This is a genomic window from Pseudomonas sp. TE12508 (assembly GCF_056279485.1).
Genome location: NZ_JBWCCN010000014.1, coordinates 1 through 113,397 on the forward strand (window position 1 = coordinate 1; position 113,397 = coordinate 113,397).

Sequence of the window (113,397 nt, forward strand, 5' to 3'; positions counted from 1 at the left end):
AACCCCCCCCAGCCGACTTCCGCGCCCCCGGGGGGGGGGGGCGGTCCCCCCGCCCTTCTCCTTTCCCCATTAAAATAACTATCCTCACGCACCCCCCCCCCCCCCCCCCCCCCCCGCTCCCACATGGACTGCGCTAACCGACTGACATTAGCGCTAACCAAGCCGGCACAAGTGTATGGCGATTTGCGTTCACCGCTGTATGGGCCGGCCCACTCGTCACTCATGATAAAAATACGGTTCTCGTAACTGGAGCCGTCGTCATGGACCTCGCCACCCTCACCCTGTTTCTCCCGGCCTGCTTCGCCCTGAACATGGCTCCCGGCCCGAACAATCTACTGTCGGTCAGCAACGCTACCCGTTATGGCTATCGTCGCGCCTGTGTGGCCGGCGTCGGTCGTTTGTTGGCGTTTGCCGGGATGATCGCCCTGGCCGCCGCCGGGTTGTCGGTGGTGCTGCAAACCTCGGAATGGCTGTTTTATGCGATCAAGATCATCGGCGCCGCTTACTTGTTGTACCTGGCTTGGCAATTGTGGCGCGCCAATCCCGAGGCCGAGCAGCTTGTGATCGGCGCGCCAATTGGAATTGTCGCTCTGGTGCGGCAGGAGTTTCTGGTGGCAGCGGGCAATCCCAAGGCTATTTTGCTGTTCACCGCATTCCTGCCGCAATTCGTCGACCCGACTCGACCGATTGCCGCGCAATTCGTCGTGCTCGGCGCGTTGTTCCTGATGCTGGAATGGATCGCCATCAGCGCCTACGCCTACATGGGCCTGCACATGCGCCGCTGGTTCGCCGAACCACGGGGCAAGCGGATTTTCAACCGTTGCTGCGCGGGGTTGTTGTCGGCGGCGGCTTCGGTGTTGTTGATGGCGAAACGGGCCTGAACTTTACCCTTGGGACGGCCCTTTCAGTTCGACCTGATTGCCGTCCGGATCGAAGCAATAGATCGACAGCCCGTGGCCTTCGGCGCCGAAACGCACGGCGGCTTTCTCGGGGGTCAGGCCGAAGGACTGCAAGTGACTGACCAGCGCTTCCTCGTCGAACGGTTCGATGCGCAGGCAGAAGTGATCGACGTTGCGCTGTTCGCGGCCAGGGGCAGCACCGCCCTTGCGGCCGAGTTCGCCCTGGATGTCGACGAGGTCGATCATCGAGGTGCCCGCACGCAAATGCACCAGGCCCAGATCGTCGCGGCGCTTGACCAGTTCGGCGCCGAGTACCTCACCGTAAAAAGTGATACTTCGCTCGAGATTTTCGACGCGCAGGACGATGTGATCGATGTGTTTGATTGTGAACGCTTGCATGGGGTGGATTCCTGTAAATATCGTTTACAGCATTACCGGTGACCCGATGACTGTAGTTCAGGGCCACAAAAATTCACTGTCGATTTTCCGGTGGAGGTGCTGGACGACGCGGCATATGCTCAGCCCATGAACCTACAAAACGCTGTGCTTCCGCCCCACGCCGAGATGGTTCGCGCCATGCTCGAACGCGACACCGCCTACGAGGGGGTGTTCTTTACCGCGGTCAAAACCACTGGCATTTTCTGCCGCCCCGGCTGCACGGCGCGCAAACCAAAGCCGGAAAATGTCGAGTTTTTCGCCCATGCCGATGAGGCGATGTCGGCGGGCTATCGGGCCTGCCTGCGTTGCAAGCCACTGGACGCCGCGGCCATCGCGCCGGACTGGGTGCAGCGGCTGCTAAAATCCGTGGACGCCGACCCCGACCTGCGCTGGACCGACGCCCAATTGCTCGCCGAGGGCATCGAGCCGCTGAAATTGCGCCGCTGGTTCAAGCAGCATTTCGGCATGACTTTTCACGCCTGGCTGCGCAGCCGGCGCCTGGGCATCGCCCTGGGTGGCATCAAACAGGGCGAATCCATCGACAACGCTGCGTTCGACTCCGGCTACGAATCCCTGAGCGGCTTTCGCGATGCGTTTCAAAAGTCGTTCCATATCACGCCCGGCCGCGCCGCCCACAGCGAACCACTGCTGTTCACCCGGCTGACCACACCACTGGGGCCGATGATCGCCATGGCCGAACAGCGTGGGCTGGTGCTGCTGGAATTTCTCGATCGACCGGCACTGACCAAGGAAATCGAAGAATTGCAAAACCGTCATGGCTACGCCGTGGCACCCGGACACAACGGGCATTTGCAGCAAATCGAAGCAGAACTGGCGCAATACTTCGCCGGCAAACGGACCGAATTCAACGTGCCACTGCACCTGCCCGGCAGCGCTTTCGCCCGGCAAGTGTGGGCCGAGCTGATGAGGATTCCGTACGGCCAGACCACTACTTATGGCGCCATCGCCGCGCAACTCGGCAAGCCCGGCGCCAGTCGCGCCGTGGGCCTGGCCAACGGACAAAACCGCTTGGCGATTATCCTGCCCTGTCACCGGGTGATCGGTGCAGACGGCTCGTTGACCGGCTATGGTGGAGGACAACCGCGCAAGGCGTTTCTGCTCAGGCTGGAAAGCGCCGCGGTGCAAATCACCGAACAACTCGCGTTCTGATCACTGCGCCATTTCTTTTCAGAAAGTCATAAGGAAGGACATTCGATGGACACACTCGACAATCAATTCCACCAACTGCACCAGAGCGGCCTGCTGATTCTGACCAACGTCGCCGATGCCACCGGGGCGCGATTGGTGGAACAGCTGGGCAGCAAGGCCGTCGCCACCAGCAGCGCGGCGGTGGCTTGGGTTCACGGTTACCCGGATGGCAATACCTTGCCGCTTGAACGTCTCGTTTCCACCGTTGAATCCATCGCCCGAGTCATCACGGTGCCGTTGACCGTGGACATTGAGGCCGGTTATTCCGATGACCTGGATCGGGTCGCGGAAGTGATCGACGCCGTCATTGCTGCCGGTGCCGTGGGGATCAACATCGAGGACGGTGCTTCGCCGCCCGAGCTGCTGGCCCGCAAGATCGAAATCGCTCGACAGGTCGCCGATCGCCGGGAGGTGAAGCTGTTTATCAACGCTCGCACCGACGTGTATCTCAAGGGCTTGGTGCCGGCCGAAGATCGCGTCGCAGAAACACTCAAGCGGGCCGCGTTGTATCAGGCCGCCGGTGCCGACGGGCTGTTCGCGGCGGGCGTCACGGCGGCGTATGAGATTGAAGCGTTGTGCCGTGGCACGACGCTGCCGGTGAATGTGCTGGGTTTCGCGGGCCTGCCTTCTCCTGAAGAACTGCAAGCCCTCGGCGTGCGCCGTTTGAGCGCCGGCTCGAGCATCGCCGAATTCCTCTACGGCGCCATGGCGTCGGTGGCCAAAAGCTTTCTGGAAACCGGAAAACTCGATAGCAGCGACCTCAAGGCCTTCACTTATGGCCAAGTGAACGCCCTGCTGGCCCCCACCGGCAAAGTTTGACCGCAAGCAATGGAGTGCGGCGCTGCGGGGTGAGGGCTAATCTCCCCCGCAGTCACCCGCGCTTCAGGATGCTCCATGCCCGACACCTATCAACTGGCCAGCGAATTTCTCTCGGCCCTCGACGCCGACTGGCAACGCCACATCAGCGCCATCGGCCCCTGCCTGCATCAGCCCCATGCGGCCCGCGATCCTTACGAGTCGCTGGTACGGGCGATTGCCTATCAGCAACTGCATGCAAAGGCCGGCGATGCGATTGTCGGCCGGCTGCTGGCGTTGTTTCCTTCAATCACCTTTCCCAGACCCGAGCAAATTCTGGCGACAGACTTCGAACAGATGCGCGGTTGCGGGTTTTCCGCCAGCAAGATCGCGACCATTCAGGGCATTGCTCAGGCGGCGCTGGACGGCGTGGTGCCGGATTACGCCACCGCCCTGGCCATGGACGATGAAGCGTTGATCGAGCGCTTGATTACCTTGCGCGGGGTGGGTCGCTGGACGGTGGAAATGCTGCTGATCTACAGCCTGGAGCGGCCGGACATTTTACCGGCCGATGACTTTGGCGTGCGTGAGGGTTATCGGCGGCTCAAGGGGCTGGAAGTACAGCCGACTCGTAAGCAGATGATTGACATCGGGTTGGCCTGGAGCCCATATCGGACAGCGGCGGCGTGGTATTTGTGGCGGGTGCCCGGCCGGTAGACCGCGTTATCGTTCATCGCGAGCCTGCTCGCGATAGCGCCGGCACATCCAGCATAAATTCAAGTCCAGGAACACTGACCGTCTAGGCTGTCTTGAGTCATCCCAACCCCATTGGAGGCCCCATGCAGCTCGAAGGCTCCTGCCATTGCGGCGCGGTGTCGTTCAGCCTGACCAGCGCCCACCCCTACCCTTATCAACGCTGCTATTGCTCAATCTGTCGCAAGACCCAGGGCGGTGGCGGTTATGCGATCAACATCGCTGGCGATGCCGCCAGCCTGAAGGTGCGCGGTCGCAAGCACATCTCGATTTACCATGCGTGGCTCAAGGAAAAAGGTGACAAACGCGCCCACCGCAGCACCGCCGAGCGGCATTTCTGTTCCGTTTGCGGCTCAGGACTATGGCTGTTCAGCCCTGAATGGCCAGAGTTGATTCACCCATTTGCCTCGGCCATCGATACCCCGTTGCCGGTACCACCGGAACACACGCATCTGATGCTCGGCTCCAAAGCACCGTGGGTAGAGGTCGAGGCGCATCCGGGCGACCAGCAGTTCGACGTCTATCCAGAAGAATCCATCGCCCAGTGGCATGAGCGCCTGGGTTTGAGCCGCTAAGCCCGTTCACGACAAAGCCGGATCAAAAGATCGCAGCCTGCGGCAGCTCCTGCGCCGACCGTGTACACCTGTGAATGAGCTGATGCCCCCGCTCCACAGGAGCTGCCGCAGGCTGCGATCTTTTGATCTTCACGCCGCTACCGGCACACCACTGTGAAAGCGAAACTCCACATCCGGCGACTCGATCAGCGCCTGCTCGGCGTCACGAACCTTGTCGATCACCTGGGCAATGTCCTTGGCGTCACCGTACTGATAGGCCAGTTTCAGGTAACCCTGGAAATGCCGCGCCTCGCTTTTCAGCAGACCGAAGTAGAACTTGCCCAGTTCTTCATCCAGATGCGGCACCAACGCCTCGAAACGCTCGCAGCTACGGGCTTCGATGAAGGCGCCGACCACCAGCGTGTCCACCAGCTTCACCGGTTCGTGGCTGCGCACCACTTTGCGCAGCCCCGAGGCGTAACGCCCGGCGGACAGCTGACGCAGCTCGATCTTGCGCTTCTTCATCAGGCGCATGACCTGTTCGTGGTGCACCAGCTCTTCCCGGGCCAGACGCGACATCAGGTTGATCAGATCGACGTGGGAGTGATATTTGGCAATCAGGCTCAACGCCGTGCTGGCCGCCTTGAATTCGCAGTTTTTGTGGTCGATCAGCAGGGTTTCCTGATCGGCCAGCGCGGCCTGGACCCAGCCATCGGGCGTGCGGCAGCCAAGGAATTCGTGAATTTCGGGAAGGATCATGGGGCTCACGGATAAAAGGTACAAAACGAAGGGCGCCGATTATACCGGCCTGCCGACAGACCACCAGACGCCAACCGTTGATATGCATCAAGTCGCCGAATGCCGGCCAGCAACTATAGTTGTCCAACGCAGTGTTTTTTATCTTCATGGAGATCCCGATCATGCAAGCCATTCGCAGCATCCTGGTGGTCATCGAACCCGAACACTCGGAAAGCCTGGCGCTCAAACGGGCCAAATTGATCGCTGGCGTGACCCAGGCCCATCTGCACCTGCTGGTCTGCGATAAAAAGCACGACCACGCTGGCATGCTCGGCGTGCTCAAGGCAGCGCTGTTGGAGGACGGCTATAGCGTCACCACCGAACAGGCTTGGAACGACAGCCTGCACGAAACCATCGTCGATGTGCAGCAAGCCGAAGGCTGCGGGCTGGTGATCAAGCAGCATTTCGCTGACAGCCCGCTGAAAAAAGCCCTGCTGACCCCGGCGGACTGGAAACTGCTGCGCTATTGCCCTACTCCGGTGCTGCTGGTGAAAACCTCGAAACCCTGGACCGGCGGCGTGATTCTGGCGGCCATTGATGTCGGCAACATCGATGGCGAACACCGTACCTTGCACGCTAGCATCATCGATCATGGCTACGACATCGCCAGCCTGGCCAAGGCCCATTTACACGTGATCAGCGCTCACCCATCGCCTATGCTCTCGGCGGCCGACCCGACGTTTCAGCTCAAGGAAACCATCGAAGCCAGTTACCGCGAGCAGTGCAAGGCGTTCCAGGCCGAGTTCGATATTGATGATGACCATCTGCATATCGAGGAAGGCCCGGCGGATGTGTTGATTCCGTACATGGCCCATAAACTGGGGGTATCGGTGACGGTGATCGGCACCGTGGCGCGGACCGGGTTGTCCGGGGCGTTGATTGGGAATACGGCGGAAGTGGTGCTGGATGCGCTGGAAAGCGATGTGCTGGTGCTCAAGCCGGATACGGTCATGGATCATCTGGAGGAGATCGTAACCCAGCATTGAGATTTGTGGCGCCTGGCAGGACGCCATCGCGAGCAGGCTCGCTCCCACATTGGATCTGTGTCGTTCACAAATCCCCTGTGGGAGCGAGCCTGCTCGCGATGCTTTTAGGCGCCGAAGGCGTCTTTGAGGAAACCCGGCGCAATGTAGCGCTGGTAATGCGCTTCCGAGAGCAGGAAAAATTCCCGATCAATGGCATCGCGCAATTCCGGCAGGTTCCAGTCGCGGAACTCCGGCAGCAGCACCATCCCGTAGGCTTCCAGATTGTTGATGACCCGCGCACCCCGGGCGATCAGCTGATAAGCCCAGCAATATTCCGACTGATGCGGCACAAAACGGATCTTGCGCTGCTCCAGCTGCAGACGCAGCAACGCGGGATCGAAAATCTCTACCTTGCTGGCCATCACCTGCGACAACAATTGCTCAAGACGCAGCCATACCGCGCGTTTTTCTTCCTCGTTGTAACCGTTCCAGTGAATCACTTCATGGTGGAAACGCTTGCAGCCACGGCACACCAGATCACCGTAAACAGTGGAGCAGAGGCCGACGCAGGGGGTCTTGATGGTCTGATTGGGCATAGGTAGGCAAAACACGGGAAAGCAGAACAGGTCGGCATGTTAGCCCTTTGTCTAACATTCATCACCCCTCAAAATTTTGGGGCTAACTTACCTTTAATTTTTTTTTGCCGTAGAATCAGCCAGCCTTTTAAGGCGCCAATGTCCGTTAGAAGCTGTTTTCAAAGCGTCACGAGCACAGTCGTTCCTTCAGAGCGGTGTTGGCGAAGGGTTTTTCAGCGGTGAAAAACCTGACGCCAACCCTCATCAGCTCCCCGTTCTGCAGGCGTAAAACTTTGAAAGCAGCTTCTGTAAGGAATTGCCGGTAATTCTGGCTAAGCGGCCCACAACGCCACGCAGCGCATGAGTACGGCAATTTCGGGATGAGCGTCCCGGACACCCATTTGGGACCACTGATGAGGGTAATAACTGTGCTTGAAGCCTACCGCAAACATATCGAAGAGCGTGCAGCACTGGGTATCGTTCCCCAGCCGCTTAACGCCGAACAAACTGCAGGCCTGGTCGAGCTGCTGAAGAATCCCCCGGCTGGCGAAGAAGCCTTCCTCGTTGACCTGATCACCAATCGCGTTCCGCCAGGCGTGGACGAAGCGGCCTATGTAAAGGCCGGTTTCCTCTCTGCCCTCGCCAAAGGCGAAGCCAAATCCCCTCTGATCGACAAGAAACGCGCTGTTGAACTGCTCGGCACCATGCAGGGCGGCTACAACATCGTGACGCTGGTCAATCTGCTGGACGACGCCGAACTGGCGCCAGTGGCTGCCGAAGAACTCAAGCACACCCTGCTGATGTTCGATGCTTTCCACGACGTCGCTGAACGCGCCAAGAACGGCAACGTTCACGCCAAAGGCGTGCTGCAATCCTGGGCCGACGGCGAGTGGTTCAAGAACCGCCCTGTGCTGGCCGACAAGATCAGCCTGCGCGTGTTCAAGGTGACTGGCGAAACCAACACCGACGACCTGTCCCCTGCTCCTGATGCCTGGTCCCGCCCTGACATCCCGCTGCACGCCCTGGCCATGCTGAAAATGGCTCGCGACGGCATCGTGCCGGACGTGCAAGGCTCCATCGGTCCGATGAAGCAGATCGAAGAAATGCGCAACAGCGGCTTCCCGATCGCCTACGTCGGTGACGTGGTCGGTACCGGTTCGTCGCGTAAATCGGCCACCAACTCGGTGCTGTGGTTCTTCGGCGACGACGTTCCTTACGTGCCGAACAAGCGTGCTGGCGGCTTCTGCTTCGGCAGCAAGATCGCTCCGATCTTCTACAACACCATGGAAGATGCCGGCGCACTGCCAATCGAATTTGATGTGACCAACATCAACATGGGCGACGTGATCGACCTGTACCCGCACGCTGGCAAAGTCTGCAAGCACGGTACCGACGAAGTCATCACCACCTTCGAAATGAAGACCCCGGTGCTGTTGGACGAAGTCCGTGCCGGCGGTCGTATTCCGCTGATCATCGGCCGTGGCCTGACCGACAAGGCTCGCGCCGAACTGGGTCTGCCAGCGTTCGACCTGTTCAAGAAACCGGATGCCCCGATCGAAAGCACCAAGGGTTTCACCCTGGCGCAGAAAATGGTCGGCAAGGCGTGCGGCGTAGCCGGTGTGCGTCCAGGCACCTACTGCGAACCGAAGATGACCACCGTGGGTTCCCAGGACACCACCGGTCCAATGACCCGTGACGAACTGAAAGACCTGGCGTGCCTGGGCTTCTCCGCTGATCTGGTGATGCAGTCGTTCTGCCACACCGCGGCTTATCCAAAGCCGATCGACGTGACCACCCACCACACCCTGCCTGACTTCATCATGACCCGCGGCGGTGTTTCCCTGCGTCCGGGCGACGGCATCATCCACAGCTGGCTGAACCGCATGCTGCTGCCGGACACCGTCGGTACCGGTGGTGACTCGCACACCCGTTTCCCGATGGGCATTTCGTTCCCGGCCGGTTCCGGTCTGGTCGCATTCGCCGCTGCCACCGGCGTAATGCCGCTGGACATGCCGGAATCGATCCTGGTGCGCTTCAAAGGCGAAATGCAACCGGGCGTCACCCTGCGTGACCTGGTTCACGCCATTCCTTACTTCGCGATTCAGGCTGGCCTGCTGACCGTCGAGAAGAAAGGCAAGAAGAACGCCTTCTCCGGCCGCATCCTGGAAATCGAAGGCCTGGACAACCTGAGCATCGAACAGGCTTTCGAGCTGTCCGACGCCTCGGCCGAACGTTCGGCTGCCGGTTGCACCATCAAGCTGTCGAAAGAATCGATCACCGAATACCTGCAATCGAACATCACCCTGCTGCGCTGGATGATCGGTGAAGGCTACGGTGATGTGCGTACCCTGGAACGTCGTGCTCAAGCGATGGAAGCCTGGATCGCCAACCCTGAGTTGATGGTTGCCGATGCTGACGCCGAATACGCTGAAGTCATCGAAATCGACCTGGCCGACATCAAAGAGCCTGTGCTCTGCGCGCCAAACGATCCGGACGACGCCCGTCTGCTGTCCAGCGTTGCTGGCGAGAAGATCGACGAAGTGTTCATCGGCTCGTGCATGACCAACATCGGTCACTTCCGCGCTGCCGGTAAACTGCTGGAACAGGTCAAGGGTCAGCTGCCAACCCGTCTGTGGCTGTCGCCGCCGACCAAAATGGACGCTCACCAGCTGACCGAAGAAGGCTACTACGGCATCTACGGCAAGGCCGGTGCACGCATGGAAATGCCAGGCTGCTCGCTGTGCATGGGTAACCAGGCACGTGTAGAGCCGAACTCCACCGTGGTGTCGACGTCGACCCGTAACTTCCCGAACCGTCTGGGTGACGGCGCGAACGTCTACCTGGCTTCGGCCGAGCTGGCGTCCGTTGCGTCCATCCTGGGTCGCCTGCCGACCGTCGAGGAGTACATGGAATACGCTGGCAAGATCGACAGCATGGCGGCCGACGTTTACCGCTACCTGTCCTTCGACCAGATCGCCGAGTTCCGTGAAGCTGCTGCGAACGCCAACATCCCGGTCGTTCAAGCCTAACGTTACAACGCAATAAAAAACGCCGCCCATCGTGAGATGAGCGGCGTTTTTTTATGCCTTCAGGAAGACCGCCTTATCGTTACTGATCGTTCCCACGCTCCGCGTGGGAATGCAGCCCGGGACGCTCCGCGTCCCCTTCGAGAGCTGGAACGCGGAGCGTCCCTTGAGGCATTCCCACGCAGAGCGTGGGAACGATCATCGCGAGCAAGCCCGCTCCCACAGGGTATTCAGCGTGCCCGGAAGATCGGCACTCAGGCGGTCAGGGAGTAGATCAACGCCGAAATCGCCACCAGGCCAACCGCCGTCACGAAGACGTTAGAGGCTTGACCACGGAAGCGCGCCATCGCCGGAACCTTGCGGATTGCGTACATCGGCATCAGGAACAGGATCGCCGCGATGATCGGGCCACCGAGGGTTTCGATCATGCCGAGAATGCTCGGGTTCAGGGTCGCAACGATCCAGCAGACCACCAGCATGAACGCCGCGGTCATGCGGTCCAGCGTCTTCGGTGCAGGGCGTTTGCCGCTCTTGATGATCAGGCCCTTCAAGCCTTCGCTGGCGCCGATGTAGTGGCCCAGGAACGACTTGGAAATGGCCACGAAGGCAATCAACGGCGCCGCGAAGGCGATGGTCGGGTTGCTGAAGTGGTTGGCCAGGTACGACAGGATCGACAGGTTCTGCGCCTTGGCTTGGGCCAGTTGCGCCGGCGACAGGGTCAGCACGCAGCTGAAGACGAAGAACAGCACCATCACCACCATCAAGAGGTGGGCACGGGACAGGATCTGCGAGCTGCGCTCTTCGGCATGCGCGCCGTAGCGACGCTTCTGGTCCACCGCGAACGCCGAGATGATCGGCGAATGGTTGAACGAGAACACCATCACCGGAATCGCCAGCCATAGCGTGTGCAGCAGCGCCGACGACTCAGGCAGCGTGGATGCAGTGCTGAGGATGCCGCCATTCCAGTGCGGAACCAGGAACACCGCCAAAAACAGCAGCGCGACGATGAACGGATACACCATCAGGCTCATGGCCTTGACGATCACCTGTTCGCCGCAACGCACCACCGCCAACAGGCCGAGAATCAATACGAACGACAGCACGGCGCGCGGTGGCGGCATGATGTGCAGTTGATGTTCGAGGAAACTGCCCACGGTGTTGGTCAGGGCTACGCTGTAAATCAGCAGGATCGGGAAGATCGCGAAGAAATACAGCAACGTGATCAACGCGCCGGCCTTGATGCCGAAGTGCTCTTCCACCACTTCGGTGATGTCGGCGCCTTCGCGGCCGGACAATACAAAGCGGGTCAGGCCACGGTGGGCGTAAAACGTCATAGGGAATGCCAGCACCGCCAGGATCAGCAGCGGCCAGAAGCCGCCCAGCCCCGCGTTGATCGGCAAAAACAGGGTACCGGCCCCGATTGCCGTGCCAAACAGGCCCAGCATCCAGGTGGTGTCATGGCGATTCCAGCTTTCGAGAGTCGCTGGTGTCGCCGCTACATAGCGTTCGTCGACGCTATTGGCCTGATCATTCATCCGCTCGGATCTCCGCTTTCCGGTCACTTGCCACCCGGTCAGGACGAGTCGGAAAAAACCGACAGGCAGCGCCCTGGCCGAAACAGGGGCGCGATTGTCCGGGATTAATCAACAGAAGCAAAGACTTAGCTGAGGAATGGTTATGCGGATCAGATGCAGCTGGCGCTATGGCAACAAATCCTCTCCATCTGCCCCGCTCTGATCTAGTGTTGTCATTAGAAGGATCGCAGGCTTCGTCAGCTCCGACACCGGGAGCCAAAGCCCCTGACCATTGCCAAACCGCTCTGGAGTCAGCAACCTGAAGCGACGCTCAACCCCCGACATTCCGCTGCCCACAGGAGCCCAGCATGACCGCAACTGTTCTGGTACTGGTTGAAACCATCAATGAATACCTGCCGATTCTCGAACATCAGGGGTTTCATTTGATCCTGGCCCCGACCCCGGCCGAGCGCGCCACCGCCATTGCCCGACAGGGCAGCCAAATCGATGCGGTGCTGACGCGCGGTCCATTGGGCCTGCGTGCCGACGAAATTGCCGCCCTGCCCAACCTCAAGATCATCTGCGTGATCGGGGCCGGTTACGAACACGTCGACCTGCAAGCCGCCGCCGACCGTGGTATCACCGTCACCAATGGGGCCGGCGTCAATGCCTCTTCCGTCGCCGACCACGCCATGGCGTTGCTGCTGGCACTGGTGCGCGATATTCCTCGGGCCGATGCTGCCGTGCGTCGGGGCGAGTGGCCGAAAATCATGCGCCCTTCCCTGGCCGGCAAACGCCTGGGCATCCTCGGCCTCGGTGCCGTCGGCATCGCTATCGCCAAACGTGCCGCCAACGGCTTCGACATGAGCGTGAGTTACCACAACCGCCAGCATCGCAGCGACGTGCCCTACAGCTTTTGCTCGACGCCGACCGAACTGGCACGCCATTCGGATTTTCTGATCGTTGCCGCACCCGGCGGGCTCGGTACTCAGCACTTGATCAACAGGCAGGTACTCGACGCTTTAGGGCCTAACGGATTTATCGTCAACATCGCGCGGGCCAGCGTGATCGTCACGGCGGACCTGATCAGCGCGCTGGAACAACGACGGATCGCTGGCGCCGCGCTGGATGTCTTCGATAACGAACCCCAGGTGCCGGACGCCCTCAAGGGACTGGCCAACGTGATTTTGACCCCGCATGTCGCCGGGTTGTCCCCGGAGGCCACCCAAGGCACCGTGGAACTGGTCGGCAAAAACCTGACGGCGTTTTTTTCCGGTCAACCGGCACTCACCCCCATCGCTTTACCGCCGCCGTCGGCAGCCGCCCGCAACACTCATTAAAGGGCGCACTAAAGGACGCCCAACAGCGTCCAGAGTCGACGGGATTCGGCATCGGCGCTGATCAGTTCTCCAAGCAGCTCACTCAGGGGCTTGTTGCCCCATTCCACACCTCGTTTGATCAAATAGGGAACCGGGCTGTGGGGTTCGGTGCGCGCCAGGTACTCGGCGATCAACAGCAATTGCCGGTACGCCTCTTCACGACTCGCCGGCTCGCTGAACACCTGAGGCGCCGCAATGACGAGCGGCACGTCGGCCAGGCTCGATGCCACCACCGCTGGAATTTCGACAGGCGCCGGGGTCGGTTTTCGTGGGTGCATGGCGATGAACTCCTGAACCAGCGTCAACAACGCTTCAATCACGTCCTGCAACGCTTTGAAGCCTGGGGCCTGATTGCCGAGATAAGCGTCGCTCCACACCTCCAGGCGTTGCAGGTGCTGCTGGCTGAGCAGCAGCGTGCCCTGGCTGCGCAACCAGAATGACAACGGGGTGGCGCGAATCTGTTCGGTGAGTTTTTTCTGTTCGTTACGCGCGTTCTCCGCCGAGGTCTTGGCCGTTTTACTGTCGCTGGCCTGTACCTGTTGCAGCTGCAACCGACGCCAGGCATCCAGACAGAAGCCATCGAACTCGTTGTTGCACGGCTCGAACACCGGCACTCGGGTCAGCAACACTTCAGCGTAGCGTCGAGCCAGCCATTCGAGCGGAATCACCCGCCATGACTGATCGCCGTCCTCCGCCTGGGGGTGCAGGTGCTCGGGATAGCGTTCGCATAACCCGGCCACCAGCGCCAGGCTGCCCGGCAAACCTTCGAGCCCGTCCTGATGCAGCCAGGCCTCACCCAACCAGGCACTGAGCATCAAATCCTTGCTGCGTTCAAGCAGCAGGCTGGTGGTCAGTTTTTCCAGTTCCGGCCATTGGGCGCGTTTGATCGACGACTGCCACACCCCCGTAGGCAAACTGGTGTCGTCCTCACGGCGAAGTTCGCGCAACCGGTCGAACTCGGGTTCATAACGCAGATCCTGACCACAGGGCGCCTGCTCGCTAATCGGTTCGAGCAGTTGGCTGATCAGTTCCGGCAACGGCGTTGAAGGTTGATTCACAGGCCCTCCTTATCGGATTCGATGTCATGGGCCTCAATGCCCGCGGTCGATCTCGTCACCATGAACGGTGAGCGTGGGGCCCGGGTTGGCAAGGGCTGAATGGACAGCGGCAATTTCGAGCCCTGGGTCATCAACGACAGGCGCACAAACATCAGGGTTTGCTCGGCGGTGGTGGTGCTGGCCTGCGTCGTCACGGGCAGGCGCAAGGTCAACGGAAAGTCCGTGTAGTCCATGTTCGGCTGGCGTTGCACCGACACGTGCGAACGCATCAAGCGCAATAACGACCACGGCCCGCTGTACTCCCAGCCCGCTTCCAAATCCCGCACCACCAGGCTCGGCTGCAACGGATCGTTGGCCGGGCGCTGGTAGCCATTTCGGGCCCAACGCAAGGTCAGCCGGATCGGTTGGCCAACCATCCAGCGCAGGTTCTGCTGAGCCTCACCGGGGTAGCTGAGCTGTTGATTGCCGGTATTCAAGCCCCAGGCAATCACCTGATCGGCACCGCGCTCTTCCTCTCGATCGGTGCGCCAGCGCACGTCCATCTCCAGCCCCAACACACCGCTTTTGTCGCGTACAAACATCGGGCCCAGCCACGTGCTGGCTTGCTTCAGACGATTGAGAAAGTCCTCGGCGGCCAGGCGCTCCGGGGTCTGGCTCAGCAACAATCCGGCCTGCGCCACCGGCAAACGCTTGTCGATCAGCTCCAGCAAATGCTGAACCCTGGCCGGATCGGCGTCGGCGGCCTGAAGGCCATTGGCAAACGGAAAGCGCTCCGCCAGGTACTGATTGAAATAGTTGGCCAGGTCGTTCCACGCCGCCGCAGCCTGTTGCTGTTGCAGGAACTGGCAGCGTTGCATGGCGGTTTGTTGCAGATCCACCGCCCGCAACGCCAGGGTTCCGCGCCCGCCAGACAGGTTGGCGGTTTGCAGGATCTGGCCGCAGGACGTGGCGTCCATTTCGATGAAGTCGCGACTGACCAATTGTTCGATCTGCGCCGGCGAACTGGCGGGGTTCTGCTCCTTGTACTTGAGCAGTTCGTCGTTGAGCGCACTGAACTGCGTCACGCGTTCATAATCCAGCGCCGAGAGGTTCTGTTGCTGGACTTTGAGCCATTCCAGCGCCGAGGTGCGTCGCTCGGTAATCCCGAGCATGGTGTTGAATTGCTGCTTGAGGCTCAGTTTCAAATCCTGCACGTCGTTGGCGCCATACAGTTGCAGGCCGAGGTTTTTCGAGCCGTCCCACTGGCTGATTTCGGTGCGCCCGCTGAACAGCGGCTGGGCGACGATTTCGTCGAGGCCGCTGACGATTTCGGCCAGGGCGCGGCGGTTCAAGGCAGTTTGCAAACGTGTGGCCAGATCGCTGCGACGCACCTCGACAAAGGCTTTCTGCAAGGCAATCGCCTGGGAGGCCTGCACATTGAAGACGCCCCTGTTGGCCTGCGCATTGTGCTCGCGCAGGCTCGACAACATGGCCTTGACCACTGCGCCTTCGGCCGCTTGCAACAAGGCGCCGCGATACGCCGGGGGAATGCGTGGCAACTCTTCGGCGGCGTAACTCTTGTAGCTGGCGAAATAGTTCAGCGCACTGTCGAGGTCGTCGCCATCAACGCCCTGCCCTTGCCCATCCGGGGCTTCAGAGCGATCCGCCTGTAAGGCGATGGCCACAAAGTCACGCTTGAACAGCGCCTGCACCGCGTTGTTGAGCTGCACCACATGTTCCTGCAAGACCAGTTGCCCGCTGCCTTGCTGGATCAATAAATTGTCCCGGGAGCCGGCCTGGACGATCCATTGATCGCGAAAACTCTGTTGCAGCTTGGCCGCCTGCATTTCCAACTGTTGTTCCAGTTGCGGTCCGAGCAAGGCGCTTTTGCGCACGTTGTCCAGCAACTCGCGATAGCCAGGCACCAGGTCCTGCCCCTTGCCGCGCCCCCACGCCGAATTGGTCAAGCCGATCACCGTTTGCAGGTCATCGACCAGTGCGCGCAAATCTTCGAGCTCGGTGAGGGAGTTGCCACTGCCGGCTTCCAGCCGTTCCAGATGCAGCTTGAGATAACCGGCCTGGCGCACGAAATTGTCGGCCAGGAAATACTGGTCCAGCCAGCGCTCCATCAGCCCGAGGAAATTTTCCTCGATCACCGGGCGCTCGACGGTCAGGTCCAGCGGTCGCAAATCGCTGCCATCGGCATCGAACAACGCACGGTTGTAAAAACCGGCGCGGTGCAACGTGCCGACGTTGAGGTTCAGCGACAACGCGTTGTTGCTCAACAACACCAGGTCTTCGAGGGGCGCCTTGGGGTTGTTCAGCGCCTGACTGAACCACTGGTTCTGCTGCTCCAGATTCACCGCACGCTCCACCAGATCCTTGGCCTTGACGTAGTTTTGCCATTGGGCCGGATCTTCGCTTTCGACGTTGCCCCGTCGTTCGGTGTTGCGGATGGTCTTGAGTTGCGCCAGCTCCGCGCTCAACAGGTCGCGCAACGGCAGCATCAAATGGCTCTGGGCGGTCAGGCGCAACTCGCTCGCCAACTGCGCATCCAGCGAAGAGAACCAGGAGGTCGGAAATACCACTGAGGTGAAGCTCCAGCCCGGCGCCTTTTCCAGCACCCGCCAGAAACCCTGGACGTTGCGCCGGGTCGACTCCAGCCGATGAGATTCATCCGTGACCGCCGCGTAGTTTTTCTGCGCCCCTTGCAGCAGGCGCGACAGTTCATGGGCCTCCTTGACCGAATCCTGCCAGACCCACAGCATGCCCGCGCCCCAGACCAACGCAACCACCAGCGCCACCCCACCGATCACGCGCTGCCAGCGCTGACGCAGGCGTAACAGACGCGGCACCACCTGGGCCAGACCACGTTCGGCGACCACCCGCCGCTGCCACAATTGCCTGGCAAAGGCGCTCTGCTGCAACCCGGTGTCGTAGGCCGAAAACCCGTCGGCGCTGTCTTCCGAGGGCTGATTGGCAGTGAAATAGATACCGCGAAAGCGCGGTGCCTCACCTTGAGCATTGCCCTGGAAAACCGGCTCCAACAAGGATTGCAGATGGCGTCGCAAGGCTTCGAAACGTTCCGGCAAACCATACAGCTCAGTGCTCAGTTGCCCGGACAAGGCGCCGATTTCGATGATCGATTCCGCCAGGGCCCGAGTCACCTGATCCAGTGCCTGATCGCTCCATTGCGCTTGCCAGACCGCATCGGTCCCATGGGGCGACGACCAGCCCAGCGTGCGTTCGCGGGCCTCGACCGGCAGCGCGGTGATCAACTCCTGAAAGCCCGGCAACTCCTCCATGCCGGTAATCACCACGTACACCGGCAGGCTCAGCCCGAACCGTTGCAACAAATCGATGAAGCGTCGACGCGCCGCTAACCCGAGGGTCGCGGCTTGCTCGACGTTGCCCAATCGACTGACCGGCACCGTCCAGATCACTCCGTCCAGCGGACGTTGACTGCGCAAGCGCAGGATCAATCCCAGCAAGCGCCACCAGCCGCCGCGTTGCAGGTGCATGCCTTCATCTGGCAAAAACAGCGCCTGTGGCACCACCAACACTGCACCTTCAGGGTCCGACCACCAGCGACCGAACCAGGCCGGTTTGTCGGTGGGCTGCAAGCGCCACTGAGTACACAATTGCGTGCCCTGGGTTTCGTTACCGAGCATCAGCAGCCATGGGATCTGATAACGGTCCTGGGCGCCCTGCTCTTGCTCCATGTGCCGCACCGCCAGGTAAAAACTGCGAATCGCCGCACCGCTTTGCGTGCGCAACCACCAGACCGCCACCCCGACAATCGCCAGCAGCAACAGCACGGCGATGATGAGGCCGATAATCCCCAGCGTGCTCATGAGTCTTGCTCCGAGACGGACACGGAATCGGTCATCTGCAACACCGGTTCGAGCTCCAGACGAATGTCACGCCAAAACAGCTGCCCCAACCCGGTCAGCAGCAGGACCATGGCGAGAATCCCCACGCCCAGGCGAAAACCGTCGGGCAACGAAAGGCGCACCGGCAATTGCAGCGGCGGCACGGCCGAAGGTTGTTCGAGCCGGGCACTGACGTCGGCATAATCCGCCTCGTGCTGCCAGGCAAAGGTGAACAGCGCCAGGCGCCATTTTTCATGCTGGGCCTGATTCTGTTCGCCGCGCAGACGGCCCTGAAACCCCAGCACCAGACACTGCAAATAAACATTGGCCAGATCGCGAGTGATGGGGAGCTGCTCGTCTAGCAGTTCCTTGATCGCCAGCGGTATTCGCTCACCGGCCTGACGGCTGGCGTACAAGCGCGATTCCAGCGGTTTTTCCTGCCAGGCCGACTGGCCCGGCCACGGCGTGAACAGCAAGGTTTCATCGACCAGCGCGACGAAGGCATAGACCAGCGCCTTGACTTGCTCGGTGGCGGCGTCGCCGACTTTGGCGAATGCCGTTCGCCACAGTCGTTGGGAGATTTGCGTGGACAGTTCGACCACCGCCTCCACCAGCGCTTCGTCTTCGCTGTCCTTGGGCAACTGGTTCCAGTCCTGGGACCATTGCTGCCAGGCCTGGCGAAAAGCACTGCTCAGAGGTGCTTCGTGGAGGCCTCGTGTACCCGACCCGACATTGCCCTCAGACATAGGACGTTCCTTCCTTGATCAAGCACTCTCACTCGCCTGGGCGACAAGCAACACCACTTGCCATGGACTGCTGGCCAGCCTGGAAGCCGGTGCGGCAATCAGCAACGGCAACTGCCCGTCGAACCATTGGCCTTCGGCCGTCACCACAAACAACCGCGTATCGTCGCCGACGCTGTAGGCCACTTGTTCATTGCGACTCATGGCCTGATGGGACAAACCGCTCATGCGCTGGCGACTGAGCAGCGCGATGTGCGGCTGCGACGCAATGATCGCCCCGCGCAACCATTCGCTCGCGGCCTGCTCGCTGGCACCGTTGGGCATGCGCAAACCGATGACCAGCCGTTGGCTCGGCTGATCGTCGGGCAATTGAATCGAGAAGGTCTGTTCACTGCGTTCGAACGCCAGGCTGCGATAACCGGCGCGGATCAGTTCGAGGGTCTTTTCAAGCCAGTCGAGCACCGCTTCATAGCCGCGCTGCAGTTCAAGAAAGTCCAGCGGCGCGAACGCCGGAACGCCGGCCAATGGATCAAGCGCCGACCAGGCGCCGGCCAGCCCGAGCAGCAAGCCATACAGCGCCTGAGGCGTCGCCACTCGACTGTTCAGCAGGCCTTCGACCTCCGGCAGCCGCGCCCAGAGCGCCGTCAACTGGCGGCGAATTTCCAGCGCGTCGTCCTGATTGCCGGCCTGCTGCGCCTGGCGCAAACGACCGGCGAGGAACATGCATTTCTCCCGCGCCCTGGCGCACAGCCCCACCACTCGACGACCCAGCACCGAGTCGGGCAACAGGCATGGCGTTGGCGGTGTGTAGGGCAACGGAAGAAAACCGCCGCCCTCCTTGCGAATTCTCAGCAGTGGCAGGCAGACGGAATCCGCCTTGTTCAGTTGCGTGCACAAGCGCGGGTTCGGACGCCAGACCGTGATCGACTCGGGGTACTCGCCGCTCGTGAGGTCCGGCAACGCATCGCCGACCACCGATTGCAGTCGCCCCTTGAGCGGTAGCAACTGCCCGGCGCGCCACAGCGGACTGATTGCCAGGTACACGGTGACGGTGGCGTTGTCGGTGGCGTCGATCGCTTCACTGACGTCGAGCTCCAGCATCGGCCCGACACCGGCCTGCAGATTGACCGGCAAACCGTCCGGCAAGGTCGCCTGCAAACTGATCAGTCGTACCAGCCCGGCGCTCAATGCAGAGGGATCGAATTCGACGCGGGTCACACCCCAGAACCACGGATTACAGGCCTGGGCGAAATGCGCCACCAGCGCTTCGGCCCGCAGCCCTTGCAACTGAAAATGCTGGGGCAACAACTGCATGCCCTCATGCCAGCAAACCGCGTCAGGTAGCAGACTCATACGATTCCCTTCGACCTCTCGTGGCGCCGCGCAAAAATGGGCGGCCTGGCCCAATGTCTGTCAGTTAAGACGCGGAACCTGTGGGAGCGGGCTTGCTCGCGAAAGCGGTGTGTCAGGCGACTTCAATGTTGACTGTGCCGCCGTCTTCGCGAGCAAGCCCGCTCCCACATGGATCGCGTTTAACTGACCGGTATTACGGCCGGGCTCCTACATGTCTGTTCGCGCATCCTAATCTCTGTGTTCAGTTCGGGTGATCGCTGACCAGCGTCATCTCGCGACTGTCGAACTTGAGCCAGGCGCTGTTCTGATCGTCCAGCCGTAACCGGTGTGCTCCGGGAGTGTTATAGCTGGCGAAGACTAAAAGTCCAGCCGCCCGCTTGCCCCCCAGCGGGAAGGGTTGTTTGTCGATGAATTGACCGGGCACCAGCTCCAGTCCCCAGACCGTCATCAGCTGTCGGTAGTCACGCTGGAACTGCTCGCGTTCGGCGAACCACTGCCGGGCGGTGATACCCGACAACTGCTTGAGCAGATCCGCGTCGTTCACCGCAATGAAGTCCACCGCGATCGGCGTGTCATCGTTGGCGCGGGGCGCGACGTCCAGCGTCAGGTTATCGAGGTCGACACGAGGTCCGAACAACGAACACCCGGCGAGTGACAGGAGCAGAACCAAAGAAAAAAAACGTGCGTACAAAATGAATTTTCCTTTTCTCGATACAGTCCAAAAATGCTTTTTGTTTGCTTTTTTATAGACCTGTTCTAGCGTCTTGGGTAGTTCGGTCGGCACGACGAATGTGGAAGGTTCGTCAAAGGAATGACAGGTCCTCTGCCCTCCCTTTCTAACCTACGGTCCAGTAAGGGAATGCGATGAAACGGGCCTCCCGATGCATTGCGCCCGCCTCATGCATCGGAGTCAGCCACCATGGCAGAAAGTACTCAGCACAAGCTCGACAGGGTTCGCCCGCCCCGGGTGCAAATCACCTACGACGTCGAAATCGGCAACGCCATCGAGAAGAAAGAATTGCCGTTGGTTGTCGGCATCCTGGCCGATCTCTCCGGCAAGCCTCTGGAGCCACTCCCGAAATTGAATGAACGGCGCTTCACCGAAATCGATCGCGACAACTTCAACGAAGTGCTCGCCTCGATCGGCCCGCGCGCCACCTTGCAGGTCACCAACACCCTCAGCGGCGACGACAGCAAACTCAACATCGAGCTCAACTTCAAACACATCGACGACTTCGATCCGGTCAAGGTGGTTGAGCAAGTCACTCCGCTGCGGCGTCTGTTCGAAGCCCGTCAGCGTCTGCGCGATCTGCTGACCAAGCTCGATGGCAACGATGATCTGGACAAGCTGTTGCGTGACGTCATCGCCAACACCGAGGGACTGCAAGAGATCAAGTCTGCCCGCCCGGAAACCGCCGCCCCCGCCCCCGCAGGCGATGCAGAAGTACCGGCCGAACCGCAAGCCTGATCGTTCATCCACTTAGGGAGAATTTGCCATGCCCGCCTCATCCGCCGCCCAGAGCCAAGCCAGCGACAGTACCGCCCAGACCTTGTCTCTGCTCGATGAAATAATCGCCAAAGGCCGCATGGCCCATGACGACAGCCAGCAGGATTACGCCCGCGACATGCTCGCGGAATTCGCCACCCAGGTACTCGACGAAGGCATGGCCATCGACAAGGACACCGTGGCGATGATCAACGACCGCATCAGCCAGATCGACGAGCTGATCAGCGCTCAACTCAACGAAGTGTTGCACCACCCGGACCTGCAAAAACTCGAAGCCTCCTGGCGCGGCCTGCACCTGCTGGTGAAAAACACCGAGACCAGTTCCCGGCTGAAACTGCGTCTGCTAAATGTGACCCAGAAAGAGCTGCAGAACGACCTGGAAAAAGCCGTCGAGTTCGACCAGAGTGCGCTGTTCAAGAAGATCTACGAAGAAGAATACGGCACCTTCGGCGGCCACCCGTTCAGCCTGCTGGTGGGTGACTACACCTTCGGCCGGCACCCGCAGGACATCGGCCTGCTGGAGAAACTCTCGAACGTCGCCGCGGCCGCTCACGCGCCGTTCATTGCTGCCGCCAGCCCCCGGTTGTTCGACATGAACAGCTTCACCGAACTGGCCGTGCCGCGTGACCTGTCGAAAGTCTTCGAAAGCCAGGAGCTGATCAAGTGGCGCTCGTTCCGCGAAAGCGAAGACTCGCGTTATGTGTCGCTGGTGCTGCCGCACTTCTTGCTGCGTCTGCCCTACGGCCCTGACACGTCGCCGGTGGAAGGCATCAACTACGTCGAAGACGTCAACGGCAGCGACCACGGCAAATACCTGTGGGGCAATGCTGCGTGGGCCTTGTCGCAACGAATCACCGAAGCCTTCGCCAAGTACGGCTGGTGCGCGGCGATACGCGGTGCCGAAGGCGGTGGTGCGGTGGAAGGCCTCCCGGCCCATACCTTCCGCACAACCTCTGGCGACCTGTCGCTCAAATGCCCGACCGAAGTGGCGATCACCGACCGACGCGAGAAAGAGCTCAACGACCTCGGCTTCATCGCCCTGTGCCACAAAAAAAACAGCGACGTGGCAGTGTTCTTCGGCGGCCAGACCACCAACAAATCCAAGCTCTACAACACCAACGAGGCGAACGCCAACGCGCGGATTTCGGCGATGTTGCCGTACGTGCTCGCGGCCTCGCGTTTCGCGCATTACCTGAAGGTGATCATGCGCGACAAGGTCGGTAGTTTCATGACCCGCGACAACGTGCAGACCTATCTCAACAACTGGATCGCCGACTACGTGCTGATCAACGACAACGCGCCGCAAGAGATCAAGGCGCAGTACCCGTTGCGTGAAGCTCGAGTGGATGTGACCGAGGTGGCCGGCAAACCGGGTGCCTACAAGGCCACGGTGTTCCTGCGGCCGCACTTCCAGCTCGAAGAGCTGACCGCATCGATCCGCCTGGTCGCGACCCTGCCGCCACCGGTAGCTGCCTGACCACTGAAACCTGTGGCACCACTGGAGTCTGTGGCACCACTGATACCTGTGGCGAGGGAGCTTGCTCCCGCTGGGGCGAGAAGCGGCCCCAAAAAATGGGACTGCTACGCAGTCCAGCGGGAGCAAGCTCCCTCGCCACAGGTTCGGTGTTTGGCTTAACAGATTCAGTGTTTGGCTTAACAGGTTCAGTGTTCGCTTTTAACTGATTGGCATTGGGTATTCACCCCACTTGTCTATAGCGATTACTTTCAGGAGTTTCATGCGATGGATGCAATCATTCTCGACCTCGGCGGCGACATCAAAGGCGATAGCCTGCTCGAGGGTTACAAGGACAAGATCGAAGTCATGTCCTACAGCCACAACGTGGCGATGCAAGTGACCAACGACGTCAGCAATTCGGAGCGTACCTCCGGCAAGCCGCACATCGGCGAGTTCACCCTGACCAAATTCGTCGACAGCTCGACGCCCTCTCTCAACGAGTATTGCTGCGCCGGCAAACCAATCCCGGAAGCCAAAATCACCATCGGCCGCAACGCCGCCGAAGGCAGCGGTCAACTGATGCCATTCATCATCTACACCCTGACCAACGTCGTGCTGTCCAACGTCAGCGTCAGTGGCGGTACCGGTGGTAAACCGGTGGAAACCCTGTCGCTGAACTTCACCAAAATCAAGTGGGAACTCACCGCCCAGAAAGACGACGGCACCAAGGAAGGCACGGCCGCCTCGACCTGGGACATGGCCGCCAACAAGCTCGTCAAGTAAGCGGACGCGTCGGCCATGGCAGGCACCGGCATCCTCCCACCGTTGTTCGAGCGCCTCGCTTCAAGCGAGGTCGACACCGTGCAGGTGTTCGATCGCCAAGGGCTGCTCGACTCGGTACACACGGAGTTGTTGCGCCTGTTCAACACCCGACGCGGCCAACGCCCACTGACCTCCCCGCCGAGCATTCTCGACTACGGCATCGCTGACTGGACCGCCTTGCAACAGCAGCGCAGCGATGACCGTCGTCAGTTGGCACGGGAAGTCCGTGAGGCCATCACCCATTTCGAACCGCGCCTGCAACTGGGCGAGGTCCAGGTCAATCCGGTCCCCGGCCATCCGCAGCAACTGAGCATTCGGCTACTGGGTGAGTTGCGCAGCGGCCAGCAGCACTGGCCCGTGGCTTTTGTCATCGAGAAGGCCGGCAATGGCCTTGAGGTGCGTCATGAGCGACTCGATTGACCCGCAACTGCTCGATTACTACCAGCGCGAACTGACCTGGCTGCGGCACGCCGGGAGCATTTTTGCCGAGCGTTATCCCAAGGTCGCCAGACGCCTGGAATTGTCTCCCGGTGAATGCCCCGACCCGCATGTCGAACGCCTGCTCGAAGGTTTCGCCTTGCTCGCGGCGCGCTTGCAACGGCGGCTCGATGACGACTACGCCGAATTCAGCGACGCCTTGCTCGAACAGCTTTACCCGCTGGCGATGCGGCCATTACCGTCCTGCGCGATCGTGCAGTTCGAGCCGGATCCGAGCAAGGGCAACCTCGCCGGCGGTTACCCGCTGCCACGAGACACGCCGCTGTTCGTCACCACCAGCAAAGGTGAAAGCATCCATTTTCGCACCAGCGCCGCGGTTCGATTGTGGCCGCTGCAAATCAATGAAGCGCTGTTGCTGGGCAGCGACGAAGCCCAGGCCCTGACCGGCGTTGCACAGGCGCGCTCGGCCCTGCGCCTGAGCCTGCGTTGCCTCGGTAAAAGCCAGTGGCCGGAGTTGGCGATCAAACAGTTGCGCGTGCACCTCGCCGCCTCCCCGATGATCAATGCCTGCCTGTATGACCTGCTCGGCGCCCATGCCGTGAAGGTGCTGGCCGGCCCCGTCGGCAGCGTGCCGAAAGTGTTGGCGGGGTTGCCGGACATTGTCGGTTTCGCCAGCGACGAAGTGCTGTTGCCGGACGAGGACGGCGTGCATCCGGGCATGCGTCTGCTCGCCGAATACTTTGCCTTCCCGGACAAATTCAATTTCTTCGATATCCCGTTGGCCGGTGCCACCAGCGACAGCCAGACGCTGTACCTGTACATCGTCTTCGACCGCGCCCCGGCCAACCGTCTGCACCTTCAAGCCAGCGACTTCGCCTTGGGCTGTGCGCCGGTGATCAATCTGTTTCCACGAACCTCGGAGCCCCTGCGCCCGGACGGCACTCGCAGCGAGTACCGCCTGGTCGCCGACAGTCATCGGGAAAACAGCGTCGAGATCCACAGCATCCGAGCGATGCGCGCCAGTTCCAGTCAGGGTGTGCTGCGTGTTCCTGCTTATTACGGCAGCCAGCATATCGGCGGTGAAAAGCAATGCTACTGGCACGCGCGACGGGTCAGCGGCATGACCCCGAATCGTCTGGGCACCGACCTGATGGTGAGCCTGGTGGACACCCGTCTCGACCCATTGTCCGAGACCACCGAATACAGCCTCACCGCCGAACTGCTGTGTACCAACCGACACTTGGCCCAGAGCCTTCCGGCCGGGACACCACTGGGTTTCGAACGACCGGGGCCAGTGGCCTGGGCACGCCTGCGCAATCCACCCAGCCCGCAGAGCTTGCCGCGACTGGATGGCGAATCCCGTTGGCGGCTGGTATCGCAACTGACCCTCAATCATTTGTCGCTGGTCGAGGGGCCGCAGGCGCTGGATGCCCTCAAGGAAATCCTCCAACTGCACAACCTGCGTGACGAGGCCAGCGCCCTACGGCAGATCGAAGGTTTGCTAAGTCTTGGCTGCGAACGAGTGATCGCCCATGTCGGCGAAGATGCGTGGCGCGGCTGGCGCAATGGGCTGGAAGTTCAGCTGCAACTCGACCCGCAGCATTTCGTCGGCAGCAGCGCCGTGTTGTTTTCAGCGGTGCTGGCGCAGTTCTTTTCACTCTATGCCACGGCCAATCGCTTTGTGCGCACGGTCCTGGTCCAGTCAGACAAGGAGGTCAAGACATGGCAACCCCAAGCCGGCATGCCACTGTCCCTCTGAGCCTGAGTCAGAAGCTGCGGCACGACCCGCAGGCGTTCGAGTTGTTGCAGGCGTTGCTGCTGCTGGAGCGCGAACACCCACAAGCCGAGTCCCTGGGCAGCGGCACCGCGCCTCAAGCGGAAGCCCTGCGCCTGCGCGGGCCGTTAACGGCGCTTTTTTCCGCCAGCGAAATCGAAAGCCTGACCCAGGAACCCGGTCAGCAACCGACGCTCAGTACTCCGGTGTTTGGCCTCGGCGGACCCGACGGGCCCCTGCCCTATGCCTATCAGGAATGGCTGCAGCAACGGGCTCGCGCCAAGGACCATGCTCCGGCCGAGTTCCTCGACCTGTTCCAGCATCGCCTGCTCAGCCTGCTGTACAAGGTGATGCGCAAACACCGGATTGCCGTCGGCTTTACGGCCCCCGGCGCGTCCCCGGTGCAGGCGCAACTGCGGGCGCTGACCGGGTTATTGCCCAAAGCCTTGCAAGAACGTCAGGCCGTTCCCGATTCCGCCGTACTGGCATGCAGCGCGCTGTTCGCCGACGGTCGTCGCTCCCTCGCCGGCTTCGCCGCGATCGTGCGCGAGCACTTCGAACTGCCGGTCGCACTCAGCGCCTATGAAGGTGCCTGGCGGGAAATCCCACCCGCCAGTCGCAGCCGCCTGCAACCGGGAGGCCGCAACCTGCAACTGGGCCGCAGCGCCGTGGCCGGCACCCGGGTCTGGGATGAACACGCCGGCATCCGCCTGACGCTCGGTCCGCTGACCTCGGCGCAGGCGGCGCGGTTTCTGCCGGACGGCGAATCCCATCCAGCACTGGCCAGCCTCAGCGCGCTGTACTTCGGCCCCGATCTGGATTGCACGCTGGTGTTGTTGGTGCGCGGTGCCAGCCCGATAAAACTCGGTCGCCAGGCCCCGCCCTTGCTCAGTTGGAACGGTGGCCTGCAACGCCAGACCAGCCTCGCCGTGCAACAGATCGAAACCCGCCTTCGTCAGCTGGAGATCACCTGAACATGGAACTGGCCAGCCTGATCGGACGCCTCAACCCGGACAACCGCCGCGCCCTCGAACGGGCCGCGCAACGCTGCCTGCAACGAGGTCATCATTACGTCGAAATCGAGCACCTGCTGCTTGAGTTGCTGGACATCGAGGGCGGTGACTTCGCCTACCTGCTGCAGCGCTTCGGCCTGGAGCGCGATGCCCTGACGGCGGAAATCAACAAGGCTCTGGAACTGTTCAAATCCGGCAGCACCCGCACCCCGGCGCTCTCCGCGCAAACCATCGGCCTGCTCGAAGACGCGGTGGTTCAGGCCAGTGTGCTCGGTCTCGACAGCATCCGTTCCGGCTTGCTGCTGCTGGCCTTGCTCGACCGCGATGAACGCCGCAGCCTGCTGCTCAATAGCGCCTCGTCGCTGTTGAAAATTCCGCGGGAAGCCTTGCGCAGCAACCTGCTGGAGTGGACCGAAAACTCTCGCGAACACGTCGGCGGCACGCGGCCTGCCAATGCCGGCAAGCCGCAGCCGAAACAGGATTCAGTGCTCGATCAGTTCACCCAGGACCTGACCGCCGACGCCCACGCCGGGCGCATCGACCCCATCGTCGGGCGTGACGGCGAGATTCGCCAGTGCATCGACATCCTGCTCAGGCGTCGGCAGAACAACCCGATCCTGGTCGGCGCGCCGGGCGTGGGCAAAACGGCAGTGGTCGAAGGCCTGGCCCTGCGCATTGCCGCTGGCGATGTACCGCCGTCGCTGCAGGAAGTCAGCCTGCGGGTACTCGACCTCGGTTTGTTGCAGGCCGGGGCCGGGGTCAAAGGCGAGTTCGAACAGCGGCTCAAAGGCGTGATTGACGCGGTGCGCAGCGCCGATAAACCGATCATTCTATTCATCGACGAAGCCCACACCCTGATTGGCGCCGGCGGCGCGGAAGGCGGCAGCGACGCGGCCAACCTGCTCAAACCGGCGCTGGCCCGTGGCGAGTTGCGCACCCTCGCCGCCACGACCTGGCTTGAGTACAAAAAATACTTCGAGAAAGACCCGGCCCTCGCCCGGCGCTTTCAGTTGGTGCAAGTCGAGGAACCGGACGAAACCACCGCCGTGGAAATGCTTCGTGGCGTGGCCGCGAAACTGGAACAGCACCACGGCGTGCAAGTGCTCGACGCAGCGATCCACGAAGCGGTGAAACTGTCCCACCGCTACATCTCCGGGCGCCAGTTGCCGGACAAAGCCATCAGCGTGCTCGACACCGCCTGCGCCCGGGTCGCCCTCGGCCAGCACGACGTGCCGCCACCGCTGGAAAGCCTGCGCCATCGCCAGAACAGCCTCAAGGATGAAGTCGAACGCCTGCGTCGCGAACAGGCCACCGGGCTCGATCACCGTGAACGCATCACCCTGCTGGAAACCGAATCCGTCGGCAACGTGCAAGCCATTCGCGACCTGGAAATCCGCTGGAACGAAGAACGGATCGCCGTGCGCGAACTGCTGGAAACCCGCCGCGAGTTACTCACCTTGAGCGAACGCGCCGACAACGAAAAACCGGACGAAGCCACTGACAGCCGCATCGATCATCTGGCCGCCGAACTGGTACGACTCGAGGCCGGTCTGGATGCCATTCGCCAGGACGATCCGCTGGTGCCGGAACAGGTCGACGCAAAAACCGTGGCCGCCGTGATCGCCGGCTGGACCGGTATCCCGGTGGGCAAAATGCTCGCCGACGAAGCCCACGCCGTACGCACCCTCGGCCAGCGCATGGGCCTGCGGGTCATGGGCCAAAGCACCGCGCTGAACACCATCGCCCAACGCCTGCAAGCCTACCGCGCCGGCCTTACCGACCCACAGAAACCGGTCGGCGTGTTCCTGCTGGTCGGCCCCACGGGCGTGGGCAAAACCGAAACCGCTTATGCGTTGGCCGATGCGCTCTACGGCGGCGAACGCAACCTGATCAGCATCAACCTCTCCGAATACCAGGAAGCCCACACCGTCAGCCAACTCAAAGGCGCCCCGCCCGGTTATGTCGGTTACGGCAGCGGTGGCGTACTCACCGAAGCGGTGCGACGAAAACCTTATTCGGTGGTGCTGCTGGATGAAATCGAAAAGGCCCACCCGGATGTGCTGGAGGCCTTCTACAACGTCTTCGACAAAGGCGTGATGGAAGACGGCACCGGATTGGTGGTGGATTTCAAAAACACCGTGATGCTCGCCACCAGCAACGTTGGCGCTGAATTGCTGCTCGACACACCGACCACGCAACTGGGCACCGATGCCTTCAACGAAGCGCTGCATAAAGTGCTGCTGAAAGCGTTTCGGCCAGCGTTTCTGGCGCGCATGACGGTGGTGGCGTATCGGCCTCTGGATGAGGTGACGCTGGAAGGGATTGTGTTGGCGAAGCTGGAGAAATTGCGCGGACGCTACAAGGCTGCAACCGGGAAACAGTTTGAGTTTGATGCCGGGATTGTGCAGGCGGTGTTGGCCAAGTGCAGTGCGGCTGGGGCACGGGATGTTGAGAACGTGTTGATGACGCAGGTGACGGGGAAGTTGGCGGAGTGGGTGTTGGAGTGAATACAGGATGCAGCCCGCCCAGTTCGTAGAAAAATGTAAAACAAGTTAACAAGGAGTTTTGCCATGACATTAAGCAATAGCGCAACCAGAAAACACACCAACGGAAAGTATAAAAATACCCAACCAAAGATAACACAAGAGTTAGCTTAAATACCGACACCCTTAACAACGGCTCTCATAGGCAACCACAATATCAAGACACGTTCAATACAAAGGAATCAAACCAATGGCGACTCGTATTTTTTTTCGCGGTGACAGTCGTGCACCTTATGGTCAGCATAGTATCTTCGCTCTGGGTTTTTCAAGGAGGGACTTGACAGCGCCAAGCCCTGTCTATAGAGCGACGCCGAACTACGCAGGCGACATTGAACCTGACAGTGCTGTCTGTGTGTCTGCACGCATTAGTGCATCCGCGCTATTCCCTTTGGATGTTGCAGTAGCACGAACGTATATTTATGCAGTGGCATTAGATACCAGCGCAGTCACCAACACTCATAAACGGCAGGTCGAGGACGGCCTTGCTGGAGTAGCGGTCAGCGGCGTTAATGCTCTTTGGCCATTGTTTGCTCAAGAACTTGCGATTCCCGAGATCCCGGCAAATCAGATTATTGCGTCGGTTGCGTGCGACAGAGTATGGAATGGCGCTGACTGGTCAGCCGGCGCCGTTTATACCCTACATTCCCCCGTAGCAACCAATCCAGCGTGCACGGTCAACGCACAATTTCGTGATGCAGCCGTTAGCTTCCTCATGGCAGAGATCAACTTGGGCAATAACAACACTCCTTTAATGGGCAATGGGTATCATCCTGTGAATTAAACTTAAAAGGAGAACAAAAGTGAACATTACGCCTACATTGCGCCGAGCCATGCAAAACCTGCTCACCTACTCGAACGGTGAGACCGGATTAATAATGCGCTGGAACAATGACGACCGTACCATAGAAACCGTTTGGTCCGAAGGTTATAAAAACATTGAAAATGTTGCACAAGTGGGGTCCGGTCGCGCGCACATACAAAGACTCGAGAATACGTACGACGAAAGCAAAAGCCAGCCAAATTTCGGAGGACATGCAGAGGAAATATTAATCAGAACGTGGGACTACTACAAAAAATCTCTTAGCATCTACCCCATATCCGTTGACATCATACTCACACATAGTCCTTGTCGTGATGTATCAGGCGTATTCAGAGATGCTAAAGGGACGGTGTGGCCATGTGGATGCTCGAACAAACTCTATAAACTAATTAACGAAATAGAAACCAACGTCAAAGTTTGGAACATTGCCTACTTTGCATACTACGGTACCGCTGCTTCAACCGGCAAAGCGATTGAGGGAGTCTCCAAGTTACAATCGCACCCTCGTGTTTTAACCTATTATTTCCATGGCGTTCCATGAACACCATAGGCCAATAATTAGCACAAATAAACACATCACTCTTTCATGGGTAATTCTGGGATTATCGATCAGTTCCTACTCACATAATCAACAACACAAGCTCCAACCACCCATTGAGGCCCCCCAATGCCCCGCACTACCGACAGCAACACCAGTCTCTCCCTCACTGCCAACTCGCTGTCGGCGCTTTATCCTGAGTCGCTGTCCGGCGAAGAAACCCTCAATTCGCTGGGCACACAAACCCTCAACGGCCTCAACGACGGCACATCACTCACCCTGACCACGGCCATCGCCACCCACCTCACCACCACCCTGCACAACGACGTCCTGACCCGCCCGATGGATGCGCTGGTCGCCGAAATCCGCCAACTCCCTGCCGACGCCACCGCCGAGCGCTATCAGCTTGTACTGCGGCCATGGCTCTGGTGGTTGACCCTGGCCAGCAACAACCGCGTATTCCAGAACCTCAGCACCTCTGACATCGTCACCACGATTTTCAAGGCTCATGGTTTTACCGATTTCCTGCTGAAGCTCAGCGGCAGCTATACCCCGCGCGAGTACTGCGTGCAGTACGGCGAAACCGATTTCGCCTTCGTTTCACGGTTGCTGGAAGAGGAAGGGATTTTCTGGTTTTTCACCCACGAGGACGGCAAGCACACGCTGGTGCTGGGGGACAGCAACGACGCGTTTGTGCCAATCCCCAATGGACCCAAGGTGAAGTATCTCGGCCAGCAGTTGGGTGAGCGAGAACTGCACGGCATTCGCTCCGGCCAGGTCTGCGTACAGGCGGTGGCCGGGGTGTATCAGGCGACGGATTACGAGTTCACCACCCCGACCACCTCGCTCTACAGCCAGGCCGAAGCAGTCGCCGGGCCACGGTCGATGTACGAGCACCCCGGTAGCTACAACGCCAAAGCGCGCGGCGATGCGCTGACCAAGCAGCGTGTCGATGGATTGCGCAGTCAGGAGAAGCGTTTTGTCGGTGAAAGCGACTGCCGCTGGCTGGTGCCGGGGCATTGGTTCACCCTCGCTGGGCATGATGATTCGACGTTGAATATCGATTGGGTGGTGACGGCGGTGACTCACGAAGCCAGCCACGACAGCTATCGCAATCGTTTCGAAGCCATCCCCAAGGCCACACCTTTTCGCCCGGTGAGAACCACACCGAAGCCGCGAATGCACACGCAAACCGCCATCGTAGTCGGCAAGTCCGGCGAAGAAATCTGGACCGACGAATACGGCCGGATCAAGTTGCAGTTCCCGTGGGATCGCGATGGCAAGAACGACGAAGCCAGTTCCTGCTGGGTGCGGGTGGTGTTGCCCTGGAGCGGCAAGGGTTTTGGCATGCAGTTCGTGCCACGGATCGGCCAGGAAGTGATCGTGACGTTTATCGATGGCGATCCCGATCGACCGCTGGTGACGGGTTGCGTCTACAACGGTGACAACGCCCTGCCCTATGCGCTGCCAGCGAATCAGACCCAGTCCGGGATCAAGACCCAATCGTCCAAGGGCGGTGGCGGTTTCAACGAATTGCGCTTCGAGGACAAGAAGGACGCCGAAGAGGTGTTTTTGCAGGCGCAGAAAGATCTGAAGATCAACGTGCTCAACGACACAACCGCCACGGTCGGCCACGACGAAACCCTGACCGTACAGAACGCCCGTACGCGCACGGTGAAGGAAGGCGACGAGACCGTGACCCTGGAGAAAGGCAAACGCAGCGTGACCATCCAGACTGGCAGTGACAATCTCGATGTGAAGGACAGTCGCACGGTGACCGTGGGCGCGGATCAGACCCACAGCACCGGTGGCAACTACACGCACAAGGTCACCGGCGATTACAGCCTGACGGTGGACGGCAATCTGACCATCAAGGTGACCGGTACCCTGACCCTGCAAAGCGGCGGCAGTTTTGCGATCAAGAGTGGCGCTGATCTGGCGGCCCAGGCCAGCACCTCGATCAGTCAAAAGGCCGGTACGTCCCTGAGCAATCAGGCGGGGACCTCGTTGGAGAATAAGGCCGGCACGACCATGACCAACGATGCCGGGATCAGCCTGACCAACAAGGGCGCCGCTTCGCAGACCGTGGACGGTGGCGGCATGCTGACGATCAAGGGTGGTCTGGTGCAGGTCAACTGACAAGGAGAACCCATGGCCATCACGCCGCTGGACTTGCAGCAGAACGATAAACAGCTCAAAGGTCGCTTGCTCGATGGCCAACTCGACGGTGCGCTGCACATCAAGGATGACGGTCGCGCGCAGGCCGATTTGCAGTACAGCCACGGCGAGCTACAAGGCACTACCCTGCTTTACCACCCCAATGGCAAGGTCTCGGCGCAGCTGCCGTTTGTTCGTGACAAGCTGCAGGGGGTCGCGAGTTTCTATGCGCCGCAAGGCTGGCTGCAGCGCAAGGCGACTTACCGCCGAGGGCTGCTGCATGGCGACGCGTTCAATTACTTTCCCGACGGGCAACTGGCGGAGGCCGAGTTCTACCGCGATGGCGTGCGCGAGGGGCGGTATCAGCGCTTTCATCCCAACGGCAAACCCGCCGTCGAGGCTCGATATCTCAATGGTCTGTTACTGGAACCGGAACAGGGTTTTGCCAGCGATGGGCGACCGCTGGACGCCGAGGGCAAGCCGATTTCGAGGGTGCGCTGGTGGTTCAGGCGCTGGAGTGATCCCGCCGAGGCCTGAGCCTGTTGTGGTGAATCTCATGGACACATCGCGAGCAGGCTCGCTCCCACAGGGGATTTCGGTTCAACACGGTATTTGTGTACGACGCAGTCAAAATGTGGGAGCGAGCCTGCTCGCGATGACGTCAGCACATTCCACATCGATATCGCCTGACACGCCGCCTTCGCGAGCAAACTCGCTCCCACAGTTTGATCGCGTGCGGTCAGGGAATGAGCATCTGCATTTGCCCCGGCATCACGATTTTTATCACCCCTGCCCAATTGCACATCAGGGTGCTGTTGGCATCGATGGCCGGCGTGCCGCCCAGCAGCAGGGTCGGCGCGCCTCCGGGAATCCAGGGGGTGGCGGTGGCCGGGATGCAGGGCATCGGCGTCAATACGCCCAGCGCTGCGGCAGTGGCGGCCGCGACCATCGGGTTGGCCATGCTCATGCACGTGCCGAACGGCATGACGTTGACCAGCGGAATGTGATCCATGATGTTCGCCGCTGGCATGCCCCCGGTCAGCGTGCGATTCACCGGCAGCACGTTGAGTACCGCTGGTGCCGCGCCGAAACTGCATTGCAGGGTCGCGGTGGCGCAAACTTGCGGACAACCCATGTCGAATCTCCTTCCTGGAAGCGGCGCTCCCCTGAAACCATAGCCCGCCGAGCCTGTTCGTGCACATCAGGAACGCTGATTATCCGGCAACACGCTAACCTATAAGACCGTGCCGCGCTTGTGGCGACCCCGGCGCACCATTAGATTAGCCAATGATGTCTGGCCTCCAAAATAAGCAGAAGGGATAAGCATGGCGCTTACTGACCAGTCCACCCGTATCCGCTCCGGCGAAGAACTCGATGCCAGCCTGATCGATCCATACCTCAAGGCGCACATTCCGGGCCTGAGCGGCTTGCCGAAAGTCAGCCAGTTTCCGGGCGGTGCGTCGAACCTGACTTACCTGCTGGAATACCCCGAACAGGAATTCGTCCTGCGTCGGCCACCGTTCGGCCACAAGGCCAAGTCCGCCCACGACATGGGCCGCGAATTTCGTATTCTCAATCAGCTGCGAGACGGCTTTCCCTATTGCCCCAAAGCCTATGTGCACTGCACCGACGAGTCAGTGATCGGTGCCGAGTTTTATGTGATGGAACGGGTCAAGGGGATCATCCTGCGCTCCGAACTGCCACCGGAACTAGGGCTTGATTCAGCGAAGACCGAAACCCTGTGCAAGAGCTTCATCGACAAGTTCGTGGAACTGCACCGGGTCGACTACAAGGCCTATGGCCTGGGCGACCTCGGCAAACCCGAAGGCTATGTGGCACGGCAAATCAAAGGCTGGAGCGAGCGCTACGAAAAAGCCCTGACCCCGGACGCGCCCAAGTGGGAAGCGGTCAAAGCCTGGCTCAACGACAAGATGCCGGCCGATCACCCAACGTCGAGCATCGTCCACAACGATTACCGCTTCGACAACGTGATCCTCGACCCCGAGAACCCGATGCAGATCATCGGCGTGCTGGACTGGGAACTGACCACCCTCGGCGACCCGCTGATGGACTTGGGCAACACCCTCGCCTACTGGATCGAAGCCGACGACCCGGCGCCGGTGCAATTGATGCGCCGTCAGCCAAGCCACGCTCCCGGCATGCTGACCCGCCGTGAGTTCGTCGATTACTACGCCGAGCGCGCGGGCATCCAGATCGACAATTTCGACTTCTACTACACCTACGGCCTGTTCCGCCTGGCCGGCATCGTGCAGCAGATCTATTACCGCTTCTTCCATGGTCAGACCCAGGACAAGCGCTTCGCACAGTTCATTCACATGAACAAACTGCTGGAGCAGATGAGCCTGCAAGTCATCTCGAAATCCAGCCTCTGATCACGGCCGCTGATCGGGCCCAATAACAAGGAAAAATCATGTCCAAGACTCAGTTGTTCGACCTCGACGGCAAGATCGCTTTCGTCTCCGGCGCCAGCCGCGGCATTGGTGAAGCCATCGCCAAACTGCTGGCGCAGCAAGGTGCCCACGTCATCGTTTCGAGCCGCAAACTCGACGGCTGCCAGCACGTCGCCGACGCGATCATCGCCGCTGGCGGCAAAGCCACCGCAGTCGCCTGCCACATCGGTGAGATGGAGCAGATCACCCAAGTCTTCGCCGGCATCCGCGAACAGTTCGGGCGCCTGGACATTCTGGTCAACAACGCGGCGACCAACCCGCAGTTCTGCAACGTCCTGGACACCGACCTCAGCGCCTTCCAGAAAACCGTCGACGTGAACATTCGCGGCTACTTTTTCATGTCGGTGGAAGCCGGCAAGCTGATGCGCGAACACGGCGGCGGCAGCATCATCAACGTCGCCTCGATCAATGGTATTTCACCCGGGATCTTCCAGGGCATCTACTCGGTGACCAAGGCAGCGGTGATCAACATGACCAAAGTCTTCGCCAAGGAATGCGCGCAATTCGGCATCCGTTGCAACGCCCTGCTGCCGGGTCTGACCGACACCAAGTTTGCTTCGGCGCTGGTAAAGAACGACGCCATTCTGAAAACCGCGCTGCAGCAGATTCCGCTCAAGCGCGTAGCGGACCCGAGTGAAATGGCCGGTGCGGTGTTGTACCTGGCCAGTGATGCGTCGAGCTACACGACTGGGGTTTCGTTGAATGTGGATGGTGGTTTTTTGTCCTGATTCGACTCACCAGATACAAAAGGCAGCCTCAGGGCTAATGCCGGTAAGTTAAGAAATTTGAGCGACGAAAATCCTGTGGGAGCGTGGCTTGCCCGCGAAAAATGCACCGCGGTTTTTCAGGTACTGCGCGTCATCGTTCTTCGCGGGCAAGCCACGCTCCCACAGGTTCTGCGTCTTAACTTACCGGCATTAGCCTCAGGGCTGCCTTTTTAGTTTTCAGTACTCACCACTGATCATTCCCACGCTCTGCGTGGGAATGCCTCACCGGACGCTCTGCGTCCGCTCTTTTGGGACGCGGAGCGTCCCTGGCTGCATTCCCACGCGGAGCGTAGGAACGATCAAATCGCAGCCGTATCGGATTCAGCATAAGAATATTTATTCCACTATTTGCATATTGTGAATATTTATTCCATAAATAGCCCTCCTGAAAATAAAAATCCAAAGGACCCGGCTATGCGCGAACTCGGTATCGGACTCATCGGCACAGGTTTCATGGGCCGCGCCCACGCCTTGGCCTTTCGCAACGTCAGCGCCGTTTTTGAATTGCCGCTGAAGCTCAAACTGGCTGCCCTCGCCGACGCCGATCCGCAGCGCGCCCGGCACTGCGCCGACGCGTGGGGCTTCGATGCCGCTCACAGTGACTGGCAACAGCTGATCAACGATCCCAAGGTCAACCTGATCGCCATCACCACCCCTAACCATCTGCACTACCCCATGGCCATGGCCGCCCTCGCCGCCGGTAAACCGGTGTACTGCGAAAAACCGCTGGCGGTGAACCTCGAACAGGCCAGCGCCATGCGTCTGGCCGCTAAAGCTGCGGGCGTGGTGACGCGGGTCGGTTACAACTATCAGCACAACCCGATGATCGGGCTGGCCCGGGAGCTGCTTGAAAACGGCGACTTGGGTCAGATAATCAGTTTCCAGGGTGAATTCAGCGAAGACTTCATGGCCGACCCCGCGTCGCCCTGGTCGTGGCGTTGCGAGGCCGATCATGCCGGTGGTGCACTGGCCGACCTGGGCAGTCACTTGTTGGCCATGGCCCGTTATCTGGTGGGCGATGTCGATGCAGTGAGCGCCGACACCCAGACCGTGCACCGGCAACGTCCCGCCACGGTTGGCAGTCCGGAACAACGCAGCATCGCCGTCGATGATCAGGTCCATGCCTTGTTGCGGTTTGCCAACGGCGCCCGTGGCACGTTCAGCAGCAGTTGGCTCAAGCACGGCTACAAGAATCACCTGAGTTTTGAAATCAGCGGCACCCGAGGCACATTGGTATTCGATCAGGAACGCTTGAATGAGCTGCGTCTGTTTCGTGCCGGTCAGGACGGTTTCCAGCGCTTGATGGCAGGGCCGAATTTGCCGGGTTATGCGGCGTTCAGTCCGGCGGCAGGGCATCAACTCGGATACAACGAACTCAAGACGCTGGAAGTCCATGATCTGGTGATGGCGCTGGCAGGCTTATCTCAGGGTGGAACGAATTTCGAACAGGCGTGGGAAGTCGAACGCCTGGCGACGGCGATCCGGTTGGCAGCGCGGGAGTCGCGTTGGGTCAGGATTGAGGAAGTCTGAGCGACGCGCGCGGATACCCGCCAGCAGCACAGCGCTGCTGGCGGTTCAACGTGAGCCGATGGATGATTATTGAGTGACGCAACGAGTGAGCGTCGTTTCCCGGGTCACCTGCCCCTCAGCCCTCACATCGCCTTGTACATCGATGTTTTCAGTGGTTTGGCAGGTGCGCACAGGGGGTGGAGGCGGCGCAGCGGGAGGTGGCGGTGGAGGACTGGCACAACCACCCAGAATCGCTATCCAGAGTGCGAACGACTGTGTTGTAAAAGTGCGTTTCCCAAGACTTTTCATAGGTTGACCCGCGGTAAGTGATCGACATATTTCCGCGACCCAACACACTCACCGCGTACCCGCGGACCGGTCACAGAAAAAATACTCTCGTATTCCTTATACGACCGCCGGCAAAACCTGACAGTTCCTAGGACGTCTCGCGACAATGCAACGTGTTGCTCTCAAGCTCGTACCGTAACTCTTCAATCAACGCCGTCAACGCCTCCGGCGTCCTGAGATTCACCATGCTCAACCCGCTGACCACCAGATCCACCTGCCCCGTCGCCGGATGATAAAGCTTCACCGTCAACGAATTATCCCCGGTGAGCGCGCACTCACAGGCCAACGGCGAAAAACTCCGCTCCAGTTGCATACGCAATTGCGCCAGATGATTCATCCCGATTCACCTTGGCGACGACCTGAAATCGACTCCACGCTTGAACTGTTCGCACCCATGTGGCTGTTCCTTTAGCTGCTTCGAAAAGGACGCGATACCGACCCGAAGCCACGTATCGCACCCTCACAGCCTAGAAAAACCAGCCCCTGAGCAGAACATCAAATTGCACCATCCCAACTAGTGCATTTGCATCTTAACGTTGCCCCTTGGGCCGCCTCTCGCTGGAGAACAGACCCCGTTCGCGAGCCCATACAATCGCCTCGCTGCGGCTGTGCACGTCGAGTTTGGAATACACCGTCGAAACATGATTGCGCACCGTATTAGGCGCCAGCTTCAGGCGTGCGGCGATTTCCTTGTCGGCCAGGCCTTCACAGATCAAGCCGAGCACATCGCGCTCTCGCGCGGTCAGTTCGGTGAACGACACATTGGGCAACTGCGGTGAATTGACGTTCTTCACGTTGGCGAGTTTTTCGATCAGCGTGCGGCTGAACCAGGAGGCATCTTTCATCACCTCTTCAATGGCTGACACCAGCTCCAGCTCAGTGCGTTTGCGCTCCGTAATGTCCATCAACACCAGCAGGTAGCAAGTGCCACCCTGAATGTTCACGGTGTCCGCCGAGACGGCGCAATCGATCAGCCCGGCATCCTTGCGGCGTACCCTGACATCGACGCGATCCACGCTCCCGGTTTTCTCCAGGGCCGCAAACAGTCGCGTGCGAGCGCCTGCGTCATCGATGAAACCGAGTTGCGCCACGGTCTTGCCGAGCACCTCTTCACTGGGGCACGCGAGGGTATCGAGAAACGCTTCGTTAACGTCCATCACCACTTGATCGTCGGCGCTGCACACCAGGATCGGCACCGGAGTGAGGCGAAAGGCTTTGGCAAACCGTTCCTCACTCTGGCGCAGGGCTATTTCAGCCTTGTGCCGCAGTTCCATGTCGACGAAGGAAAACAGCATGCAAGCTTCGTCGTTGAGCTCCAGCGGTTGCCCGGCAACGATCACCTGTTTGCTGCCACCGTCGGGCAATTGCAGTTCGGCCTGCATCTGCGGAATGGTTGCCCCGTCACGCAAACGCTGCTTGGCCAGGTCCTTGTTTTCAGCACGCTCCAGCACATCCAGCTCATAGGTCGAAGCGCCGATCACCTGATCGCGGGCATAACCGGTCATTTCCAGGAAGCCCTGGTTGACTTTGATGTAACGCAAATCGCTGAGGCGACAGATCACCGCCGGGGCCGGGTTGGCATTGAAGGTCTTTTCGAAACGCTGCTCGGCGCTGGCCCATTCGGTGACGTCATTCATGATCAGCACCAACGACTCCGGTTCGCCGGCGTGGTCGGCCAGCACCATGCTGCGCACGCTGTGGACCCAGGTGCGCTCGTCGTTTTCGACTGGTGTCAATTCAACCAGTACATCGTTGAACATCTCGCCGCGGGCAACACGGCTGATCGGATAATTCTCCGTCGCCACCGGGTGATTGTTGCGATAACGCAAGGCAAACCGCTTCGCGTACTCCTTGGCATTGGCCCCCAGCTCACCGATCCGACTGACGCCGTGCATGGTCAGAGCGGCGTCATTGGCCCAGAGGATCGTCTGGTCGAGTTCCAGCAGAATCACCCCGTCGGACAGGCCGGCGATGATCTGCTGCAACTGGCGGCGATTGGTTTCGGTGGTCAGGACGTCCTGGCTCATTGGATCTCCACGCGTACGGCGGCGCATTCATGCGCCGCCCTGTGAAGATTACGACCGCGGGGGATTGGGATAGTGCTGAGGACTCATCCGCCGGGCTGATCGTTCCCACGCTCCGCGTGGGAATGCCTCTAGGGACGCTCCGCGTTCCAGCTCTCGAAAGGGACGCGGAGCGTCCCGGGCTGCATTCCCACGCAGAGCGTGGGAACGATCAACTATTGCACTTGCAACGATGCATCCAGCCCCGCCAGCTTATCCGGATTGCGCATGATAAAAATCCGGCTCACCCGCCCCGCTTCATCAAAACCAAACGTCATCGACGCAGTAATGACCCCATCTGCCTTGATGATCACGCCTTGTGCCCCATTGATTTCGCTGGGCAGCCATTCGCAAGTATGCCAATAGACATGCAACGACTGACCAATGAAATCCAGCACGCTGGTAATGCCAGACAAGGTTTCGCGGATGGCCGAGGCCTTGCCGCCGCCGTCGGCGCAGAGTTCGACGTCTTCGGCCAGCAGCGTGGTCAGGGATGCGGTTGAGCCGCTGGCGATGGCGCTGTGGAAGGCGCTCAGCAATTGGTCCTGACGCGCCGGCTCCGGTTGATAGCGGATTTGCCCGTTACCCAGACCGGCCTTGGCCCGGGACACCAGTTTGCGGCAAGCCGCTTCCTGGACCCCGATCGCCTCGGCGACTTGCGCGTAATCCATGTCGAAAATTTCGTAGAGCAGGTACGCGGCGCGTTCCTTTGGAGTCAGCCGTTCCAGCAAGAGCAGGAACGCGGTGGACAATGACGAGGCCAGTTCATGCATGTGTTCGGGTGAATGCTGATGGGTGGTGTGAATCGGCTCCGGCAGCCAGGTGCCGATGTAGTCGACCCGTGATGTGTGCGCCGAGCGCAGCAGGTCAATGCAGTGCCGGGTGCAGGCCGTGGTGAGCCAGGCGGCCGGCGTGGCGATGGAGGCCCGGTCGGCCTCCAGCCACTTGATGAACAACTCTTGCACCACATCCTCGGCTTCGGTGCGCGAGCCGAGAATGCGATACGCCAGACCGAGCAAAAAGGGCCGGCGCTGCTCGAATACAGCGGCGGTGTTTTCAGCGGAGTTCATCGATCAGTGCCTCGACACCTGCAAACGGTTCCACAGGTTGATCATGCCGATCTCGGCCGTCAAGGCACCGATCTGAGCATCGTTGAAATGCTCGCGCAAGTCGCCGCGCAGGCTGGCGTAATCGGTCTTTTCATCGAGTACGGTCAGGGCTTCGGTCCAGGCCAGGGCGGCGCGTTCGGCGGCGCTGAAATCGCTGACATGGCGCCAGACGATCAGGCGGTCCAGACGCTCGTTGGTTTCATTGGCCTCCCGCGCCTCGCGAGTGTGCATCTTCACGCAGAAACCGCATTGGTTAATCTGCGAGGCACGCAGGTGCAGCAGGTGTTTGAGGGTCGGGTCCAGGTCATGGCTGTCGAGGGTGACATGGACCTGGGTCAGGCTTTCGAAAACCTGAGGGATGGATTGCAGCAGATTGACCGGTTGGGTGTTGGACGACATCGTGTTGCTCCGCTATTTAAGGGGTTCAACAGGATGACGATTGAGGATTCGGGTTTGTGACGTGGGGGACGTTTTTTTAACGCGTAGAAGCAAAAGATCGCAGCCTTCGGCAGCTCCTACGCGCCTGTGGGCGCTGCCGAAGCCTGCGATCTTTTGATCTTCAAGCCGCCAATTCACCGCTGGCAATCGCATCCGACGCCGCCAACATCGCCCGCAACAACACCGCACACCCGGCAGCCAGGTCATCCGGTGCAGCGTTTTCGATTTCGTTGTGGCTGATACCGCCTTCGCAAGGCACGAAGATCATCCCCGCCGGGCCGAGTTCGGCGAGGAAGATCGCGTCATGCCCTGCCCCGCTGACGATGTCCATGTGCGACAGCCCCAACCCTTGCGCCGCGCCGCGTACCGCTTCGACGCAGCCCTTGTCGAAGTACAGCGGCGGGAAGTCGGCGGTGGGGGTCAGTTCGAACGTCAGGCCGTGTTCCTCGCAGGTGGTTTCGATGACCTCACGGACTTCGGCGATCATTGAATCGAGTCGCGCCGGCTCCAGATGACGGAAGTCCAGGGTCATGCGCACTTCGCCAGGAATCACGTTGCGCGAGCCGGGGTAGGCTTGCAGGCAGCCGACGGTGCCGCACGCATGGGGCTGATGGCCGAGGGCGGCGCGATTGACCGCGCCGACGATCACCGAGGCGCCGACCAGAGCGTCCTTGCGCAGATGCATCGGCGTCGGGCCGGCGTGGGCTTCGACGCCGCGCAGTTTCAGGTCGAACCATTTCTGCCCGAGGGCGCCCATCACCACGCCGATGGTCTTGCGCTCATCCTCAAGAATCGGGCCTTGCTCGATGTGCGCTTCGAAATACGCGCCGACGGCATGGCCGCTGACCTTGCGCGGCCCGGCATAGCCGATGGCGTTCAGGGCTTCGCCAACGGTCACGCCCTCGGCATCGACCTTGGCCAGGGTTTCTTCGAGGGTGAATTTTTCCGCGAACACGCCGGAGCCCATCATGCACGGGGCGAAGCGCGAGCCTTCTTCGTTGGTCCAGACCACCACTTCCAGCGGCGCTTCGGTTTCCACCTTCAGGTCATTGAGGGTGCGCAAGACTTCGACCCCGGCCAGCACGCCGAAGCAGCCATCGAACTTGCCACCGGTGGGTTGAGTGTCGATGTGGCTGCCGGTCATCACCGGCGGCAGGTTCGGGTTGCGCCCCGGACGGCGGGCGAAGATGTTGCCGACAGCGTCGATGCTGACGGTGCAGCCGGCTTCTTCGCACCAGTTCACGAAGATGTCCCGGGCCTGGCGGTCGAGGTCGGTCAGGGCCAGCCGGCAGACGCCGCCCTTGACCGTGGCACCGAGTTTGGCCAGGTCCATAAGCGACTGCCACAGACGGTCGCGGTTGATGTGCTGATGGGTGGACTGCAGAACGTCTATGGCAGCGTTCATGGTGATCTCCTCAGTTCTTCTTCTGATAGTTCCCACGCTCTGCGTGGGAATTCATCCATGGACGCTCTGCGTCCGCTTCTGGGACGCGGAGCGTCCCGGGCTGCATTCCCACGCAGAGCGTGGGAACGATCATGTGGGAGCGGGCTTGCTCGCGAAGGGGCCATCCCTCACACCGCCGATTTCACGGCAGTAGGACTAGGCCGCATCACACTCAACCCGTAATAAATCAGCCCACCAAGGGCCGAGCCAGTGAACCAGCCGTAGCTGTAGAACCAGCTGAACGCATCGCTGCCCAGCGACAGCAGCGTCAACGCCACCGGCACGCCGAACGCGATAAAACCGAACCAGTTCCACGCCGGGTAAACGTCATCACGGTAGAGGCCCGCCAGGTCCAGTTGCTGTTTCTTGATCAGGAAATAGTCCACCACCATGATCCCGGCGATCGGGCCCAGCAGGCTTGAATAGCCCAGCAACCAGTTGGAATACACCGTCTCCAGGCTCAAATCCGAAACGATCAGCCCCAGTTTTTTCAACAATTCATGGGCCATCAGCGCCAACCCGACCAAACCCGTGAGCATCACCGCTTTGGTGCGGTTGATGACCTTGGGCGCGACGTTCTGGAAATCGTTGGTCGGCGAAACAATGTTGGCCGCGGTGTTGGTCGACAACGTGGCGATGATGATCAGCGCCATGGCCAGGGCGACCCAGACCGGGCTCTGGATATGGCCGATCAACGTGACCGGATCAGAGACAGTGACGCCCACCAGTTTTACCGAAGCAGCCGTCATCACCACACCGAGGGAGGCGAACAGGAACATGGTCAAGGGCAAGCCGATGATCTGCCCGACGATCTGATCCTTCTGGCTTTTCGCATAGCGGCTGAAGTCCGGAATGTTCAGCGACAAGGTGGCCCAGAAACCGACCATGGCGGTCAGCCCGGCGGCAAAGTAACTGACCACGCTGGCCCCTTCCGGACGCTTGGCCGGGATCGCCAGCAGCTCGGTCATCGACACGTTCGGCATCGCCCACACCAGCAGCCCCACGCCCACCAGCACCAACAACGGCGCCGAAAGGGTTTCCAGCCATTTGATCGAGTCCGCGCCGCGAATCACCACCCACAGGTTCAAGGCCCAGAACACCATGAAGCCGATCACTTCGCCGGTACCGCCGAGGGCTTTCCAGTCATCGAACACCGAACCGAGAAACAGGTGAATCGCCAGCCCGCCGAACATGGTCTGGATGCCGAACCAGCCGCACGCCACCAGGGCACGAATCAGACACGGAATGTTGGAACCGAGGATGCCGAATGATGAGCGCAGCAACACCGGAAACGGAATGCCGTACTTGGTGCCGGGAAATGCGTTCAGGGTCAGCGGGATCAGCACGATGATGTTGGCGAACAGAATCGCCAGCAGCGCTTCGCCCACGGTCAGGCCGAAATAGGCGGTGAGCACGCCGCCGAGGGTGTAGGTCGGCACGCAGATCGCCATGCCGACCCACAGCGCAGTGATGTGCCATTTGTTCCAGGTTCGTTCGCGCACCTTGGTCGGTGCCATGTCGTGGTTGTAACGGGGACTGTCAAGCACGTCGCTGCCGGCTTCGAGCTCAAACAAGCCGTCGCGCTCGGTCACTTGCGATCTGATCTGTTGCATGGCCGCTCCACTGTTCTTTTGATTATTTTTGCTCATCAGAGGCTGGCGCGAGGTGCGCGAGCCGGACGATGGCCGGAGAAACTGACAACTTTCATGGACCGGCCAAGGTGTCAGCGGCGGCATCAATAAACGTGCCGGGTGCCCCGCTAGCGCATCGGGCAGTGCCATAAAATTTCGCTAACCAACTGATGTTAATCAGCTTTATTTATCCAACTATTGAATCCGCGGTGAATTGCCATGCCACTCAGGCCGAATGTCAGGCAAGTTGTCCGAACAGTCAGGACTCAATCTGGTGCGTCGATCTTTTTTTCAATACTGCGCCTCAACCATAGACCATCCACAAGCGGCTGATTTCACATAGAAAATCTTGACCATATTTCGAACCTGTCAAGTGCGTCAAAATGGTGAGAGGCCTCACCATTTTGGTGATTTTCAGTTTTTATAGTTATTTATCAATCAGTTAAATAAGTAATAAGCTTATAAAAAATATTCTTGCTCAATCCACAAACTGCAGCTAGCGTCTATTCTTGACAGCGCTGACAGGAATACACCGATTGGCGTCTGCTTCATATAAAACATTTAGAACCGGCATCAGTCGGTCAATGCCTGCGAGGAACTCGGAATGTCTCTGTTGATCCGTGGCGCCACCGTTGTTACCCATGATGAAAGTTATCGCGCCGACGTCTATTGCGCCGACGGCGTGATCAAAGCCATCGGTGAAAACCTCGATGTTCCCACCGATGCCGAAGTGCTCGATGGCAGCGGCCAATACCTGATGCCCGGCGGCATCGACCCGCACACTCATATGCAGTTGCCCTTCATGGGCACGGTGGCCAGCGAAGACTTCTTCAGCGGCACCGCGGCAGGGCTTGCCGGCGGCACCACCTCGATCATCGACTTCGTGATTCCCAACCCGCAGCAATCGTTGATGGAGGCGTTTCATCAATGGCGCGGCTGGGCGGAGAAGTCGGCGTCGGACTACGGTTTCCACGTCGCCATCACCTGGTGGAGCGAGCAGGTCCGCGAGGAAATGGCCGAGTTGGTCAGCCAGCATGGGGTCAACAGCTTCAAGCATTTCATGGCGTACAAAAACGCGATCATGGCCGCCGACGACACCTTGGTAGCGAGTTTCGAGCGCTGCCTGGAGTTGGGCGCGGTGCCGACCGTGCATGCGGAAAACGGCGAGCTGGTCTATCACCTGCAACGCAAATTGATGGCCCAGGGCATGACCGGGCCGGAAGCGCACCCGCTGTCGCGGCCTTCGCAGGTGGAAGGTGAAGCCGCGAGCCGGGCGATCCGCATCGCCGAAACCCTCGGCACGCCGCTGTACCTTGTCCACGTCTCGACCAAGGAAGCCCTCGACGAAATCACCTACGCCCGCAGCAAAGGCCAACAGGTCTACGGCGAAGTGCTGGCCGGGCATCTGCTATTGGACGACAGTGTTTACCAACACCCGGACTGGCAGACCGCCGCCGGTTACGTGATGAGCCCGCCCTTCCGTCCTCGTGGCCATCAGGAAGCCCTTTGGTATGGCCTGCAAGCGGGCAACCTGCACACCACCGCCACTGACCATTGCTGCTTCTGCGCCGAGCAAAAAGCCGCCGGCCGTGACGACTTCAGCAAAATCCCCAACGGCACCGCGGGTATCGAAGACCGCATGGCGGTGCTCTGGGATGAGGGGGTGAACACCGGGCGCTTGTCGATGCAGCACTTCGTTGCCCTCACTTCCACCAACACCGCGAAAATCTTCAACCTCTATCCGCGCAAGGGTGCGATTCGAGTGGGCGCCGATGCGGATCTGGTGCTCTGGGATCCGGAAGGGACGCGGACGATTTCAGCCAAGACTCATCACCAGCAAGTCGACTTCAACATCTTTGAAGGCAAGACCGTGCGCGGCGTGCCGAGCCACACCGTCAGCCAGGGCCGAGTGGTGTGGGCCGATGGTGATTTGCGGGCCGAGCGTGGTGCCGGTCGGTATGTCGAACGGCCGGCGTATCCGGCGGTGTTTGATTTGCTGAGCAAGCGGGCTGAGTTGAATAAGCCGACGGCAGTGAAACGCTGAGCCGTACCCACGATCGTTCCCACGCTCTGCGTGGTAATGCAGCCCGGGACGCTCTGCGTCCCATTGGAACGCGGAGCGTCCCTTGAGGCATTCCCACGCAGAGCATGGGAACGATCAGCCCACCAGAGGCAATACCTCAAATAACCGTGAGGCCAACACCGTGATCAAGACCCTGAACCATCTCCCGCATCCCCATGAGGACGCGGCCACCCTCGCCGGCCATTTCACCGATCTGGCGCCGCCACTCAACGACCGTCAGGCCCATCTGGAAGCCTCGCGCTGCCTGTATTGCTACGACGCGCCGTGTGTGAATGCCTGTCCGAGCGACATCGATATTCCATCGTTCATCCGCAATATCCATCAGGAGAACGTTCAGGGCGCCGCGCAGAAAATCCTCTCGGCGAATATCCTCGGCGGCAGTTGCGCTCGGGTCTGCCCGACGGAGATTCTTTGCCAGCAGGCCTGCGTGCGCAACAACGCCCAGGAATGCGCGCCGGTGCTGATCGGCCTGTTGCAACGCTATGCCGTGGACAATGCCCATTTCAGCGAACACCCGTTCCAGCGTGCCGCCTCGACCGGCAAGCGCATCGCCGTGGTCGGTGCCGGCCCGGCGGGTTTGTCGTGTGCGCACCGCAGCGCCATGCACGGCCATGACGTGGTGATTTTCGAGGCGCGGGAAAAGGCTGGCGGCCTCAACGAATACGGGATAGCCAAGTACAAACTGGTGGACGATTACGCGCAGAAGGAGCTTGAATTCCTGATGGGGATTGGCGGGATCGAGATTCGCCACGGGCAGAAACTCGGCGACAACCTGACCCTCAGCGAACTGCATCAGCAATTCGATGCGGTGTTCCTCGGCCTTGGTCTGGCCGCCAGCAAACAGCTGGGGCTAACCCATGAGGATGCCCCCGGCCTGCTCGCCGCCACCGAGTACATCCGCGAATTGCGCCAGGCCGATGACCTGACGCAATTGCCACTGGCCGAGCACTGCATTGTCCTCGGTGCCGGCAACACCGCCATCGACATGGCCGTGCAAATGGCCCGTCTCGGCGCTCGCGACGTGAATCTGGTGTACCGCCGTGGCGTCGAGGACATGGGCGCCACCGACCACGAACAAGACATAGCCAAGGCCAATCAGGTGCGGCTGCTGACCTGGGCGCAACCGCAAGAGGTGCTGCTCGACGATAAGGGCCAGGTGCGCGGCATGCGCTTCGCCCGCACCCGGTTGGTGGAAGGTCGTCTGCAAACCACCGGCGAAACCTTCGAACTGGCCGCCGACGCGATCTTCAAAGCCATCGGCCAAACCTTCGACAACAGCGCCCTCGCCGATCCGCTGGCCCGTGAACTCAAGCGTCAGGGCGACCGCATCCTCGTCGACGAACAGCTGCGTACCAGCATTCCCGGCGTGTATGCCGGCGGCGATTGCACCAGCCTCGATCAGGACCTCACCGTGCAGGCGGTGCAGCACGGCAAGCTGGCCGCCGAGGCCATCAACGCTCAACTCATGCTCAACGTGGAGGCTGCGTAAATGGCCGATCTCTCGATTGTCTTCGCCGGCATCAAATCCCCCAATCCGTTCTGGCTGGCCTCTGCGCCGCCGACCGATAAAGCCTACAACGTGGTTCGCGCATTCGAGGCCGGCTGGGGCGGCGTGGTCTGGAAAACCCTGGGTGAAGACCCGGCGGCGGTCAACGTGTCATCACGCTACTCGGCGCACTTCGGGGCTAATCGGGAGGTGCTTGGTTTTAACAACATCGAGCTGATCACCGACCGTTCGCTGGAGATCAACCTGCGGGAAATCACCCAGGTCAAAAAGGACTGGCCGGATCGCGCGCTGATCGTGTCGCTGATGGTGCCCTGCGTCGAAGAGTCATGGAAAAACATCCTGCCGCTGGTGGAGGCGACCGGGGCCGATGGCATCGAACTGAATTTCGGCTGCCCCCACGGCATGCCGGAACGGGGTATGGGCGCGGCGGTCGGCCAAGTGCCGGAGTATGTCGAGCAGGTCACCCGCTGGTGCAAGACGTATTGCTCGCTGCCGGTGATCGTCAAGCTCACGCCGAACATCACCGACATCCGCGTCGCGGCCCGTGCCGCTTACCGGGGCGGGGCCGATGCGGTGTCGTTGATCAACACGATCAACTCGATCACCAGCGTCAATCTGGAACGCATGGTCGCTAACCCCGCCGTGGGCAGCCAAAGCACCCATGGTGGTTATTGCGGCTCGGCGGTGAAGCCGATCGCGCTGAACATGGTCGCCGAGATCGCCCGCGACCCTCAGACCCAAGGTTTGCCGATCTCTGGCATTGGCGGCATCGGCAGTTGGCGCGATGCGGCAGAATTCATTGCCCTGGGCAGCGGCTCAGTACAGGTGTGCACGGCGGCGATGCTGCATGGTTTCCGGATTGTCGAGGAGATGAAGGACGGTTTGTCACGCTGGATGGACAGTCAGGGCTACGCAAGCGTGTCAGAATTTTCCGGGCGTGCGGTGGGCAATACCACGGACTGGAAGTACCTGGACATCAACTACCAGGTGATTGCGAAGATTGATCAGGAGGCATGTATCGGTTGCGGTCGCTGCCACATCGCTTGCGAAGATACCTCGCACCAGGCGATTGCCAGCCTTAAGCAGGCGGACGGGACGCATAAATATGAAGTGATCGATGATGAGTGTGTGGGGTGCAATCTGTGTCAGATCACGTGTCCGGTGCAGGATTGCATCGAGATGGTGCCGATGGATACCGGCAAGCCGTTCCTGGACTGGAATCATGATCCGAGGAATCCGTACCACATCACTGTCTAACCGATCGTTCCCATGCTCCGCGTGGGAATGCAGCCCGGGACGCTCCGCGTCCCAAGAGCGGACGCAGAGCGTCCATTGAGGCGTTCCCACGCAGAGCGTGGGAACGATCGGGTTACGGTTCCAACCCAATCCCACGCAATATCACGCTTGTCACCGTCTGCACCGCCCGCTCGAACTGCATGTCCGACAGCGGCTGGTGATCATTAAGAATATTCACCTGGTGATCGAAGTCGGCGTAGTGCTGGGTCGAGGCCCAGATCATGTACAGCAGGCTGGAAGGCTCCACCGGCAGGATGCGTTTGTCCTCCACCCACTGGCGAATTTTCGCTTCTTTCATCTTGGCCCAGTCGTACAGGCTGGCGTCGAGTTTCTCACCCAGTGTCGGCGCACCGTGGATGATTTCGTTGGCCCAGACTTTCGAGCCGTACGGCCGGCTGCGGGAATGGTTCATCTTGGCGCGGATGTAGCTGCTGAGCACCACTCGCGGGTCATCGAACATCTCGAAGCACAAGGCGTCCTGCTTCCAGACCTCCAGCAAACCCAGGAGCACCGCGCTGTACAACTCGCTCTTGGTGCTGAAGTAATAATGCAGATTGGAACGCGGCAGTTGCACTTCGGCGGCGATGTCGGCCATGGCGGTGCTGCCGAAACCTTTTTCGGCGAAGACTTTTTCGGCCCCCAGCAGAATCTTTTCGACGTTACTGCGACGAATCTCGATCTTGTGATTGCCCATGAGGGCTCCCTGACAACAGCGTTGGTCAAGACTAGCATCCGCTCTGGATCGGGGCGACAGGGGAAAACGAAACTTCGTACGGTGGTCTTGCGGATCGGTGACAGTCAACATTGATGTCGGCTGACAGACCGCCATCGCGAACTGTCTCGCTCCCACAGAGGTCTGCGTTTACCCATCCCCAGCCATAACCGGTCGCGTCCCATTGAAGGTGGTCTTCGACAAGTCATCGTATAACTTGTGATTGACATCCCCTTAAAGCCTCGCAAATAATCGCCGCCAATGTTGTACGACGACGTATAACAAAAAATAAAAATAACAAAAACCAAGGGAACGTTATCGTGAGCAGACTCGCCCGCCATTCCTTCGCCGACACCCCTCGCCCCTTCGTCCGTCGCCATACCCTCAGCCTGATCGGTTGCAGCAGCCTGGCCTTCGTCCTGCCCATGACCAGCCAGGCCGAAGGTTTCATCGATGACGCCAAGGCCACGCTGAACCTGCGTAACGCCTATATCAATCGCAACTTCACCAACCCGAACAATGCCCAAGGCAAGGCTGAAGAGTGGACGCAAAACTTCATCCTCGACGCCAAATCCGGGTTCACCCAAGGCCCCGTCGGTTTCGGCGTGGACGTGCTCGGTATGTATTCGCAGAAACTCGACGGCGGTAAGGGCACGGGCGGCACGCAATTGCTGCCGATCCATGATGACGGCCGCCCCGCCGACAATTTCGGCCGTCTGGGTGTGGCGCTGAAAGCCAAGGTGTCGAAAACCGAATTGAAGGTCGGGGAATGGATGCCGGTGCTGCCGATCCTGCGCTCCGATGATGGTCGCTCGCTGCCGCAAACCTTTCGCGGCGGCCAGGTCACCTCCACCGAAGTCAGCGGCCTGACGCTCTACGGCGGCCAGTTCCGCGGCAACAGCCCGCGCAATGACGCGAGCATGGAAGACATGTCGATGAACGGCAGAGGCGCGTTCACCTCCGATCGCTTCAACTTTGGCGGCGGCGAGTATGCGTTCAATGAAAAGCGCACTCAGGTCGGCGTCTGGTACGCGGAACTCAGCGACATTTATCAGCAGCAGTATTTCAACCTGAGCCATAGCCAGCTCATGGGTGACTGGACCCTGGGTGCCAACCTCGGTTACTTCATCGGCAAGGAAGACGGCAACGCCCTGGCCGGCGACCTCGATAACAAAACCGCGTTCGCCCTGCTCTCGGCCAAATACGGCGGCAACACCTTCTATGTCGGCCTGCAAAAACTCAGCGGCGACAGCGCCTGGATGCGCGTCAACGGCACCAGCGGCGGCACGCTGGCCAACGACAGCTACAACGCCAGCTATGACAACGCCAAGGAACGCTCCTGGCAGGTGCGTCACGACTACAACTTCGTCGCCCTCGGCATCCCCGGCCTGACGCTGATGAACCGCTACATCAGCGGCGATAACGTGCACACCGGAGCGATCACCGATGGCAAGGAATGGGGCCGCGAATCGGAACTGGCCTACACCGTGCAAAGCGGCGCGCTGAAGAGCCTCAACGTCAAATGGCGCAACGCGACCATCCGCCGCGATTTCAGCACCAATGAATTTGATGAAAACCGCATCTTTATCAGTTACCCGATTTCGTTGTTGTAAGACGCGGCACTTTTGCAGGTTGGCATAAATCCCATGTGGGAGCGGGTTCGGCACATTCATGAGGGATGAATGAACATGACCCTCCGTCAATTTCAATCAAAGTCGCGTTGACAAGCACCGGAAAGCCTAACAATACTTCGACCAAGTCATACGACAACCTACAACAACCCAATAACGACAATTTACTGTTCAGGGATTTACATGACGACCACATCCCCATTCAATCGCCTGCTCTTGACCGGCGCCGCCGGTGGCCTCGGCAAAGTCTTGCGCGAACGCCTGCGACCTTACGCCAACGTACTCCGTCTGTCGGACATCGCCGACATGGCGCCAGCCATTGATGATCGCGAAGAAGTCGTGCCGTGCGACCTCGCCGACAAGCAAGCGGTGCATCAACTGGTCGAAGGCGTGGACGCGATCCTGCACTTCGGCGGCGTGTCGGTTGAGCGTCCGTTCGAAGAGATCCTCGGTGCCAACATCTGCGGCGTGTTCCATATCTACGAAGCGGCCCGCCGCCACGGTGTGAAGCGGGTGATTTTCGCCAGTTCCAACCACGTCATCGGCTTTTACAAGCAGGACAAAACCCTCGACGCCCACTCCCCTCGCCGCCCGGACAGCTATTACGGCTTGTCCAAGTCCTACGGCGAAGACATGGCCAGTTTCTACTTCGATCGCTATGGCATCGAAACCGTCAGCATCCGCATCGGCTCCTCGTTCCCGGAACCACAGAACCGCCGAATGATGAGCACCTGGCTGAGCTTCGACGACATGACCCAACTGCTCGAACGCGCGTTGTACACCCCGAATGTCGGCCATACCGTGGTGTACGGCATGTCCGACAACAAGAGCGTCTGGTGGGACAACCGTTTCGCCGCACACCTGGGTTATGCGCCACAGGACACGTCTGAAGTCTTCCGCGAAAAAGTCGAAGCCCAACCAATGCCCGCCGAGGATGATCCGGCCCGGGTTTATCAGGGTGGTGCCTTTGTCGCGGTTGGTCCGTTCGGCGACTGAGCCCTCGCCAATCCCCACATAACAAAGCCAAGGGAATGCGTTGCCATGCAAGCCGAATTGATTGTCGATGCCCGCAATGCGGTCGGTGAAAGCCCGGTGTGGGTCCCCGAGGAAAACGCCCTGTACTGGGTCGATATTCCGACCGGTGGATTACAGCGCTGGAATGCCGACAGCGGGCACGTTCACGCCTGGAAAGCCCCGCAAATGCTCGCCTGCATCGCTCGTCACAGCGCGGGTGGCTGGGTCGCCGGCATGGAAAGCGGATTCTTTCACCTGCACCCACACAACGATGGCCACCTCGACAGCGAACTGCTGGCCCACGTCGATCACGCCCGCCCCGACATGCGCCTGAACGATGGCCGCTGTGATCGTCAGGGCCGTTTCTGGGCCGGCAGCATGGTGCTGAACATGGGCGCCAACGCCGCCGACGGCACGCTCTATCGCTACAGCGCCGGACAACCCGGGCCGCTCGACGCCCGGCTCAGCGGTTTCATCGTACCCAATGGCCTGGGTTTCAGCCCGGACGGCAAGACCATGTACCTCTCGGATTCGCACCCCGACGTGCAGCAGATCTGGGCCTTCGATTACGACATCGACAACGGCACGCCATCCAACCGTCGGCTGTTCGTCGACATGCATCACTTCCTTGGTCGCCCCGATGGCGCGGCAGTGGATGCCGAAGGGTGCTACTGGATCTGCGCCAACGACGCCGGGCTGATTCACCGTTTCACCCCCGATGGCCGACTGGATCGTTCGCTCCCCGTGCCGGTAAAGAAACCGACCATGTGCGCCTTCGGTGGCAGCCAGCTCGATACCCTGTTTGTGACCTCGATCCGCCCCGCTGACGACCATGACGAACAGTCGCTGGCCGGCGGCGTGTTTGCCCTCAACCCCGGCGTCAAAGGCTTGCCGGAACCGGTGTTCAACGAATTGCTGTAACCCTCTGCTGCATCGCTGTGCCTTGAATAAAAACAATAACAAGACTGGAGACACACCCCATGGACTTCAAACGCATGTCGTTGTGGTTGCCGCATTTGGTGTTGTAACAACGGCTGGCAAGTCTCCCTGTGGCGAGGGAGCTTGCTCCCGTTGGCTCGCGCAGCGGGCCCCAGCAATCTTCCAGAAGGACCGAGTTACCTGGATTTACGACTGCTTCGCAGCCGAACGGGAGCAAGCTCCCTCGCCACAAAAAACCTCATGCAGCCAATAAAGATCGCCATGACACCCACAATCCTCGAACTCGAAGACGAACTCACCCGCCTCACCCTCGCCCCCGAACTCGGTGCGAGCATTGTCAACTGGACTGTGCGCAGCACCGGCCAGCCGCTGTTGCGCCATAGCGACCAGCACGCCTTGAACACCGGCCTGCCCGGCAAACTCGCCTGTTATCCCCTGGCGCCATGGTCGAACCGCATCGACAAAGGCGGTTTCGACTGCCCGGATGGCTGGCTTGCGCTGACGCCCAACAGCCTCACCGATCCGCTGCCGATCCATGGCAGTGCCTGGCAACAGCCGTGGCAGATCGTCTCGCACACCCGCGATGAAATCGTCCTGCAACTCGACAGCACCGCACCCTTCGCTTATCGCGCAAGGCAACGTTTCCATCTGAGTGAGGGCAAGTTGAGCATCGATTTGCAGGTCACCCATCTGGCTGAACACGCCGCCTGGCATGGGCTCGGTTTACACCCCTATTTCCCGCGCACCGCAGGCACTCGGTTGCAGACGCAGGCGCGAGAGGTCTGGTTGTGCGACAGCGCAAAACTGCCGACACAACTCAGTTCGATTCCTGAGGAATGGGACTTCAGCCAGCCCCGGGCATTACCCAAAACACTGGTGGACAACGGCTTTTGCGAATGGGACGGCCACTGCCTGATCCAGCAACCCGACTTAGGTTATGAACTGGAATGCCAAGCCACCGGTAGCGCCTACTACCTGCTCTACTGCCCCGTGGGCCTGGAGTTTTTCTGTATCGAACCGGTGAGCCATCCGGTCAACGCCCATCACTTGCCGGGCCGGCCAGGGTTGCGTTTGCTGGAGCAAGGGCAATCTGCCGGGCTCGGTTTCAGCCTGCGCTACCGCTACGCCAACAGCTGAGTCAGCACCGCGCGCAACTTGCCGGGTTTCACCGGTTTGTTCAGCAGCGGTGCGTCGAGTCGCTGCAGTGAGCGCCGACACTGGTCGGTGCGGTCGGCGGTGATGATCACCGCTGGAATCGCCTGGCTGAAATGCTCGCGCAAATGCCGAACCACTTCACAGCCCACCACGCCGTGATCCAGGTGATAATCCGCCAGAATCAATTCCGGCGCCTGTCCCTGCAATGCCACCAGCGCGGTGGCCTCGTCGGTGGCGATGACCACCTCGCAGCCCCACTGCCCAAGCAGCGCGCTCATGCTTTCAAGAATGCTGACTTCGTTATCCAGCACCAACAGCCGCCGGCCCGGCAACGGGTTACCGGTACTTGGTTGCGGCGCGGCCTGACTGATTGGCAGTGGAATCTCATGGGAAATCGGCACTTCGATGCTGAACATCGAACCGCGCCCCGGCCGCGAATGCACCTGAATCCTGTAGTCGAGGATCTTGGCGATGCGTTCGACAATCGCCAGTCCCAGGCCCACGCCCTTGCGATCGGCGGCGCGCCCGACGTCCAGTTGGTTGAACTCGAGGAAGATCGAATCAAGACGATCCGCCGGGATTCCGCGCCCGGTGTCCCAGACTTCGATACGCAGCGCATCGCCCCGGCGTCTTGCCCCCAGCAGAATGCAGCCTTCGTCGGTGTAGCGGCAGGCATTGCTGAGGAAGTTGCGCAAAATCCGCGTCATCAAGCGCAAGTCGGTATGAATGGCGTAATCGCCCATGTGGACCCGCAGGTTCAACCCGGCTGCCGCAGCCACCGACTGAAACTCCGAGACCAGTGGCGCGAGCAATTCGTCGAGGCGGTACAGGGCAATATCCGGCTTCACCGCGGCCTGATCGAGCCGGGAAATATCCAGCAGATCGGTGAGCAAATCTTCCGCCCCTTCCAGCGCCTGATGCGTGCGCTCCACCAGCACCTGCTCGACGTCGGGCAATTTGCGCTCGCGCAAGGTCGAGATCAGCAAACGCGCGGCGTTGAGCGGTTGCAGCAAGTCGTGACTGGCGGCGGCGAGGTATTTGTCCTTGCTGCGATTGGCGGCTTCGGCGGCGTCACGGGCATCGCGCAAGGCTTCGGCGGCGTCCATCAACTCGTTGGTGCGCGCGGTGACCCGCTGCTCCAGTTCGTCATTGAGTTGTTGCAGGCGCTGCTGAGCGAGTTTTCGCTCGGTGATGTCGGCAACAAAGCCCTCCACCAAGCCTTCCTGATCCGGTTTGAGCAGCAGGTTCATCAACACGTCGAGGACACTGCCGTCCTTGCGCCGCAGCTGAGTTTCATAGCCCAGCAGGCTGCGCTCGCGCTGGAGGATTTCGCCGATGCTTTCCAGCTCTTGCGCCCCGCCGACGAACAGCGTGCCCGCCAGGTCCGTCAGGGTAAACAGCACCTCCTGGGGGTTTTGATAGCCGAGCATCCGCGCCAGCGCCGGGTTGGCGGCGCGCATGCCCTCCAGCAGGCTGGCCTGGAAGATCCCGTGTACCGCGTTTTCGAACAGCCATTTGTAGCGGTTGCGTTCGGTTTCCAGTTCATCCAGGCGCGCGGCCAGTTCCGGGTAATGACTCTTGCGCGCCGAGTGGTTGCCTAAGCCGAGTAACCCGGCCAGCGCCCGTTGTTGCTCGTCAGAGGGCTTCGCCATAGACGACCTCGACGTCGCGCTGACTGGATTCGCGCGGGTTGGTAAGGATGCACGGGTCGTGCATGGCGTGTTGCGACAGGAACGGAATGTCCGCCGTACTCACCCCGTGCAGGCCCAGGGTTTCGTGGAAGCCGATGGCGTGCTTGAGGGCGATCAGGTGTTCGACCAGCCGCCCGCAAATCTGCCGGTGATTGAGGCCACGGCAATCAATACCGAAGGTCTCGGCGATCACCTTGAAGCGCTCCGGCGCCGAGCTGTAGTTGAACGCCACCACGTGTTCCACCAACACCGCATTGCACAAACCATGAGGCAGATCGAGAAAGCCACCGAGGCTGTGGGACATGGCATGCACCGCGCCAAGGATCGCGTTGGAGAACGCCAGACCGGCCTGCATGCTGCCGAGCATGATTTTCTCGCGCAGGGCGATGTCGCTGGGGTTGGCGATCATTTGCACCAGATTGCCGTTGATCAGCCGCATCGCCTCCAGCGCATGAGGGTCGGTGAGCGGCCCGTGACCGGTGGAGACAAAGGCTTCAATGGCATGGACCAACGCGTCGATGCCGGTACAGGCCGACAGGAACGGGTCCATGCTCAGGGTGGTTTCCGGGTCGATCAGCGACACGTCCGGCACTGCGGCCTTGCTGACGATGGAGAATTTCATGCGTTCTTGCTGATTGGAGATGATCACGAACTGCGACACATCGGCCGACGTGCCGGCGGTGGTCGGGATCAGGATCAGCGGCGGGCTGGGCATGCGCAACATGTCCACGCCCTCGAATTCGAGGATGTTGCGCCCGTGGGCGACGACAATGCCGATGCCCTTGCCGCAATCCATCGGGCTGCCGCCACCGATCGCCACGATCACATCGCAGTGATTCTCCCGGTACAGCTCGGCGCCGAGCATGACTTCTTCGATCCGCGGGTTGGGCGAAACGTCGCTATACAAAAAGAAATCGATGCCCTGGGCTTGCAGACTGGCCTCGACATCGGCGACCCAACCGGCGGCAATCACCCCGGGGTCGCTGACCACCAGCACTTTGCGGGCGCCGAAGGTCTTGGCGTAGTTACCGACGTTGTGCCGACAGCCGGCACCGAAGATGATTTCAGGCGAAACGAATTTACGCAGCTGGCTGAGATTCTGGCTCATTGGAAAGCCTGTTTTTATTGTTTTGAAAGGTAAAGACCACACTAAAGCATCCGGCTGCGAATGCAATCAGACCAATGGATAGCGAGCCGCGGTGTACTCGGATTTGTATCCACTGGAGATCAACTGTGGGAGCGGGCTTATGTGGCGAGGGGGCTTGCCCCCGTTGGGTCGCGGAGCGGCCCCTATAATTTTTCCGGCATACGAGTTGTCTGGATTGCGACTGCTTCGCAGCCGAACGGGGGCAAGCCCCCTCGCCACATAAGCCCGCTCCCACAGGGGATTTGTGTCAGCTCACGATTCATCCACGATAAATCAGCCGCGAGGCTTTCTCGTTGCGCAACGTCAGGTGCTCCATCCCCTGCCCCGGCGCGTCGGCTTCGTCCCGGGCCTTGAGAATAACGTCGTGGTGCGGCGACTTGCTGCACACCGGATCCGCGTTACTCGCATCACCCGTGAGCATGAACGCCTGGCAGCGGCAGCCGCCGAGGTCCTTGTGCTTTTCATCGCAGGAACGGCACGGCTCTTTCATCCAGTCATCGCCGCGAAAACGGTTGAAGCCGAAGGAGTCGTTCCAGATGTGCGCGATGCTGTGCTCGCGCACGTTGGGAAACTGCACCGGCAACTGGCGGGCGCTATGACAAGGCAATGCCGTGCCGTCCGGGGTGATGTCGAGAAACAGGTTGGCCCAGCCATTCATGCAGGTCTTGGGGCGTTCTTCGTAGTAATCCGGGGTGACGAAAATCAGCTTGCACGGGTGGCCCTCGGCCTGAAGCCGCTGGCGGTACTCATTGGTGATGCGCTCGGCGCGCTGCAACTGTTCGCGGGTCGGCAACAGGCCGACGCGGTTGAGTTCGGCCCAACCGTAGAACTGGCACGTCGCCAACTCGACGAAATCCGCCTCCAGCTCCAGGCACAGTTCGATGATCTGCGCGATCTGATCGATGTTGTGCCGATGGGTGACGAAGTTCAGCACCATCGGGTAGCCCTGGGCTTTCACCGCACGGGCCATGGCCAGTTTCTGGGCGAAGGCCTTGCGCGAGCCGGCGAGCAGATTGTTCACCTGTTCGTCGGCGGCTTGAAAGCTGATCTGGATGTGGTCCAGCCCGGCGACTTTGAAGTCGCGGACCTTCTGTTCGGTCAGGCCGATACCCGAGGTGATCAGGTTGGTGTAGTAACCCATGTCCCGCGCGGCCTTGATCAACTCGGCCAGGTCTTGGCGCACCAACGGCTCGCCACCGGAAAAACCCAGTTGCGCAGCGCCCATCTCCCGCGCCTCGCGGAACACCCGAATCCATTCTTCTGTGCTCAATTCCTCACCCTGTTGGGCAAAGTCCAGCGGGTTGGAGCAATACGGGCATTGCAACGGGCAGCGATAGGTCAGCTCCGCCAGCAACCACAGTGGCGGGCCGGGTTGCTGTTCGATCAGGCTCACAAGATGATCCCCCGGTGCCAGACCCGCTCGGTGGTGACGGTGTGATACGGCGGGCGATCCAGCTCATAGGCCATGCTCATCGCATCGAGCATGCTCCACAGCACATCGAGCTTGAACTGCAGAATCTCCAGCATGCGTTGCTGGCCTTCGACCGTCACGTAGTGCGCCAGGGTGATGCGCAAACCATGCTCGACATCACGCCGCGCCTGGCTCAGACGTGTACGGAAATAGTCGTAGCCGGCCGGGTCGATCCATGGGTAATGGGTGGGCCAGGCGTCGAGCCGGGACTGGTGAATCTGTGGCGCGAACAGTTCGGTCAGCGAGCTGCTGGCCGCTTCTTGCCAGCAAGCGCGACGGGCGAAATTGACGTAGGCGTCCACGGCGAAACGCACGCCCGGCAGCACCCGCTCTTGCGAAAGAATTTGTTCGCGATCCAGCCCCACGGCTTCGCCCAATCGTAGCCACGCTTCGATGCCGCCTTCACTGCCGGGGACGCCGTCATGGTCGAGGATCCGTTGCAGCCACTCCCGGCGCACGTCGCGGTCCGGGCAGTTGGCGAGGATCGCCGCGTCCTTCAGGGGAATGTTCACCTGGTAGTAGAAGCGGTTGGCGACCCAGCCTTGGATCTGCTCGCGGGTGGCGCGCCCGGCGTACATGGCTTGGTGGAATGGGTGGTGGATGTGGTAATAGGCGCCTTTGGCGCGCAGGGCTGCTTCGAATTGGGTGGGGGTCATGGGGGTGTCAGTCATTGCGGTTCTCCGGGGAATAACCGTTCGGTTCTGCGGTGTCTGGTCGGGCCTCATCGCGAGCAGGCTCGCTCCCACAGGAGTCCGGGTCTTAGCCGATTTTCTGCACAAAGCAGGTCCATTGTGGGAGCGAGCCTGCTCGCGATGGGGCCATCCGCTACAGCTCAATACTCATGCCGTCATAAGCCACTTCAATCCCGCGCCGTTCCAGCAACGCGCGCTCGGCCGAGTCTTCATCGAGGATCGGGTTGGTGTTGTTGATGTGGATCAGCACCTTGCGCTGACGGCTAAAGCCCTCCAGCACGTCGAGCATGCCGCCAGGGCCGCTTTGCGGCAGGTGGCCCATTTCGCTGCCCAGGCTCTGGCCGACTTCGCACACGCGCATTTCATCGTCGCGCCACAGCGTGCCGTCCAGCAGCAGGCAGTCGGCGCGCTGCATCCAGCTCAACACCTCGGCATCGACCTGCCCCAGCCCCGGGGCATAGAAAACCGATGCCCCGCTGCGCAGGTCTTCGATGAACAGGCCAATGGTGTCGCCCGGTTGCGGGTTGCCACGGTTGGGTGAATACGGCGGTGCGTTGCTGACCAACGGAATCGCGCGAAATTGCAGCTGTGGGCAGCCCGCGATGCGGAACGGCTCGCGATCCAGCCCGATGGGTTGCCACTGCAAGCCACCGTTCCAGTGTTTGAGCATGGTGAACAAGGGAAAGCCGCTGCTCAGGTCTTCGTGAACCCGCTCGGTGCACCAGACCGAATGCGGGCAGCCTTCGCGCAGGCTCAACAAGCCGGTGCAATGGTCGATCTGACTGTCCAGCAGGACGACACCGGCAATCGCCGTGTCACGCAAGCGTCGGGCCGGTTGCATCGCCGGAAAGCTTTCGAGTTGCGCGCGAATATCCGGTGAAGCATTGCAGAGCACCCACTCCACACCGTCGTCACTCAGGGCAATGGACGACTGCGTGCGACGTTGCGCGCGCAGGTTGCCGTTGCGCATAGCGGCGCATTGACGGCAGTTGCAGTTCCATTGCGGAAAACCACCGCCGGCGGCGGAACCGAGAACACGGATGTGCATGGGATGGCTCCAGAAGGCAGGCCCGGCCAACGCGACGGCTGACCGGGCGATCAATCAACGGTTGGCGAAATACATCGTCACTTCGAAGCCAATACGCAGATCGGTAAACGCGGGTTTATTCCACATGGGTCAATCCTCTTCTTGTGCCGGACGATTCCGGTAAGACCATTAATGCACGGGGGATGAGATGACCGAATGCTACTTTCGAAGGAGTGGGTGGGGTGCGTTGGTAGGGGGTGGGGCAAAGTCTTCAAGTACACCCATAACCCTGTGGGAGCGGGCTTATGTGGCGAGGGGGCTTGCCCCCGTTGGGTCGCGGAGCGGCCCCAAAACCAGAAGTTCCGGGACTGCTACGCAGTCCAACGGGGGCAAGCCCCCTCGCCACACAAGCCCGCTTCCACATTGGGGTTGTGGTGTTCTTGCGAGTTAGAAGAACCCCAGCGGATTGATGTCGTAGCTCACCAGCAGGTTTTTGGTCTGTTGGTAATGGTCGAGCATCATCTTGTGGTTCTCACGGCCGACACCGGATTTCTTGTAGCCACCGAACGCGGCGTGGGCCGGGTACAGGTGGTAGCAGTTGGTCCAGACGCGCCCGGCCTTGATCGCCCGGCCCATGCGGTAGGCGCGGTTGATGTCGCGGGTCCACAGGCCGGCACCGAGGCCGAACTCGCTGTCGTTGGCAATCGCCAGGGCTTCGGCTTCGTCCTTGAAGGTGGTGATACCCACCACCGGGCCGAAGATTTCTTCCTGGAACACACGCATTTTGTTGTGGCCCTTGAGCAGGGTCGGCTGGATGTAATAGCCGCTCGACAAGTCGCCTTCAAGACGCTCGGCCGCACCGCCGGTGAGCAGTTCGGCACCCTCCTCCTGAGCGATCTTCAGGTACGAGAGGATCTTGTCGTATTGCTGCTCGGACGCTTGGGCGCCAACCATGGTTTCGGTGTCCAGCGGGTTGCCGCGCTTGATCTTGACGATCTTCTTCATCACCTCGGCCATGAACGGCTCGTAGATCGATTCCTGCACCAGCGCCCGGGACGGACAGGTGCACACTTCGCCCTGGTTGAAGAACGCCAGCACCAGGCCTTCGGCGGCTTTCTCGATGAACTGCGGCTCGGCGTTCATGATGTCTTCGAAGAAAATGTTCGGCGACTTGCCGCCCAGTTCAACGGTGCTTGGAATGATGTTCTCGGCGGCGCAATGCATGATGTGCGCGCCCACCGGGGTGGAACCGGTAAAGGCGATCTTGGCGATGCGCTTGCTGGTGGCCAGCGCCTCACCGGCTTCGCGACCGAAACCCTGGACGATGTTCAGCACGCCCGCCGGCAGCAAATCGGCGATCAGCTCGGCGAAGACCATGATCGACAGCGGCGTTTGTTCGGCAGGTTTGAGCACGATGCAGTTGCCCGCCGCCAGGGCCGGAGCAAGTTTCCAGGCGGCCATCAGCAGCGGGAAGTTCCACGGGATGATCTGCCCGACCACGCCCAGCGGTTCGTGGAAATGATAGGCGGTGGTCAGTTCGTTGATCTCGGCGGCACCGCCTTCCTGAGCGCGGATGCAACCGGCGAAATAACGGAAGTGGTCGGCAGCCAAAGGTACGTCGGCGTTAAGGGTTTCGCGCACGGCCTTGCCGTTGTCCCAGGTTTCGGTGACGGCGAGGATTTCCAGGTTCTGCTCGATGCGGTCGGCGATTTTCAGCAGCACCAGCGAGCGATCCTGCGCCGAGGTTTTGCCCCAGGCATCGGCGGCGGCATGGGCGGCGTCGAGGGCTTTTTCGATGTCGGCAGCGCTGGAGCGCGGGAACTCGGCGATCACTTCGCCGGTGACCGGTGAGGTGTTGGTGAAGTACTCGCCGTTGATTGGGGCAACGAATTCGCCGCCGATGAAATTGCCGTAGCGCGGTTTGAAGGAAACGACGGCGCCGGGTGTTCCGGGTTGTGCGTAGATCATGGTGGACCTCTGTCTGGGTCGATGCCTGTCAGGCCAACAGGCGATGAACCGATAGTAGAGAGCCCCGCCTGTCAGACGAATGCGCCGTTGGCAGGGGGATTCTCGTTATTTGGTAGTAGGTGATCGTTCCCACGCTCCGCGTGGGAATGCCTCAACGGACGCTCCGCGTTCGGCTTTTGGGACGCAGAGCGTCCCGGGCTGCATTCCCACGCAGAGCGTGGGAACGATCAGTTGCAGCGATCAGTGTTTGGCTACCAGGTCTTTAGGCAGCTTGAACGTCCAGAGCATGCCGCCCTGGTTGAAGTCCTTGACGCGCTTGGCCACTTCGCCGCCCCACAGTGGTACTGCGCCGCCCCAGCCGGAGAGCACGGAGACGTATTGTTCGCCGTCCATTTCCCAGGTGATGGGCGAGCCGAGCACGCCGGAACCGGTCTGGAATTCCCAGACTTTCTCGCCAGTCTTGGCATTGAATGCCTGCAGGAAACCTTCCGGCGTACCGGTGAACACCAGGTTGCCCTTGGTGGTCAGCACCCCACCCCAAAGCGGCGCGAAGTTCTTGTGGCGCCAGACTTCCTTGCCGGTTTTCGGGTCGATGGCGCGCAGCACGCCGATGTAGTCTTCATTCAACGGTTTGATGGTGAAACCGGCACCGAGGAACGCCGCGCCTTTCTTGTAGGCGATGCCTTCGTTCCAGATGTCCATGCCCCACTCGTTGGAGGGCACATAGAACAGGCCTGTGTCGCGGTTGTAGGCCATCGGCATCCAGTTTTTCGCCCCCAGGAACGCTGGCGCGACGAACACCGAACTGCCTTTGGCCTCGGAGCCCGGCGCACCTGGACGGCTGGCTTCGTTGTAGATCGGCCGACCGTTTTTATCCAGGCCGCTGGCCCAGGTGATTTTGTCCACGAACGGGAAGCCACGGATGAATTTGCCGTTGGTGCGATCGAGCACGTAGAAGAAACCGTTACGGTCCGCCGTGGCCGCGGCTTTGATTTCTTTGCCGCCTTCGTTGTAGTTGAACGACACCAGTTCGTTCACGCCGTCATAGTCCCAACCGTCGTGGGGCGTGCTCTGGAAGTGCCATTTGATCGTGCCATCGTCCGGGTTCAGTGCCAGGCGCGACGACGAGTAGAGGTTGTCGCCAGGACGCAGGTGCGAATTCCACGGCGCCGGGTTGCCGGTGCCGAACAGCAGCAGATTGGTTTCCGGGTCGTAGTAGCCGCCCAGCCAAGGCGCCGCGCCGCCGGTTTTCCATAGATCGCCGGGCCAGGTCTTGCCCGCTTCGCCGCCGGAGATGCCGTTCTCTACAGCCTTGCCGTCCTTGTAGACATAACCCATGTGGCCTTCGACGGTCGGCCGGCTCCACAGCAGGCTGCCGTTTTTCGGATCGTAGGCTTCGATCTTGCCCACTACGCCGAACTCGCCACCGGCCACACCGGTGATCAATTTTCCGTTGATTACCAACGGCGCGGCGCTGATGGAATAGCCTTCCTTGTGGTCGGCAACTTTCTTGCTCCAGACGACTTTGCCGGTGTCTTTGTTCAGGGCCACGAGCTTGGCGTCGAGGGTGCCGAAAATCACCAGATCGCCATACAGCGCAACGCCACGGTTGATCACGTCGCAGCACGGACGGATGTCATCGGGCAGGCGCGCGTCGTATTGCCAGAGCTTGCGGCCGGTGCGCGCATCCACCGCGAACACCCGCGAGTAGGAGCCGGTCATGTACATCACGCCGTCCTTGATCATCGGCTGCGCTTGCTGACCGCGCTGTTTTTCCCCGCCGAACGAAAAGGCCCAGACCGGTCGCAGGTCCTTCACGTTGTCGACATTGAGGGTGTCCAGCGGGCTGTAGCGCTGACCCTGGACGCCCAGGCCGTTGGTGACGACCTGCTCCGGGTTCTTCGGGTCCTGGAGAATGTCTTGATCGGAGACTGCGGCCAATGCCTGGCCAGACAACAGCATGGCACTGAGCAGCACGCTCAAGGCGAAGGGTTGGCGACGTGCGGGTTGGGTCATGACGGCTACCTCTGCGGTTTTTGTTATACCCGGGAAATTTTCCCGGTCTGGTGCAGATTCTTGGGCGCCGCCGCCCTTGCAACAATTGCCCGCAGTGCGGAGATTGCTAGTTCCTTAGTACCGGGTCGGAGGAGATGGACACCCGTTTGATCGTTCCCACGCTCTGCGTGGGAATGCCTCAACGGACGCTCCGCGTTCGGCTCCGGAAGGGACGCGGAGCGTCCCGGGCTGCATTCCCACGCGGGAGCGTGGGAACGATCATCACTTGTTTGCGGCGGAATCAACACGCCTCATCTGCCCCCGTTCGTAACGCGGGTACAAATGGCTGACGCTGCGGATCAGTTCATAGCGGCTCAGGCTGATCCCGGCGAAACGTTCGGGGATGGGGCTGCGGATCATCTCGGCCATGTCGCTGCCATTGGCCGCGCCGTCGCGCATCAGTTGGTCCAGCCAAGTGAGATAGTCGCGCATCTGCTCGAACGGCTTTGTATCCGTGGCCACCGGCCCATGGCCGGGGACGATCAGTGTCCACGGCAATCCCTGCAGGGTCGCGATGTCCGCCAGCCACACCGACAGCCCCGGGCTGTTGGGCGTGGTCAGGGCGCGTTGATAAAACACCAGATCCCCGGCAAACAACACGCCGGTTTTCTGGTCGAGAATAGCCAGATCCGCGCCGGTGTGCCCACCCAGACTCAGTAGGCGCAAATCGTGGTTCCCAAAACTGTGCATGCCAGGCGTCAGCACCTGCGTCGGCAACACCACTTCGGTGCCGCGCATCCAGTCACCCACCAGCCGATACATGTTTTCAGCCATGGCATCACCCTGTTGCCGCAACAGTTCAGTGGTACCGGCCAAGGCGCCAATCGGTACGTCGGTGAAAGCCTGATTGCCCAGCACATGATCGGGATGGTGATGGGTCAGCAGCACCTGGATCACCGGCTTATCGGTGGTCGCCGCAATCGCTTTGCGCAGGGCTTCGCCATAGCGTTTCGACGGCCCGGTGTCGATGACCACCACGCCCTGCCCGGTGACGATGAACGCGGTGTTGACGATGTTGCCGCCGTTGCTCTTGGCGAAGTTGTCGGTGCTGCCTTCCAGCAGCCAGGTGCCTTCGGCGATCTGCCGGGGCTTGAGTGCGTAATCGGGATCGGCTAGGGCCGGCAGGCTCAGACTGATGAACAACAGCAGCATCCAGCGCATCACTCGCTCCTTGGGTCAGGGTATGGCCGCATCGAATTGATTGCCGCTGTTGTCGCGCAACACCAGGCGCGTCTGCCCTGCTCCTTCGATATCGAAGGCCAGATTGGGGTTTTCGCTGACCGCCGGGAACAACTCCAGACGCGCCAGCAATTGATCGTTTTGATCGCGCAGCTCGGCCTGGTTGATGAAAAATTCCGGGATGCCGCTGACCATGCCGTTGTCCATCGGATGCGCCACCTGCAAACGCACGCGACTGAACTCGCCCCGGGGATAACGGCCACCCAGTACTTCGCCGATGCGTTCCTCCCAACCCGGTTGCGTGCGCACCACGCTTGGCGCCGTGCAACCGCCGCCTGCCGCATCGATCAGGGTCGAGCCGACATGCCATAGCCCGTCGCGGGTCAGTACCGCCGCACGCAACGGCGTGGCCTGTTCAACGCGGATGCGGATCGACAGCCACGGCAGCACACCGGTCAAGGGTTCGAAGTCGACGATTTTCGGCAGCGGATTGAGTTCGGCCCAGGCGAGGATTCGCACCACTTCACCCTTGAACGCCCGGGCGTCAATTTCCAGCGGTACTTGTCGGGCGTCTTCGGCAAATGGCGGCGCGAGCAACTTGACCCGCTCGTCGAACACGAACGGTGCGTCGCCGAGCATCTGCTTGTGATAGAACCCCCACATCACCGACGGCACCGGGTCTTTACCCGGCTCGACGTCAACCGCGTTCGCGGCCAAGGGCAACCAGCAGGCCAACAGACAACTCGCTCGCCAGTTCACTATTGATACATCTCGGGCACGTCATACCGCAGGCCGTAACGGGCATAAATGGCTTTCACCGAGCCCTCGCGAATCAACGCTTCCAGCGCCTCTTCCACGGCGTAGGCCAGTTGCCGATTGCTTTCATGCACCGCCATGCCGATCTCCCAAAGCTGTTTGCCCATGTTCGGGTAGGCGTTTTCCGCCAGCGCCACTTGCGGGTCGGCGGCCTGATGGACTTGCCAGTCGATCTCGCCGCGCATGGCCATTACCGCGTCGACTTCACCGGCCTTCATCGCGGAAAAGGCCTGGGGCACGCCCGGGTAGTGATGGGTCTTGGCGGCGAGCATGCCGTTGAACACCGAGGTCAGGTAAAACGACGGCACGCTGTCGACTTCGACGCCGATCGGGTGCTGCTGGAACACCGCGACGCTGGCCACCGAGTCCAGTCGACGACGGTCATAGGCCACTTGCCATTGTTCGGTCTGGTACGGCCCGAACATCACCACATGGCCGTTTTCCAGTTCACCCAGTTCATTGCGTTTCTGTGCGTAATCGCGATCGTAGGGCACGCGCATCATCAGGTCGGCCAGTTGCTGATTGTGCAACTGACTGGCCCGCCAGATGTAATCGCGCAGGTCGTCGTCGAGTTTTTCCCCGGCGGGTGCCCAAATCAGTTTCAGGCGTACCCCCATGGCCTTGGCCAGGGCCTGTGCAAGTTCGACGTCGACCCCGCGAGCCTGACCAGCGTCTTCAAAGCTGTAGGGCGCGAAGTCCTTGTACACCGCGACTTTCAGCTCGGCGGCGGCGATCATTTCGTCATAGGTACGGACCTGCGCCTGCGCTGTCTGGCAACACAGCCACACAGCACTGATCAACACCGCGAGCAAACGCATGGGTCACTCCTCGACGCGCACGCTGTCCAGGTAAGTGCGTACCGCCCACAAGGCTTCCTGACTCAGGTAGTCGGCCATCTTCGGCATGTACACCCGGCCGTCACGCACGGCGCCATGACGTACGCGTTCGACGAACCATTCATCACCGGCCTCACCGGCGTCGAGCATGCGCAAGTCAGGGGCGATACCGCCTGACTTGGCTTCCAGGCCATGACAGGCCGCGCAGTTCTGGTTGTAGGCCGAAGAGCCGATTTCCAAAGCTTTATCGTGTTCCGGGGAGGAGCGGTAAGGGTTCGCCGCCGCCCAACCATCGGCATCGACCTGCACACCGGCATCCTTGATCGGGGTCAGTCCCTGGGTTTCGACGGCTTGGGGTACCACGTTGCCGTGGGCCCAGACGGAACCTGCGTTGATGAAACCGGCCAGCAGTCCGGCAACGAGCAAGGCGTTGCGTTTTGTTGTCATTGTTCTGCCCTCAAGATTGCACGCAAAACCTCTTTGAAGAGGCTATGGCACCCATCTTAGGAAGGGCTTTGCGCCAGCCCCATGCTGCTTTGGTGGTCGCGGCCTACTCCCTTGGTAGTAGGGCTTGTGGCGCAGGCCCAACCAATACGGGGCGGGCGCCGTGAAGCTTGTCGATGCCGATAAGGGTCAGGATCAGCAAAAACGGCAGGAGCAGTGCTTTGAGAATTCGCATGGTCAATCTCCCCCCTTGAGTGATGGCCGTTGTAATCCATGCTAAAACCGCGCCGCCCGGGGTGAGTTACTACCTTGGTACTGGCCCATCGGTACTTTCTGCATATTTCCCCGCCCGCCCAGGGTTCCTATGCTGACGCTACCTGTGATGGAGTGCCTTTATGCGCCAGCTCGCCCCTTATGCCTTGATCTACTTGCTGGCGATTGCCTGCGCCGCCGGGGTGGCGACCCAGGTTCAGGCGGCGGATGCACCGCTGCAAGTGCAGATCGGCTACCTCGGTTATCGCCCCGATCCCGGGCCATTGCTATCGAACGTCATTCCCGAGCCGACCGATGCCGGCCTGCGCGGCGCCGAACTGGCGATCACCGACAGCAACAGTACCGGGCGCTTTCTCAATCACAGCTACAGCCTGGTCAGCGCCAGCTTCGACAATCCGGACGCGCTGATCGAAGCGGCCAAAGCCCAATACGAACAAGGCCTGCGCCTGTTTGTGGTGAATGCACCGGCGCAGACCCTGCGCCGACTCAGCGCCGTGCTACCCGACAGCCTGCTGTTCAATGCCGGCAGCCCCGATGACAGCCTGCGCAGCACCGATTGTCTGCCGAACGTGCTGCACAGCCTGCCTAGCCGGGCGATGCTGGCCGATGCGCTGGCGCAATTTCTGGTGCTGCGCAAATGGCAACGGGCGCTGTTGATCGTCGGCCCGACCGCGGACGATCAAGCCTATGCCGCCGCCCTGCGCCGGGCGGCCAAACGCTTCGGCCTGCAACTGGTGGCGGAGAAAGCCTGGAGCTTCGATAACGATCAGCGCCGCAGCGCCCAGGCCGACATGCCACTGTTCACCCAGACCGCCGAGTACGACGTGGTGCTGGTGGCTGATGAACGCGGCGACTTCGGCGAGTACGTGCCCTACCAGACCTGGTATCCACGGCCGGTCGCCGGCACCCAGGGCCTGACCCCGGTGGGCTGGCACAAAACCGTGGAAACCTACGGCGCCGCGCAGTTGCAGAAACGCTTCGAAGCCCTGACCGGACGCTGGATGAATGACCGGGATTTCGCCGCGTGGATTGCCGTACGCAGCATCGCCAGTGCGGTGGGCAAACTGCGTCAGGCCGATGCCATGGCGATTCGTCAGTTGGAGATCAGCGATCAATTGCCGCTGGACGGCTTCAAGGGTCGCAAGCTCAGTTATCGGCCGTGGAACGGTCAGTTGCGCCAGCCAATCCCCATCGTGCAACCCCGGGCGCTGGTCAGCACTTCGCCGCAGGACGGTTTCCTGCACCCCGTCAACGAAATGGACAGCCTGGGTTACGACAAAGCCGAGGTCAGCTGCCGCTTTCTCTGATCCCTTTTTTTTCGACAACAACAATAAGGAATCTGCCATGCGCCGCACCCTGCTTTCCTGTGTCCTGCTTTCCTGGGCCCTGCTGCTCGCCGCCGGGCACGCCGCTGCCAGCACCGCCTGGGTCTCCAACGAAAAGGACAACAGCCTGAGCCTGATCGATATGCAGACCCTGCAAGTCACCGACACCCTGCCCGTCGGCCAGCGCCCGCGCGGCCTGTTGCTGTCCCACGACAATACGCTGCTGTACATCTGCGCCAGCGATTCGGATCGGGTCCAGGTGATGGACGTCGCCACGCGCAAGATCATCAAGGAACTGCCCTCGGGCAAAGACCCCGAGCAATTCGCCCTGCACCCCAACAATCGCTGGCTGTATGTCTCCAACGAGGACGATGCGCTGGTGACGGTGATTGACACCGAAACTTCCAAAGTGCTCGGCCAGATCAACGTTGGTGTCGAGCCCGAAGGCATGGCCGTCAGCCCCGACGGCAAGTGGGCGGTGAACACCAGTGAAACCACCAACATGCTGCACTGGATCGACACCAGCACCCAGACCCTGGCCGACAACACCCTGGTCGATCAGCGGCCGCGCTTCGTCGAATTCAATCCCGACGGCTCGCAGCTCTGGGCCTCGGCGGAAATCGGCGGCACGGTGACGATTCTCGACGTCGCCAGCCGCAAGATCCTCAAGACCCTGACCTTCCAGATCAAAGGCGTGCACCCGGACAAAGTCCAACCGGTGGGGATCAAACTCAGCGCCGACGGCAAGTACGGTTTCGTCGCGCTCGGCCCGGCCAATCATGTGGCGGTGATCGACGCCAAGACCTTCGAGATCGTTGATTACCTGCTGGTGGGCCGACGGGTCTGGCAGATGTCGTTTACCCCGGATCAACGGCAATTACTGGCCACCAATGGCGTCAGCGGAGACGTATCGGTGATCGATGTCGACAGCCTCAAGGTCACTAAATCGGTGAAAGTCGGGCGCTATCCGTGGGGCGTGGTGGTGACGCCATGAACGCCCTTGAAGTCAGCGACCTGAGTTTCGCTTATGGCCAGCGGGAGGCCTTGCGTCAGGTGAGTTTCAATCTGGCAGCGGGGCGTTTTGCCGCGCTGCTTGGACCGAACGGCGCCGGCAAGTCGACGCTGATTGCGCTGCTCACCCGCCTTTATGATGTGCAGCGCGGTGATATTCGGGTCGGCGGCTGCTCCTTGCGCACCTCGGCACGTCCAGCGTTGAAGCAATTGGGTGTGGTGTTCCAGCAAAGCACTTTGGATCTGGACCTCAGTGTTGAGCAAAACCTGCGTTATCACGCCGCGCTGCATGGCCTGTCCCGGCGCCAGACCAACCTGCGAGTCGACGCCGAACTGGCACGCCAGGCCCTGACCGAGCGCAGTCGCGAACGGGTGCGCGAGCTCAATGGCGGCCATCGTCGGCGGGTGGAAATTGCCCGTGCGTTGCTGCATGAGCCAAGCCTGTTGCTGCTCGACGAAGCGAGCGTCGGCCTTGATCCAGCCAGCCGACTGGCACTCAACCAACACATCCGCAGCCTGTGCCGTGAGCACAACATCAGTGTGCTCTGGACCACTCATTTGCTGGATGAAGTACAGCCCAGGGACGACTTGCTGATCCTGCATCAAGGCCGTCTGGTGGCCAGCGGACAGGCTGAGGCGTTGAGCCTGGAACACGGTGGCGACCTGGGTTCGGCCTTCGCTCACCTGACCACCCCGCCCCCTTCAGGAGCAATCGTCGGATGAACGCCTACTGGCAATGTTTCAGCGGTATCGTGCTGCGCGAATGGCTGCGCTTTGTGTTGCAGCGCACGCGGTTTCTCAGCGCGCTGGTGCGGCCGTTGCTGTGGCTGCTGGTGTTCGCTGCCGGTTTTCGCGCCGCACTCGGCATCGCCATCATCGAGCCCTACGACACCTACATCCCCTATGAGGTTTACATCATCCCGGGCCTGGCCTGCATGATCCTGTTGTTCAACGGCATGCAAGGTTCGCTGTCGATGGTCTACGACCGGGAGATGGGCAGCATGCGCGTGCTGCTGACCAGCCCCCTGCCCCGGACCTTCCTGCTGTGCAGCAAATTGCTGGCGACGTCGCTGATTTCACTGTTGCAGGTGTATGCCTTTCTGGCGATTGCCTGGCTGTACGGTGTGCAACCGCCGGCCATGGGTTTGTTGCTGGCCTTGCCGGCATTGCTGCTGGTGGCGTTGATGCTCAGCGCACTGGGCCTGTTGCTGTCCAACGCCATCCGCCAACTGGAAAACTTTGCCGGGGTGATGAACTTCGTGATCTTCCCGCTGTTTTTCCTGTCGTCGGCGCTGTATCCGCTATGGAAAATGCGCGAGTCCAGCGAGTGGTTGTATTGGCTGTGCGCCTTGAACCCGTTCACCCATGCGGTGGAACTGGTGCGGTTCGCGCTGTACGAACGCTTCAACTTGGTGGCGCTGGCGGTATGTACGGGGCTGACACTGATATTCACTCTGCTCGCCGTACTCACCTTCAACCCCCAGCATGCGGCCTTGCGCAAAACCAACTGACAACACAATTCCCCTGTGGGAGCGAGCCTGCTCGCGATTGCAGTGTGTCAGTCAACATCAATGCTGGATGTAATGGCCCCATCGCGAGCAGGCTCGCTCCCACAGTTGTTCTGAGGTGTTCACATATTTGTGTTCACAAGCAAAGTACCCGGCAATCCGGGCAAAATTACTACTTTAGTACTGGTTTACCTGTCTATCGTCGCATTCACAACGCACCGCTACTGGCATGTAATGGGTTCATAACTATAAGGACTGAACCCCATGCCGCGTGCACGACGTGTTCTGCTGTGCCCTTCTCTCGCCGCGCTGTCGCTGAGCCTGTTGCTGGGCGCCGCGCAGGCTGATACAGCGCTGTTTTCTGCCGACGGTTATCGCATCGGTCTATACCGCAGCCCAACCCCGACTCAGCTCCAGGGCGCGAGTATCATCGACACGCCTGCCCTGCAAAACCTGCTCAAGCACACGCCGCAGCCGCTGCTGATCGATGTCTACCGCCGGCAATGGCTGCAAGGCCGTTTCATCGAAGATGAGCCCCATGAAAACCTGCCCGGCAGCCATTGGCTGGCCAATACCGGTGACGGTGACCTGACACCCCCGTGGCAGGACTATTTCGCGCGCCACCTGCAACAATTGACGGCGGGCGACCTGACGCGACCGTTGGTCTTTTACTGCCGCTCCGATTGCTGGTTGAGCTGGAACGCGGTAAAACGCGCCGCGTCCATAGGCTATAAAACACTGTATTGGTACCGCGACGGACTGGATGCCTGGCAAGCGGCGAACCTGCCCGTGACGCCGGCCCGGCCCGAGCCCTTTCCCTGACGTGAGCGCTTGCGTGTTGTTGCCACACCCGAATCAAAAATAATGAGGTGAAAGGCCATGTACAAAATTCTGATTGCCGACGATCACCCGCTGTTTCGCGAAGCCATTCATAACGTCATCAGCGACGGTTTCCCCGGCAGCGAGGTCATGGAAACCGCCGACCTCGACAGTGCCCTGGCCCTGACCCAGGAACACGATGACCTCGACCTGATCCTGCTCGACCTGAACATGCCCGGCATGCACGGCCTCAATGGCCTGATCAACCTGCGCAACGAGGCGCCGACCATTCCGGTGGTGATCGTCTCGGCCGAGCAGGACAAACAAATCGTGCTGCAAGCCATCACCTATGGCGCGGTGGGGTTCATCACCAAGTCCTCGCCTCGGGTGCAGATGACCGAAGCCATCCAGCAGATCCTCAATGGCAATGTGTACCTGCCGCCGGACATCATCCGCACGCAGAAAAGCGGCACTCATCGCCGGATGAATGACACCCCGAGCTTCCCGCCCGAACTGCTCCAGGCACTGACCCGCAAACAACTGCTGGTGCTAGAGCGCATGACCAAGGGCGAATCGAACAAACAGATCGCCTACACCCTGGAAATCGCCGAAACCACGGTCAAGGCCCACGTCTCGGCGATATTGCGCAAACTCAATGTGCACAATCGGGTGCAGGCGATATTGAGTGCCGGGGATATTGATTTCGGGTCGTATTTGCGGCGTTGATGATCGTTCCCACGCTCTGCGTGGGAATGCCTCAACGGACGCTCCGCGTTCGGCTCTGGAAGGGACGCAGAGCGTCCCGGGCTGCATTCCCACGCGGAGCGTGGGAACGATCAGCTCAAGGCCGACCAAGCAAATGACTCATCGCCGTCTTGAGTTTCATCGGCCGCACCGGTTTGTGCATCAGGGTGTGGCCCAGTTCGCGGATCTGCTGTTTGAGTTCGTTGCTGTAGTTGGCGGTGATCATCATCGCCGGGATCGCTGAAGCGCGGCGGGCGTTGATGCGGGCCACGGCGTCGACACCATTCTTCTCGTCATCCAGGTGATAGTCGGCGATCAGCAGGTCAGCTTCATCGTGATAATTATCCACTTGCCGCGCCAGATCCTCCTCCGACAGCGCCGTGACCACCCGGCAGCCCCAACCTTCGAGCAAGGTGCGCATCCCGGCGCAAATGGCCGCGTCGTTGTCCAGCACCCACACCCGTGCACCGCGCAGGCGCTCGAGCATCGGTTCGCTCATCAACAGGTTCGGCAACGCCTTGGGCGCGGTGGCACTCAACGGCACTTCGACGGAAAACATCGAGCCCTTGCCCGGCCATGAACGCACGTGAATCCGGTGGCCGAGAATACGGGCGATTTTCTCGACAATTGCCAGGCCCAGCCCCAAACCGCGATCCTGATCCGGACGCTGAACATCACCGCGTTTGAACTCCTGAAAAATCTCCTCCAGACGGTTTTCAGCAATGCCCATGCCGCTGTCCCAGACCTCGATGGTCAGCCGCTGATGATGACGTCGGCAACCCAGCACCACGCGCCCGCTGTAGGTGTAACGAATGGCATTGCTCAGCAGATTACGCAGAATCCGCGCGAGCAACTGAATGTCGCTGCGCACCAACGCAGAACACGGAATGAAATGCAGCTCGAGGCCTTCGCTGCGGGCCACTTGGGTGTATTCGGCGGCAAGGTTTTCCAGCAATTCGCTGAGGGCGAATGGCGCAATGTCGGCCTTGATCACCCCGGCATCGAGTTTGGAAATGTCCACCAGCGTGCCCAGCAGGTTTTCCACGTCTTCCAGGGAATTGCTGACGTTGCGCACCAGCGTTTCGTTGGCCACCGGCTCCCGGCGTTCCAGCAGGGCGCTGGTAAACAGCCGCGCGGCATTCAGCGGTTGCAGCAGATCGTGGCTGACCGCTGCGAGAAATTTGGTCTTCGACAGGTTGGCCTGCTCGGCCTCGAGCTTGGCCTCGCGCAAGCGTGACTCCACCCGGCGGCGCTCGTCGATTTCGCGCAGCAATTGGTCATTGAGGGTGGTCAGTTCGGTGGTGCGTTCGCGCACCCGCAACTCAAGGTTCTGATAGGCCTGATGCAGCGCCTCGGCGGTGCGGCGGCGTTCGGTGATGTCGCGGATCAACACGAAAATCCCCACCACTTCCCCGGTGGCTAGGCGATTGGGCACGTAGGAGCGCAGCATGTAGCGCTCCTGATTGTTGATGTTGGTTTCGGCAAACTCGAACGTCACACTCTCGCCGGCCAGGGCCCGGGCCACGTAGGCCTCCAGGCGCTGGTAATGCTGCTCGCTGTGGACTTCGCGCAGGCTCTGCCCGAGCATCACGCCCCGGGGCCAGCAGTACCATTCTTCGTAGACCTTGTTAGTGAATTCATAGACCAGATCGGCATTCAGGTAGGCGATCAGCGCTGGCACATGGTCGGTGATCAGGCGAATCCAGCGCTCGCTTTCGCTGAGCGCTTCGGCGTGCTGGTAGCGTTCGGTGATGTCGGTGAAGGTGTTGACGAAACCGCCGGTGGGCAACGGATGGGTGCGGATTTCCAGCACCCGGCCATCGTAGAGGCGCTGCTCGCATTCCTGTACGTGCCGCCCGTTCGGATCGCGACTGGCCGGGGTCAGCAGGTTCAGTTCGCTGTCGGCAATCACTTCGGCGAATGGCCGATGAGCCGCCACCGGGGCCAGGCCGCTGAGCTCCAGGAAGCGCCGGTTCCACAGTTCCAGAATGCCCTCGGCGTTGACCATCGCCACCCCTTGGGACAGGTTGTCGACCGCCCGCTGCAACAAGTGCGACTTCTGCGCCACCGCCTGCTCGCGGCGCAGGGTTTCGCTGAGTTTGACGTCGGTAATGTCGGTGAACAGGATCACCCGCCCACCTTCCTGAGTCGGCCGTTCGCTGACTTGCAGCCAGCGCCCGTTGTGCAGGCGATAGAGCAGGTTTTCGTCGGCATGCCCGCGGGGTTCTTCACTGAACAGTCCGGTCGACGTCATCAACCGTTTGACCTCGCGCAGGCGCATGCCGGCGTTGATGCGCACCCGGCTGTTGCCCCAAAACGCCTTGAAGCGGCTGTTGAACAGCACGATCCGCTGCTCGGCGTCGAACAGCACAAAGGCGTCGGAAATGCTTTCGATGGCGTCGATCAAGTGTTGATGGGCGGTTTCGGCCCGCAGCCGTGCCTCGCTGAGCAAATGATTGCCGGCCTTGAGTTCGGCCATGGCCTGGTTCAGGGCGTCGGTGCGCTCACGCACCTGTTCGGCCAGCACCACCGAATGCTGGAACGCCGCGTACGGGTCGTTGCCCCGGGTGATGCCGGACTCGATGCGCTCGATCAGCGCGCCATTGATGCGCTGCAGTTTGTGGTTTTCGTGGCGCAGGCTGGCGATCTGCGCCTGAAGGTCAGCGCTGTCCAGGGGAGCGGCCTCGGGCAATGGCAACCCCGGTGAAGGTCTGGTTGATGTGCATGCCATTGAACTGTTCTCCGTAGGTGTTGAAACCCATCACCCGCTGCTCCCGCAAAAACGCGCCGATCTGCTCGAGATTGCCGCCGCCTTCCAGTTCCAGACGCCTGAGAAAACAGTCGCAGCCGATGGTCAGCAACAGGTCCCCGAGACGCTCCTGCAAACCGTCGAACAGGTTTTGCAGATTCGGCAGTATGGGGCCGGGGGTCATGACGGTGAGGACGATGCCGTTTTCCACCGCACAGTAGAAACTCAGGCTCAGGTCCGGATGAACCTGCTGGATCGCCCGCACGTAATACTGATCGTTGATCCGCACCGCCAACGGGTGCGCGGCAAACATCCGATAATCGAGGTCGGCCACCGCCACGCCGATGTGCCGGGCGTACTCTTCGGCGGCCGGTTCGGCGTTGAGCTCGAACACCCGGCGCGAGGCGCTGTCGGCAGCGGTGACCACCAGTTTCTCGGCCCTGGGCAGGATGTGGTGGGTGGTGAAGACTTCGAAGTCCAGCCAGGTATTGACCAGCACCACCACCGCCGCGCCGCTGTGAAACTCGCCGCCGAAGTACACATGGGTATGGGTCAGGTAGTTGTCGTCACCGGCCGATCCGCCGAAATGCGGAATGTCGCCCAACGCCGCGCTCAAGGCCGCCAGAACCATTTCTTCACGGCTGGACAAGCCATCGAGCAGGGTCAGGGCAAAGCTGTTGCCCTTGATCGGCGCCAGGGTGTTGCTGCGACAGCCGCTGACCAGTCGTTCGACCATTTGCTGGGCATCGATCAGGCTGAAATGCTCCATCTCGTCGATCAGTTCGGTGGAGATGGAAAAGTGACGATGATCGAAGCCCACCGCCGTCACGCAGCTGCGGCCATAGCCTTGGGGGGTGATTTCTCCGGCACTGGTGCAGCCCACCAGACGAATGCCGCCGAAGCTCTGTTGCAACGCCTGCCCCAGCGCCTGCAAGTCGTACTCGGCGGAACAGAAGAACAGCACGAAACCCAAGTGGGGGTGCAAGAGTTGTCGCGCCAGATCCTGAGCCGCCTGCTGGGCATCGGTGGCCTGGGACATGCCACTGACCACACCGTCGTTCTGAACCTGCTGCATCATCGCCCCTCGCCGGTGCGCCTGTATGAGGCACGAGTGTACGAAGCCTGCGGGCCGTGGCGAATGCTACTTGGGTAGCGGGTGGGTGGTTCGATGGGATGAGAGGGGGATTTGCACGATTGCGTGGCTGGAGCTTTTGTGGCGAGGGGGCTTGCCCCCGTTGGACTGCGCAGCAGTCCCCAAAATTGGCCGATGCGCGACCAGAATCGGGGGTCGCTTCGCGACCCAACGGGGGCAAGCCCCCTCGCCACAGGCAAGCTTCCTCGCCACAAGTAGTGGTTAGTCAGCCAGTTACCAGGTCAACACCGCCCCCACCGCAAACGTATCGGTGTCTTCATTCTGGGCGCTGGTGTCGTGGCCGTTGATTTCGAACTGGTTGTACTCGGCCACCAGCTTCAGGTTGTCGTTGACGTCATGGAACAGCGCAATGCCGCGGGTCTCGTAATCGGCACCGCTGCCGACCACGCCGTTGCCGTCGTCCTCGGTCTTTCCGTAAGACAATGCCAAGCGGTTTTTGCCCAGTTTGTAGGAGCCCTGCAACAGGTACCCGTCGCTGTCGACATTGCGCAGGGTCGGCTCGCCCGCGTTGTTGGTGAAGAACGGGTTGATGCCCTTGGCCTGGAAGCCGGAGCCGGTCAGCGACAACCCGCCCATCTTCGCCTGCACGCCGTAGCCGACGCCTTTGGAGGTGACGGACTCGACGCTGGAGTCGGTGTTGTCCGAAGTCTGGTAGCTGCCGTTGAGCCAGCTGTAAATCTTCGCCCCGCCGACGTCGAACTGATAGGTGATCTCGCTCTCGGTGCGCGGGTTTTCCTGATACGCCTTGCCCGTCGCGCTGCTGTCGTTGGTGTCGACCGGGTCCATGATCCCGACCGCCACCCGCAAGCCATCCATCACCGGGGTGCGATAGGTAATCTGCGACGTCGGGAACGGGTACGGGTAGCCGCTGCCGATGTTGCCGAACGACACCCCGCCGCCGTCAACCAGGCCCAATGTATCGCTGACCTGACCATAACCGGCGAGCAATTCGTCGAGCAGGATGTTGGAGCGGGCAAACAGGCCGAAGTCCTTGCCGATCAGCACCTCGCCCCACTCTGGATTGGCCACCGTGCCGTAGAACTGCCGCACGTCGATGGCGGTGTCGGTGCCGTTGGTTTCGCTGTCGTTGATGGTCACCCAGAACGAGGCGCGGGCGCCGAGTTTGAGGTCATTGACCTGCTTGCCCATGTTGAAGCCCAGGTAGTTGGGCAGGAATCCCATCTTCACCCGCGCCTGGCGCCGGTCGTACTGCTCGCCGGCCCGGTCCACGTCGCTGTTCACGTAGAAGGCGTTGATGTAGCCATCCGTGGAGAACGTGGTCTGGTCCTTGTCGTACAGCATGATCTCGGCTTCGGCCATTGAACTCAGGCCAAGGGACGACAGGCTGGCGATGAAGGCCGGCAAGAAACGATGCTTGAAGTTCTTATTGTTGTGCATGACGCGCTCCGCAACGGGGGACTTAATGTCGGAGGCGATTATCGAAAGTGGACCGGCGGCGTCATACGCTGCCTTGGGTGCGGTTGTGAGCTGCTTTGGATTGGCGGGTAGCGCGCGGCAAATTCGGTGTAAGACCGCCCGCTAGCCAGGCCCGGAACTTAGGGTGTAAGCCTGTGGACCGGACTGGCGTCCACAGGAACCGGTGTCCGCTAGGCGAGCGCTCTAAACAGCATGTAAACGGCGATCACCACGCAAACGCTGGCGAAGCCGATTTGCAGCCCTCGGGCCGGCACCCGCGCGCAGAGTTTTCGACCGAGGATCATCCCGACGATGCTGGCGACAATGAACGACCCGCCCAAACCATCGATCCGCACCCCCGCGTGAAACGCGCCGATCACGCCGATCACCGAGATCAGGCTAATCACCATCAACGACGTGGCGACGATGCCGCGCATCTGCACATCGGTCAGTTGCTTGAACGCCGGCACAATCAGAAAGCCGCCACCGACCCCGAGCAGCCCCGAGACCACACCGGTCACCGCACCGAGTGCTGCCAGGGTGGCGGTGCATTTGGCGGTCCAGGAAAAACGCCCGGTCTGCTGATCGAGCATGCAGTTCTTCTGGCCCCAGTTGGCATGCCCGTGATCGCTCGGGCCGTCGTCGTGCTTTTCCCGGCGCAGCATCCGCCAGGCCACCATGACCATCAGCAGACTGAACAGAACCATCAGAATTTTTTCCGGCAACTGATGGGCGAAGTAGATACCTACCGGCGAAAACACCGCGCCCAGCAGTGCAATCAACAACGCGGCGCGATAGCGCACCAGGCCATGGCGCAAACCGTCGATCGCACCGATCGCCGCCGCACTGCCCACCGCGAACAAGGCGACGGGCGCCGCTTGGGTCATGGTCAAGCCCAACCCCAGCACCAGGGCCGGCACCGCAAGAATACCGCCACCGGCCCCGGTCAAACCCAGCACCAGACCCATGACAACGCCGAAAAAACTGGCCAGCAACATAGGGTTCTCTCAGTCAACCTTGGACAGATGGGTCAGCCATTCACGGCCCTTGAGCAGGCCATTCCAGTAGAACCACGGCAGCAAGGTCGCCTTGAGGAACCAGGCTGAACGGCGCGCCACCGTCGGGTCGAGGGGAAAGGTCGGCAGCAACTTACCGGCGTAACCGAACTCGGCGAGGATCACCTTGCCCTTCTCCACCGTCAGCGGGCAGGAACCGTAGCCGTCGTACTTGAGTGGCAACGGCTGTTGCTTGCGCAGGGCCAGCAGGTTTTGCGCCACCACCACGATCTGCTTGCGCGCGGCGGCGGCAGTTTTCGCGTTGCTGGTGGAACAGACATCGCCCAACGCGAACACATCCGCATAGCGCACGTGTTGCAGGCTGTGCGGGTTCACTTCGCACCAGCCAGCGGCGTCGGCCAACGGGCTTCGGCGGATGAAATCCGGCGAGACCTGAGGCGGTACGACGTGCAGCAGGTCGAAGGTTTTTTCTTGTACGGTCACGACACCTGCAGCGTCCTTGACCTCGAACCACGCAGTTTTCGACGGCCCGTGAACTTTGACCAGATTGGAATTGAAAGCCAGCCGGGCGTTGTACTTTTCGATGTACTTCATCAACGGCGGCACGAATGTCGCCACGCCGAACAACGCAGCGCCAGCCAGATTGAACTCGACGTCGAACTTGCTCAAAACACCGGTTTTGCGCCAGTGATCGCAGGACAAGTACAAGGCTTTCTGCGGCGCACCAGCGCATTTGATCGGCACCGCTGGCTGAGTGAAGATCGCTTTACCGCCGCGCAATCCCCGGACCAGTTCCCAGGTGTAGGCCGCGTGCCGATAGCTGTAATTGGAGGTCACGCCGTTCTGGCCGAGGGTGTCCTGCAAGCCTTCGATTTTCTCCCAGGCCAGGCGCAGACCGGGACAGACAACGAGGTTCCGGTAACTGACGGTGCAGCCATCATCGAGAGTCAGCTGTTTGCTGTCGGGGGCGATGTCAGTCACGCACGCCTGCAACCAGGTGGCTTGGCGCGGCATCACCGAGGCCATAGGGCGCGCGGTGTTTTTCACTGCATAAGCACCGCCGCCCACCAGCGTCCACGCCGGTTGGTAGTAGTGCTGGCTGTCGGGTTCGATGACGGTGATGTTTAAACCCGGATCGCGTTTCAGCAGGCTGGCAACCAAACCAATGCCGGCGGTCCCGCCGCCTATTACCACGATGTCGGCACTGATGGATGGGCCCCAGTGTTGATCGTTCATTACTCATTCCTTGTTATTGCACGCATGGCGCCGGGTTCAGTCCTGATACCAGTCAGTTAAGCGCAATCCATGTGGGAGCGGGCTGTGGTGAGGGGGCTTGCCCCCGTTCGGCTGCGAAGCAGTCGTAAACCCATTAAATGCGGTTTGACTTTGAAATGCCGGGGTCGCTTCGCGACCCAACGGGGGCAAGCCCCCTCGCCACAAAAGCCCGCTCCCACATGGGATTGCGCTTGGCATCAGGTTCAGCCCCAGCTTTTCAACACCGCTCCGCAGTACAGGCCGGACAGCGTCTTCATCACCTGAATCACTTCGTGACTGGCTAAACCATAGAATATGTACTTGCCTTCACGACGGGTGACTACCAATCCTTCGTCGCGCAGGATGCCCAGTTGTTGGGACAGTGTGGGCTGGCGCACGCCGGTCATTTTCTCCAGTTCGCCGACGTTGCGCTCGCCCTGGGTCAATTGGCAGAGAATCAGCAAGCGGTCCTCGTTGGCCAAAGCCTTGAGCAGCGCGCAAGCTTTGGAGGCCGAGGCCCGGAGTTGGGCGACTTCACATTCGGTCAGACTGGATTGCATTTGCAGGATGCCTTCGACGTCACTTAAGCTGCGGACATTATGTTTAAACATAAAGTGTTGCAACCGGTTATTGCCTCCCGTCCCTTTCCACAGGTTCCTGCCATGTTTGCGTTGATTGAAGCCTTCCTCGACCCCGCCTCATCGACCTACAGCTACGTGATCTACGAACACGATGGCGGGCACTGCGCGATTGTCGACCCCGTGCTGGATTACGACCCCGCCGCCGGGCGCACCGCGACCGTCCAGGCCGACAAGATCATCGCCTTCGTGCGCGAACACCAGTTGCAGGTGCAATGGCTGCTGGAAACCCACGCCCATGCCGATCACCTGTCGGCCGCGCCGTATCTGCGTCGGGAATTGGGGGGCAAGATTGCGATCGGTGAGTCGATCAGCAAGGTTCAGGACGTGTTCAAGACACTGTTCAACCTTGAACCGGAATTCAGCGTCGATGGTTCGCAGTTCGATCACCTGTTCGCGCCGGACGAGTCATTCCGGATCGGCAATCTCAAGGCCACGGCCCTGCATGTGCCCGGGCATACCCCGGCGGACATGGCCTATTTGATCGACGGCGATGTGATTCTGGTGGGCGATACGTTGTTCATGCCGGACGTCGGCACCGCGCGTTGCGACTTCCCTGGCGGCAACGCCAACCAGATGTTTGCCTCGATCCACAAACTGCTGGCCTTCCCCGCCAGCGTTCGCCTCTACGTCTGCCACGATTACCCGCCCACCGGCCGCGCCCCACAATGCCAGAGCACGGTCGGTGAGCAGCGCCAAAGCAACATCCATATTCACGATGGCATTGATGAGGCTACCTTCGTCGCCATGCGCACCCGGCGCGACGCCGGGTTGGGCATGCCGACGCTGTTGTTGCCGGCGATTCAGGTGAATGTGCGGGCGGGGAATTTGCCGCCGGCGGAAGAGAATGGCGTGACTTACCTGAAGATCCCGATTAATAAGCTGTAAACCCATTCGATCGTTCCCACGCTCCGCGTGGGAATGCCGCCAGGGACGCTCCGCGTTCCGCTTCCGAATGTGACGCAGAGCGTCACGGGATGCATTCCTTTGCTGCGCGTGGGAACGATCAATTAGCCAGGGTCAACCCATTCGCCGGCAACGGCAGCGCCGTCTTATACCGCACCTGCTTGAGCGCAAAGCTCGAACGGATGTTCGCCACCCCCGGTACCTTGGTCAAAAAATCCATCATGAAGCGCTCCAGCGACTGAATGGTCGGCACCAGCACGCGGATCAGGTAGTCCGGGTCGCCGGCCATCAAATAGCACTCCATCACTTCCGGGCGATCCGAGATCGCCTCTTCGAAATGCTGCAACGCCTCCTCCACCTGTTTCTCCAGGCTGACGTGAATGAACACATTCACATGCAGCCCCAGCAAGTCGGCATCCAGCAGGGTCACTTGCTCACGAATCAGCCCTAATTCTTCCATCGCCTTGACCCGATTGAAGCACGGCGTCGGCGACAGGTTCACCGAGCGCGCGAGGTCGGCGTTGGTGATGCGCGCGTTCTCCTGAAGGCTGTTGAGAATGCCGATATCGGTACGGTCCAGTTTGCGCATGAGACAAAACCACCTGCTTTTTATGTTTATGCAGAATTTTTATCCTTAAATAACCTCAGGCGCAACGAAACAGAGAGAAATATTCTTCTGGGCCCGGCCTATGATTGTTGTAGGACAAGATTTCTTCTACCGAGGAATGACTGCCAGCTCACTACAAGAAATTCACAAGATCGAGCGTAGAAGCCATGAACCAAGCGTACGAACCGCTGCGCCTGCACGTTCCCGAACCTTCGGGCCGCCCCGGCTGCAAAACCGACTTCTCCTACCTGCATCTGACTGACGCAGGCTTGGTGCGCAAACCCCCAATCGACGTTGAACCGGCCGACACGGCTGATCTGGCCAAAGGCCTGATTCGCGTGCTCGACGACCAGGGCAATGCCCTCGGTCCATGGGCCGAAGGCGTGCCAGTCGAGATCCTGCGTAAAGGCATGCGCGCCATGCTCAAGACGCGGATTTTCGACAACCGCATGGTGGTCGCCCAGCGTCAGAAAAAAATGTCGTTCTACATGCAAAGCCTTGGCGAAGAAGCCATCGGCAGCGCCCAGGCCCTGGCCTTGAACATCGACGACATGTGCTTCCCCACCTACCGTCAACAAAGCATTCTGATGGCCCGCGACGTGCCGCTGGTCGACCTGATCTGCCAACTGTTGTCCAACGAGCGCGATCCGCTCAAGGGCCGTCAGTTGCCGATCATGTACTCGGTCAAGGACGCCGGCTTCTTCACCATTTCCGGCAACCTCGCCACCCAATTCGTACAAGGCGTGGGCTGGGGCATGGCCTCGGCGATCAAGGGCGACACCAAAATCGCCTCGGCCTGGATCGGCGACGGCGCTACCGCCGAGTCGGACTTCCACACCGCCCTCACCTTTGCCCACGTCTACCGTGCGCCAGTGATCCTCAACGTGGTCAACAACCAGTGGGCGATCTCGACGTTCCAGGCGATTGCCGGTGGTGAAGCCACTACCTTCGCCGGACGCGGCGTCGGTTGCGGCATTGCCTCCCTGCGGGTCGATGGCAACGATTTTGTCGCGGTGTACGCCGCCTCTGCCTGGGCCGCCGAACGTGCGCGCCGCAACCTCGGCCCGACCATGATCGAATGGGTCACCTACCGCGCCGGCCCGCACTCGACGTCCGATGATCCGTCCAAATACCGTCCTGCCGACGATTGGAGCCACTTCCCGTTGGGCGACCCAATTGCGCGCCTCAAGCAACACCTGATCAAAATCGGTCAGTGGTCCGAAGAGGAGCACGTCGCGGTCAGTGCCGAACTGGAAGCCGAAGTGATCGCCGCGCAGAAAGAAGCCGAGCAGTACGGCACCCTCGCCGGCGGCCAGATTCCGAGCGCCGCGACCATGTTCGAAGACGTCTACAAAGAGATGCCGGAGCACTTGAAGCGCCAGCGTCAAGAGTTGGGGATCTGACATGAACGATCACAACAATAAAATCGAGTTGGAAACCGCCATGACCACGACCACCATGACCATGATCCAGGCCCTGCGCTCGGCCATGGATGTGATGCTTGAGCGTGACGACAACGTCGTGGTGTTCGGCCAGGACGTGGGCTACTTCGGCGGCGTGTTCCGTTGCACCGAAGGCCTGCAGAACAAGTACGGCACCTCTCGGGTGTTCGACGCGCCGATCTCCGAAAGCGGCATCGTCGGCGTTGCCGTGGGCATGGGCGCTTACGGTTTGCGGCCGGTGGCCGAGATCCAGTTCGCCGATTACGTCTACCCGGCGTCGGACCAGATCATTTCCGAAGCGGCACGCTTGCGCTATCGCTCGGCCGGCGAGTTCACCGCACCGATGACCCTGCGCATGCCCTGCGGCGGCGGTATCTACGGCGGCCAGACCCACAGCCAGAGCATCGAGGCGATGTTCACCCAGGTCTGCGGTTTGCGCACCGTCATGCCGTCCAACCCTTACGACGCCAAAGGCCTGCTGATCGCCTCCATCGAAAACGATGACCCGGTGATCTTCCTCGAGCCAAAACGTCTGTACAACGGCCCGTTCGACGGCCACCACGACCGTCCGGTAACCCCTTGGTCGAAACACCCCGCCGCGCAAGTACCGGACGGTTACTACACCGTGCCGCTGGACGTCGCTGCCATTGCCCGTCCGGGCAAGGACGTGACCATCCTGACCTACGGCACCACGGTTTATGTGTCGCAAGTGGCGGCTGAAGAAACCGGTATCGACGCCGAAGTCATCGACCTGCGCAGCCTGTGGCCGCTGGACCTGGATACCATCGTCAAGTCGGTGAAGAAAACCGGCCGTTGCGTGATCGTTCACGAAGCGACCCGCACCTGCGGTTTCGGCGCCGAACTGGTCGCCTTGGTGCAAGAGCACTGCTTCCACTACCTGGAAGCGCCGATCGAACGCGTCACCGGTTGGGACACTCCCTACCCGCACGCGCAAGAGTGGGCGTATTTCCCTGGTCCGTCCCGCGTGGGCGCGGCTTTGCATCGGGTTATGGAGGTCTGAATGGGTACGCACGTTATTAAAATGCCGGACATTGGCGAAGGCATTGCAGAAGTTGAACTGTCTCAGTGGCACGTCAAGGTCGGCGACATGGTCGTCGAAGATCAGGTGCTGGCCGATGTCATGACCGACAAGGCGATGGTCGACATTCCATCCCCGGTGCATGGCAAAGTGATTGCGCTGGGCGGCCAGCCCGGCGAAGTCATGGCCGTCGGCAGCATTCTGATCAGCATCGAAGTCGAAGGCGCGGGCAACGTTAAAGAGTCGGCTCAGCCGGCAGCTGTAAAAGAAGTGCCCGTTGCAGCGCCTAAAGTTGAAGCGGTTGTTGGAAGCAAACCGGTTGCGGCACCTCGCCCGGCCGCCGCGTGCCAGGGTCCGATGGTTGCGCGCGAGGCCGATGAACGTCCGCTGGCCTCCCCGGCCGTGCGCAAACATGCGCTGGACCTTGGCATTCAATTGCGTCTGGTGCGTGGCAGCGGCCCTGCCGGCCGTGTGCTGCACGAAGACCTCGAAGCCTGGCTGGCTCAGGGTCAGTCGAATGCATCGACCGCCACCGCCGCTTACGCCCAGCGCAACGACGAACAGCAAATCCCGGTGATCGGTATGCGCCGCAAGATCGCCCAGCGCATGCAAGACGCCACCCAGCGTGCTGCCCACTTCAGCTACGTCGAAGAAATCGACGTCACTGCCGTTGAAGAACTGCGCGCGCACCTGAACGAAAAACACGGCGCAACCCGCGGCAAGCTGACCTTGCTGCCGTTTCTGGTCCGCGCGCTGGTCGTGGCTCTGCGCGACTTCCCGCAGATCAACGCCCGCTACGACGACGAAGCCCAGGTCATCACCCGCCTCGGCGCGGTGCATGTGGGCGTCGCCACCCAAGCCGACATCGGTTTGATGGTGCCTGTTGTGCGCCATGCCGAAACCCGCAGCCTGTGGGACAGCGCCGCGGAAATCTCGCGTCTGGCCACCGCTGCGCGCACTGGCAAAGCCAGCCGCGATGAGCTGTCCGGCTCGACCATCACCCTGACCAGTCTCGGCGCCCTAGGCGGCATCGTCAGCACCCCGGTGTTGAACCTGCCGGAAGTGGCAATCGTCGGCGTGAACAAAATCGTCGAACGGCCGATGGTGGTCAAAGGCCAGATCGTGATCCGCAAGATGATGAACCTCTCCAGCTCCTTCGATCACCGCGTGGTCGATGGCATGGACGCGGCGCAATTCATCCAGGCCATCCGTGGCTTGCTCGAACAACCCGCCACGCTTTTTGTTGAGTAGGCATTTGTGGAGAAGGTCATGCAACAGACTTTGAACACCACGCTGCTGATCATCGGCGGCGGCCCTGGCGGTTATGTGACGGCGATCCGTGCCGGTCAGTTGGGCATTTCGACCATTCTGGTGGAAGGCCAATCGTTGGGCGGCACCTGCCTGAACATCGGCTGCATTCCGTCGAAGGCGTTGATTCACGTCGCCGAACAGTTCCAGCAGACGCAGCATCACAGCCAACACTCGGCGCTGGGTATCAGCGTATCGGCGCCGACCCTGGACATCGGCAAGAGCGTCGAGTGGAAAGACGGCATCGTTGATCGCCTGACCACCGGCGTTTCGGCGCTATTAAAGAAGCACAAGGTCCAGGTCATTCAAGGCTGGGCCAAAGTGATCGACGGCAAGACCGTCGAAGTCGGCGACACGCGCATTCAATGCGAGCACCTGGTGCTGGCCACCGGTTCGAAAAGCGTGAACCTGCCGATGCTGCCGATTGGCGGGCCGATCATCTCTTCTACCGAAGCCCTCGCGCCGACGTCCGTGCCGAAACGGCTGGTCGTGGTCGGTGGCGGTTACATCGGTCTGGAGCTGGGGATTGCTTATCGCAAGCTCGGCGCCGAGGTCAGTGTGGTCGAGGCGCAGGATCGTATCCTGCCAGCCTACGACGCCGAACTGACCCATCCGGTACACGAAGCGCTCAAGCAACTCGGCGTAAAGCTTTACTTGAAGCACAGCGTTGAAGGTTTTGATTCACAAGGAAATATGTTGCAAGTTCGTGACCCGAATGGCGACACCTTGAACCTGGAAACCGATCAGGTACTGGTGGCTGTCGGCCGCAAACCCAACACTCAAGGCTGGAACCTCGAAGCCTTGAATCTGGACATGAACGGCTCGGCGATCAAAATCGACAACCGGTGCCAGACCAGCATGCGCAACGTCTACGCCATCGGCGACTTGAGCGGCGAACCGATGCTCGCGCACCGGGCCATGGCTCAGGGTGAAATGGTTGCCGAGCTGATCAGCGGTAAACACCGCGAATTCAACCCGACCGCCATCGCCGCCGTGTGCTTCACCGACCCGGAACTGGTGGTGGTCGGCAAGACCCCGGACGAGGCCAAGGCTGCGGGGCTGGACTGCATCGTGTCCAGCTTCCCGTTCGCCGCCAATGGCCGGGCGATGACGCTGGAGTCGAAAAGCGGATTCGTGCGGGTGGTCGCTCGTCGGGACAATCATGTGATTGTTGGTTGGCAAGCAGTGGGTGTGGGCGTGTCGGAGTTGTCGACGGCGTTTGGCCAGAGCCTGGAAATGGGCGCTCGTCTGGAAGACATCGCCGGCACCATCCACGCGCATCCGACGCTCGGTGAGGCGGTTCAGGAAGCGGCGTTGCGTGCCCTTGGTCACGCGCTGCACCTCTAACCGCCTCACCTGATCGTTCCCATGCTCCGCGTGGGAATGCCTCAACGGACGCTCCGCGTCCGCTTTAGGGACGCGGAGCGTCCCGGGCTGCATTCCCACGCAGAGCGTGGGAACGATCAAAGGAACGCATTCCGGGCTGCGAAATGGGCCCGGAATGAAGTATTGTTGTCCCCATCCAGAAAAATGTCAGAAGCCTTGAACCGTTTCGGCGGTTGTTAAGTGATAGAGGGTGTCATGGGTAACGAAAGCATCAATTGGGACAAGCTGGGTTTTGACTACATCAAGACAGACAAGCGCTATCTGTCGCACTGGCGTAATGGCGAGTGGGACAAAGGCACCTTAACCTCTGACAACGTGCTGCACATCAGCGAAGGCTCCACTGCCCTTCACTATGGCCAGCAGTGCTTCGAAGGCCTGAAGGCCTACCGCTGCAAGGACGGTTCGATCAACCTGTTCCGCCCGGACCAGAACGCCGCACGCATGCAACGCAGCTGCGCGCGCCTGCTGATGCCGCACGTGTCCACCGAACAGTTCGTCGAAGCGTGCAAGGAAGTGGTACGCGCCAACGAGCGTTTCATCCCGCCTTACGGCACCGGCGGCGCGCTGTACCTGCGCCCGTTCGTGATCGGCGTGGGTGACAACATCGGCGTGCGTACCGCGCCCGAGTTCATCTTCTCGATCTTCTGCATCCCGGTCGGCGCTTACTTCAAGGGCGGTTTGACCCCGCACAACTTCCTGATCTCCAGCTACGACCGTGCCGCCCCACAAGGCACCGGTGCGGCCAAGGTCGGTGGCAACTACGCCGCCAGCCTGATGCCGGGCTCCCAGGCCAAGAAGGCGCATTTTGCCGACTGCATCTACCTGGACCCGCTGACCCACACCAAAATCGAAGAAGTCGGCTCGGCCAACTTCTTCGGGATCACCCACGACAACAAGTTCGTCACCCCGAACTCCCCTTCGGTGTTGCCGGGCATCACCCGTCTGTCGTTGATCGAGCTGGCCAAAACCCGTCTGGGCCTGGAAGTGGTCGAAGGTGACGTGTTCATCGACAAGCTGTCCGACTTCAAGGAAGCCGGCGCTTGCGGTACTGCCGCAGTGATCACCCCGATCGGCGGTATCAGCTACAACGACAAACTGCACGTGTTCCACAGCGAAACCGAAGTCGGCCCGATCACCCAGAAGCTCTACAAAGAGCTGACCGGTGTACAGACCGGCGACGTCGAAGCGCCAGCGGGCTGGATCGTCAAGGTTTGATTTGACGCAACCGTCCGTTTGAACAAAAAAGCCCGGCCATCATCTTGAAGGCCGGGCTTTTTTTCGTCCGCGAATCGTGGAAAAGGTCACTAGACTTGCCACGTCCAACAGCCATCAACGGGTGCCATCAAAACCATGGGAAAACTCTGGCGAAAGTATCTGGCCTTGCTGGACACCGACTTCACCACGCAAGTGTTCGACAACATCAAGAACCTGCTGGTGTGTGCGCTGATGTTTGCGGCGGGCACCAACGCATTGCACAGCGATCAGTACTTGTTTATGGGGTTTCTCACCTCAAGCCTCGCCGGCTGGGGATTGATCCTGCTGTCAGCAGTGCTGATGCTGCTTAATGTCAGCGACGGCCTGCGTCGGCTGTCCAGGTTGCCGTATCACACGGCGTTTCAGATCATTCTGTTTCTGGTCTACCTGGTGCTGGCGGTGCGGGTGGTGGAGATTGTCTGGAATTTCAGGGCGTAGTGGTCACAACACCAAGTGTTTGCCAATGCAGCTCATCTTGAGCAATGCGGGCAAACATCCACTCCACAAACACCCGTGTCTGCGCCGTCACGTCCGGTGCAACGCCGTAGTAATAACGCGGCAACGGCAGACGCAACTCGGGTAACGGGCAAATCAGGCGTCCGCTCGAGAGGTGAGTGCCCAGCAAAGAGGTTGGGCACAGGGCGATACCCTGTCCATCCACGGCAGCCTGAAGCGCCAGGTGCATGTGATCAAACTGCCGGGTTACCTGGGTGGCTGACTGGCTTTGACCAAAGTGCATGGCCCAATTGTGCCAGTCTTCGCGACGCGCCTTGACGGTCAGTAACGTGTGCCGGCTCAGCGAAGTGAGGTGTTCAAGTGGCAGGCGCTCAATCAGCGATGGCGCCGCGACCAGTAATAGTTCGTCTTCGAAGAGCGGTCGCGCTTCAATCGCCGGTGCCCAGTCGTCACGGCCACGGCGAATGACGACATCGAACCCGTCGCGTGCCTGATCGGGTGCCTGGGTTTGGGTGATCACCTGCGGCTTGATGCCTGGGTGCTGCGCAACAAAATCCGCCAGCCTGGGCGTCAGCCAAAGCACGGCAAAGGACGGACGGACATTGATCTTCACGGTAGGCAGCGAGGCATGTTGCTTGAGCGCAGCGGCAGCGTTGGCGATCTGCGACAGCCCGGCGCTGACCTGCTCATAAAAGCGCTGGCCGGCCGGGGTTAGTACCGATTGACGGATGCGCCGCTCGAACAGCAGCACGCCCAGGTACTCCTCAAGCAATTTGATGTGCCGGCTGACGGCACTGTGGCTGACATGCAGCTCTTCGGCCGCCAGCCTGAAGCTCTGATGACGAGCAGCAACGGCGAAGGCGCGAACAGCATTAAGCGGCGGTAGTTGATTTTTCATGGGTCTAATTTAGTCACCTATGCGCTTTAATTAAAGCGTTTGTCACGCTCGTTTCGTCACGCCAATCTGCCAACACGCAGCCAGCGCCACCGACGGAGCAAGACATGAACAACTATGGACTCTTTGTACTTTTCGCCACCCTGACCATTTTGAGCCCGGGGCCAGGCGTGGTCCTGACCCTGTCCAACGCGGTGCGACACGGTTGGACGGGGGCCGTGCCGGGCATTCTGGGGGTCGCGTCGGGGGCATTTGTCGTCGCCGCCATCAGCGCCACCAGTGTTGGCCTGATACTCAGCACCTCCGCGAACGCCTTTACCGCGTTGAAATACGCAGGGGCCGCCTATTTGTTGTACCTGGGCTACAAAAGCTGGCGCTCGGATCGTTTGAGCACCCTGCTTGAAATGCGCCCCTCAAGCCCTGGCTATCGCTTCCTTGAAGCGGCTTCGATGCAGCTGTTGAACCCCAAGGCGGTGTTTTTCTTTCTGGCGGTGTTCCCGCAATTCATCGACACCTCAGCGCACTTCTACACCCAGTTCATCAAACTGGTCGCTTCCTACGGGGTACTGGTGATTCTGGTGCATGGCAGCTATGCCTTGCTCGCCAATGCCGCCAAAGGCTGGTTGTCGAGCCCGAAGGGTTCCTGGCTGGCGGCGAAAGTCTCGGGCGTGACCTTCGCCGGCTTTGGCGTGCTCATGGCCTCGTCCAGTCGCTAAGCCGCGGGACTGGCGATCGCGCGGCGCCTGGTCTCGGTGGACGCAGGTTGTGCTGTCGCGGCCTGAACCGGCAGCTCCATGGCGAACCGGCTACTGAGTTCCTTACGCCCCAGCGCCGTCAACGCCAGCGCCCGACTGTCCAGGTCCTGCGTCACCCATTTGCGTTTGATCGCCGTTTGCAGCAACGCCGCACCCAAGGCACCGCCCAGGTGGGGCCGACGCATGCTCCAGTCCAGGCAGGGGCAGGCGAAGCGGCGGCGCAAGGTGCCGAGGTCTTTGACGTCGATGCCCAATCCTTCGAACAACGCTTCACCACTGTCGCTCAGTCGATAAGCCTGCTCATCGGTTTCCAGCAACCACCCCGCTTCGATCATCCGGTCATGCAGCAATACCGCCAGCGTGCCGGCCATGTGGTCGTAGCAGGTGCGGGCGAATTGCAGGCGATCCGGGGTGCGCGGGTTGAACGTCGGCGCGGCGTTCTGGCCGATCACCATCAGCGCTTCGAGTGCCTGGGCCACGCGCTTGTCCGCGAGGCTGTAATAGCGGTGGCGGCCCTGAACGTGCAAACGCACCAGCGCCAGTTCCTTGAGCTTGGCCAGGTGAGCACTGGCGGTCGAGGCGCTGACTTCGGCAATTGTCGCCAGCTCGGTGCTGGTGCGGGCGTGGCCGTCCATCAGCGAACAGAGGATTTTCGTTCGGGCAGGTTCCGCGATGGCGGCAGCCACTTGAGAGACGCCGATGTCGTGTTGTTCTGCGTTCATATTTCGCTCCCGGACGAATCAAGGCCCTTTCGGACTGGAGATAGTAGCAACACTTTCCAACCACCGATAAGGCTGCGACCCATGGACCCGATCATCGCTGCGACTCACGCCGATCCCTACCCCTACTACGCACAACTGCGCGCCGAGGGTGGGCTGGTTTTTCATCAAGGACTGAAACTGTGGGTGGCCAGCAGCGCCCGAGCCGTTGCCGCCGCGCTGGCGCATCCGGGCGGCCATGTCCGGCCGTCCCATGAGCCGGTGCCCAAGGCCATTGCTCAAGGCATGGCCGGCAAGGTGTTCAGTCAGTTGATGCGGATGAATGAAGGCGAGCGGCAGCGTTGCCCGAGGGCGGCGATTGAGCCGGGGCTGGCGTTGATTGACGTGAATGAGGTCAATGCGTTGGTCGGCGCTCGATTGATTACCCCGGGCCCCGACGGGTTGTACACGGCGATGTTTCGCGGACCGGTCTGCGTAGTGGCGGCGTTGCTGGGGTTTTCTCCGGCTCAGGGCCGGGCCATCAGCGAGCTGACCGCAGACTTTGTCGCCTGCCTGTCGCCGCTCAGCGATCAGGCACAACTGAACACCGCCCATGTCGCGGCGGAACAGCTGAAGGGTTATTTCATCGAGCTTCTGGACGATCCGAGCAATCGAAGCGCCCTGCTCGCCGGTATCCGGCAGCGTTTCGCGGTGACATCGACCGATTCTGAAAGCTTGATCGCCAACCTGATTGGATTGTTCTCCCAAACCCATGAAGCCACTGCCGGGCTGATCGGTAATGCGCTATTGGCGTTGAGGCGAAACCCACAGTTGAATTCGGCTCAAGTTGACGAGCTGATCTCTGAAGTCCAGCGCTTCGACCCGTCGGTGCAAAACACCCGCCGCTTCGTCGCCGCGCCGTGTGAAATTGACGGCGTGAACCTGAGCCCCGGCGACGTCATCCTGGTGCTGCTGGCCTCGGCCAATCGCGATCCGCAGCTTAATGATGATCCCGATGCGTTTTTGCTCGATCGCCCGAACCGTCGCAGCTTCACGTTCGGGGCGGGCCGGCATCAATGCCCGGGACAGGTGCTGGCCTTAAGCATTGCCCGTGCGACGCTGGCTGAGATCCTGGCGATGCAACCTGCTTTGGACCGGTTGACCTGGCACTACCGCCCTTCCCTTAACGGGCGCATTCCTCTCTTTGCCTGAAAGACACTTCAAGCATTGCGATATTCGACCGTCAGGTGAGACAACTCATGAACCGGCGCCAGACGTTCGCGAATGGCGTCGGCACTGACACCCGCCGCGGCCACGACGCTGACAATCGCCGCCCGCGCCTGAGGGCCGACTTGCCAGACGTGAAGGTCACTGATGCGAACATCGTCCGTCGACTCGAGCAGCTCACGAATTTCGGCGGCGACGTGCTCATCGGTGGTATCCAGCAACACTGCGGCGCTGTCACCCATCAAACCGTAAGCCCATTTCGCAATCACGATGGCGCCGACAATGCCCATCACCGGGTCCAGCCAGACCCAGCCCAGGTAGCGCCCGGCCAACAATGCCACGATGGCCAGCACCGAGGTCAACGCATCGGCCAGTACATGCAAATACGCCGAACGCAGGTTGTTGTCGTGATGGTGGCTGTGATCGTGATGATCATGGCCGTGATGTCCATGATTGCCCGACAACAGAAACGCACTGACGATGTTCACCCCCAGCCCCACCACCGCAATCACCGTCGCTTCGGTGAAGGCTACGGTGGTCGGTTGAAACAGTCGCACGATGGATTCGCCAGCGATGCCGATCGACACCAGGCCCAGCACTATGGCTGAAGCAAAACCCGCCAGGTCCCCGACCTTGCCGGTACCAAAACTGAAGCGCGAATTGTTGGCATGTCGTCGAGCAAAGCCGTAGGCCGCCGCCGCAATGCCCAAGGCCCCGGCGTGGGTCGCCATATGAAAGCCGTCCGCCAGCAACGCCATGGAACCGGTGATGTAACCGGCGGCAATTTCGCCAATCATCATCACAAACGTCAGCGCCACCACCCACAACGTGCGGCGGGCGTTTTCATCGTGGGCGGCCCCTAGAAACAGGTGGTCGTGGGTAAAGTGCGAAGTTTGAGGTTGCAGAGTCATGGGGCTGGCCTCTATTTCGAGTAACGGCGGATGGCTTGCAACAAGTCCTCAACGCCTTCGGCGCGTGCTTCATCGCTGAGCCCGGGACGCGCCACATGCTCACGAGCGTGGGCGTCGATGAACTGATCCATCAGACCATTGACCGCACCGCGGATCGCCGCGACCAAGTGTAGGGTTTTGGCGCACTCGGCGTCGGACTCCAGCGCCCGTTCAACCGCCTGAACCTGGCCGGCAATACGCCGGACGCGGTTGAGCAGGTCGTCTTTGTGTTCGTGGATGTGCGACATACATATACCCCCCACCCCTATATGGCGGACATGATTGCCAATGCTGCCGGGGTTAGCAAGTCAGGTGGACCGAGTCATCGTTCATCGCGGGCAAGCCACACTCCCACAGGTTCAGCGCAAACCCTGTGGGAGCGGGCTTGCTCGCGAAGACGGCATGACAAACGAAGCATCACTTGAGGCGTGCGCAACAGGCTACAGCGCCTTGCGTCATTGCCTACAACTACGCCAGAATCCGCCGGCTTGTGCGCCTTGGGGGCCGTCGGTAACTTGATTCCCGTCACTGAATGGTCAGTGATCGGGTTTAGTCGCTCGGTAGTCTTCACAAGCAGCATGCACTCCATTCAGTCGGGCGTACCTACGCCTGCGCTCAATGGCAGCTGTACGCAGGGCGCCTTCGGGCGCGCCGGTAATTGCTTGTGTCCCCGGTCGACTAACCTGCGTACAGCTGCCACCCTCTCGTTTAGTCGCAAGGTGGTGTCAGCATCACTTAAGGACTAACAAGCAATGTTCAAACACACTCCAAACCCTCCTGAATCAGAAGCCGAATCGGTTTCGCCCAAGCCCCCACGCAAACCCAGCACAATGTTTGTCGTCGCACCCGACATGGATACCGAAAGCTTGCTGGCCAATGCCTGCGAATCACTGGCATCAGCCAGTGTCATGATCAGTGATTTCGCAACCCTTCTGGAAGGCCCACATCGCAACACAGTGCTGGGGATTCAGCAGGTCATCATGCTCGGCGAACTGGCCGTGGCCCGGGCACTGGACAACATCGATCCGCAGCAATAGCCGATGGTCTGTGACGAGGGAGTCTTGCTCCCGCTCGGGTTCGCAGCAGCCGCAAAACTGGCGAGCGGAGATTACCTGACACACCGCATTCACGGGTTTTAGGGCCGCTGCGCAGCCCAACGGGAGCAAGCTCCCTCGCCACAGAGGGGAGTAAAAATGTGAGCTTTCTTTACCAAGATCCAACAATGAGCCACGAGGAAGCGACAACGCTTCTAGCTAGCGACGTAGAAACCAACGTTATCGCCGCACTGGTTTCTATCGGGTTGAATGAGCAAGACAGGATTTGGGCTCAGAACACCTGCCTGAAATACCTCGAGAGTGAGTCCGAATCGGTTGCAGCAGCTGCCATCACCGCGCTCGGTCACATCGCCCGTAGACAGGGTGATCTGGATTTGGGTGCTGTACTCCCGGCCCTTGAAAAAGTGAAGGAAAAATTCCCCTCCCTGGAAGGGACTGTGGCGGACACCCTTGATGATATTGAGGTATTCACCTGACTTGCCGTTTAGCAAAAGAACACTTTTTCCGCGAACCGAACACTGAACTGTGGCGAGGGGGCTTGCCCCCGTTCGGCTGCGCAGCAGTCGTAAAATCGGCGCATGCAGTCATGCCTGAAGAACTGCGATAACCGGACTGGGGTCGCTGCGCAACCCAACGGGGGCAAGCCCCCTCGCCACAGCTCTCACAACCATCAATCATCCCGCGTCAGCACTTCCAGCAATTCAATCTCGAAAATCAGATTCGAATTCGGTGTAATCGCGCCCATCGTCCGCTCGCCATAGGCCAGATGCGCCGGCACCAGCAGCTTGCGTTTACCGCCGACCTGCATACCCATGATCCCTTGATCCCAGCCCTTGATCACCCGTCCCGTGCCAATCACACACTGGAAAGGTTTTCCCCGGCTGTAGGAAGAATCGAATTCAGTACCGTCTTCCAGCCATCCTCGATATTGAGTAGTGATCAGCGCGCCTTTGACAGCGGCTTTGCCGTCGCCCACTTCAAGGTCGATTACCTGCAATTCATCATTCATTACATTCACTCTAGTGTGCGCTTGCCCGAACAAGCTTCATGGGCGCCGTTTTCCCAGAAATGCGGACTATTGGCAACCGTTTCGCTCTGTATCGGGCAGTGGCCGTGAACTAATAGACCCGCCACCTCCTCCCACGGTTCGGGCTAAACGCAGTGGGAACAATCAGTATCGGTTGGGCGAGCAGACGGTGAGCCGGGTCTGACGCAGGCGCCACGGCGCCCTACCAGAGAGCAATGTCGTAGGTGAAATAGATCCGATTGCTGTCACGTCCACGCGCGAAGTCCGAACGGTAGACATAGTTGCGCAGCTTCACGCCAAGCCCCTTGAACGTGCCGCTCTGGACCACATAGGCCAGTTCCGTGTCGCGTTCGGACTCTTTGATGTTGGTGTCGGACTTGCCGTCGTTGCCTTTGAGATAACGGGTCATGAACGTCAGCCCGGGCACGCCCACCGGTGCAAAGTCGTAACCGTAACTGAGCATCCAGGTCTTCTCGTCCTCTTCGATGAACTTGCCGATGCCGACGTTGCTGAATGAGTACACCGTCGCACCGCTGATGTATGGCAACCCGGCGTCACCGCTGAGTTGTTGATAACCGCCGCCAAAGGTGTGCCCCGCCACCGCGTAGGACAGCTGACCGCTGAGCATGTCGTTATCGATTTTCGAGGCGTAGGCACGGCCCGCGTCATTGCTGCTGAAATAACGCAGGTCGCCGGTCAACACCCCGGGGCCCAATGGCAGATCGTGCTGGATGCCGGCAAAGTTCTGGCGATAGAAATTTTCCAGTTCACCATAGAAGTAACTCAGACGGGTGTTCTTGCCGAGTTTGTAATCACCGCCAGCGTAGGTGAAATCGCCACCTTTTTCGCCTGAGTATCCGTCAGGAACAATCGACACGCTGTCGGTGGAATCGCGCAGCTTGAATCGGTCCAGATGACCGCCAGTCAGGGTCAGGTTTTCGATGTCGGTGCTGATGACTTGCCCTCCCTCATAAGTCTGCGGCAGCAAGCGCGCATCGTTATAGATCAGTACCGGAGTTTTGGGCATCAGGGTGCCGTACTTGAGGGTGGTCTTGGCCAGTTTGACCTTGGCCGCAGCCCCGGCGCTGGCAAACTCATCGGCGGCGCGACCGTCATCGTGTACCGGCAACAGACCGGTGCCACTGCGGCCACGCCCGGAATCGAGTTTGACACCCAGCAAGCCCAATGCGTCGATCCCGAAACCGATAGTGCCGGGGGTGAAACCCGACTGAAAATCCAGCAGGAACCCTTGGGCCCACTCGGTGCGCTCACTTTTGGCAGTTCTGGCCGAACGCGCACTCAAGCCATGTTCATCGCGAAAGTTTTCGTTGAAATAGACGTTGCGCAGTTGCAGCTTCAACTTGCTGTCGTCGATGAAATCACTCGCACCGGCAGTGGCCATCGGCAACACGCCCAGAAGAGGAAGAAGAGCCCCGCGAGTCAGAAAATGGATCATGTCGAACTACTCATATTGTTGTTTTAAGGATGCACGTGGCCGCGCACCCGTCATCGGGAGCGTGGAGTTCTATCAGCGGCGAGTCAGGGGTGAATCAGGAGAACAGCGTCAAGGCACCGGTCAGCAGAGCCAGCGCGGTGAGCACCAGGGAGGTGAGCACCGCCCATTTGACGGTGGCGCGCTGGAAGTCGCCGATGTCGCGATCGACCATCCCCACCAGCAACAGGGTCGAGGCCACCAGCGGGCTCATCAGGTGCACCGGTTGGCCAAGAATCGACGCCCGGGCGATTTCCACCGGATCGATCCCATAGGCCGCCGCCGCGTTGGCGAGGATCGGCACCACACCGAAGTAATAAGCATCGTTGGACAGCACGAATGTCAACGGCATGCTGGTGATCGCCACCACCAGCGGGAACAGGTGACCCCAAGACGGTGGAATCCAGTCCACCAGGGTTTGCGCCAGGGCGTCGACCATTTTGGTACCGGAGAAAATCCCGGCGAAAATACCAGCCGCGAATACCAGCAGCACCACGGTCATGGCGTTGCCGGAGTGGGCGAGAATGCGCTCCTTCTGAATGTCCAGCTGCGGGTAGTTGATCATCAGCGCCAGCACGAAACCGATCAGAAACAGGATCGCGGAATGCATGATCCCCATCACCAGCGCGACCATCACCGCAGTCACCAGCAACAGGTTGACGTAGGCAAGTTTCGGGCGCTTGTGCGGCGTATCCTCAAGAATCGCTTTGATGTAGCAATCACCGCCACCGCTCTGCAGTTGGGTATTGCCGATGCGTTTACGCTCGGTGCGGCCCAGCAGGAACGCGGTGAACACCACCCACGCGGCGCCACCGACCATGGTCGGCAACAACGGAATGAAGTACGCCCCGGCATCCAGCCCCAGCGCGGCAATCGCCCGGGTTGCCGGGCCGCCCCAAGGGGTCATGCCGCTCATGATGCTCAGTGACAGCATGGCGATGGTCGCCAGAATCATCGGGTTCATGCCGATGCGCTTGTACAACGGCAGCATCGCCGCGCAAGTGATCATGTAAGTGGTCGTGCCGTCACCGTCCAGGGCGACAGTCAGCGACAGCAGCGCAGTGCCGACCGCGATTTTCATCGGGTCACCGTTGACCCGTTTGAGAATCTTGCGGATCAGCGGATCGAACAGCCCCGAGTCGATCATCAAACCGAAAAACAGAATCGCGAACAGCAGCAGCGCCGCCGACGGTGCGACCATTTTCAGGCCATCAAGCATCATTTTGCCGGTAGTCCCACCAAAACCGCCGATAACCGCAAAGACGATCGGTACAACGGTCAACGCAACGATCGGTGACAGACGTTTGGTCATGATCAGAAAGGTGAACACAACCACCATGGCCAAGCCGAGTAAGGCAAGCATAAGGCAACTCTCTTGTTGTTATGGATTGTGTGGCCGACGCGCAGGCGAACGACTCCGAGCCCGCCAGGCGACGCGATCGGCGACGCCCGGCAGCAGGTAGTAAAAAGGTTAGTTTTTGCAGCGCTTACGCAGTACTAAATGTGCGTGGTGGTTCCGACGCGATCCCAGGTTTGATCGCCATCCGGGACAGCCGGTTTTTTACCGTCCAGGGTATCGAGCAGGACCTGACGGTCGCAGGCGTTCTCCGAGATAGAGATCACCACAGTCGCCACGGCGTTACTGGCCAGACTGGTCAAGGCCCGTGCTTCAGACATGAAACGGTCGATCCCGATCAACAGCGCCAGACCAGCCAGCGGAATGTCATGGATCACCGTGAGCGTGGAAGCCAGCGCCACGAAACCGCTGCCAGTCACCCCCGCCGCGCCCTTGGACGACAGCAACATGATCGCCAGCATGGTCAAGGTTTGGGTCATGGTCAGATCAATGTTGCAGGCCTGGGCAATGAAAATTGCCGCCAGAGACAGGTAGATCGCCGTGCCATCGAGGTTAAACGAGTACCCCGTCGGCAGCACCAGCCCGACCACGCCTTTGCTGCATCCCAATGCCTGAAGTTTCTCCAGCATGCGTGGCATGACCGGCTCGGTGGAGGAAGTCCCCAGCACCACCAGAAACTCTTCGCGCAGGTAACGCAGCAGCTTCCATAGGCTGAAGCCGTGGGCGCGGCAAATGCTCCCCAGTACCACAAAGACGAAGAAGGCGCAGGCGACGTACAAGGTCATGATCAACTTTGCCAGCGAACCCAGCGAGGTGATGCCGTACTGTCCGACGGTGAACGCCAGTGCCCCGAAGGCACCGATCGGCGCAAAACGCATCAAGTAGGAAAAAATCTTGAAGACCATCTGCGATGCCGCTTCCAGTACATCGAGCACTGGCTTGCCACGGTCGCCCAGGGAAGACAGGGCGAAACCGCACAGCACCGCGATAAACAGCACCGGCAGCACTTCACCTTTACTGAACGCACCTATAAAGGTGTCAGGGATGATGTGCATGAAAAACTCGACCACCCCAAGCTTCGCCGCAGACTCGGTGTACTGGGATAGACCTGCCGTACTCAATTGGCTCGGATCGATGTTCATGCCCACGCCCGGCTTGAACACGTAGACCGCGACCAGGCCTATGAACAGGCTGATCACCGTCAGCCCGAGAAACAGCAGCATGGTCTTGCTTAGCAAGCGGCCAAGGGAGCGTTTGTCGTTCATCCCGGCGATGCCGGTGACGATGGTGCAGAACACCACTGGCGCAATCATCATTTTGATCAGCTTGATGAAGGCATCACCCAACGGCTTGAGGGCAATGGCCTGCTGAGCCCAGAAGTGCCCGACCACGACGCCCAGCAGCACGGCGCAGAGGATCTGGAAGTAGAGCGATTTAACAACTTTCATGGCATCACCCATTTTTAGAATTGTTCTGATGCAAAAACGACAGTGACTGCGCGGGAAGACTACCCGGCGAGCCGTTGTGAAACCGGGGCATACACAAAGCCGGAAAACAGTCTTCGCGCGGTACGAACAACAGAGGCGCGGATTGTGTCACCGTTTTTACCGGTGTAGGACAACACGACATCGATGCCGCCGCTCGGGTGCTCGATCCGCACCTGTTGCAGACGCGTCCCACCGGTATTACCGAGCATTTGCGCAACCACACTGCCTTCGCTGACGCATGCCGTGGCCAGACCGATGGAACCGGTAATGGCCAGTGCACGGTGGCAGTTATGCGGCATGAAGTAGCGAACCTGCAACGTGCCACCGGCCTTGGCCGGTGCAACCAGCACAGGCTTGGGAATGACCTTGTCGCTGACGTCGCCCAGCCCCATGGCCACGCCGGCCCGCAACCGCAGAGCTTCGAGACGGTGCATAAAGTCTCTGTCGGCGTCCAGCTCGGCCGGAGATTCGTCGCCGCGTTTGCCCAGGTGACGCGCCTCGATGATCAGCATCGGCATGGCCATGTCGATGCAGGTCACCGGAATGTCGTCGAACCAGTCCTGGGTGCTGCCGGTTGGAAACAGCTTGCCGGTCTTGCTGCCCGCTGCGTCAAGGAATGTCAGTTGAACCGGTGCCGCGCTGCCTGGCACGCCATCGATGGCGGTGTCACCTTCATAGCTGACTTTGCCGTTTGGTGTCTGCACGTCAGAGGTAACGAAGGTGCCGGTGTTGAGATTGCGAATCCGCACGCGGGTCAACTCACCGACCGCCTTGACCAGGCCCTGCTCGATGGCAAACGGTCCGACCGCACAGAGCATGTTGCCGCAGTTCGGGGCGGTATCCACCCGACGCTGGGACACCATGACCTGAACGAACAAGTAATCAACATCGGCATCGGGATGTAACGAAGGGCTGACGATGGCGACCTTGCTGGTCTGCGGGCTGCCGCCGCCGATGCCGTCGATCTCCAGTTCGTGGCCGGAGCCCATCACAGCGAGCAACAGTTCATCGCGTTCTTCAATCGAAACCGGCAGATCCCAGGCGAGAAATACCGGTCCCTTTGAGGTACCACCGCGCATCAGCACACAAGGAATTCGTTGCATGGCCACTAACTCTTGTTAATCAATCGGGGTAATTGATGTCTTGCAAACAAGAGTGACAGGGAAGTAATTGTGTTTCCAATGCAAAGATCGGAGCAATTATTGCGTTTCACAAAAGAAAGTTTTAACGTTCAGAACGCAGTTCAACGCCCTTTCCCGACGAGATAAAACATGGAATATGAGCTCCAGGACATTCGATCTTTCGTGAAAATCGCCGAATTGGGGAGTTTTCACGAAGCTGCCGATGCACTGCATCTGTCGCAACCAGCCTTGAGTCGACGGATAAAAAAACTTGAGGAGGGTTTAGGGACTACGTTGCTCGATCGCACCACGCGCAAGGTCAGCCTGACTAGCGTCGGCCGCGACTTCCTGCCCAAGGCTCGTCGATTACTGGATGACTTCGACGATTCGATCCTGAACATCCGTGAGCTGGCCGAACGGCAAATCGGCCAGGTGACCCTGGCCTGCATTCCAACCGCTGCGTTTTACTTCCTGCCGTCGGTGATTCGTCTTTACAACGAGCGCTACCCGAAAATCCGCATCCGTTTGCTCGACCTCAGTGCCAATGAAGGGCTCGAAGCAGTGTTGCGGGGGGAAGCCGACTTCGGCATCAACATGATGAGCGGCCAGCACCCGGACATCGAATTCGTTTCACTGGTCAATGAACCCTTCGTCCTGGCCTGTCGTCGTGACCATGAGCTGGCCCAGCGGACGTCCGTGACCTGGTCAGAACTGAGCGATTACCGGTTGATCGGCGTCGGGCGCCTGAGCGGCAACCGCATGTTGCTGGACCACGCTCTATCGGGCCTGAGCTGGCGTCCGCAGTGGTTTTATGAAGTGCAGCATTTGTCCACCTCGCTGGGCATGGTCGAAGCCGGGCTTGGGGTTTCCGCCATGCCGAGTCTCGCGATGCCGGCGGCGGATCACCCGACACTGGTGAGCATCCCTCTGACTGACCCCGTCGTGAACCGGACACTTGGCCTGGTGTACCGTCGGGGCGCATCGTTATCGCCGGCGGCGGAGAAGTTCGTTTCGATTCTGCTCGAACAATGGCCCCACTGAGCCGTGGAGCTCGATAACAACCTGGTTGCTGACTGAATGGACGCCAGCCTTTATCCTGACGCCCCCGCTGAAAATCGGGCGAGCGCCGCTCTCGCCTGCCCCACCCAGGAGTTTCGCCATGCCCCACGAAGGCAACCTGTTACAAGCCGCTGTCGTCTTTTTATTCGCGGCGGTGCTCACCGTCCCCTTGGCCAAGCGCCTGCAATTGGGGGCGGTGCTGGGTTATCTGTTTGCCGGGGTGATCATCGGGCCGTCGGTGCTGGGTTTGATCGGTAACCCGCAAAGTGTCAGCCATATTTCCGAACTCGGAGTGGTGTTGTTGCTGTTCATTATCGGCCTTGAGCTGTCGCCGCGACGCTTGTGGGTGATGCGTAAATCGGTGTTCGGCGTGGGCCTGGCGCAGGTGTTGCTGACCGGTTCGGTGATTGGTGTGCTGGCGTTGTTCGTGTTCGGCCAATCGCTGAATAGCGCGATCGTTTTGGGTCTGGGCCTGGCGTTGTCGTCCACCGCATTTGGTTTGCAAAGCCTGGCCGAGCGCAAGGAACTGACCAGCCCTCATGGGCGGTTGGCGTTCGCGATTTTGCTGTTCCAGGACATCGCCGCGATCCCGCTGATCGCGATGGTGCCGCTGCTGGCCGGGGGCGATCACACCACCAGTGCCGCCGAAGATTTGAACCATGGCTTGCGGGTGCTGGGCAGTATCGCTGTGGTGGTGATTGGCGGACGGTACTTGCTGCGCCCGGTATTTCGGGTGGTGGCCAAAACCGGTCTGCCGGAGGTGTCCACCGCCACCGCGTTGCTGGTGGTGATCGGCACGGCATGGCTGATGGACCTGGTCGGCGTGTCCATGGCACTCGGCGCGTTCCTCGCCGGTTTGCTGCTGGCGGATTCCGAATACCGCCACGAGCTGGAAGCGCAGATCGAACCGTTCAAGGGACTGCTGCTGGGGCTGTTTTTTATCAGCGTCGGCATGGGCGCCAATTTGAGTCTGCTGCTGAGCGCGCCGGTCGTGGTGCTGGGGCTGACCCTGTTGCTGATCGCCATCAAGTTGCCGCTGCTATTCGTTGTCGGTCGACTGGCCGGAGGTTTGGGCAAGGTCAGTGCGATTCGCCTCGGCATCGTGCTGGCGGCCGGTGGTGAGTTCGCATTTGTGGTGTTCAAGATCGGTCGTGATCAGGGGCTATTCGAGCCGCGCCTGTACGACCTGCTGGTGCTGACGATTACCTTGTCCATGGCCGTGACGCCGCTGTTGTTGCTGTTGTGCGCCCGACTGGTCAGCCCCAAGGTTCAACCGGTGGTGGTGCCGGAGAAATTCCGCGAAATCGACACCGATACGCCACGCGTGGTGATTGCCGGCATGGGCCGGATGGGGCAGATCGTGGCGCGGATTCTGCGGGCGCAGAACATCAAGTTCGTCGCCCTCGACACATCGGTGGAAACAATCGAATTGTCCCGCAGCTTCGGCGGTGTACCGGTGTTCTATGGCGACCCGATGCGCCCGGAAATCCTCAGCGCGGCCAAGGTCGAGCAAGCGGAGTTTTTCGTGATCGCCACCGATGATCCCGACACCAACATCAAGACGGCCGAAGTGGTGCACAGGCTCTATCCGCACATCAAAATCATCGCCCGCGCCCGTAACCGTCAGCATGTGCACCGGTTGGTGGATGTCGGGGCGCAGGCGGTGCGGGAAACCTATTATTCCAGCCTGGAAATGACCCGGCGGACCTTGGTCGGACTCGGGCTGACGCAGGCCCAGGCGGATGCGCGGATCAAGCGCTTTACCCATCACGATGAACAGGTGCTGGAGGCCCAGCACGCGGTGTATGACGATGCGGCCAAAGTGATGCAAACGGCGCAGGAAGCGCGGGCGGAACTGGCAAAACTGTTTGAGTCGGATCAGTTGGAAGAGGAAGCGGGTAAGGTTTGAACCGGATCGTTCCCACGCTCTGCGTGGGAATGCCGCCATGGACGCTCTGCGTCCGCTCTTGAAATGTGACGCAGAGCGTCACGGGATGCATTCCCACGCAGAGCGTGGGAACGATCACTTGGCAAGGAACCCACAATGGCTGACCAGACCTCCCCCGCCCTGAAGGAAATCTTCAACGCCGAACGCCTCGCACACATCGCCACCGAGATGACTGCGGTCTATCCCGGGTTCGATGCCAAGGCCTTCCTGAAACTGGCCAGAACCGGTCTGGCGGAATTGTCAGTCATGCAACGCATGGCCCGCGTCAGCGAATGCCTGCACGCGGTATTGCCGCTCGGTTATGAAGAATCCCTCGACGTCCTGCGCGCCCTCGCCCCGCGCCTGAACAGCGCCTTCGTCAGTATGTTTTTGCCGCACTACGTCGCGACCTACGGCGCTCACACGTTCGATCTGTCGATGGACGCGCTCAAATATTTCACGGCCTTCGGCTCATCGGAATTTGCCATCCGGCACTTTCTGCGCGGCGATATCGAACGCTCACTCAAGCTGATGCAAGACTGGTCGCTGGATGACAACGAACACGTCCGGCGCCTGGCCAGCGAAGGCAGCCGACCGCGCCTGCCATGGTCGTTCCGCCTGGAACAGGTCCAGGCCGACCCGACACTGGCGGCAGCGATCCTCGACAATCTCAAGGCCGACAACAGCCTCTACGTGCGCAAATCCGTGGCCAACCACCTCAACGACATCACCAAGGATCATCCCGAGTGGGTGCTGGCGCTGATCGAGGGCTGGTCGCTGGACAACAAACACACGGCGTGGATCGCCAGACACGCTCTGCGCAGTTTGATCAAACAGGGTAACAAGCGAGCGCTGGCAATCATTGGCGCGGGCGGCAAGCCCGAGGTTGAAATCATTGACGTGAAGGTTGAGCCGGCGGTGATACGTCTGGGTGAGAAAATCACCCTGTCTTTCAGAGTGAAGTCCACGGTCCCGGACAGTCAGCGATTGGTGATCGATTACGCTATCGATTATGTCAAAGCCAACGGCAGCACCTCGGCAAAGGTGTTCAAACTTAAAGCCCTCACGCTGTCCGACAATGCCAGCGAAGCCATTAGCCGCAGTCAGCACATCAAGGAACTGACCACCCGCAGGCACTATGCCGGCCAGCACGCGGTGCACATTCTGGTAAATGGCGAACGCTTGGCCAGCACCCAATTCCGAATTATCGCTGACGCTCATTGACACCCACACCAGAGCCACCCGGCAGCATGCGCGCAAGCGTGTTGTCACGGACCCAGTAGTGATGGAACAACCCCGCCGCTGCGTGCAAACCAATCAACCAGTAGCCAGTGCTGCCGAGCCATTCATGCCAATGCTTGAGTTGCTTGGCCAGATCGGGATCAACCGCAACCGGCGCCGGCAAGAAAAAGCCGAAATACGGCATCGGCTTGCCCCCGGCGGCCAGCATCAACCAGGCCAATAGCGGCGTAGCAATCATCAGCCCATACAGCGCCAAATGCATGAGGTGCGAGACGCCGGTCTGCCAGGTGGGCGGGGCCGGGGTAATCGGTGGCCGGGGCGTGAGGCGCCCGAGCAAGCGAACCCAGACCAGCGCAAAAATGCTCAACCCGATTACGCCGTGCAACCCCAGAAACAGGCCCCTCAAGGCATGCCCACGGGGCAGCAATCCTTTGATCTCGATGCAACCATAAACGCCGACGAACAGCGCCAGCATCAGCCAGTGCAAGGTGATCGAGAGTTTTCCATACCGGTGTACTGCTGAATCTCGGGTCATACGGGGCCTCGTGAAGATCGGTGGCGGCTGCCGACTCATTTCGTACAGCCGGGATCCGGTTTCGTCGAACCGACCGGCGCCACCCTGCCCGTCCAGTCTTAAGACAATCTGAAGGTCCACCTTCAGACTCCGTTAAGAATTGCCTTTGATACTCCTCCCGAACTTACCCAGGGAGGCGTTCTTGCCCATGCCCGATTTCGACTGGAACATCCCTCTGCCCCTGCACTTCGGTCAAGCCGAAACCCCGCAGATGAGTCTGACCAGAGCCTTGCTGGACGATCCTCAGCGTCCGGGTTTCGAAGCCTTTATCCAGCAGCGTTTTCGAAAGGCCCACGGCGCCGACATCCGCCAGTTCATGCCGCAGCTGTTCGGCATGAGTGATGCGTCAGGCACGCTGTGTGCGGTGGCTGGCGTACGACTGGCCGGTGCCGAACCCTTGTTTCTGGAGCGTTATCTGGACGAGGCGATTGATCCGCTGATCAGCGACGCTGCCGGTCAACCCGTGGACCGGGCCGGTATTGTCGAGGTCGGTAACCTCGCCGCCAGCGATACCGGCAGTGCGCGCCTGAGCATCATCGCCATCACCTACCTGTTGGCCATGGGCGGGCTGGAATGGGTGGCGTTCACCGGCAACATCGGTCTGGTGAACAGTTTTCATCGCCTGGGCTTGAAGCCGGTGACGCTCTGCGCCGCCGATCCTGCGCGGCTGGGCGACGACCGCCACCTCTGGGGCAGTTATTACGAGAGTCAGCCATGGGTGCATGTCGGCAACATCCGCGCCGGTTTCATCCATTTGCGCAATATCGGTCTGTTCAATCGCCTGGGGTTGCCGACGTCCCTTGAGGAGTCCAGCCATGTCGCCTGAAATGGAGCGGTTCAAGCAGACCCTGCGCAGTCATGCCGAGCGCAAGACCAACGCCATCGCCTTGTGGGGCGATCAGTTGAAACTGGACTACGCCACGCTGTACGCCGAGATCATGTATCGCCAACAGCGTCTGCGCGATGAGCACGTCAAAGTGGTCGCGCTGGCCCTGGACAACGGCACCGAGGCGATGCTCTGGGACCTGGCCGTCCTGTTCGAAGGCCTGACCTGCCTGACGTTGCCGCCCTTCTTCAGCCCGGCACAACGCAGTCATTGCCTGCAACAGAGCCAGGCGACACTGGTGATTGCCGAACCGGAACTGGAAGCCGAACTGCAGGCGGCCGGCTACGAGAAGACCGGCGAATTCTGGCGTCGCCCCTTCAGCGGCCCGAACCTGATACCCGAAGGCACCGCCAAACTGACCTTTACCTCAGGCACCACCGGCACGCCCAAAGGCGTGTGCCTGAGCGCCGAGAGCCTTTTGCGGGTGGCCCGTGAGCTGGATCAGGCAAGCAAACCCACCGATCCACGGCATCACCTGGCGCTGCTGCCCCTGGCGATTCTGCTGGAAAACCTCGGCTGTTACGCCGCGCTGTATGCCGGCGCGACCTTGAGCGTACCGAGCCAGAAAACCCTGGGCATTCAAGGTGCCAGCGGTGTCGATGTGCCGCGGCTGTTGGGTTGTCTGGCCGCCCGAAAACCGGAAAGTCTGATCCTGGTGCCGCAGTTGCTGCTGATGCTGGTCAGCGCCGCCGAGCAAAAAGCGTTCAACCCTCAGTCGTTGCGTTTTGCCGCCGCGGGCGGTGCGCGGGTTTCCGAAGAATTATTGCATCGCGCCCAGCGCATCGGCATTTCGGTCTACGAGGGTTACGGGTTGTCGGAGTGTTCCTCGGTGGTGTGCCTCAACCGCCCGGGCGCGCGCCGCCCTGGTAGCGTTGGCCGGCCCCTGCCCCATGTCGAGATTCGCCTGGCCGATGATGGTGAAGTGCTGGTCAAGGGCTCGACCCTGCTCGGCTACTTGGGGCAAGCGCCCTTCGGCGATGATTGGTGGCCGACCGGCGATCTCGGCGAGTTCGACCCGGAAGGTTTTCTCTACCTCAACGGGCGCAAGAAACATCAGTTCGTCACCAGTTTCGGCCGCAACGTCAATCCGGAATGGGTCGAGGCCGAACTCACTCAGCGTCGCCACATCGCTCAGGCGTTCGTCTACGGCGAAGCGATGCCGAGCAACCACGCCCTGCTCTGGCCCCATCGGTCGGACTGCACCGATGAAGAGCTGGCCGCCGCCGTGGCCCAGGCCAACGAGGCCTTGCCCGATTACGCCCAGGTTCATCACTGGACCCGTCTCGATCAACCGTTCACCGCCGCCAATGGCTTGCTGACGGCCAATGGCCGACCGCGCCGCGACGCCATCGTCGAGCATTACCGGGCGCAGCTCACTGACTTCATTTTTTCCGAGGAATCCGCATCATGAGTTTTTTCGACACCCTGCAAGAAGCCACCCGGCAGGAACGCCACGAGTTGTTCAACCTGCCGATCATCCGCGATGCCCTTGAGGGTAAGGTCAGCCTGGAGAGCTACCGCGCCTTCCTCGCCCAGGCCTACTACCACGTGCGCCATACCGTGCCGTTGATGATGGCATGCGGCGCACGTCTGCCGCAGCGGCTGGAATGGCTACGCAAAGCGGTGTGCGAGTACATCGACGAGGAGTACGGCCACGAACAGTGGGTACTCGACGACATCGCGGCCTGTGGCGGTGACAAAGAGGCGGTGCGTGACGGTCGTCCATCGCTGCCGATCGAGTTGATGGTCAGCTTCCTCTACGACCTGATTGCCCGGGACAACCCGGTGGGCCTGTTCGGCATGGTCAACGTGCTGGAAGGCACCAGCATTGCCCTGGCCACCCACGCGGCCGGCAGCATCCGCGAGCGCCTGGCGCTGCCGGAAACCGCCTTCAGCTACCTGAGTTCCCACGGTTCGCTGGATATCGAACACATGCAGACCTACCGCCGGCTGATGAACACACTCCAAGACCCGGCGGATCAAGCCGCGGTGATTCATGCATCGAAGGTCGTTTACACGCTCTATACCGACATGTTCCGCGGCCTGCCCCGCGATGGGGAGAACCTGCATGCAGCTGCATGAAGCCCGTGTGGTTTTGACCGGAGCCAGCGGCGGTATCGGCCTGGCCATCGCCAGCGCCCTGTGTGCCAGTGGCGCGCGGGTATTGGCCGTGTCCCGGCACCGGGAGGCGCTGGAGCCCTTGCTCGAACGCTACCCGCTGCACCTGTGTTGGGTCGACGCTGACCTGACCGTCCCCGGCGACCGACGCAAAGTGCTGGCTGCGGGCGAAGCCATCGGTGGCATCAACCTGCTGGTCAACGCCGCCGGGGTCAACCACTTCGCCATGCTCGAACAGCTCGATGACAGCGAGATCAATGCGATGCTGGCGGTGAACATCAATGCGCCGATCTGCCTGACCAAGCTTTTGCTGCCGCTGCTCAAGCAAGCCGAGAGCGCCATGGTGGTGAACGTCGGCTCGACCTACGGCTCCATCGGCTACCCCGGTTACGCCAGCTATTGCGCCACCAAGTTTGCCCTGCGCGGGTTCTCCGAAGCCCTGCGCCGGGAGCTGGCCGACACCCGGATCAGCGTGCTTTACGTTGCCCCTCGGGCGACCCACACCAGCATGAACAGCCCGGCGGCCCAGGCGCTGAACGATGCGCTCAAAGCCAATGTCGACGATCCGCAAACTGTCGCTTCGGCGGTCATCCACGCGATTGCCGGTGACCGGCGCGATGTGTACCTGGGCTGGCCGGAACGCTTTTTCGTCCGCCTGAACAGTCTGTTGCCGCATCTGGTGGACCGTGGCTTGCGCAAGCAGTTGCCGCTGATCCGTCGCCTCAGTCAGAAGCCCGATAACGAGAGTCTCAAACCATGAAAAAAATCGTCACTTGCCTGCTGTTCGGGGTGTTGAGCCAAAGCGTCTGGGCGCTGGACGCCGCCGATCAGCAGCGCCTCAATGGCATTCAGCAAAGCTGGGCGCACATTCAATACGAATTGCCCGCCGAACAGCGCACCGTGGCCTTCGAAAAACTCGCGACCCAGGCTTCGGCGTTCACCCAGGAACGCCAATCCCTGGCCGAAGCGTGGATCTGGTCCGGCATTGTCACCAGCAGTTGGGCCGGAGCCCAGGGTGGCCTCGGCGCCTTGAGCAAGGTCAAGGCCGCCAAAGTTGACCTGGAAAAAGCCCTCGCTATTGATCCCAAGGCCTTGCAAGGCTCGGCCTACACCAGCCTTGCGGCGTTGTATGATCGCGTGCCCGGCTGGCCCCTCGGTTTCGGCGATGCCGACAAGGCCGAACAACTGTTAAAGCAGGCCTTGCAGCTGAACCCGGCCGGCATCGACAGTCTGTACTTCTGGGGCGATCACCTTTACCGTCAAAAGCGCTATGGTGAAGCCAAGGACGCACTGCAAAAAGCCCTGCAAGCAACGCCCCGCCCTGGCCGGGAAAGCGCCGATGCCGGGCGCCGCAAAGAGATCGAAGCGTTACTGGTGGACGTGAACAAAAAACTCAACTGACAGGAGTCCGCGTGCGTTTATTACTGATCGAGGATGACGTGGCCCTCGGCGAGGGCATTCATCAGGCCTTGGGCCGTGAGGGTTACACCGTCGACTGGCTGCAAGACGGCAGCAGTGCCTTGCATTCGCTGCTCAGCGAGACGTTTGACCTGGCCGTGCTCGATCTCGGCCTGCCGCGCATGGACGGTTTGCAAGTGCTGCGTCGCCTGCGTGAAAGCGGCTCCAACCTGCCGGTACTGATCCTCACCGCCCGGGATGCCACCGAAGACCGCATCGCCGGGCTGGATGCCGGGGCCGACGATTACCTGATCAAGCCCTTCGACCTGGCCGAACTCAAGGCTCGCCTGCGGGCCTTGTTGCGACGCAGCGCCGGTCGCGCCCAAGTGCTGATCGAACACGCCGGCATCAGCCTGAACCCCGGTACCCAGCAAGTCAGCTATCAAGGCGAACCGGTGGCGCTGACGCCCAAGGAGTATCAACTGCTCCACGAATTGCTTTCGCCTCCGGGCCGGGTCATGACCCGCGATCACCTGATGCAACTGCTTTACGGCTGGAACGAAGAAGCCGAAAGCAACACCCTGGAAGTGCATATCCATCACCTGCGCAAGAAGTTTTCCACCGACCTGATCCGCACCATTCGCGGTGTCGGGTACCTGGTGGAGGAGCGTCGATGACTTCGATCCGGCGTCGCACCCTGACGCTGATCATCGGCCTGATGCTGACGGGCCTGGCGATCATCAGCGTGCTCAACCTGCACGACAGCAATCACGAAATTGCCGAAGTCTACGACGCCCAACTGGCCCAGAACGCCCGGCTGTTGCAGGGTGTGATGCGCATGCCGCTGGCCAGCAATGAACACGCCGAACTGTATCAAGCGTTCAACAAGGCCTTGAGTGAAGCGGTGCCGAGAGTCGATGGTCATCCCTATGAAAGCAAAATTGCCTTTCAGGTGTGGAATCGCAAGGGCGAAGTACTGGTGCACACCGCCAGTGCGCCCTCCTTCACGGCGCCGCCGACGAAATCCGGTTTCAGCGATGTGGTGGATCTGCACAACCGCCATTGGCGGGTGTTCATGCTCGAAGACAAACAGAATGATCTGCGCATCTGGGTCGGTGAACGGGACGACGTGCGTGCGGACCTGGTAGACCGGATCGTGCGTCATACCCTGTGGCCCAATGTATTGGGTAGCCTGATATTGGCGGCCATGGTCTGGCTGGCCATTGGCTGGGGGCTCAAACCCCTGGCCAATATGGCGCAAACGTTGCGGGCACGGCACAGTGGTTCTCTGGAGCCGTTGCAACTGACCCCGTTGCCCAGCGAACTGGAACCCATGCAGGCAGCGCTCAACCGCATGCTCGCGCAAATTCAAGAGGTGCTTGGCCGCGAACGGCGCTTCATCGC

At 60.5% G+C, this 113,397-nt stretch carries 103 protein-coding genes (1 of these 103 only partly in view); 56 read left to right on the forward strand and 47 right to left on the reverse strand.

Annotated features, from left to right (window positions below; genetic code table 11):
• Nucleotides 1-260: 260 nt before the first annotated feature.
• Nucleotides 261-881 (forward strand): LysE family translocator, encoded by a 621-nt coding sequence (locus ACZ9IM_RS19290; protein WP_476224715.1) that lies wholly within the window; start codon nt 261-263, stop codon nt 879-881.
• Nucleotides 882-884: 3 nt separating this feature from the next.
• Here the strand turns inward: ACZ9IM_RS19290 and ACZ9IM_RS19295 are convergent, their stop codons facing one another.
• A complete protein-coding gene (locus tag ACZ9IM_RS19295) occupies nt 885-1,298 on the reverse strand; it encodes a VOC family protein (protein ID WP_476224716.1) in 414 nt (137 codons plus the stop codon).
• A 126-nt stretch (nt 1,299-1,424) separates the two neighbouring features.
• On the opposite strand from ACZ9IM_RS19295, the gene ACZ9IM_RS19300 reads away from it, so the two are divergent.
• From ACZ9IM_RS19300 to ACZ9IM_RS19315, 4 genes are all read left to right on the forward strand, one after another.
• Nucleotides 1,425-2,507 carry a bifunctional transcriptional activator/DNA repair enzyme AdaA gene (locus tag ACZ9IM_RS19300; protein ID WP_476224717.1) on the forward strand — a complete coding sequence of 361 codons (1,083 nt, stop codon included), beginning with the start codon at nt 1,425-1,427 and terminating at the stop codon, nt 2,505-2,507.
• A gap of 45 nt (nt 2,508-2,552) precedes the next feature.
• Nucleotides 2,553-3,365: an isocitrate lyase/PEP mutase family protein gene (locus ACZ9IM_RS19305; protein WP_476224718.1), complete on the forward strand. Its 813-nt coding sequence runs from the start codon at nt 2,553-2,555 to the stop codon at nt 3,363-3,365.
• Nucleotides 3,366-3,440: 75 nt separating this feature from the next.
• The gene (locus tag ACZ9IM_RS19310; RefSeq protein WP_427626231.1) at nt 3,441-4,058 is read left to right on the forward strand and encodes a DNA-3-methyladenine glycosylase family protein; all 618 of its coding nucleotides are present in this window, start codon (nt 3,441-3,443) and stop codon (nt 4,056-4,058) included.
• Nucleotides 4,059-4,180: 122 nt separating this feature from the next.
• Nucleotides 4,181-4,669 carry a GFA family protein gene (locus ACZ9IM_RS19315; RefSeq protein WP_476224719.1) on the forward strand — a complete coding sequence of 163 codons (489 nt, stop codon included), beginning with the start codon at nt 4,181-4,183 and terminating at the stop codon, nt 4,667-4,669.
• Nucleotides 4,670-4,798: 129 nt separating this feature from the next.
• On the opposite strand, the gene ACZ9IM_RS19320 is transcribed toward ACZ9IM_RS19315, so the two are convergent.
• Nucleotides 4,799-5,407 carry a MiaE family protein gene (locus tag ACZ9IM_RS19320; protein ID WP_008010271.1) on the reverse strand — a complete coding sequence of 203 codons (609 nt, stop codon included), beginning with the start codon at nt 5,405-5,407 and terminating at the stop codon, nt 4,799-4,801.
• A 161-nt stretch (nt 5,408-5,568) separates the two neighbouring features.
• On the opposite strand from ACZ9IM_RS19320, the gene ACZ9IM_RS19325 reads away from it, so the two are divergent.
• Nucleotides 5,569-6,432, forward strand: coding sequence for a universal stress protein (locus ACZ9IM_RS19325; RefSeq protein ID WP_427626232.1), 864 nt, complete (start codon nt 5,569-5,571; stop codon nt 6,430-6,432).
• Between the two features lie 104 nt (nt 6,433-6,536).
• On the opposite strand, the gene ACZ9IM_RS19330 is transcribed toward ACZ9IM_RS19325, so the two are convergent.
• The gene (locus tag ACZ9IM_RS19330) at nt 6,537-7,007 is read right to left on the reverse strand and encodes a DUF1289 domain-containing protein (RefSeq protein WP_007906319.1); all 471 of its coding nucleotides are present in this window, start codon (nt 7,005-7,007) and stop codon (nt 6,537-6,539) included.
• A gap of 407 nt (nt 7,008-7,414) precedes the next feature.
• Here ACZ9IM_RS19330 and acnB point away from each other — a divergent pair, with 407 nt between their 5' ends.
• A complete protein-coding gene (acnB, locus tag ACZ9IM_RS19335; protein ID WP_427626269.1) occupies nt 7,415-10,015 on the forward strand; it encodes a bifunctional aconitate hydratase 2/2-methylisocitrate dehydratase in 2,601 nt (866 codons plus the stop codon).
• Between the two features lie 251 nt (nt 10,016-10,266).
• Here acnB and ACZ9IM_RS19340 read toward each other — a convergent pair whose 3' ends face one another.
• Complete coding sequence (locus tag ACZ9IM_RS19340) at nt 10,267-11,547, reverse strand: serine/threonine transporter (RefSeq protein ID WP_476224720.1); 1,281 nt, start codon at nt 11,545-11,547, stop codon at nt 10,267-10,269.
• 347 nt (nt 11,548-11,894) lie between these two features.
• Between ACZ9IM_RS19340 and ACZ9IM_RS19345 the strand changes: the two genes are divergently transcribed.
• Nucleotides 11,895-12,866, forward strand: coding sequence for a 2-hydroxyacid dehydrogenase (locus tag ACZ9IM_RS19345; RefSeq protein ID WP_476224721.1), 972 nt, complete (start codon nt 11,895-11,897; stop codon nt 12,864-12,866).
• A gap of 8 nt (nt 12,867-12,874) precedes the next feature.
• Here the strand turns inward: ACZ9IM_RS19345 and tssA are convergent, their stop codons facing one another.
• The 5 genes from tssA to ACZ9IM_RS19370 form a co-directional block, all read right to left on the reverse strand.
• Entirely contained in the window at nt 12,875-13,963 is a 1,089-nt protein-coding gene (tssA, locus tag ACZ9IM_RS19350; RefSeq protein WP_476224722.1) for a type VI secretion system protein TssA, read from the reverse strand.
• The gene (locus ACZ9IM_RS19355) at nt 13,960-17,796 is read right to left on the reverse strand and encodes a type VI secretion system protein (RefSeq protein WP_476224723.1); all 3,837 of its coding nucleotides are present in this window, start codon (nt 17,794-17,796) and stop codon (nt 13,960-13,962) included. The genes tssA and ACZ9IM_RS19355 overlap by 4 nt, the downstream gene beginning before the upstream one ends.
• Nucleotides 17,793-18,560, reverse strand: coding sequence for a DotU/TssL family secretion system protein (locus ACZ9IM_RS19360; protein ID WP_427626237.1), 768 nt, complete (start codon nt 18,558-18,560; stop codon nt 17,793-17,795). The genes ACZ9IM_RS19355 and ACZ9IM_RS19360 overlap by 4 nt, the downstream gene beginning before the upstream one ends.
• Before the next feature lie 18 nt (nt 18,561-18,578).
• Entirely contained in the window at nt 18,579-19,910 is a 1,332-nt protein-coding gene (gene tssK / locus ACZ9IM_RS19365) for a type VI secretion system baseplate subunit TssK (RefSeq protein WP_476224724.1), read from the reverse strand.
• 241 nt (nt 19,911-20,151) lie between these two features.
• Nucleotides 20,152-20,601, reverse strand: coding sequence for a type VI secretion protein (locus ACZ9IM_RS19370; protein WP_427626239.1), 450 nt, complete (start codon nt 20,599-20,601; stop codon nt 20,152-20,154).
• Between the two features lie 228 nt (nt 20,602-20,829).
• On the opposite strand from ACZ9IM_RS19370, the gene tssB reads away from it, so the two are divergent.
• The 11 genes from tssB (at nt 20,830) to ACZ9IM_RS19425 (ending at nt 33,515) form a co-directional block, all read left to right on the forward strand.
• On the forward strand, nt 20,830-21,378 hold the full coding sequence (tssB, locus tag ACZ9IM_RS19375; RefSeq protein WP_007906307.1) for a type VI secretion system contractile sheath small subunit: 549 nt from the start codon (nt 20,830-20,832) through the stop codon (nt 21,376-21,378).
• Nucleotides 21,379-21,406: 28 nt separating this feature from the next.
• Nucleotides 21,407-22,894: a type VI secretion system contractile sheath large subunit gene (gene tssC, locus ACZ9IM_RS19380; RefSeq protein ID WP_008067879.1), complete on the forward strand. Its 1,488-nt coding sequence runs from the start codon at nt 21,407-21,409 to the stop codon at nt 22,892-22,894.
• Between the two features lie 264 nt (nt 22,895-23,158).
• Nucleotides 23,159-23,656: an Hcp family type VI secretion system effector gene (locus tag ACZ9IM_RS19385; RefSeq protein WP_007906301.1), complete on the forward strand. Its 498-nt coding sequence runs from the start codon at nt 23,159-23,161 to the stop codon at nt 23,654-23,656.
• 15 nt (nt 23,657-23,671) lie between these two features.
• The gene (tssE, locus tag ACZ9IM_RS19390) at nt 23,672-24,115 is read left to right on the forward strand and encodes a type VI secretion system baseplate subunit TssE (protein WP_476224725.1); all 444 of its coding nucleotides are present in this window, start codon (nt 23,672-23,674) and stop codon (nt 24,113-24,115) included.
• Nucleotides 24,099-25,892 carry a type VI secretion system baseplate subunit TssF gene (gene tssF / locus ACZ9IM_RS19395; RefSeq protein ID WP_427626243.1) on the forward strand — a complete coding sequence of 598 codons (1,794 nt, stop codon included), beginning with the start codon at nt 24,099-24,101 and terminating at the stop codon, nt 25,890-25,892. Before tssE ends, tssF begins: the two co-directional genes overlap by 17 nt.
• On the forward strand, nt 25,856-26,881 hold the full coding sequence (gene tssG, locus ACZ9IM_RS19400; protein WP_476224726.1) for a type VI secretion system baseplate subunit TssG: 1,026 nt from the start codon (nt 25,856-25,858) through the stop codon (nt 26,879-26,881). The genes tssF and tssG overlap by 37 nt, the downstream gene beginning before the upstream one ends.
• Before the next feature lie 2 nt (nt 26,882-26,883).
• Nucleotides 26,884-29,427, forward strand: a complete 2,544-nt coding sequence (gene tssH, locus ACZ9IM_RS19405) for a type VI secretion system ATPase TssH (protein ID WP_476224727.1) — start codon at nt 26,884-26,886, stop codon at nt 29,425-29,427.
• A 226-nt stretch (nt 29,428-29,653) separates the two neighbouring features.
• Nucleotides 29,654-30,244 carry a hypothetical protein gene (locus tag ACZ9IM_RS19410; protein ID WP_148050128.1) on the forward strand — a complete coding sequence of 197 codons (591 nt, stop codon included), beginning with the start codon at nt 29,654-29,656 and terminating at the stop codon, nt 30,242-30,244.
• 19 nt (nt 30,245-30,263) lie between these two features.
• On the forward strand, nt 30,264-30,824 hold the full coding sequence (locus tag ACZ9IM_RS19415) for a hypothetical protein (protein ID WP_427626246.1): 561 nt from the start codon (nt 30,264-30,266) through the stop codon (nt 30,822-30,824).
• Between the two features lie 126 nt (nt 30,825-30,950).
• Complete coding sequence (locus tag ACZ9IM_RS19420; protein ID WP_427626247.1) at nt 30,951-32,960, forward strand: type VI secretion system Vgr family protein; 2,010 nt, start codon at nt 30,951-30,953, stop codon at nt 32,958-32,960.
• A gap of 12 nt (nt 32,961-32,972) precedes the next feature.
• Nucleotides 32,973-33,515: a toxin-antitoxin system YwqK family antitoxin gene (locus ACZ9IM_RS19425; protein WP_476224728.1), complete on the forward strand. Its 543-nt coding sequence runs from the start codon at nt 32,973-32,975 to the stop codon at nt 33,513-33,515.
• 202 nt (nt 33,516-33,717) lie between these two features.
• On the opposite strand, the gene ACZ9IM_RS19430 is transcribed toward ACZ9IM_RS19425, so the two are convergent.
• Nucleotides 33,718-34,113 (reverse strand): DUF4280 domain-containing protein, encoded by a 396-nt coding sequence (locus tag ACZ9IM_RS19430; protein WP_476224729.1) that lies wholly within the window; start codon nt 34,111-34,113, stop codon nt 33,718-33,720.
• A gap of 190 nt (nt 34,114-34,303) precedes the next feature.
• On the opposite strand from ACZ9IM_RS19430, the gene ACZ9IM_RS19435 reads away from it, so the two are divergent.
• The 3 genes from ACZ9IM_RS19435 to ACZ9IM_RS19445 all read left to right on the forward strand — a co-directional run bounded on the left by ACZ9IM_RS19435 (nt 34,304) and on the right by ACZ9IM_RS19445 (nt 37,746).
• Nucleotides 34,304-35,371 (forward strand): phosphotransferase family protein, encoded by a 1,068-nt coding sequence (locus ACZ9IM_RS19435; protein ID WP_476224730.1) that lies wholly within the window; start codon nt 34,304-34,306, stop codon nt 35,369-35,371.
• Between the two features lie 38 nt (nt 35,372-35,409).
• On the forward strand, nt 35,410-36,177 hold the full coding sequence (locus ACZ9IM_RS19440) for an SDR family oxidoreductase (protein ID WP_008009686.1): 768 nt from the start codon (nt 35,410-35,412) through the stop codon (nt 36,175-36,177).
• 453 nt (nt 36,178-36,630) lie between these two features.
• On the forward strand, nt 36,631-37,746 hold the full coding sequence (locus tag ACZ9IM_RS19445) for a Gfo/Idh/MocA family protein (RefSeq protein ID WP_476224731.1): 1,116 nt from the start codon (nt 36,631-36,633) through the stop codon (nt 37,744-37,746).
• Between the two features lie 415 nt (nt 37,747-38,161).
• On the opposite strand, the gene ACZ9IM_RS19450 is transcribed toward ACZ9IM_RS19445, so the two are convergent.
• From ACZ9IM_RS19450 to ACZ9IM_RS19475, 6 genes are all read right to left on the reverse strand, one after another.
• Nucleotides 38,162-38,410 (reverse strand): DUF1652 domain-containing protein, encoded by a 249-nt coding sequence (locus ACZ9IM_RS19450; RefSeq protein WP_427626253.1) that lies wholly within the window; start codon nt 38,408-38,410, stop codon nt 38,162-38,164.
• A gap of 193 nt (nt 38,411-38,603) precedes the next feature.
• Nucleotides 38,604-40,100, reverse strand: coding sequence for a helix-turn-helix transcriptional regulator (locus ACZ9IM_RS19455; protein ID WP_476224732.1), 1,497 nt, complete (start codon nt 40,098-40,100; stop codon nt 38,604-38,606).
• Nucleotides 40,101-40,312: 212 nt separating this feature from the next.
• Nucleotides 40,313-41,206: an RNA polymerase sigma factor SigJ gene (sigJ, locus tag ACZ9IM_RS19460; protein WP_476224733.1), complete on the reverse strand. Its 894-nt coding sequence runs from the start codon at nt 41,204-41,206 to the stop codon at nt 40,313-40,315.
• A gap of 3 nt (nt 41,207-41,209) precedes the next feature.
• Entirely contained in the window at nt 41,210-41,644 is a 435-nt protein-coding gene (locus tag ACZ9IM_RS19465) for a carboxymuconolactone decarboxylase family protein (protein ID WP_063343432.1), read from the reverse strand.
• A gap of 160 nt (nt 41,645-41,804) precedes the next feature.
• Nucleotides 41,805-43,088 (reverse strand): Zn-dependent hydrolase, encoded by a 1,284-nt coding sequence (locus ACZ9IM_RS19470; RefSeq protein WP_454186063.1) that lies wholly within the window; start codon nt 43,086-43,088, stop codon nt 41,805-41,807.
• A 167-nt stretch (nt 43,089-43,255) separates the two neighbouring features.
• Nucleotides 43,256-44,740, reverse strand: coding sequence for an NCS1 family nucleobase:cation symporter-1 (locus tag ACZ9IM_RS19475; protein ID WP_476224734.1), 1,485 nt, complete (start codon nt 44,738-44,740; stop codon nt 43,256-43,258).
• Between the two features lie 622 nt (nt 44,741-45,362).
• Here ACZ9IM_RS19475 and hydA point away from each other — a divergent pair.
• The 3 genes from hydA (at nt 45,363) to preA (ending at nt 49,605) form a co-directional block, all read left to right on the forward strand.
• Nucleotides 45,363-46,802, forward strand: coding sequence for a dihydropyrimidinase (hydA, locus tag ACZ9IM_RS19480; RefSeq protein WP_476224735.1), 1,440 nt, complete (start codon nt 45,363-45,365; stop codon nt 46,800-46,802).
• Between the two features lie 160 nt (nt 46,803-46,962).
• Nucleotides 46,963-48,330 (forward strand): NAD(P)-dependent oxidoreductase, encoded by a 1,368-nt coding sequence (locus ACZ9IM_RS19485; protein WP_476224736.1) that lies wholly within the window; start codon nt 46,963-46,965, stop codon nt 48,328-48,330.
• Nucleotides 48,331-49,605 carry an NAD-dependent dihydropyrimidine dehydrogenase subunit PreA gene (preA, locus tag ACZ9IM_RS19490; RefSeq protein WP_476224737.1) on the forward strand — a complete coding sequence of 425 codons (1,275 nt, stop codon included), beginning with the start codon at nt 48,331-48,333 and terminating at the stop codon, nt 49,603-49,605. It begins immediately after the preceding gene.
• Nucleotides 49,606-49,717: 112 nt separating this feature from the next.
• Here preA and ACZ9IM_RS19495 read toward each other — a convergent pair whose 3' ends face one another.
• The gene (locus ACZ9IM_RS19495; RefSeq protein WP_007899508.1) at nt 49,718-50,338 is read right to left on the reverse strand and encodes a TetR/AcrR family transcriptional regulator; all 621 of its coding nucleotides are present in this window, start codon (nt 50,336-50,338) and stop codon (nt 49,718-49,720) included.
• A 338-nt stretch (nt 50,339-50,676) separates the two neighbouring features.
• Between ACZ9IM_RS19495 and ACZ9IM_RS19500 the strand changes: the two genes are divergently transcribed.
• The 4 genes from ACZ9IM_RS19500 (at nt 50,677) to ACZ9IM_RS19515 (ending at nt 55,077) form a co-directional block, all read left to right on the forward strand.
• Nucleotides 50,677-51,969, forward strand: a complete 1,293-nt coding sequence (locus ACZ9IM_RS19500; protein ID WP_476224738.1) for an OprD family porin — start codon at nt 50,677-50,679, stop codon at nt 51,967-51,969.
• 201 nt (nt 51,970-52,170) lie between these two features.
• A complete protein-coding gene (locus ACZ9IM_RS19505; protein WP_192343627.1) occupies nt 52,171-52,983 on the forward strand; it encodes an NAD-dependent epimerase/dehydratase family protein in 813 nt (270 codons plus the stop codon).
• A gap of 45 nt (nt 52,984-53,028) precedes the next feature.
• Nucleotides 53,029-53,922 (forward strand): SMP-30/gluconolactonase/LRE family protein, encoded by an 894-nt coding sequence (locus ACZ9IM_RS19510; RefSeq protein ID WP_476224739.1) that lies wholly within the window; start codon nt 53,029-53,031, stop codon nt 53,920-53,922.
• Nucleotides 53,923-54,201: 279 nt separating this feature from the next.
• The gene (locus ACZ9IM_RS19515; RefSeq protein ID WP_427626265.1) at nt 54,202-55,077 is read left to right on the forward strand and encodes an aldose 1-epimerase; all 876 of its coding nucleotides are present in this window, start codon (nt 54,202-54,204) and stop codon (nt 55,075-55,077) included.
• Here ACZ9IM_RS19515 and ACZ9IM_RS19520 read toward each other — a convergent pair.
• The 13 genes from ACZ9IM_RS19520 to ACZ9IM_RS19580 form a co-directional block, all read right to left on the reverse strand.
• Entirely contained in the window at nt 55,062-56,747 is a 1,686-nt protein-coding gene (locus ACZ9IM_RS19520; protein WP_476224740.1) for a PAS domain-containing hybrid sensor histidine kinase/response regulator, read from the reverse strand. The two genes, ACZ9IM_RS19515 and ACZ9IM_RS19520, sit on opposite strands and share 16 nt — an antisense overlap.
• Nucleotides 56,731-57,894 (reverse strand): alcohol dehydrogenase-like regulatory protein ErcA, encoded by a 1,164-nt coding sequence (gene ercA / locus ACZ9IM_RS19525; RefSeq protein ID WP_008071266.1) that lies wholly within the window; start codon nt 57,892-57,894, stop codon nt 56,731-56,733. The genes ACZ9IM_RS19520 and ercA overlap by 17 nt, the downstream gene beginning before the upstream one ends.
• A gap of 298 nt (nt 57,895-58,192) precedes the next feature.
• Entirely contained in the window at nt 58,193-59,326 is a 1,134-nt protein-coding gene (gene pqqE / locus ACZ9IM_RS19530) for a pyrroloquinoline quinone biosynthesis protein PqqE (protein ID WP_476224741.1), read from the reverse strand.
• Nucleotides 59,323-60,075, reverse strand: coding sequence for a pyrroloquinoline-quinone synthase PqqC (pqqC, locus tag ACZ9IM_RS19535; protein ID WP_427623614.1), 753 nt, complete (start codon nt 60,073-60,075; stop codon nt 59,323-59,325). The genes pqqE and pqqC overlap by 4 nt, the downstream gene beginning before the upstream one ends.
• A gap of 154 nt (nt 60,076-60,229) precedes the next feature.
• Entirely contained in the window at nt 60,230-61,144 is a 915-nt protein-coding gene (pqqB, locus tag ACZ9IM_RS19540; RefSeq protein ID WP_476224742.1) for a pyrroloquinoline quinone biosynthesis protein PqqB, read from the reverse strand.
• Nucleotides 61,145-61,198: 54 nt separating this feature from the next.
• Nucleotides 61,199-61,270 carry a pyrroloquinoline quinone precursor peptide PqqA gene (pqqA, locus tag ACZ9IM_RS19545; protein WP_010455123.1) on the reverse strand — a complete coding sequence of 24 codons (72 nt, stop codon included), beginning with the start codon at nt 61,268-61,270 and terminating at the stop codon, nt 61,199-61,201.
• Between the two features lie 300 nt (nt 61,271-61,570).
• Nucleotides 61,571-63,091 carry an acetaldehyde dehydrogenase ExaC gene (gene exaC / locus ACZ9IM_RS19550; RefSeq protein ID WP_123359747.1) on the reverse strand — a complete coding sequence of 507 codons (1,521 nt, stop codon included), beginning with the start codon at nt 63,089-63,091 and terminating at the stop codon, nt 61,571-61,573.
• Between the two features lie 240 nt (nt 63,092-63,331).
• Entirely contained in the window at nt 63,332-65,107 is a 1,776-nt protein-coding gene (locus ACZ9IM_RS19555; protein WP_427623609.1) for a PQQ-dependent methanol/ethanol family dehydrogenase, read from the reverse strand.
• Between the two features lie 261 nt (nt 65,108-65,368).
• Nucleotides 65,369-66,307, reverse strand: a complete 939-nt coding sequence (locus tag ACZ9IM_RS19560) for a quinoprotein relay system zinc metallohydrolase 1 (protein ID WP_476224743.1) — start codon at nt 66,305-66,307, stop codon at nt 65,369-65,371.
• 15 nt (nt 66,308-66,322) lie between these two features.
• The gene (locus tag ACZ9IM_RS19565; RefSeq protein ID WP_476224744.1) at nt 66,323-67,084 is read right to left on the reverse strand and encodes a quinoprotein dehydrogenase-associated SoxYZ-like carrier; all 762 of its coding nucleotides are present in this window, start codon (nt 67,082-67,084) and stop codon (nt 66,323-66,325) included.
• Complete coding sequence (locus ACZ9IM_RS19570) at nt 67,084-67,959, reverse strand: substrate-binding periplasmic protein (protein WP_427623604.1); 876 nt, start codon at nt 67,957-67,959, stop codon at nt 67,084-67,086. The genes ACZ9IM_RS19565 and ACZ9IM_RS19570 overlap by 1 nt, the downstream gene beginning before the upstream one ends.
• A 3-nt stretch (nt 67,960-67,962) precedes the next feature.
• Nucleotides 67,963-68,424: a cytochrome c-550 PedF gene (pedF, locus tag ACZ9IM_RS19575; protein WP_476224745.1), complete on the reverse strand. Its 462-nt coding sequence runs from the start codon at nt 68,422-68,424 to the stop codon at nt 67,963-67,965.
• Nucleotides 68,425-68,527: 103 nt separating this feature from the next.
• On the reverse strand, nt 68,528-68,656 hold the full coding sequence (locus ACZ9IM_RS19580; RefSeq protein ID WP_256348746.1) for a hypothetical protein: 129 nt from the start codon (nt 68,654-68,656) through the stop codon (nt 68,528-68,530).
• 160 nt (nt 68,657-68,816) lie between these two features.
• On the opposite strand from ACZ9IM_RS19580, the gene ACZ9IM_RS19585 reads away from it, so the two are divergent.
• The 6 genes from ACZ9IM_RS19585 to ACZ9IM_RS19610 all read left to right on the forward strand — a co-directional run bounded on the left by ACZ9IM_RS19585 (nt 68,817) and on the right by ACZ9IM_RS19610 (nt 74,083).
• Entirely contained in the window at nt 68,817-70,001 is a 1,185-nt protein-coding gene (locus ACZ9IM_RS19585) for an ABC transporter substrate-binding protein (protein ID WP_476224746.1), read from the forward strand.
• Between the two features lie 37 nt (nt 70,002-70,038).
• Nucleotides 70,039-71,013, forward strand: a complete 975-nt coding sequence (locus tag ACZ9IM_RS19590; RefSeq protein ID WP_476224747.1) for a YVTN family beta-propeller repeat protein — start codon at nt 70,039-70,041, stop codon at nt 71,011-71,013.
• Nucleotides 71,010-71,753 carry an ABC transporter ATP-binding protein gene (locus ACZ9IM_RS19595; RefSeq protein ID WP_476224748.1) on the forward strand — a complete coding sequence of 248 codons (744 nt, stop codon included), beginning with the start codon at nt 71,010-71,012 and terminating at the stop codon, nt 71,751-71,753. The genes ACZ9IM_RS19590 and ACZ9IM_RS19595 overlap by 4 nt, the downstream gene beginning before the upstream one ends.
• The gene (locus ACZ9IM_RS19600) at nt 71,750-72,541 is read left to right on the forward strand and encodes an ABC transporter permease (RefSeq protein WP_401172225.1); all 792 of its coding nucleotides are present in this window, start codon (nt 71,750-71,752) and stop codon (nt 72,539-72,541) included. Before ACZ9IM_RS19595 ends, ACZ9IM_RS19600 begins: the two co-directional genes overlap by 4 nt.
• Before the next feature lie 261 nt (nt 72,542-72,802).
• Nucleotides 72,803-73,360 (forward strand): PQQ-dependent catabolism-associated CXXCW motif protein, encoded by a 558-nt coding sequence (locus ACZ9IM_RS19605; RefSeq protein WP_476224751.1) that lies wholly within the window; start codon nt 72,803-72,805, stop codon nt 73,358-73,360.
• A gap of 57 nt (nt 73,361-73,417) precedes the next feature.
• Complete coding sequence (locus ACZ9IM_RS19610) at nt 73,418-74,083, forward strand: response regulator transcription factor (RefSeq protein ID WP_008005351.1); 666 nt, start codon at nt 73,418-73,420, stop codon at nt 74,081-74,083.
• Between the two features lie 115 nt (nt 74,084-74,198).
• Here ACZ9IM_RS19610 and nahK read toward each other — a convergent pair whose 3' ends face one another.
• From nahK to ACZ9IM_RS19640, 6 genes are all read right to left on the reverse strand, one after another.
• Nucleotides 74,199-76,832 (reverse strand): hybrid sensor histidine kinase/response regulator NahK/ErcS', encoded by a 2,634-nt coding sequence (gene nahK / locus ACZ9IM_RS19615; protein WP_427623597.1) that lies wholly within the window; start codon nt 76,830-76,832, stop codon nt 74,199-74,201.
• On the reverse strand, nt 76,762-77,925 hold the full coding sequence (gene nosP / locus ACZ9IM_RS19620; protein ID WP_427623626.1) for a nitric oxide-sensing protein NosP: 1,164 nt from the start codon (nt 77,923-77,925) through the stop codon (nt 76,762-76,764). Before nosP ends, nahK begins: the two co-directional genes overlap by 71 nt.
• A gap of 291 nt (nt 77,926-78,216) precedes the next feature.
• Nucleotides 78,217-79,401, reverse strand: coding sequence for a porin (locus ACZ9IM_RS19625; protein ID WP_476224752.1), 1,185 nt, complete (start codon nt 79,399-79,401; stop codon nt 78,217-78,219).
• Nucleotides 79,402-79,610: 209 nt separating this feature from the next.
• Entirely contained in the window at nt 79,611-80,417 is an 807-nt protein-coding gene (locus ACZ9IM_RS19630) for a sulfite exporter TauE/SafE family protein (protein ID WP_007895129.1), read from the reverse strand.
• Between the two features lie 9 nt (nt 80,418-80,426).
• Nucleotides 80,427-81,671 (reverse strand): NAD(P)/FAD-dependent oxidoreductase, encoded by a 1,245-nt coding sequence (locus ACZ9IM_RS19635; RefSeq protein ID WP_476224753.1) that lies wholly within the window; start codon nt 81,669-81,671, stop codon nt 80,427-80,429.
• A gap of 242 nt (nt 81,672-81,913) precedes the next feature.
• On the reverse strand, nt 81,914-82,249 hold the full coding sequence (locus tag ACZ9IM_RS19640) for an ArsR/SmtB family transcription factor (protein WP_032830345.1): 336 nt from the start codon (nt 82,247-82,249) through the stop codon (nt 81,914-81,916).
• Nucleotides 82,250-82,351: 102 nt separating this feature from the next.
• On the opposite strand from ACZ9IM_RS19640, the gene ACZ9IM_RS19645 reads away from it, so the two are divergent.
• A complete protein-coding gene (locus ACZ9IM_RS19645) occupies nt 82,352-83,215 on the forward strand; it encodes an MBL fold metallo-hydrolase (protein ID WP_476224754.1) in 864 nt (287 codons plus the stop codon).
• 118 nt (nt 83,216-83,333) lie between these two features.
• On the opposite strand, the gene bkdR is transcribed toward ACZ9IM_RS19645, so the two are convergent.
• Nucleotides 83,334-83,822 carry a Bkd operon transcriptional regulator BkdR gene (bkdR, locus tag ACZ9IM_RS19650; RefSeq protein WP_017339472.1) on the reverse strand — a complete coding sequence of 163 codons (489 nt, stop codon included), beginning with the start codon at nt 83,820-83,822 and terminating at the stop codon, nt 83,334-83,336.
• A gap of 185 nt (nt 83,823-84,007) precedes the next feature.
• Here bkdR and ACZ9IM_RS19655 point away from each other — a divergent pair, with 185 nt between their 5' ends.
• From ACZ9IM_RS19655 to ACZ9IM_RS19680, 6 genes are all read left to right on the forward strand, one after another.
• A complete protein-coding gene (locus tag ACZ9IM_RS19655; RefSeq protein ID WP_007895123.1) occupies nt 84,008-85,243 on the forward strand; it encodes a 3-methyl-2-oxobutanoate dehydrogenase (2-methylpropanoyl-transferring) subunit alpha in 1,236 nt (411 codons plus the stop codon).
• 1 nt (nt 85,244) lies between these two features.
• Complete coding sequence (locus ACZ9IM_RS19660) at nt 85,245-86,303, forward strand: alpha-ketoacid dehydrogenase subunit beta (RefSeq protein WP_007895121.1); 1,059 nt, start codon at nt 85,245-85,247, stop codon at nt 86,301-86,303.
• Nucleotides 86,304-87,572 carry a dihydrolipoamide acetyltransferase family protein gene (locus ACZ9IM_RS19665; protein WP_476224756.1) on the forward strand — a complete coding sequence of 423 codons (1,269 nt, stop codon included), beginning with the start codon at nt 86,304-86,306 and terminating at the stop codon, nt 87,570-87,572. It begins immediately after the preceding gene.
• An 18-nt stretch (nt 87,573-87,590) separates the two neighbouring features.
• Entirely contained in the window at nt 87,591-88,976 is a 1,386-nt protein-coding gene (gene lpdA / locus ACZ9IM_RS19670; protein ID WP_476224757.1) for a dihydrolipoyl dehydrogenase, read from the forward strand.
• 234 nt (nt 88,977-89,210) lie between these two features.
• Nucleotides 89,211-90,230: a branched-chain amino acid aminotransferase gene (locus tag ACZ9IM_RS19675; RefSeq protein ID WP_007895114.1), complete on the forward strand. Its 1,020-nt coding sequence runs from the start codon at nt 89,211-89,213 to the stop codon at nt 90,228-90,230.
• A gap of 135 nt (nt 90,231-90,365) precedes the next feature.
• On the forward strand, nt 90,366-90,707 hold the full coding sequence (locus tag ACZ9IM_RS19680) for a hypothetical protein (protein ID WP_008071311.1): 342 nt from the start codon (nt 90,366-90,368) through the stop codon (nt 90,705-90,707).
• Here ACZ9IM_RS19680 and ACZ9IM_RS19685 read toward each other — a convergent pair.
• Entirely contained in the window at nt 90,697-91,623 is a 927-nt protein-coding gene (locus tag ACZ9IM_RS19685) for a LysR substrate-binding domain-containing protein (protein WP_476224759.1), read from the reverse strand. The two genes, ACZ9IM_RS19680 and ACZ9IM_RS19685, sit on opposite strands and share 11 nt — an antisense overlap.
• A 104-nt stretch (nt 91,624-91,727) precedes the next feature.
• Here ACZ9IM_RS19685 and ACZ9IM_RS19690 point away from each other — a divergent pair, with 104 nt between their 5' ends.
• Nucleotides 91,728-92,336 (forward strand): LysE family translocator, encoded by a 609-nt coding sequence (locus ACZ9IM_RS19690; protein ID WP_476224760.1) that lies wholly within the window; start codon nt 91,728-91,730, stop codon nt 92,334-92,336.
• Here the strand turns inward: ACZ9IM_RS19690 and ACZ9IM_RS19695 are convergent.
• Complete coding sequence (locus ACZ9IM_RS19695; RefSeq protein ID WP_476224761.1) at nt 92,333-93,097, reverse strand: ArsR/SmtB family transcription factor; 765 nt, start codon at nt 93,095-93,097, stop codon at nt 92,333-92,335. The genes ACZ9IM_RS19690 and ACZ9IM_RS19695 overlap by 4 nt on opposite strands.
• A gap of 81 nt (nt 93,098-93,178) precedes the next feature.
• On the opposite strand from ACZ9IM_RS19695, the gene ACZ9IM_RS19700 reads away from it, so the two are divergent.
• A complete protein-coding gene (locus ACZ9IM_RS19700; RefSeq protein WP_476224762.1) occupies nt 93,179-94,285 on the forward strand; it encodes a cytochrome P450 in 1,107 nt (368 codons plus the stop codon).
• Nucleotides 94,286-94,293: 8 nt separating this feature from the next.
• Here ACZ9IM_RS19700 and dmeF read toward each other — a convergent pair whose 3' ends face one another.
• Both dmeF and ACZ9IM_RS19710 read right to left on the reverse strand, forming a co-directional pair.
• Complete coding sequence (gene dmeF, locus ACZ9IM_RS19705; RefSeq protein ID WP_427623580.1) at nt 94,294-95,211, reverse strand: CDF family Co(II)/Ni(II) efflux transporter DmeF; 918 nt, start codon at nt 95,209-95,211, stop codon at nt 94,294-94,296.
• Nucleotides 95,212-95,222: 11 nt separating this feature from the next.
• On the reverse strand, nt 95,223-95,498 hold the full coding sequence (locus tag ACZ9IM_RS19710) for a metal/formaldehyde-sensitive transcriptional repressor (protein WP_019648873.1): 276 nt from the start codon (nt 95,496-95,498) through the stop codon (nt 95,223-95,225).
• Between the two features lie 504 nt (nt 95,499-96,002).
• Here ACZ9IM_RS19710 and ACZ9IM_RS19715 point away from each other — a divergent pair.
• Nucleotides 96,003-96,287 (forward strand): DUF6124 family protein, encoded by a 285-nt coding sequence (locus ACZ9IM_RS19715; protein WP_476224763.1) that lies wholly within the window; start codon nt 96,003-96,005, stop codon nt 96,285-96,287.
• A 158-nt stretch (nt 96,288-96,445) separates the two neighbouring features.
• The gene (locus ACZ9IM_RS19720) at nt 96,446-96,781 is read left to right on the forward strand and encodes a hypothetical protein (protein ID WP_476224764.1); all 336 of its coding nucleotides are present in this window, start codon (nt 96,446-96,448) and stop codon (nt 96,779-96,781) included.
• 194 nt (nt 96,782-96,975) lie between these two features.
• On the opposite strand, the gene ACZ9IM_RS19725 is transcribed toward ACZ9IM_RS19720, so the two are convergent.
• The 5 genes from ACZ9IM_RS19725 to ACZ9IM_RS19745 all read right to left on the reverse strand — a co-directional run bounded on the left by ACZ9IM_RS19725 (nt 96,976) and on the right by ACZ9IM_RS19745 (nt 102,771).
• Nucleotides 96,976-97,314 carry an FKBP-type peptidyl-prolyl cis-trans isomerase gene (locus tag ACZ9IM_RS19725; RefSeq protein ID WP_007895103.1) on the reverse strand — a complete coding sequence of 113 codons (339 nt, stop codon included), beginning with the start codon at nt 97,312-97,314 and terminating at the stop codon, nt 96,976-96,978.
• 220 nt (nt 97,315-97,534) lie between these two features.
• Entirely contained in the window at nt 97,535-98,788 is a 1,254-nt protein-coding gene (locus ACZ9IM_RS19730) for an OprD family porin (protein WP_476224765.1), read from the reverse strand.
• A gap of 94 nt (nt 98,789-98,882) precedes the next feature.
• Entirely contained in the window at nt 98,883-100,187 is a 1,305-nt protein-coding gene (locus ACZ9IM_RS19735) for a CitMHS family transporter (protein WP_008071325.1), read from the reverse strand.
• A gap of 134 nt (nt 100,188-100,321) precedes the next feature.
• Nucleotides 100,322-101,641, reverse strand: a complete 1,320-nt coding sequence (locus ACZ9IM_RS19740) for a dicarboxylate/amino acid:cation symporter (RefSeq protein ID WP_476224766.1) — start codon at nt 101,639-101,641, stop codon at nt 100,322-100,324.
• A gap of 47 nt (nt 101,642-101,688) precedes the next feature.
• On the reverse strand, nt 101,689-102,771 hold the full coding sequence (locus ACZ9IM_RS19745; RefSeq protein WP_476224767.1) for a 4-oxalomesaconate tautomerase: 1,083 nt from the start codon (nt 102,769-102,771) through the stop codon (nt 101,689-101,691).
• Between the two features lie 168 nt (nt 102,772-102,939).
• On the opposite strand from ACZ9IM_RS19745, the gene ACZ9IM_RS19750 reads away from it, so the two are divergent.
• The 3 genes from ACZ9IM_RS19750 (at nt 102,940) to ACZ9IM_RS19760 (ending at nt 106,999) form a co-directional block, all read left to right on the forward strand.
• A complete protein-coding gene (locus ACZ9IM_RS19750; RefSeq protein WP_007895093.1) occupies nt 102,940-103,830 on the forward strand; it encodes a LysR family transcriptional regulator in 891 nt (296 codons plus the stop codon).
• A gap of 118 nt (nt 103,831-103,948) precedes the next feature.
• The gene (locus ACZ9IM_RS19755) at nt 103,949-105,757 is read left to right on the forward strand and encodes a monovalent cation:proton antiporter-2 (CPA2) family protein (RefSeq protein WP_427623573.1); all 1,809 of its coding nucleotides are present in this window, start codon (nt 103,949-103,951) and stop codon (nt 105,755-105,757) included.
• Between the two features lie 135 nt (nt 105,758-105,892).
• Entirely contained in the window at nt 105,893-106,999 is a 1,107-nt protein-coding gene (locus tag ACZ9IM_RS19760) for a DNA alkylation repair protein (protein WP_192343593.1), read from the forward strand.
• On the opposite strand, the gene ACZ9IM_RS19765 is transcribed toward ACZ9IM_RS19760, so the two are convergent.
• Nucleotides 106,980-107,552: a cytochrome b gene (locus tag ACZ9IM_RS19765; protein WP_427623570.1), complete on the reverse strand. Its 573-nt coding sequence runs from the start codon at nt 107,550-107,552 to the stop codon at nt 106,980-106,982. The two genes, ACZ9IM_RS19760 and ACZ9IM_RS19765, sit on opposite strands and share 20 nt — an antisense overlap.
• Before the next feature lie 187 nt (nt 107,553-107,739).
• Here ACZ9IM_RS19765 and ACZ9IM_RS19770 point away from each other — a divergent pair, with 187 nt between their 5' ends.
• The 7 genes in view from ACZ9IM_RS19770 to ACZ9IM_RS19800 are tightly spaced (at most 11 nt apart) and all read left to right on the forward strand, a layout consistent with a single transcriptional unit that may run on beyond the window.
• Nucleotides 107,740-108,417, forward strand: a complete 678-nt coding sequence (locus tag ACZ9IM_RS19770; RefSeq protein WP_476224768.1) for a thermostable hemolysin — start codon at nt 107,740-107,742, stop codon at nt 108,415-108,417.
• Nucleotides 108,407-109,888, forward strand: coding sequence for an AMP-binding protein (locus tag ACZ9IM_RS19775; RefSeq protein WP_476224769.1), 1,482 nt, complete (start codon nt 108,407-108,409; stop codon nt 109,886-109,888). The genes ACZ9IM_RS19770 and ACZ9IM_RS19775 overlap by 11 nt, the downstream gene beginning before the upstream one ends.
• The gene (locus tag ACZ9IM_RS19780) at nt 109,885-110,559 is read left to right on the forward strand and encodes a TenA family transcriptional regulator (protein WP_427623566.1); all 675 of its coding nucleotides are present in this window, start codon (nt 109,885-109,887) and stop codon (nt 110,557-110,559) included. Before ACZ9IM_RS19775 ends, ACZ9IM_RS19780 begins: the two co-directional genes overlap by 4 nt.
• Nucleotides 110,546-111,355 carry an SDR family oxidoreductase gene (locus ACZ9IM_RS19785; protein WP_476224770.1) on the forward strand — a complete coding sequence of 270 codons (810 nt, stop codon included), beginning with the start codon at nt 110,546-110,548 and terminating at the stop codon, nt 111,353-111,355. The genes ACZ9IM_RS19780 and ACZ9IM_RS19785 overlap by 14 nt, the downstream gene beginning before the upstream one ends.
• Nucleotides 111,352-111,996: a tetratricopeptide repeat protein gene (locus tag ACZ9IM_RS19790; protein WP_476224771.1), complete on the forward strand. Its 645-nt coding sequence runs from the start codon at nt 111,352-111,354 to the stop codon at nt 111,994-111,996. The genes ACZ9IM_RS19785 and ACZ9IM_RS19790 overlap by 4 nt, the downstream gene beginning before the upstream one ends.
• Before the next feature lie 11 nt (nt 111,997-112,007).
• Nucleotides 112,008-112,670 (forward strand): response regulator, encoded by a 663-nt coding sequence (locus ACZ9IM_RS19795; protein ID WP_052963507.1) that lies wholly within the window; start codon nt 112,008-112,010, stop codon nt 112,668-112,670.
• A protein-coding gene (locus ACZ9IM_RS19800) for an ATP-binding protein (protein ID WP_476224772.1) crosses the window boundary here: on the forward strand, nt 112,667-113,397 show its 5' portion. Its footprint extends 673 nt past the window's final position; only the first 731 of its 1,404 coding nucleotides appear in the window; the start codon lies at nt 112,667-112,669; its stop codon lies beyond the right edge, outside the window. The genes ACZ9IM_RS19795 and ACZ9IM_RS19800 overlap by 4 nt, the downstream gene beginning before the upstream one ends.

Excerpts from the sequence above, each read along its gene's own strand:
- ACZ9IM_RS19290 (WP_476224715.1), top strand. The coding sequence starts at position 261 with ATGGACCTCGCCACCCTCACCCTGTTTCTCCCGGCCTGCTTCGCCCTG.
- ACZ9IM_RS19295 (WP_476224716.1), bottom strand. The coding sequence starts at position 1,298 with ATGCAAGCGTTCACAATCAAACACATCGATCACATCGTCCTGCGCGTC.
- ACZ9IM_RS19300 (WP_476224717.1), top strand. The coding sequence starts at position 1,425 with ATGAACCTACAAAACGCTGTGCTTCCGCCCCACGCCGAGATGGTTCGC.
- ACZ9IM_RS19305 (WP_476224718.1), top strand. The coding sequence starts at position 2,553 with ATGGACACACTCGACAATCAATTCCACCAACTGCACCAGAGCGGCCTG.
- ACZ9IM_RS19310 (WP_427626231.1), top strand. The coding sequence starts at position 3,441 with ATGCCCGACACCTATCAACTGGCCAGCGAATTTCTCTCGGCCCTCGAC.
- ACZ9IM_RS19315 (WP_476224719.1), top strand. The coding sequence starts at position 4,181 with ATGCAGCTCGAAGGCTCCTGCCATTGCGGCGCGGTGTCGTTCAGCCTG.
- ACZ9IM_RS19320 (WP_008010271.1), bottom strand. The coding sequence starts at position 5,407 with ATGATCCTTCCCGAAATTCACGAATTCCTTGGCTGCCGCACGCCCGAT.
- ACZ9IM_RS19325 (WP_427626232.1), top strand. The coding sequence starts at position 5,569 with ATGCAAGCCATTCGCAGCATCCTGGTGGTCATCGAACCCGAACACTCG.
- ACZ9IM_RS19330 (WP_007906319.1), bottom strand. The coding sequence starts at position 7,007 with ATGCCCAATCAGACCATCAAGACCCCCTGCGTCGGCCTCTGCTCCACT.
- ACZ9IM_RS19340 (WP_476224720.1), bottom strand. The coding sequence starts at position 11,547 with ATGAATGATCAGGCCAATAGCGTCGACGAACGCTATGTAGCGGCGACA.
- ACZ9IM_RS19345 (WP_476224721.1), top strand. The coding sequence starts at position 11,895 with ATGACCGCAACTGTTCTGGTACTGGTTGAAACCATCAATGAATACCTG.
- ACZ9IM_RS19355 (WP_476224723.1), bottom strand. The coding sequence starts at position 17,796 with ATGAGCACGCTGGGGATTATCGGCCTCATCATCGCCGTGCTGTTGCTG.
- ACZ9IM_RS19360 (WP_427626237.1), bottom strand. The coding sequence starts at position 18,560 with ATGTCTGAGGGCAATGTCGGGTCGGGTACACGAGGCCTCCACGAAGCA.
- tssK (WP_476224724.1), bottom strand. The coding sequence starts at position 19,910 with ATGAGTCTGCTACCTGACGCGGTTTGCTGGCATGAGGGCATGCAGTTG.
- tssB (WP_007906307.1), top strand. The coding sequence starts at position 20,830 with ATGGCAGAAAGTACTCAGCACAAGCTCGACAGGGTTCGCCCGCCCCGG.
- tssC (WP_008067879.1), top strand. The coding sequence starts at position 21,407 with ATGCCCGCCTCATCCGCCGCCCAGAGCCAAGCCAGCGACAGTACCGCC.
- ACZ9IM_RS19385 (WP_007906301.1), top strand. The coding sequence starts at position 23,159 with ATGGATGCAATCATTCTCGACCTCGGCGGCGACATCAAAGGCGATAGC.
- tssE (WP_476224725.1), top strand. The coding sequence starts at position 23,672 with ATGGCAGGCACCGGCATCCTCCCACCGTTGTTCGAGCGCCTCGCTTCA.
- tssF (WP_427626243.1), top strand. The coding sequence starts at position 24,099 with ATGAGCGACTCGATTGACCCGCAACTGCTCGATTACTACCAGCGCGAA.
- tssG (WP_476224726.1), top strand. The coding sequence starts at position 25,856 with ATGGCAACCCCAAGCCGGCATGCCACTGTCCCTCTGAGCCTGAGTCAG.
- tssH (WP_476224727.1), top strand. The coding sequence starts at position 26,884 with ATGGAACTGGCCAGCCTGATCGGACGCCTCAACCCGGACAACCGCCGC.
- ACZ9IM_RS19410 (WP_148050128.1), top strand. The coding sequence starts at position 29,654 with ATGGCGACTCGTATTTTTTTTCGCGGTGACAGTCGTGCACCTTATGGT.
- ACZ9IM_RS19420 (WP_427626247.1), top strand. The coding sequence starts at position 30,951 with ATGCCCCGCACTACCGACAGCAACACCAGTCTCTCCCTCACTGCCAAC.
- ACZ9IM_RS19425 (WP_476224728.1), top strand. The coding sequence starts at position 32,973 with ATGGCCATCACGCCGCTGGACTTGCAGCAGAACGATAAACAGCTCAAA.
- ACZ9IM_RS19430 (WP_476224729.1), bottom strand. The coding sequence starts at position 34,113 with ATGGGTTGTCCGCAAGTTTGCGCCACCGCGACCCTGCAATGCAGTTTC.
- ACZ9IM_RS19435 (WP_476224730.1), top strand. The coding sequence starts at position 34,304 with ATGGCGCTTACTGACCAGTCCACCCGTATCCGCTCCGGCGAAGAACTC.
- ACZ9IM_RS19440 (WP_008009686.1), top strand. The coding sequence starts at position 35,410 with ATGTCCAAGACTCAGTTGTTCGACCTCGACGGCAAGATCGCTTTCGTC.
- ACZ9IM_RS19445 (WP_476224731.1), top strand. The coding sequence starts at position 36,631 with ATGCGCGAACTCGGTATCGGACTCATCGGCACAGGTTTCATGGGCCGC.
- ACZ9IM_RS19450 (WP_427626253.1), bottom strand. The coding sequence starts at position 38,410 with ATGAATCATCTGGCGCAATTGCGTATGCAACTGGAGCGGAGTTTTTCG.
- ACZ9IM_RS19455 (WP_476224732.1), bottom strand. The coding sequence starts at position 40,100 with ATGAGCCAGGACGTCCTGACCACCGAAACCAATCGCCGCCAGTTGCAG.
- sigJ (WP_476224733.1), bottom strand. The coding sequence starts at position 41,206 with ATGAACTCCGCTGAAAACACCGCCGCTGTATTCGAGCAGCGCCGGCCC.
- ACZ9IM_RS19465 (WP_063343432.1), bottom strand. The coding sequence starts at position 41,644 with ATGTCGTCCAACACCCAACCGGTCAATCTGCTGCAATCCATCCCTCAG.
- ACZ9IM_RS19470 (WP_454186063.1), bottom strand. The coding sequence starts at position 43,088 with ATGAACGCTGCCATAGACGTTCTGCAGTCCACCCATCAGCACATCAAC.
- ACZ9IM_RS19475 (WP_476224734.1), bottom strand. The coding sequence starts at position 44,740 with ATGCAACAGATCAGATCGCAAGTGACCGAGCGCGACGGCTTGTTTGAG.
- hydA (WP_476224735.1), top strand. The coding sequence starts at position 45,363 with ATGTCTCTGTTGATCCGTGGCGCCACCGTTGTTACCCATGATGAAAGT.
- preA (WP_476224737.1), top strand. The coding sequence starts at position 48,331 with ATGGCCGATCTCTCGATTGTCTTCGCCGGCATCAAATCCCCCAATCCG.
- ACZ9IM_RS19495 (WP_007899508.1), bottom strand. The coding sequence starts at position 50,338 with ATGGGCAATCACAAGATCGAGATTCGTCGCAGTAACGTCGAAAAGATT.
- ACZ9IM_RS19505 (WP_192343627.1), top strand. The coding sequence starts at position 52,171 with ATGACGACCACATCCCCATTCAATCGCCTGCTCTTGACCGGCGCCGCC.
- ACZ9IM_RS19510 (WP_476224739.1), top strand. The coding sequence starts at position 53,029 with ATGCAAGCCGAATTGATTGTCGATGCCCGCAATGCGGTCGGTGAAAGC.
- ACZ9IM_RS19515 (WP_427626265.1), top strand. The coding sequence starts at position 54,202 with ATGACACCCACAATCCTCGAACTCGAAGACGAACTCACCCGCCTCACC.
- ACZ9IM_RS19520 (WP_476224740.1), bottom strand. The coding sequence starts at position 56,747 with ATGGCGAAGCCCTCTGACGAGCAACAACGGGCGCTGGCCGGGTTACTC.
- ercA (WP_008071266.1), bottom strand. The coding sequence starts at position 57,894 with ATGAGCCAGAATCTCAGCCAGCTGCGTAAATTCGTTTCGCCTGAAATC.
- pqqC (WP_427623614.1), bottom strand. The coding sequence starts at position 60,075 with ATGACTGACACCCCCATGACCCCCACCCAATTCGAAGCAGCCCTGCGC.
- pqqB (WP_476224742.1), bottom strand. The coding sequence starts at position 61,144 with ATGCACATCCGTGTTCTCGGTTCCGCCGCCGGCGGTGGTTTTCCGCAA.
- exaC (WP_123359747.1), bottom strand. The coding sequence starts at position 63,091 with ATGATCTACGCACAACCCGGAACACCCGGCGCCGTCGTTTCCTTCAAA.
- ACZ9IM_RS19555 (WP_427623609.1), bottom strand. The coding sequence starts at position 65,107 with ATGACCCAACCCGCACGTCGCCAACCCTTCGCCTTGAGCGTGCTGCTC.
- ACZ9IM_RS19560 (WP_476224743.1), bottom strand. The coding sequence starts at position 66,307 with ATGCGCTGGATGCTGCTGTTGTTCATCAGTCTGAGCCTGCCGGCCCTA.
- ACZ9IM_RS19570 (WP_427623604.1), bottom strand. The coding sequence starts at position 67,959 with ATGCGTTTGCTCGCGGTGTTGATCAGTGCTGTGTGGCTGTGTTGCCAG.
- pedF (WP_476224745.1), bottom strand. The coding sequence starts at position 68,424 with ATGACAACAAAACGCAACGCCTTGCTCGTTGCCGGACTGCTGGCCGGT.
- ACZ9IM_RS19580 (WP_256348746.1), bottom strand. The coding sequence starts at position 68,656 with ATGCGAATTCTCAAAGCACTGCTCCTGCCGTTTTTGCTGATCCTGACC.
- ACZ9IM_RS19585 (WP_476224746.1), top strand. The coding sequence starts at position 68,817 with ATGCGCCAGCTCGCCCCTTATGCCTTGATCTACTTGCTGGCGATTGCC.
- ACZ9IM_RS19590 (WP_476224747.1), top strand. The coding sequence starts at position 70,039 with ATGCGCCGCACCCTGCTTTCCTGTGTCCTGCTTTCCTGGGCCCTGCTG.
- ACZ9IM_RS19595 (WP_476224748.1), top strand. The coding sequence starts at position 71,010 with ATGAACGCCCTTGAAGTCAGCGACCTGAGTTTCGCTTATGGCCAGCGG.
- ACZ9IM_RS19600 (WP_401172225.1), top strand. The coding sequence starts at position 71,750 with ATGAACGCCTACTGGCAATGTTTCAGCGGTATCGTGCTGCGCGAATGG.
- ACZ9IM_RS19605 (WP_476224751.1), top strand. The coding sequence starts at position 72,803 with ATGCCGCGTGCACGACGTGTTCTGCTGTGCCCTTCTCTCGCCGCGCTG.
- ACZ9IM_RS19610 (WP_008005351.1), top strand. The coding sequence starts at position 73,418 with ATGTACAAAATTCTGATTGCCGACGATCACCCGCTGTTTCGCGAAGCC.
- nahK (WP_427623597.1), bottom strand. The coding sequence starts at position 76,832 with ATGGCATGCACATCAACCAGACCTTCACCGGGGTTGCCATTGCCCGAG.
- nosP (WP_427623626.1), bottom strand. The coding sequence starts at position 77,925 with ATGCAGCAGGTTCAGAACGACGGTGTGGTCAGTGGCATGTCCCAGGCC.
- ACZ9IM_RS19625 (WP_476224752.1), bottom strand. The coding sequence starts at position 79,401 with ATGCACAACAATAAGAACTTCAAGCATCGTTTCTTGCCGGCCTTCATC.
- ACZ9IM_RS19630 (WP_007895129.1), bottom strand. The coding sequence starts at position 80,417 with ATGTTGCTGGCCAGTTTTTTCGGCGTTGTCATGGGTCTGGTGCTGGGT.
- ACZ9IM_RS19635 (WP_476224753.1), bottom strand. The coding sequence starts at position 81,671 with ATGAACGATCAACACTGGGGCCCATCCATCAGTGCCGACATCGTGGTA.
- ACZ9IM_RS19640 (WP_032830345.1), bottom strand. The coding sequence starts at position 82,249 with ATGCAATCCAGTCTGACCGAATGTGAAGTCGCCCAACTCCGGGCCTCG.
- ACZ9IM_RS19645 (WP_476224754.1), top strand. The coding sequence starts at position 82,352 with ATGTTTGCGTTGATTGAAGCCTTCCTCGACCCCGCCTCATCGACCTAC.
- bkdR (WP_017339472.1), bottom strand. The coding sequence starts at position 83,822 with ATGCGCAAACTGGACCGTACCGATATCGGCATTCTCAACAGCCTTCAG.
- ACZ9IM_RS19655 (WP_007895123.1), top strand. The coding sequence starts at position 84,008 with ATGAACCAAGCGTACGAACCGCTGCGCCTGCACGTTCCCGAACCTTCG.
- ACZ9IM_RS19660 (WP_007895121.1), top strand. The coding sequence starts at position 85,245 with ATGAACGATCACAACAATAAAATCGAGTTGGAAACCGCCATGACCACG.
- ACZ9IM_RS19665 (WP_476224756.1), top strand. The coding sequence starts at position 86,304 with ATGGGTACGCACGTTATTAAAATGCCGGACATTGGCGAAGGCATTGCA.
- lpdA (WP_476224757.1), top strand. The coding sequence starts at position 87,591 with ATGCAACAGACTTTGAACACCACGCTGCTGATCATCGGCGGCGGCCCT.
- ACZ9IM_RS19675 (WP_007895114.1), top strand. The coding sequence starts at position 89,211 with ATGGGTAACGAAAGCATCAATTGGGACAAGCTGGGTTTTGACTACATC.
- ACZ9IM_RS19680 (WP_008071311.1), top strand. The coding sequence starts at position 90,366 with ATGGGAAAACTCTGGCGAAAGTATCTGGCCTTGCTGGACACCGACTTC.
- ACZ9IM_RS19685 (WP_476224759.1), bottom strand. The coding sequence starts at position 91,623 with ATGAAAAATCAACTACCGCCGCTTAATGCTGTTCGCGCCTTCGCCGTT.
- ACZ9IM_RS19690 (WP_476224760.1), top strand. The coding sequence starts at position 91,728 with ATGAACAACTATGGACTCTTTGTACTTTTCGCCACCCTGACCATTTTG.
- ACZ9IM_RS19695 (WP_476224761.1), bottom strand. The coding sequence starts at position 93,097 with ATGAACGCAGAACAACACGACATCGGCGTCTCTCAAGTGGCTGCCGCC.
- ACZ9IM_RS19700 (WP_476224762.1), top strand. The coding sequence starts at position 93,179 with ATGGACCCGATCATCGCTGCGACTCACGCCGATCCCTACCCCTACTAC.
- dmeF (WP_427623580.1), bottom strand. The coding sequence starts at position 95,211 with ATGACTCTGCAACCTCAAACTTCGCACTTTACCCACGACCACCTGTTT.
- ACZ9IM_RS19710 (WP_019648873.1), bottom strand. The coding sequence starts at position 95,498 with ATGTCGCACATCCACGAACACAAAGACGACCTGCTCAACCGCGTCCGG.
- ACZ9IM_RS19715 (WP_476224763.1), top strand. The coding sequence starts at position 96,003 with ATGTTCAAACACACTCCAAACCCTCCTGAATCAGAAGCCGAATCGGTT.
- ACZ9IM_RS19725 (WP_007895103.1), bottom strand. The coding sequence starts at position 97,314 with ATGAATGATGAATTGCAGGTAATCGACCTTGAAGTGGGCGACGGCAAA.
- ACZ9IM_RS19730 (WP_476224765.1), bottom strand. The coding sequence starts at position 98,788 with ATGATCCATTTTCTGACTCGCGGGGCTCTTCTTCCTCTTCTGGGCGTG.
- ACZ9IM_RS19735 (WP_008071325.1), bottom strand. The coding sequence starts at position 100,187 with ATGCTTGCCTTACTCGGCTTGGCCATGGTGGTTGTGTTCACCTTTCTG.
- ACZ9IM_RS19740 (WP_476224766.1), bottom strand. The coding sequence starts at position 101,641 with ATGGGTGATGCCATGAAAGTTGTTAAATCGCTCTACTTCCAGATCCTC.
- ACZ9IM_RS19745 (WP_476224767.1), bottom strand. The coding sequence starts at position 102,771 with ATGCAACGAATTCCTTGTGTGCTGATGCGCGGTGGTACCTCAAAGGGA.
- ACZ9IM_RS19750 (WP_007895093.1), top strand. The coding sequence starts at position 102,940 with ATGGAATATGAGCTCCAGGACATTCGATCTTTCGTGAAAATCGCCGAA.
- ACZ9IM_RS19755 (WP_427623573.1), top strand. The coding sequence starts at position 103,949 with ATGCCCCACGAAGGCAACCTGTTACAAGCCGCTGTCGTCTTTTTATTC.
- ACZ9IM_RS19760 (WP_192343593.1), top strand. The coding sequence starts at position 105,893 with ATGGCTGACCAGACCTCCCCCGCCCTGAAGGAAATCTTCAACGCCGAA.
- ACZ9IM_RS19765 (WP_427623570.1), bottom strand. The coding sequence starts at position 107,552 with ATGACCCGAGATTCAGCAGTACACCGGTATGGAAAACTCTCGATCACC.
- ACZ9IM_RS19770 (WP_476224768.1), top strand. The coding sequence starts at position 107,740 with ATGCCCGATTTCGACTGGAACATCCCTCTGCCCCTGCACTTCGGTCAA.
- ACZ9IM_RS19775 (WP_476224769.1), top strand. The coding sequence starts at position 108,407 with ATGTCGCCTGAAATGGAGCGGTTCAAGCAGACCCTGCGCAGTCATGCC.
- ACZ9IM_RS19780 (WP_427623566.1), top strand. The coding sequence starts at position 109,885 with ATGAGTTTTTTCGACACCCTGCAAGAAGCCACCCGGCAGGAACGCCAC.
- ACZ9IM_RS19785 (WP_476224770.1), top strand. The coding sequence starts at position 110,546 with ATGCAGCTGCATGAAGCCCGTGTGGTTTTGACCGGAGCCAGCGGCGGT.
- ACZ9IM_RS19790 (WP_476224771.1), top strand. The coding sequence starts at position 111,352 with ATGAAAAAAATCGTCACTTGCCTGCTGTTCGGGGTGTTGAGCCAAAGC.